We start from the raw sequence: 114088 nt of genomic DNA, 5'->3' as shown, positions 1-114088 counted from the left end.
GGTCGACAGCGGCGACCCGGTCCGCCGCGCAGCCGGCCGGATCGTGACGCTCGACAACGCGAACATGGCGATGACCGACAACACGGTCGACGTCGACGGCAAGGGCATGGAGGCGCGAACCGGCGCGTCCGAGTGGCACGACAACGTGATCTATTCGAATGCGTCGCTCGACGACAGCGTCGATACGCCGGACGAAGGGCTCGGCGGCATCGAGAGCCGGCCGTCCGGCAATTTGCCGCAGATCGCGACGCGGCCGGGCTGGCGCGTGCGCTACGTCGGCGACGTGGACATCGAACATGGCGACGGCACGCGCGCGGAGCACGTGATCCGCCTGGAGCGCATCGACTGAATGCGGGCGGCCCGAGACGGCCCCGGCCAAGGGCCGGGGCGTCGCGGCCGACGAATCGCCGTGCCTTACTGCGGTCCGAGTTCCTGCGCGGACGTATCGGCGTCGTTGCCCTGCGCGACGAGCACGTGAATGTCGTTCGGCGTCACGTCGCCGATGCCGCCCGACGGGATCGTCACGAGCAGCCAGTCGGCGTTGTTGTTCAGCGCGACCGGCGCGGTCTTCAGGATCGGCGTCTTGCTGCCGGCCGTCGTGACGATCACCTGGTAGTTGCCGCCGTTCAGGTAGACGGAGTCCTGGCCCGAGGCCGGCGATGCGTTCTGATACGCGGCGCCGGACAGCGTCGGGCTTTGCGTCGTGATGTCGGTGCCGGGCGGCACGACGTACACGTCGACGTTCTGCGCGTTCGGCGACGCATTGAAGCTGCGCACGCGCGCCTTGTCGGACAGCAGCCCCTTCGCATACGGATCGTCGACGACCGAGATCGGCGACGAGGTGCTGGGCAGCGCGATCGTCGTGTAATGGTGGCCGTTCGCGGCGCTGAACGACTGCGACGCGACGGTCGTCGTCGTGCCCGACACGTCGTAGCTGGCGTTCTGCGTACCCGAGTCGACGTCGTGATAACGCGTGACGCCCTTGTACGCGATGCCCGACGCATCGATCTTCGCATTCAGGTAGTAGTCGAGGTTGGGGCCGGCCGGCACCGCGTTGATGAAGCGCGCCTGCGGCTTCGAGATGCCCAGCTCGGTCCCGACGTCGTTGCCGTCGCCGCCGCATGCCGCGAGCACGGAGATGACCGAGCACAGGGCCACTACAGTTCGGATTGATCTCATGTTTTTTTCCTCTCGTTCAGGGAACCTGCTTGCGATGCGGGATCGCCGCACGGGGATTCGCGCGGGGCGCAGCGCCGGTTGAGGGAAGGTAGTCGTCCGCCGTGTCGGCGGGCGCAGCGATGACGCAAGTGACGTGCCTGCGCGGCGCGCGCGGCGTGAAACCGCGTGTGAAAGCGCGGCGCGGCAGGGCAGGACGAAGGGGCGACAGGAAGAGGGCGCGTGCGTGTTCAGCCGGTTGTAAAAAGGCAGCGCCGCGACACGCGGTGTGGCGCTGCATCGTCGCGCCGTTTCAAACGGCAATCGGGTTGCGATGCGTGCGATCGAGGCCGTCGTGATGTCGAGCGCGACACGATCGCGTCGCGCACGATGCGACGGGCATGCCGCGCGCGGCGATGTTTCAGCGGTTCACGAGCTTCGCCGGATATGCGAGCGCGAGTGCGCAGCCGACCAGCATGCACGCGGCGAAGCCGTACAGCCCTGCGCTCTGCGAATGGAACGTGTCGCGCAGCCAGCCGATGAAATAGGTGCTGCCGAAGCCGCCGAGGTTCGCGATCGAGCAGGCGAACGCGATCCCGCCTGCGGCGGCCGAACCCTTCAGGAACGTGGACGGCAGCGCCCACACGACGGGCATCGCGGCCGCCGCGCCCGCGTTGATCAGCGAGAACAGCAGCACCGTGCCGACCGTGCCGTGCGACGACGTCGCGGCGATCGCGAGCGCGACGGCGGACACGACGAACGGCACGACGATATGCCAGCGGCGTTCGCGCGCGCGGTCCGAACTCGCGCCGCAATACAGCGTCGCGAGCACGGCGGCCGCGTTCGGGATCACCATCAGCCAGCCGATGTGATACGCGTCCTTCACGCCGGTGTCGCGCAGGATCGTCGGCAGCCAGAAGCTCACCGCGTACAGCCCGAGCAGCACGCACAGGTCGATCAGGCCGAGGGCCCACACCTTCGGATCGGAGAACGCGCGGCCGAGCGCGTGGCTCTTGTTGCCGGCCGGGTCGCGGTCGAGATTCGCGCGCAGGATGCGCTTCTCGTCGGCGTTCAGCCATTGCGCGGATTCGATGCTGTTGGGCAGCCAGCGCAGCACCGCGAAGCCGAGCAGCACGGAAGGCAGCGCCTCGAGCAGGAACAGCCACTGCCAGCCGCCGAGCCCGTGCACGCCGTCGAACGCGCGCATGATCCAGCCGGAGATCGGGCTGCCGATCATGCTCGACAGCGGCAGCCCGACCATGAACAGCGCGACGATCCGCGCGCGGCGCGCATCGGGATACCACTGCGTCAGGTACAGCAGCACGCCCGGCAGGAAGCCGGCTTCGGCGGCGCCGAGCAGGAAGCGCACGACGTAGAACTGCATCGGCGTATGCACGAACATCGTCGCGCCCGACAGCAGGCCCCACGTGATCATGATGCGCGCGATCCACAGCTTTGCGCCGACGCGCTGCAGGATCAGGTTGCTCGGGACTTCGAACAGAATGTAGCCGCCGAAGAACAGGCCGGCGCCGAGCCCGTACACGGCATCGCTGAACTTCAGCGCGTCGAGCATCTGGAGCTTCGCGAGCCCGATGTTGATGCGGTCGAGGTAGGCCGCGAAGTAACACAGGCAGAACAGCGTGATCAGGCGCAGCGTGACCTTGCGGTAGAGCGTGCCGTGCAGCGCGTCGTCGGGGGAAACGGCGGCGCTCGGGTGTGCGGTAGACATGGGATTGCCCCTGTTCGAATGTGACGGGTAAGTGGGTCGCTGATCGACGCGAGCATGGTTCGAGGCGCGCGCTTGAGTCTGTATAGCACGCCAATTAAATAGCGTACACACTAGAAAATACGTGTTCAATCGCGCACGGCCCGCAGCGCGTCGTCTGGCGCGAACGTGTACCGATAATCCCTGTTTTTGCCGGGGGTTTTTGTACGAATCGGCAAGCGATGGAGCGCGAGCGCAGCGCGCGACGGAATGCACGAAATTCGTGCGTGTGCACTTCAAAGTGAAGCGTGTACACGGAACTGCGGCGCGCCGCGGAAGCGCGGGCGGACGGCGTGCGTATGCGGCGTCGCTCGTTGGACCACGACGAGGAGCGGCCGGAGCGATGGCGATCCGTCTTGATGCACCGCAATGAAGCGGCGGCGCGCACGCAATCTCGCCGATTCGAGGGTGTACACTGCTTGTCTTTCCGTTTTCAGGCCGCGCGGGCTTTCATTTTCATGGCGTCTTCGAAGGATTCCTACGACTTTCACGACCAGGTCGGGCATTTGTTGCGCCGCGCCTATCAGCGACACGTGTCGATCTTCCAGGAAGCGATTCCCGATTCGGACCTCACGGCCGCGCAGTTCGTGACGCTGTGCGCGGTCAAGGAGCGGCAGGCGAGCTCGCTGAACGATATCGTCAAGGCGACCGCGATCGACCAGGCGACGATTCGTGGCGTCGTCGAGCGGCTGAAGGCGCGTGCGCTGATCGAGGTGCTGCCCGATCCGAACGATGGCCGCAAGCTGCTCGTGCGCGCGACGGCGGCCGGTCTCGCGCTGATCGAGCGCACGGTGCCGTTCGCACGGCAGGTGACGGAGCGCACCTACGGCACGCTCAATCCCGGCGAGCGCGTCGCGCTGCAGTTCCTGCTGCGCAAGATGATGGAGGAGGACGGCGGCGCGTGACGCGTGCGCGGCGTGCGGGTGTTTACCCCGCGCCGACGGCGGCGCGCAGGTCGGCGTCGGCGGGCGTCATCAGCCGGCCCGCGTCGCGCAGTCCGGCGCGGATCGTCTCGGGCGTGAACGGCGGCGCGTAGAAGCGCACGCCCGTCGCGTCGAACAGCGCATTCGCGAGCGCGGCGGGGCCCGGCACCGACGCCGACTCGCCGGCGCCGAGCGGCGGCTCGCCCTGTCTCGGCACCAGCACGACGTCGACCTCCGGCACTTCATCGAAGGTCAGGATCGGATAGCTCGCCCATTCGCGCGACGCGACCTTGCCGTCGGCGAACCGCACGCGCTCCTTCAGCGTGCGGCTCAGCACCTGGATCACGTTGCCGTGAATCTGGTGGCGCACGCCGTCGGGGTTGATCATCGTGCCGGTGTCCTGGCCGACCGTGACGCGCTCCACGCGCAGCTCGCCCGACACGCGATCGACGCTCACATCGACGATCCATGCCGACCACGCGGCGCCGAAGCCGGGAAAGCGGCTGTGCACATAGCGCGCATACGCGATGCCGCGCCCGCGCACGACGCGCGCCGGATCGGGCTCGCGCCGCACGCGCGGCGTCCAGCCTGCGCGCGCGGCGACCGCGTACAGCAGATCGACTGCGCGCGTGTCCTGCAGATGACGGATGCGAAACGCGAGCGGATCGACGCCGGTCAGCGCCGCGCATTCGTCGACGAACGCATCGTGCGCGAACGAGTTCGGCAGCGCCGATACGCCGCGCAGCCACGACGCGCGCACGAGCGGCGCGAGATCCTCGCAGACGAAGCGCCGGTGCGCGCACACGTACGGCGACACGGCCGTGCGGTCGCCCATCTCGAACACGCGTGGCTCGGGCGCGAGCGCGCCGGTCAGCAGTGCGGCCAGCAGCGGCGCGTCGTTCGACGGATAGCGCGTCGAAAAGTCGTAGCCGAGCAGGCGGCCGTCGCGCGTGACGGTGCCGGTCACCTGCATCAGCTGGCCCGCGCCCTTCGGTTCCCACAGATGCTCGTCCGCGCGCGACAACTGCACGCGCACCGGGCGGCCGACCGCGCGCGACAGCAGCAGTGCGTCGCCGCACACGTCGTCCGCGCCGTTGCGGCCATAGCAGCCGGCCGCTTCCATCCGCACGATATCGAAGTCGGCTTCGTCGCGCGCGACGAGCGTCGCGAGGTCGTAGCGCAGCGACACCGGATTCTGCGTACCGGACCACACGGTGATGCGGCCGTCGCCCGGCGCGCGATAGTCGGCGACCGCGCACGACGGACCGATCGAGCCGTGCATCTGGAACGGCCACGCATAGCGGCGCGTCAGCGTGAGCGTGCCGGGCTGCGCACGCGCGGCTTCCACGTCGCCTTCGTCGAGCAGCAGCCGGCGCCGCGCGGGCGCGGCCGCGATCGCGGCGGCCGGATCGTCGAGCGGCGGCAGCGCGGCGGGCGGCCGCCACGTGACGCGCAGCTGGCGCGCGGCGCGGATCGCCTGCTCCTCGCGTTCGGCGACGACGCCGACGAAATCGCCGATCGCGACGACCGCGACCAGGCCCGGCACGTCGGCGACCGACGCGCGATCGACGTCGAGCAGCGACGCGCCGACGAATGCGCCGCTGTCGTGCCCCGCATACGGCGGCCGCACGACGCGACCGTGCAGCATGTCCGGCACGCGCACGTCGTGCACGAAGGTGAGTTGTCCGGTCGCTTTCGCGGGCAGGTCGACGCGCGGCGACGAGCGGCCGACGATCCGGTACTGCGCGGGATCCTTGGTGCGGGCGTTCAGGTCGAGCGTCAGCGCGATGCGGCGCGCCGCGACCAGTTCGGCGAAGCGGGCCGTTTGCCGCGCGTCGGCGGAACCGGCGGTCGAGATCGCGCCGTCGTCGACGCTCAGCCGGGCGGCATCGACGCCGAACCGTTCGGCCGCGAGCGCGAGCAGCGCGTGTCGCGCCTGCGCGGCCGCGCAGCGCAGCGGCGTCGCCGAGATCTGGATCGTCGCGCTCGCGATGGTCGGGCCCTGGTTCGGCGTCGCGGCCGTGTCGCCGAGCACCATCGTCACGCGCGCGGCCGGCACGTCGAGTTCCTCGGCGACGATCTGTGCGAGCGACGTGCGGATGCCGGTGCCGAGATCGACGTGCCCGTTGAATGCGAGGATGCGGCCGTCGTCGAGGATCGCGACGAATACCTCGGGCAGGTCGGGCACATACGACGACAGGCTGCCCGGCTGGCCGGGCGCCGGCTTGACGGGCGGCGCGGGCGGCCGGATCACGGTCAGGCAGCCGTTGCGCGCGAGCAGTTCGGAGCGGTTCACGAGGGCGGGATCCTGTCGCGGGATGCGCGGGGCGATAAGGTTGGTCGGGCGGCGGCCGGCGCGCCTCCAATCTAGGCGGCCAAAAGTGCAGCGTCAATCGCGGCGGTGGAAGCGGCGAATCGCTTCGCCGCCGCTGCGCGCACGCCGTGCTTCAGCGCGCGTGCGCGGGCATCGCGTCGATTGCGGAGATCGCGTCGTCGAGCGGCATCACGGCCGCGTATTTCTGCTGCATGTCGAACAGGTTCGCTTCGTGCGGCGCAATCGCGCGATCGCCGACGCAATCGGCGAGCACCAGCGGCCGGAAGCCGTGCGACATCGCATCGACGACGCTGGCGCGCACGCAGCCGCTCGTCACGGCGCCCGCGACGAGCAGCGTCTGCACCGCGCGCTGCGCGAGCCACGGCGCGAGCTGCGTGCCGAAGAACGCGGACGGCACCGTCTTGCGCACGACCAGTTCGCCGGGCGCCGGCGTCAGTTCGGGCACGATCGCGCTGTTCGGATGGTGCTCGGTCAGCGTCGCCATGCCGGGCACCTTCAGCGAGAACACGTTGTCGTCGCTGCCGTCGTCCGCATAGACGATCCGGCTGTGCGCGACGGGCCAGCCGCGCTCGCGCGCGATGGCGAGCGCGCGGGTCGTGCGCGCGATCGCCGGCGCGATATTGCCGCCGCCGAACGTCGCCGGATCGGCAAAGCCGACCACGAAATCGACGATCAGCAGTCCGATGCGGCCGTGCGGCGGCAGCGGTGTGCCGAAGCCCTGCTGGCGGTATACATGGGCTTCGGCGTGGCGGGAAAGCTCGGTCATGGTCTGTCTCGTCAGGCGGGTTGGTCGGTCACGCGGCCGTCGCGCACGACGGTTTCGCCGTCGAGCTCGACCGTGCAGCGGCGCAAGGGAATGTCGATATGGCAGGTCGTCGTGCGGCTGCCGCCGCCTTCGTTGTTCGGGCCGAGCGAGAACAGGAAGTTGCCTTCGAACGCGCGCGCGTCCATGCCGATCGTCGCCTCGCGGTCGTACAGGCCGAGCGTCGACCAGCGCGCGCGCGGCTGCAGCCCCCAGCCGATATGCGAGATCGCATAGCCTTCCGGGTCGGCGAAGGTGTCCATGTAGTCGCGCAGCAGGTCGGCGTCGACGCCGCCCTCGATGCGCGTCGCGTAACCGCCTTCGACGGTCAGTACGATCGGCTCGCTTACGTAGTGCTTCTGCGGCAGCAGGATGTCGCCGCGGTCGATCACGATCGTGCCGTGCGCGGTGCGGTCGTTCGGGTAGGTCAGCGCGAAGCCGCTCGGCCAGTGGTCCCAGCGGCCCGGCGCGTCGACGAAGCCGTATTCGGCCGTCGGCGGGAACTCGCCGAGCGGGCACACGAGCGCGGTGCCGGCGGCCGAGCTCACGCGCATCTCGCGGGCGGCCGCGATCTTTTTCGTTGCGGCGAGCACGCGCGTGCGGTCGGCGAGCGTCGGCACCATCCGCACCAGCACCTCGGGCGGCTCGACCGCGAGCAGGATCTTCGTGCCCGTCTTCAGGATCTCGTGCTGCTCGGGCGAGAACAGCAGCGTCATCAGGTCGAGCACGAGATCGCTCGCGCGCAGCGCGGCGATCGCGGCCGGATTGCCGGTCAGCGGCGTCGTGCCGAGATAGGCGAGCGGGTCGCGGCTGAACGCCTTGTCGCCGTTGACGGGCGGCAGGTCGAGCCGATTGACGATCGCGCCCATCGACTGCGTCGCGATCAGCGCGCACGACAGCGTCTGCGGGTGGGTGGCCGCGCTCGTCAGGATCGTGACGGTCTGGCCCGGTTCGAGGCGCGACAGCGTGAGCACCTGCTTCCACGCGTCGATCAGTTGGGTGTCGCTGACTGGCATCGTCGGCTCCGGTAAAGGCGTGAGGGAAAAAGGCGGGCGCCGGGCGCTCAGGCCGCGAGCGGCGCGCCGAGGAAGTCGCCGAACGCCGCGTAGAAGCCCGGCGCGTTGTCCCACGGAATCATGTGGCCCGCGGCCGGCACGCGCACGTGCCGCATCGACGGCGTCGCGCGCTGCAGTTCGGCGACGTCTTCGTCGCGCACCACGTCGCCGCGTTCGGCCGTGATCAGCAGCGACGGCACCCCCAGCTGCGCGGCGTCCGCGTGGAAGTCGTCGGTATGGAAGCCTTCGTACGATGCGCGCACCGCGCGTTCGTCGCAGGTGTGCAGCCATTCGGCGCGCAGCCGCAGTTCGGCGTCGGTCCAGGTCGGGCAGAACGCGCGCATGCCCTCGGCATCGGTGCCCGCGCGCGCCAGCGCCATCGAGTCGATGTACCACGGCAGCTTGCCCGGATAGTCGCGGCGGTTCGGGCCCGACACGGGAGGATCGACCAGCACGACCGACTCGAGCCCGCGAATGCCGCGCCGCGCCGCGCGCGCGGCGATCCGCGCGCCCATCGAGTGACCGACGAGGCTGGTGCGCGGCAGGCCGAGTTCGGCGACGAGCGCCGCGACGTCGTCGGCCTGCGCATCGAGGCTGTAGTCGAGCGTCGGCGAGGCCTCGGACAGCCCGCGGCCGCGCACGTCGAGCACGTAGGTGTCGAAGGCGGCGCCGAACACGTCGCCGACGAAGCCCCACGTGATCGCGGGGCTCGTGATGCCGGGAATCAGCACGATCGCGGGGCGCGCGGCGCGCGAGCCGGTCGCGCCGCCGTAGCGCAGGTAGTGCTGGCGAATGCCGTTGGCGTGAACGTTCGCGCCGTACAGGAAGGTCGAGGACATCGGAGGGCTCCGTCGGAAAGGGGCGTTCAGTACGCGCCGGACAGCAGTGCGCCCGCGCCGGGCACGATCGGCTCGAGATCGAGTTCGCGCAGCATCGCGTAGGTGGTCGCGATCGCGGCCGTGACGACCGGCTTGCCCGTCATTGCCTCGACCTTGGCGACGGCCGGCAGCGACGGCATCTGCACGCACGCGGACAGCACGATCGCATCGGCGTCCTGGTAAGGCAGCGTCTTCACGATCTCGGGCAGGCGCGCCGGATCGTGGCGGCCGACGTCGAGGTTGTCGGGGATTTCCAGCGCGCGGTAGCCGATCACCTCGTAGCCTTCGTTGCGGATGTAGTCGACCACCAGTTCGGTGAGCGGCTTCATGTACGGCGCGACGACGACGATGCGCTTCGCGCCGATCACCTTCAGCGCGTCGACGAGCGCGCCCGCGCTCGTCAGCACCGGCGCCTGCGCGCCGTTGTCGGCCGTCTGCTTCGTGAGGCGCGCCTGCGACACGCGGTGATAGCCGTGCCCCATCGCCATGATCGCGACGAGGCATGCGTAGCCGAGCACGTCGACGCGCGCGTCGCTCAGTTCCATCGCACATCGATCGGACTCCGCGTCCATCGCCGCCAGTTCTTCCTTGACGACCTTCTTCATCCGCATCCGGCTCGAGTGATACGTGAAGCGCTCGGGCCGGATCGCCTCGCGCAGGCGCAGCATCGCCGGAATTTCGGTTTCCATCGTCGTGTTGGAACTCGGCACGATCTGGCCGATGCGGTAGGTCTTGCTCATGAAGGAGGGCTCCGTGTCGGTGAGGATGGGGCGGCATGCTGAGGCGATACCGGCCCGCTTCGAGAAAAGTCTAGTGTGTACATTTGAAAATAACAATAGGCCAAAATGTTTTTTTGGCTTGGATGGCATGCCGATGTGTCGAAAGGAATGGGGTTTTATTGGTGTTTTCCCGAATGAAAGACGCGCGCCGGACATTCCGCTTGTCTTCAATAAATTGAGTGTGTACGCTACATAAAACTCGTTCCATCCACCCGTTCCCGCGCGCTGTCCGGCAACGGGCTCACGATCAGGAGATCCGCATGAGCACACCCCGTATCGCAATCATCGGCGCCGGTCTCGGCGGCACGGCCGCGGCTGCGCTGCTGCAGCGCGGCGGCTACGACGTCGCGCTGTACGAGCAGGCGCCGGCGTTCTCGCGCCTCGGCGCGGGGATCCACCTCGGCCCGAACGTGATGAAGATCATGCGGCGCATCGGTTGCGAGGACGCGCTCAACGCGATGGGCTCGCATCCCGATTGCTGGTACAGCCGCGACTGGCAGACGGCCGACGTGCTCGCGCAGATCCCGCTCGGCGACTACGCGCTGAAGACCTACGGCGCGAGCTACCTGACCGTGCATCGCGGCGATTTCCACGCGTTGATGACGCAGGCCGTGACGCCGGGCACGATCCGCTTCGGCAAACGGCTCGCGTCGGTCGAGGACACGGGCGGTGCAGTGCGCCTGACGTTCGCGGACGGCAGCGTCGACACGGCCGATATCGTGATCGGCGCGGACGGCGTGAACTCGAAGATCCGCGAGCACCTGCTCGGCGCCGAGCCGCCGCGCTATACGGGCTATGTCGCGCACCGCGCGGTGTTTCCCGCGTCGCTGCTCGGCAACAAGCCGTACGACATGTGCGTGAAATGGTGGTCGGAGGATCGCCACATGATGGTCTATTACGTCACCGAGAAGCGCGACGAGTACTACTACGTGACGGGCGTGCCGCAGGCCGAATGGCCGGAAGGCGTGTCGATGGTCGACAGCAGCCGCGACGAGATGCGCGAAGCGTTTGCCGGCTTCCACGACGACATCCAGCACCTGATCGACGTGTCGCCGTCGATCACGAAGTGGCCGCTGCTCGAGCGCGATCCGCTGCCGCTGTGGAGCCGCGGCCGTCTGGTGCTGCTCGGCGATGCATGCCATCCGATGAAGCCGCACATGGCGCAGGGCGCGGCGATGGCGATCGAGGATGCCGCGATGCTCGCGCGCTGTCTCGACGAGGTCGGTATCGGCGATTACGCGGGCGCGTTCGCGCTGTACGAGGCGAATCGCGCCGCGCGCGCGTCGAAGGTGCAGCTGGTGTCGCACAACAACACGTGGCTGCGGACCAACGAGGATCCGTCATGGGTGTTCGGCTACGACGTGTTCGACGTGCCGCTCGTGTCGCCGTCGCGGGACAGCGTGGCGGCCGTGGCCTGACGCGTGCTTCTCGTGGCGCGCTGTCGTGCTGTCGTGCCGGCGCCCGGGCGGGATGCCGCGCGCCGAGGCGTGCAAGGCCGGCACGCGCGCATTTCGGCGTGTTATATCTGAGCGCCGCGGCACTCGTCGCCGGCTCGCGCCGGTCGCCGCGAGCCGGCAGCCGTGCCCGCCGCCGGCCGCTTGTCGGTCGATCGTCAGCCGGTGATCGGCCGCCCCGCATTCCGGATCCACCCATGTCCCATTCCGCTTCCCCGTCGCGGTCGCTCGCGTTTCGCGTCAACGGCGCGCCGTGCACCGTCGACGACATCGCCTCCGATACGCCGCTGTTGCTGGTGCTGCGCAACGACTGCGCGCTGAACGGCCCGAAATACGGCTGCGGGCTCGGGCAGTGCGGCGCCTGCACGGTGCTGGTCGACGGGCAGGCGACGCGCTCGTGCGTCGTGCCGGCCGGCGTCGCGAACGGGCGCGACGTGACGACGCTCGAAGGGCTCGGGTCGCGCGATGCGCCGCATCCGATCCAGCGCGCGTTCATCGACGAACAGGCCGCGCAGTGCGGCTATTGCCTGAACGGCATGATCATGAGCACGAAGGCGCTGCTCGACCGCGATCCGTCGCCGGACGACGCGGCGATCCGCGCTGCGCTGCGCTTCAACCTGTGTCGCTGCGGCACGCATCTCGAGATCCTTCGTGCGGTGCATCGCGCCGCACGCTATCTGCGGGACGGTCATGAAGGATGATCGGCAGATGACCATGCAGGCGGATGCGTCGCGCGCCATGGATTGCGAGCCTGCCACCGACAACGCGCAGCAGGACCGCGACGACGCATCGCGCACGCACCACGCGCGCTACGGCTGGCCGGCCGGCGAGGCGCGCACGCATGCGTCGCTCGATATCGAAACGCGGACCGCTGCCGACGGACGGATCACGGCATGGCGCTATCGCGCGCAGCTCGGCGCGGCGCCGGACGATCGTGAGACGCTTCGGCGTCGGTTGCCGAACGACGATGCAGCTGACCGCCCTGACGCTCCGTCGTCCGATGCCGCGCCGGCAGTCGACGCATCCGCAGCGGCGTCCCCCTTCGTCTACCGGCACGCGCAGACGTCGATCGAGATGGCCGACGCCGCCGGCGCGATTCCGCCTCACGCGCACGTGTTCGCGCGCGAATCGTTCGTCGACGAACTCGCCGGCGCGTTGCGGCGCGATCCGGTCGCGCTGCGGCTGCAGCATCTCGATGCGGCGCAGGACGCGGGCCCGCGCGAGATTATCCGGATGGTCAGCGAGCGCGCCGCCTGGGGCGCGCCGGTCGCGGCCGGGCGACAAGCCGGCACGCGGCTCAGCGGCCGAGGCTTCGCCTTCGACGGCGCACATTCGCCGTCGTCGTCCGACACGATTGCCTTGCCCGCCACGCGGGCGGACGAATCCGCGCAGGCGGGCGCCGTCGCGCCGCGCGATCATGATCGCGACCACGAGCAATCGAAAGCCGAAGCGACGCGCGAGAGCGGCGACGCGAACTGGAGTGCGTGGGTCGTCGATCTCGACGTCGATCCTGCGACGGGCGAGGTCGCGGTGCGGCGCGTCGTCGCCGGGCAGGGCGTGGGCGCGCCCGACCGCGCCGCGCTGGCGGGCTTGCCCGCATGGCAGATCGAGGCGGCGATTTCGCGCGTGATGGGCACGCGGCTGGCCGCGCGCCCTGCGCATGACGAGGCCGATGCCGCGGCACGACCGGATGCGCTTGCGCATGAACTGGTCGTCGCCGCCGATGCGTCATCCGGCGCGCACGACGCGCGATCCGCGCACGACGCGCAGCGGATCGAGCAGGCCGCCGCGCCGGCCGCCGCCGCGATCGCGAACGCGCTGTACGACGCGACGGGCGTGCGCTTTCGCGCGCCGCCGTTCGATCCCGAGCGGATTCGCGCGGCGCTGGCGCATCCCGAATCAACCGGTTTCGGCGACGGACCGGTCGCCGTCGCGCCGCGCCGTGCATCGCGCTGGCGCCGCTGGCTGGCCGGCGGCGGCATCGGCGGGATGGCCGGCGGCCTGATCGGCCTGGCCTGCGCAATCCTGCCGGGGCCCGCGCCGATCGCCCCCGTCGCGCCCGGCGGCGCGGACGCCGCGATGTGGAGTGCGGCGACGCTCGAACGCGGCCGCCAGATCGCGATCGCCGGCGATTGCGCGGTCTGCCATACGGCGCCCGGCGGCGCGCCCAATGCGGGCGGGCTCGCGCTCGATACGCCTTTCGGCACGATCTACACGACCAACCTGACGCCCGACCCGGAAACCGGCATCGGCGCGTGGTCCTACCCCGCGTTCGCGCGCGCGATGCGCGAAGGCATCGGCCGCGACGGCACGCACCTGTACCCGGCCTTCCCGTACACGGCGTTCGCGAAGCTGAGCGAGCCGGACCTGCTCGCGCTCTATGCGTATCTGATGTCGCAGCCGCCGGTGAAGCACGCGCCGCCGAAGACGAAGCTGCCGTTCCCGCTCGACCAGCGGCGGCTCCTGGCCGGCTGGAACTGGCTGTTTCACGATGCGCGGCCGTTCACGCCGGACCCGTCGCGCTCCGCCGCATGGAATCGCGGCAAGTATCTCGTCGACGGCGCGGGTCATTGCGGCGCCTGCCATACGCCGCGCAACGCGCTGGGCGCGGAGAAGGGCGGCCTCGCGTACCTGTCGGGCGGCGAAGCAGAAGGGTGGGTCGCGCCGCCGCTGGTCGCGTCGCGCACCGCACCGGTGCCGTGGACCGAGCCCGCACTGTTCGAGTATCTGCGCACCGGCTTTTCCGCGCAGCACGGCGTCGCGGCCGGGCCGATGGCGCCGGTCGTCGCGGGGCTCGCGTCGCTGCCGGAGTCCGACGTGCGTGCGATCGCGCACTACCTGACCTCGCTGTCGCCGCCCGTCGACGATGCCGCGGCGGCCGATGCGGCGGCCCGGCACGCGCGTGGCGCGGAAACGGTCGCGACGCTCGGCCTCGAGAACGGCCGTCGCGCGTTCGATGCGGCGTGCGCGGTCTGTCATGCCGAATCGGGCGGCGTCGGGCATTTCGGCGTGCGGCCGCTGATGGGGCTGAACACGAGCGTCAGCCAGGCGACGCCCGACAACCTGCTGCGCGTGCTGCACAACGGCATCGACCATCCGGCCACCGAGCGGCTCGGCTACATGCCGGGCTTTCGCGACGCGTTCGACGAACGGCAGATGGCCGAACTCGCCGCATATATCCGCGCGCGCTATGCGCCCGGCCAGCCGGCATGGCGGAATGTGGAAGAGGCATCGGCGCGGATCCGGCAGGAAGGCGCGCATTGACGAGCGCATGGCGCGTGGTGGCGCAACATGACGGTGACGGGTCGGGCAAATCTGCCTGATCGGCGAAGATCGCGCGTAAAGATTGCCTGATCGCCCATCGTTTAACCATTCGAAACAATGTGTTCACCGAATGGGGCATGATCTTCGGCGATCGGGCAGGCATACTGTCGGCTATGTTGCTCAATGCCGTCGAATCGACGGCACGCCCGTTCCCCATGTCGAATCCTGCTTCTTTCCGAATCCTGCGAGGGTTGATCCTCGCGGCTGCCGCTTGCCTGCTCGCCGCGTGTTCGACCGCTTCCGACGTTGCCGCGACGTCGAACCCGAACGTTTTCACCGTGAAGACGCGCACGCTCGGCGTGTCGACGTCGTGGGCCGACGCCCATGAAAAAGCCGTCAGCGAAGCGACCAACTACTGCACGCAGCGCGGGATGCGCGCGAGCATGAAACAGGAGTCGCTGACCGGCGGCCGCCGCGTCGATGCGCGCTCGGAACTGTCGTTCGAGTGCCATCCGACCTTCGAGACGGCGTCGAACCCGCGCGGCTAGGACGCCGCGCGCACGCCACCGGCGTCGCGATTACTGCCGATCCGCTTCGACCCGCGATGCCGCCGCTGCGCATCGCGGGTCGACGCACGTCTGTCGCGCGCGCTACGCGGGCTGCGGCTCGTACAGCTTCACGCACGCGGAGAAGTCGAGCGCGCCGAGCCCCTGCTGGCTCATCGACTGATACAGCTGCTGCGCGAGCGCGCCCATCCATACCGGCTGCCGCGCATGGCGCGCGGCCTCGGTCGCGAGCCCGAGATCCTTCAGCATCAGGTTCGCCGCGAAGCCGCCCGCATAGTTGCGCGCGGCGGGCGCCGTGTCGCTGACGCCCGGATACGGGTTGTACGTGTCCGAACTCCAGCAGCGTCCGGTCGACGTATTGATGATCCCGGCCAGCACGCCCGGCTCGATGCCGAGCGCCGCGCCGAGCGCCATCGCTTCCGACACGCCCATCATCGAGATCCCGAGCAGCAGATTGTTGCAGATCTTCGCGATCTGCCCGGTGCCGGTGCCGCCGCAATGCACGACGTTCCTGCCCATGTCGAGCAGCACGGGGCGGATGCGTTCGAACAGTGCGGGCTCAGCGCCGACCATGAAGGTCAGCGTGCCGGCCTGCGCGCCGCCGGTGCCGCCGGACACGGGCGCGTCGGCGAGCGGCAAGCCGCGCTGCGCGGCCGCTGCGGCGACCGCGCGCACGGTGTCGGGATCGATCGTGCTGCAGTCGATCAGCGTCGCGTCGGGGCGCGCGCCGGCCAGCACGCCGTCGTCGCCGAGGTAGACGCCGCGCACGTGCGGCGCGGCCGGCAGCATCGTGATCACGATCGACGCGCGCGCGGCCGCGTCGCGCGGCGAGCCGGCCGCCACCGCGCCCGCGCGCACCGCGGCGTCGACCGCGTGCGCATCGAGGTCGAACACCGTCAGCGCGTGGCCAGCCTTGACGAGGTTGGCGGCCATCGGGCCGCCCATGTTGCCGAGTCCGATGAAGGCGATTTCCATGTGCGGAGCTCCGGTCGCCATCAGCGCAGCGCGATCGTCGTGTTCACGCCGCCGGCCGTCGCGTCGTCGTCGAACCAGCGCGCGGTGACCGTCTTCGTCTGCGTGTAGAACTGCACGACCTGCTTGCCGTACGGGCCGAGATCGCCGAGCTTCGAGCCGCGCGAACCGGTGAAGCTGAAGTAGGGCACCGGCACCGGAATCGGGATGTTGATGCCGACCTGGCCGACGTCGATTTCGCTCTGGAACTTGCGCGCGGCCGCGCCGCTCTGCGTGAACAGGCCGACGCCGTTGCCCATCGGGTTGCGGTTGACGAGCGCGATCGCGTCGTCGAGCGTGTCGGCCTCCAGCACGACCACCACCGGCCCGAAGATTTCTTCCGTATAGATCGACATGTCGGTCGTCACGCCCGAGAAGATCGTCGGGCCGACGAAATTGCCGTGCTCGTAGCCGGGCACCTTCACGTCGCGGCCGTCGAGCAGGAGCTTCGCGCCGGCCTTCACGCCTTCGTCGATCAGCCCGACGATGCGCGCATGCGCGGCCTTCGACACGACCGGCCCGACATCGGTGCCGGGCTCGTGCCCCGCGTTGACCTTCAACGCCTTCGCCTTCTCGACCAGATCGGGCAGCCAGTCCCGCGCGGCGCCGACCAGCACGACGACCGAGGTCGCCATGCAGCGCTGGCCGGCCGCGCCGAAGCCCGCGCCGACCAGCGCGTTGATCGTCTGCTCGCGATGCGCGTCGGGCAGCACGACCGCGTGATTCTTCGCGCCCATCATCGACTGCACGCGCTTGCCGTGCTCGCTGCCGAGGTTGTACACGTGCGTGCCGACGCGCGTCGAGCCGACGAACGAGATCGCCTTGACGTCCGGATGCGTGCAGAGACGATCGACCACGGTCTTGCCGCCGTGCACGACGTTCAGCACGCCCTTCGGCACGCCGGCCTCGATCGCGAGTTCGACGAGCTGCATCGTCGACAGCGGATCCTGTTCCGACGGCTTCAGCACGAACGTGTTGCCGCAGACGATCGCCATCGGGAACATCCACAGCGGGATCATGCCGGGAAAGTTGAACGGCGTGATGCCGGCGCACACGCCGATCGGCTGGCGCAGCGTGTAGGTATCGACGCCGCCCGCGACGTTCTCCGCGAACTCGCCGAGCTGCAGCGTGCCGATCGAGCACGCGTGCTCGACCACTTCGAGGCCGCGGAAGATGTCGCCCTGCGCGTCGGGCAGCGTCTTGCCCTGTTCGGCCGTCAGCGTCGTCGCGATCCGTTCGAGATTGCGGCGCACCAGGTCCTGGAACTTCAGCATGATGCGCAGCCGCGCGCCGACCGGCGTGGTCTTCCAGGTCTGGAACGCGCGCTGCGCGGAGGCGATCGCGGCGTCGACCTCTTCGACCGTCGCATACGGCACGCGGCCGATCGTTTCCTGCGTGGCGGGATTCACGATGTCGCCCCATTCGGCGCTTTGCGATTCGACGAAGGCGCCGTCGATCAGCAGCTTGGCGGTGGGCAGGGCGAGGGTGGTCTGGGGAACTGCGGCGTTCATGGTTGTCTCCGGAAAACGATGTGATGGAAAAAGAGGGGCCGCGCCGCCGTGCCTGCAAGCATGGCGGACGACGACAGGACGAAGATTCGACGGCAGCCGGGGCGCGCGCTCAGGCTCCCGCGCGCGCCGGCCGCATCAATGCGGTACAGGCCAGCGCGAACACGCCGAAACCGACGAGATACGCGATCACGTAATGCGGCTGCCCGCCGCCGGCCTTGAGCAGCGACGTCGCGATCATCGGCGCGAAGCCGCCGCCGATCACGCCGGCGAGCTGCACCGACAGCGAGATGCCGCTGTAGCGGATTTCCGCCGGGAACTGCTGCGCGAACAGCAGCGACTCGGGCGCATAGAGGATCGGGAACACGACGCCGAGGCCGAGCACGATTGCCCACCACGCGAGCGCGATCTGCTGCGTGCCGAGCATCATGAAGAACGGCGCCGCGAACGCGCACATCAGCACGAGGCCGATCGCGAACATCCGGCGCTGGCCGATCAGGTCGCTCAGGTGGCCGCACAGCGGCATCGTGACGAGCGACAGCGCCGCGCCCACGGTGATCGCGTGCAGCATCTCGGCCTTCGGCAGATGGAGCTGCTGCGTCGCGTACGACAGCGCGAACGTGACGACCATGTAGAACCACGTGTTCTCGGCCGCGCGTGCGCCGACGATCGTCAGCACCTCGCGCGGATGGCGGCGCAGCGCGGCCGTCACCGGCGACTTCTCGGCCTTGCCCTGGCGCTGCATCTTCTCGAAGTCGGGCGATTCCGGCACCTTCGCGCGGATGAACCAGCCGAGGCCGACCAGCGCGATGCTCGCGAGAAACGGCACGCGCCAGCCCCACGACAGCATGTCGGCTTCCGGCAGCGCGGCCACCGCGGCCATCGCGAGCGACGACAGGATCAGGCCGAGCCCGACGCCCGTCTGCGGCAGGCTGCCGAACAGCCCCTTGCGGCCCTTCGGCGCATGCTCGACGGCCATCAGCACCGCGCCGCCCCATTCGCCGCCGACCGCCATCCCCTGCAGGAAGCGCATCGCGATCAGCAGCGCGGCAGCCCAGTAGCCGATGCGGTCGTAGGACGGGATCAGGCCGATGATCATGCTCGGCACGCCCATCAGCAGCAGCGTGATCATCAGCATCGACTTGCGGCCGATGCGGTCGCCGAAGTGGCCGAACACGATGCCGCCCATCGGCCGGCCGATGAAGCCGACCGCGAACGTGCCGAACGCGGCGAGCGTGCCGACCACCGGATCGAGCGACGGGAAGAAGATGCGGTTGAACACGAGTGCGGCGGCGGTGCCGTACAGGAAGAAGTCGTACCACTCGATCGTGGTGCCGGCCATGCTGGCCCAGCCGGCCAATAGATGGTGCTTCGCGGTGCGCGCGGGCGCGGGCGCCGCGAGGGTCTCGTGCTCATCGAGGGTGGATCGGGTCTGCATGGCGTCTCCATGGTGGTTGCCGCGGTTCGTGGTCCGCAGGTCAGGGTCGAGTATAGTTATGCGCATATTCATGCTGTAGCGATAAAGAAACCGGTTGGATATGCATTTATGCATATCGACGGCCGGCCCGGAGACACCGCCTTTTCCCTTCCTCGCCGATGCGACATGCGACCGAGCCGGTTTCCGGCAACCTGAACTGGGACGATCTGCGCTTCTTTCTCGAAGTCGCGCGCACGCAGCGCGCGAGCGGGGCCGCGAAGCGGCTCGGGGTCGACTACACGACCGTCGCGCGGCGGATTCGCGCGCTCGAGGCCGCGATGGGCACGCTGCTGTTCGACAAGTCGCGCTCCGGCGGCTTCACGCTGACGGCCGAGGGGCAGCGGCTCGTCGCGTATGCGGATGCGATGGAGACGACTGTGCAGTCCGCGCGCGACCAGATCGCGAACACCGGTGAGGCGTTGTCGGGGCATGTGCGGGTCGGCTCGACCGAAGGCTTCGGCTGCTTCTTTCTCGCGCCGCAGCTCGCGCGGTTTCGCGCCGCGCATCCGCAGGTGACGGTCGACCTGCTGCCGGTGCCGCATTTCGTCAACCTGACCAAGCGCGAGGCCGATCTGGCGATCACGCTGGAGCGGCCCGAGCGCGGGCCTTACGTGTGCACGAAGCTGTGCGACTACCAGCTGCGCCTCTACGCGACGCGCGACTATCTGGCGAATCACGCGCCGATCACCTGCACCGACGATCTCGCGCAGCATGCATTCATCAGCTATGTCGACGATCTCGCGTTCAGCAGCGAGTTGCTGTACCTGGAGCGCGCGGTGCCGGGCGCGAGCGCCGGGCTGCGGACCACGAGCGTGATCGCGCAGTATTTCGCGGCGCTGCAGGGCGGCGGGCTCGCGATCCTGCCGTGCTTCATGGCCGCGCGGCAGCCGGCGCTGGTGCCGGTGCTGCCCGGCGAGGTGGCCGTGACGCGGTGTTTCTGGCTGACGTGTCGCGAGGACCTGCGCAAGCTGCGGCGGGTGACCGCGCTGTGGGACTACCTGCGCGCGGCGGCCGACGCGAATCGCGCGTTGCTGGCCGGGGCGTCGGGGGAGCTGAGATTCGTCGGCGAGCCCGGCTGATCGTCGCGGCGTGGCGGCGTGGCGGCGGCCGGAGCCGTTATGTCATGATGTCCGCCTCGACGCGTGCAAGGAGAGGATCGTGGAGATTCGTTCGCAATGGACGTTCGCGTGCCGGCCCGAGCACGTGTGGCCGCATTTCCTTCAAGCGCGGATGGACGACACGCGGCCCTTGCTGTTTCGACTCGGGGTGCCGAAGCCGGTCAGCTGCCGCGTGCTCGAAGGCGTGCCGGCCGTCGGCAATACGCGGCAGTGCACGACCGATCGCGGCACGATCGACCAGCGGATTCTCGTGCTCGACCACAATCGCCGGCTGCGCTACCGGATGATTGCGTCGACGGTATGGTGTCGCGACTGGGTCGACCTGCTCGAGGACGAATTCACGCTGACGCCGATCGACGACGGCAACACGCGCGTCGAGCGGCGCACCGTATTTCGCGCGCGCGGCTTTCTGAAGCCGGTCCGGCAGCTCGGGCTGTGGCTCGCGTTGCGGCAGGCGCATTGGTATGCGGCGCGCAACTGGCGGCGTCTTGCGAGTGGCGCGAAGGCGGCGCCGGTCGACTACGCGTAATAGACTTGCCCGATATCGCGCTCGCGCACTTGCCCTGCGCGTTCGGCGTCGAAGCGCGCGAAACCGAAATTGCGCCTGCATAGATCGGGGCGGCCGAGCGCGCGCAGGATGCGCGACGTACGCCAGGCCGGCAGCCAGTCGGACCATGAAAGCCGCACGCCAAGCAGCAGCGCCAGCAGGATCCCGATCATCAGCGGTCCACCGACAAGCGAGAGCAACGCGACATCCAGCCTGGAAGACGGGTCATCGTCAGTCCAGAGAAACACCAGCGCCATCGGTATCCAGAAGCAGTTCATCACGATGAACGACCATTTCCAGACGGTCCACAGCGTATGCGTCAGGCCGGCCAGCCCGGTATTGCCGCACGCGTAGTCCATGACCAGATAACGTCGGTCGGGCGACGACATCGCATAAAGGCGGCCATGCCGGTCGATCACGGCCACGATATCGTCGCCGACCTCGAAGCATTGCCCGCCGAGAAAGCCGCGGTATTTTTCTCCGGCTATTTCGATTTCGGTCGGGAGCTTGGCAAGCAGGATCTTGCCGTTCTTGCCGACGGTCACGAAGGCGTTTTGCGACACGAAGGTCCGGCTGTCGCGGATATTCGCATACGACCACGTTGCCGGATGCTCGATGCTGTCCGCCTCGGCATTCAGTCGGGCGAGGATGCTGTCCTCGTTGCTTTGCTGAAACAGTACCGCATTGGCCGCGGCGTCGTTGCCGGTCAACGCGGCCAGGATCGGGACCGCGCTGTGCGTGAACCAGTAGCCCAGCGATTTTTCCGGGCCTCCGGGTCCGGCCGCGGTAATTGACGGCCGTTGACGCTGCCCTGATCCGGGCGTTCGAGGAAGCGCAGCGCGGTCAGTTTGCCTTCTACCAGACGTAGCGGAGATGACATGCGGGCAGGCGAGTCGGAACGATGACGGTTGCAAAGTCTACCAGTCGGCGGCGGTCTCGCATCGTTCCGTTCGCGGCTGTTGCCGGCGGCCGGCCGTCGCGCGGCGGCCGGACCAGGGGCCTTCACCTCACCGCGGGCACCCGACCCGATCCGCCAGCTCGTGCAGATCGGCGACGACGAAATCCCACGCATCCTCCGCGTTCAGGTCCGTCGTCTGGCCGGGCCCGTACTCGGTCGGCCGCGGCACGAACGCGGTCGACAGGCCGAGCCGGCGCGCGGCGGCGAGATCGCTGTTGTGCGCGGCGACGAGACACACCTCGGCCGGCGCGACGCCGAGTATCTCGACTGCCTCGTTGTAGACCTTCGGCGCCGGCTTGTACGCGTGCGCGACTTCCGCGCCGAGAATCGCATCCCACGGCAGGCCCGCGTGCTTCGCGATGTCGATCATCAGCCGAATGTTGCCGTTCGACAGCGGCGCGATGATGAAGCGCTGCTTCAGCCGGTTCAGCGCGGCGACCGAATCGGGCCACGGATCGAGGCGATGCCACGCGAGGTTGAGCGCGTCCACCGCCGCATCGGGCACGCCGGCGATGCCGTAGCGCTCGATGATCCGCACCAGGTTCTCGCGATGCAGGAGGTCGAGCCTCACGTAGGAGCGGCGTCCGCTGCGGACTTCCTCCATCGACGGCGTATATTCGCGCCGCCATGCGTCGGCGAATTCGAACGCGTCGAGCGTCGGCGCGTAGGTTTGCAGGAAGTCGGCGGCTTCGCGCGCGACACGGCTTCTCCAGTCGACGATCGTTCCAAAGACATCGAACACGAACGCCTTGATTTCGGTCGGGTTCATCGTGGATCCTGTGCGGGACGGGTGATCGGGGCAGGGCCGTCGACGGCCACAGCCGCTTGCCCCGGCATTAGACCATGGTTGCGGGCGGCGCGGGTTCCGGCGCCGTCGCACATGGCGGAACGCAACCGGGGGAACGATGATGATCGATGTGGAAAGCATCCTATCCGTGCTGGACGACTGCTGCGAGCAATTCAGCTTTCCGATGCTGGACAACGGCTACGTGTATCTCGCCGCGACGCGGCTTTCGCTTTACCGCGGCCCTGCGGACTGGACGTCGTGAACGGCGAGCGGCCGAGCGGCGATCCGACCTTCCGCTCGCTCGCGGACGTGCTCGTGACGGGCGACGCTGCGCGATACCGGCCGTCGGCCACGCCGAATACGCATTGGGAGAACTGGCCGGACGGCGGGACGCTGTGAGTCAGTGCGGCGCAAGACCCGTCAATGCGACGACACATACACCGCATCGTCGAATGCCGCCGGAATCGCGAAGCTGTCGCGCATGCGCCGCGTCTCCGCCGCCGGTGTCAACCCGAACAGGCGTTTGAATTCGCGGCTGAACTGCGACGGGCTCGTGTAGCCGACCGCGTGGCTCGCGGCCTCCGCGGTCAGGTCCTGGCGCACCATCAGCAGCCGGGCCTGATGCAGGCGCGTCGATTTCACGTACTGCATCGGCGACACCTGCGTGACGGCCTTGAAGTGGCTGTGGAAGCTCGGCACGCTCATGCCGGCTTCGGCGGCCAGTCGCGCGACGTCGAGCGGTTGCGCGTAGCCCGCATGAATCAGGCGCAGCGACCGGCCGATCCGGCCGAACGGCCCGCGCATCGCGAGCGCCGCCCGCATCGAGTCGCCCTGCGCGCCGGTCAGCACGCGGAAATACAGTTCGCGCAGCAGGCCCGGGCCGAGCACGGCGGCTTCGAGCGGCCGGTGCAGCGCATCGAGGAAGCGCAGCACGGAGGCCTGCATCCTCTCGTCCATCGGCGTCGACATCATGCTTTGGGGCGCCTGCACGCGGGCGGCGCCGCCCGCGCGATCGATCTGCGCGGCCAGCTCGGCGGCCATCGCGAAATCGAGGTGCAGATACAGCGCGAGCAGCGGGCGTTCCGGCGTCGCGTCGGTTTCCATGCTGAACGGAACGGGCACGGACACCGCCAGATAGTGATGCGCGTCGTACAGATAGAGCCGGTCGCCGAAATAGCCGCGCTTGCGACCCTGGCACACGATCACGATGCCGGGATCGTACAGCACCGGCGTGCGCGCGAGCGGCCGGTTCGAGCGCAGGATCCGGACGCTCGGCAGCGCCGTCAGGTTGTAGCCCTCGTCGGGCGCCAGCGCGTGCAGCAGCGCGATCATGCGCGTGCGGCTGCGCGAGGCCGGTTCGGCGTCGGACGTGGGCGCGCGTTTCGGGGTCATAGGATTAGGCAAGAAAAACAGCGGAATCAGCCTTATTCGGCCGGTTGCGCCAGATTAGCATGCAGACCTGATCCATATTCGGGAGAAACTTCGATGGCATCCGGCAAGGTTCTGCTTGTTACCGGCGTCAGCAGCGGCTTCGGTCGCGCGCTTGCGCAGGAGGCGCTGGCGGCGGGTCACACGGTCGTCGGCACCGTGAGAAGCGCGCAGGCGCGGCGCGATTTCGAAGCCCTGTCCGCGCACGCGGCGTTCGGACGCGTGCTCGACGTGACCGACTTCGATGCGATCGACGGCGTCGTCGCGGAAATCGAGGCGAACGTGGGCGCGGTCGACGTGCTCGTCAACAATGCGGGCTACGGGCACGAAGGCGTGATGGAGGAGTCGCCGTTGTCCGAGCTGCGGCGGCAGTTCGACGTGAACGTGTTCGGTGCGGTCGCGATGATGAAGGCCGTACTGCCGTTCATGCGCGCGCGCCGACGCGGCCACATCGTCAACATCACGTCGATGGGCGGCCACATCACGATGCCGGGAATTACCTATTACTGCGGCAGCAAGTTCGCGCTGGAGGGGATTTCGGAAGCGCTCGGCAAGGAGGTCGCATCGTTCGGCATCGCCGTGACGGCCGTCGCGCCCGGTTCGTTTCGCACCGACTGGGCGGGCCGCTCGATGGTGCGCACGCCGCGCTCGATCGCCGACTACGACCCGGTGTTCGACCCGATCCGCCGGGCCCGGGAGCAGAAGAGCGGCAAGCAGACGGGCGACCCGCGCAAGGCCGCGCGCGCGATGCTTGCCGCGATCGACGCGGACCGCCCGCCTGCGCATCTTCTGCTCGGCAGCGATGCGCTCGCGCTGGTGCGCGACAAGCTGTCGGCGCTGGAGCGCGAGATACGCGCGTGGGAGACGGTGACGCTGTCGACCGACGGCTGACGGTTGACGGCTGACGAACGCCGCCGCGTGCAGCGCATCGGCGGACGGCTGCGCGCCGCCGTCCGCCGGCGCCTAGAAGTGCCCCTTGCGCACCTTGACCTGCACCTTCCCGTCGCGAATCGGCATGACGTCCGGGCTGTCGTCGCCGACCTCGCTCGCGATCAGGTCGTTCAGCCTGCCGTTCATCGCGAGCAGCAGCTCGCCGTTTTTCCGGCGATCCGTCGCCAGGTTGCGCATCTCGCCCGGATCGCTCGCGAGATCGAACAACTCGACGTCGTTGCGTGCGAACAGATCCTCGAGCGTCGTCGGCCGGTTGAATTCGAGCGGCGAGAAGTACCGCGTGAACCGGTAGCGTCCGTCGAACACGCTGCGGATCGTGCCGCGCAACCGGAAATCGGGCTGCTGCGCGAGCGCGCGGCGCAGCCGCTCGTCGTCGGGCACGCCTTGCTGCTTCAGCGCGGTCAGCTCCTTCAGCATCCACTCGCTGTCGTAGTACAGCAGCATCGCGTAGTTGAACAGCGTCGCGTCGCGCACCGCATGCAGCTTCGCGTCGGCCGGCTTCGCGAGCCAGCGCGTCAGGTCGTGCCCGTGCAGTGCGTCGCCCTTGATCGACGCGGCCCGCGCCGCGTCGATGCCGGTCAGCCCGAGCAGCGTCGGCGCGATGTCGATATGCGAGGTCAGCGCGTCGCATTGCCGGCCGCCCGGATAGGCAGGATGACGAATCACGAGCGGCACGTGGTTCTGCGGCTGATACGCGGTCGCGCCCTTGCCGACGAGCTGATGCGCGCCGACATGATCGCCGTGGTCCGCGGTCATCACGACGATCGTGCGCTCGTCGAGGCCGAGCGACTTCAGCGACTGCAACAGGCGCACGACATGCGTGTCGCAGTCGCGGATGCAGTTGAAGTAGTTGTCCTGATAGATCCGCAGGCGATCGTCGGTGAACGGATAGCGCCCGACCAGGTTGCCGTGCGCGGCATTGAACATCCCGTGCGCGGCCGGGCGCCCGGGCTCGTCGTACGCTTGCCGGCGGGACGCCGCGAGCGGCACGTCGCGCCATGACGTGCGATACAGCGCGTCGCCCGGCGGCGGCGCGTTGCCGAGCATCGGATGGTTCGCGTCCTGCACGGTCGAGCCGTCGGTGTCGGTGTTGACGAACATCACGTCGTGCGGATTGACGAGATTGACGGCGAGGAACCACGGCTTGCCTTGCTTCGCGAGCCGCGGCGCGTGATTGCGCATCCAGCTCACCGCGGCCTCGGACGTGATGCCGTCGTACTGATAGCCGCCGCGTACCATCCCGATCAAGTCGCCGACGCCGAAGTAGTCGTCGAAGCCGTACGCCTGGATCGTGCGGTTGTAGTCGGCCATCGGCGCCGTATACGGGCTCGCGTTCTCGTGCAGCGACGCGCTCAGGTGCCACTTGCCGAGATACGCGGTGTAGTAGCCCGCGTCGCGCAGCATGTGGCCGACCGTGCGTATCTCCGTCGACATGTCGTTCTGCCAGGGCACGCCCGCGTTGTCGAGCACGCCCGTGTGCTGGATGTGCTGTCCGGTGTAGACGGTCGAGCGCGATGGCGAGCACACGCAGGCGGCGATCTGGTGATGCATGAAGGTGATGCCGTCGCGCCGCAGCGCTTCGCGGCCCGGCACGGGAAACGGCCAGCGGTCGAAGTGACGCTCCTGGTCGGTCAGGATGAACAGGATGTTGTAGCCGGACGGCGGCGCGGCAGGGGCGCTCGTTGCACCGTGAAACGCAGGGGCCGGATCGATGCCGCTGGCCGCGTCGATGCCGGGCGCGTTGCCCGGCGCGCCGGCGGCCAGCGCGTCGGCGCCGAAGCCGGCCGACGCCACCGCGGCACCGGCGAGCTTGAGGAACTGGCGCCGCCCGGTGGGCGGCGCGGAAGCGGGAAGGTCCTGATCGTCTTTCACGGCAGCTGTCTCCTGAGTATGCCGGCTCGTGCCGGGGGTTTTCATGTCGACGACTATGCGGCACGATCGCGTATCGATCGATGAAAGATCGGTATCGATCAATAACCTGGCGAACATGAATGACGGAGGCTCCCGTGACCGATGCGACACGCGGCCCGACCGGCCGTCCCGGCCCGGAACCGCTGGCGCCGGCCGGCGACCAGCGCATCGTGCAGGCGCTGCGCCGGCTGCGGCTGCGCGATCTCGACACGCTCGACACGCTCGGGCGCACGCGCAGCTTCGCGCGCACGGCCGAGGCCGCGTCGATCACGCAGCCCGCGCTGTCGAAATGGCTGCGCGAGCTCGAGGACGCGCTCGGCCTGCCGCTGTTCGAGCGCACCTCGCGGCGTGTCGCGACGACCGTCTACGGCGACGCGCTGCTCGAATGCATCGGCCGCGTGCTGACCGACATGCGCGGCGTCGCGCCCGCGTTCGATGCGCTGCGCCGCGGCGCGGGCCGGCCGGTGACGATCGGCCTGCTGCCGAACATGGCGCAGCAGCTGATGCCGGGCGCGCTCGCATGGCTGCGCGAGGCCGGGCGCGCGGTGCAGCTCAACGTGCGCGAGGACACGCTCGACCGGATGCTCGCGCAGGCGCAGCGCCGCGAGCTCGACCTGCTCGTGTGCCGGCTCGACGCGTCGGCGATGGGCGCGGGCCTCGAGGTCGTGCCGCTGTATCGCGACGACCTGATCGTCGTCTGCGGGCCGCGCCATCCGCTGCTCGGGCGTGCGCGCGTCACGTGGCGCGACGCGGCGGCGTTTCCGTGGATCGCGCCGCCGCTCGGCTCGCCGGCGCGCACCGCGCTCGACGCCGAGTTCGCGAAGGCGTGCCTGCCGCCGCCGGCCGTGGTGATGGAGTCGGTGTCGTGGGCGGCCAATCGCACGATCGCCGAGCAGTCGACCTGTCTGTTCGTGCAGTCGGCCGGCGCATTCGACCTGGCCGCGCGGGCCGGCGAACGCACCGCGCGGCTGCCGCTGAAGCTGTCGATGATGCCGGACAGCGTCGGCGCGCTGTATGCGGCGCCCGCGAGCGCGTCGGTGACGGCCGTGATCGACGCGCTGAAAGACGTTGCGCGGCGGCAGCAGGATCCGGGTGAATGATGTCTGGAATTTGAAAGGTGGCGGCGCGATCGCCCGCATGCTGCGCCGCATACACACGTAACTCCCGATGCGCGCGGATACGCCGCTCGTTACCGATTGGTGGTAAATATATCGCCGTGCGCGTCGGCGCGGCGCACGATCGGGGCGCGCGGGGGCAGGGCGTCATCCCGGCGCGAGAAAAACGGCACGAACGATCGATAACGAACCGGGTCGCATCCGGTCGGACGACAGACGGCAGGATTCATCTTGAATACCGAACCGCAAAGTTCTCGCTACAGCCTCGGGCTCGCCGCGGAAGTGCTTGCGTCCGAGCAAAGCGTGCTGCGGCTGATCACGCGCAACACGCCGCTACCCGAGCTGCTGGTCGAGGTGTGCCGGCGCGCGGAAACGCTGCTCGGGGACGGCGCGTCGTGCACGATCCTGCTGCTCGACGCAGACGGCCTGCACGTGCGCGTGGGCGCGGCGCCGTCGCTGCCCGCGCAGTACAGCGCGGCGATCGACGGCGCGCCGATCGGGCCGGCAGCCGGCTCGTGCGGCACCGCGATGTACGAGCGCCGAATGGTCGCCGTCGAGGACATCGAAACCGATCCGCTGTGGGCCGATTACCGGGCGGTCGCGCTGCCGCTGGGGCTGCGCGCGTGCTGGTCGGTGCCGTTCGAGGACGACGCGGGCGTCGTGCTCGGCGCCTTCGCCGTCTATTACCGCACGCCGCGCCGGCCGAGCGACGAGGAAACCGCGCTGCTGCTCGACATCAGCAACAGCGTCGGGCTCGCCGTGCACCAGGACCGCATCGCGCAGCAGCTCGCCCGCAGCGAGGAACACCACCGGCTCGTCGTCAACAGCCTGAACGAAGGCATCCTCGTCGTGTCGCGCGACGGCGTCGTCGTCGCGAGCAATCCGAGCGCGAACCGGATGATGCGCGTGAAGGGCGACCTCGTCGGCCGTCGCCTGTCCACGGTAATCCTGCGCAAGCTGCACGAGGACGGCACGCCGATTGCGCCGGAGGACTGGCCGAGCCGGCGCGCGCTGGAAAGCGCGACGCCGATGCTCGGCTATACGGTCGGCTTCGGCCTCGCGGACGGCGACATCATCTGGGTGCGCGGCAACGCGGTGCCGATCGTGAAGCCGGGCGACACGCACGCCGAATCGGTGCTGGTGTCGTTCAACGACATCGGCCCGGTACGCGAAGCGCAGCAGCAGCTGCGCTATCTTGCGACGCGCGATGCGCTGACGGGCCTCTACAACCGCCGCTGGCTCGCCGACCGGATGCGCGAAATGTTCGGCCGGCGCGACGCCGCGTCCGGGCCCGCGCGCATCGCGATCCTGTTCATCGACCTGGTCGGCTTCAAGAAGGTCAACGACACGGCCGGCCACGACGCGGGCGACGCGCTGCTGCGCAGCGTCGCGATGCGGCTCGAAGGCTGCGCGGGCGGCCGGCATGCGCTCACGCGCGTCGGCGGCGACGAGTTCGTGATCCTGGTCGACGACTGCGACGACCCCGAGCGGCTCGCCGTGCTCGCGCGACAGGTGATCGACGCGATCGCGAAGCCGTTCGCGGTCGCGAACAACGAGTACTGGCTCGGCGTGTCGATCGGCATCAGCATCTCGCCGCGCGACGGCGACGATGCCGCGACGCTGATGCGCAACGCCGATTCGGCGATGTACGACGCGAAGCAGCGCGGCCGCAATCATTTCACGTTCTTCACCGCGCAGCTGAACCTGCGATTGCAGCGCCGTTTCGCGATCGAGCAGTCGTTGCGGCGCGCGCTGGCGTCGAACGCGCTGCGGCTCGCGTACCAGCCCGTCGTCGACGCGCGCAGCGGCCGCACGGTCGGCGCCGAGGCGCTGCTGCGCTGGACCAGCCCCGAGCTGGGCCCGTTGTCGCCGACGGAATTCATCCCGGTCGCGGAGGATACCGGGCTCATCGTCGCGATCGGCCAGTGGGTGCTCGAAACCGCGTGCCGGCAGGCGGCCGAGTGGCGCCGCACCATCGCGCCGGACCTGATGCTGGCCGTGAACCTGTCGCCGCGCCAGTTCCACGACGGGCTCGTCGAATCGGTCGACCGCTGTCTCGCGCAGACGCGGCTCGATCCGGCCGCGCTGGAACTCGAGATCACCGAAGGACTGCTGATGAACGACACCGACACGGTGCTGCCGATGCTCGAGGCGCTGACCGACATGAACGTGCGGATCTCGGTCGACGATTTCGGTACCGGCTATTCGTCGCTGGCGTATCTGAAGCGTTTTCCGCTGCACAACCTGAAGGTCGACCGCTCGTTCGTGTCGGGCGTGCCCGACCACCGCGACGCGGTCGCGATCACGCAGGCGGTGGTCGCGATGGCGCATTCGCTCGGCATGAAGGTCACCGCCGAAGGCGTCGAGACCGAGGCGCAATCGTGGTTCCTGCAGCAGATCGGCTGCGACATGCAGCAGGGCTACCTGTTCAGCCGGCCGCTCGATCCGGCCGACTACGCGCGCCGGCTCGTCGCGATATGAACCTCGCGCGCCGCAACGGCGGCGCGCATGCTCAGCCGTCGTGCGGCACGCGCGATCCGCCGGCCTCGGGCGAAGCCGACGACACCGGCGGCGCATCGATCTCGACGCGGTTCTTGCCGTCGCGCTTCGCGCGATACAGCGCGCGGTCGGCGGCCTCGATCAGCGAGGTCGTCGGCAGGTCGGCCGCCGGCACGATGCTGGCGCCGCCGATGCTGATCGTCACGTAGCCGCCGGTCGACGACTGCGCATGCTGCAGCCGCAGCGCCTCGACCGCGAGCCGGATCTTCTCGCCGAGCAGCCGCGCCGCGCCGGGCGACGTGCCCGGCATCACGACCGCGAATTCCTCGCCGCCGAAGCGCGCGGCGAGATCGCCCGACTGCCGCAGGCAGCGCTCGATCGTCGTCGCGACCTGCTTGAGCACGCTGTCGCCCGACACATGGCCGTAGGTGTCGTTGTACAGCTTGAAGTTGTCGACGTCGATCATCAGCAGCGACAGCTCGCTGCGCTCGCGCGTGCCGCGCCGCCATTCGGCGGCCAGGTATTCGTCGAGATAGCGCCGGTTCGACAGCCCGGTCAGGCCGTCCGAATGCGTGAGCCGCCGCAGTTCGAGATTGGCTTCGAGCAACTGCTGCTGCGACTGCCGCAGCGCGCGATACGCGTCGTCGCGCTGCAGCAGGTTGATGTACGAGCGCGAGTGGTAGCGGATGCGCGCGACGAGTTCGATGCGGTCCGGCAGCTTCACGAGGTAGTCGTTCGCGCCGGCCGCGAACGCGGCGCTCTTGACGACCGGCTCCTCCTGCGTGGACAGCACGATGATCGGCACGTCGCGCGTCGCGGGATTCGCGCGGTACGTCTTCACGAGGCTCAGCCCGTCGGTGCCGGGCATCACGAGATCCTGCAGGATCACGGTCGGGCGCGTCTCGATCGCGGTGTTCATCGCGTCGTCCGAGCGCGGGCAGTAGTGGAAGTCGATGCCGGCCTCGTCGACGAGCGCACGACGCACGGCTTCCGCGACGATCGTCTGGTCGTCGACCAGCAGCACCATCGCCGGGGCGTCGGCGGGCTGCACGTGCGCGGCGGGCTGGTACGTCGGGTCGCTGGTCATGGTCGATTCTTTCATGGCGGTGGCGGGGCGTTGGTGCGCGCTCAGAATCGCGCGAGTGCCGCCAGTTCGCCGGCGATGCGTTCGAGCGGCAGGATCGCGCGCGCGGCGCCGAGCGTCGCGGCGGCCTTCGGCATCCCGTAGACGGCGCTGGTCGCCTCGTCCTGCGCGATCGTATGGTAGCCCTTCATGCGCAGCGCCTTCAGGCCGATCGCGCCGTCGCGTCCCATGCCGGTCAGCAGCACGCCGATCACGCGGCCGGGCCAGTGCTCGGTCAGGCTGTTGAAGAACACGTCGACGGACGGCCGGTACGGCGTCGACGCCGGTTCGCGCGTGTATTCGAGCGTGCCCGCGCGCGTGATGCGCAGGTGATCGTCGGTCGCGGCGAGCAGCGCGGTGCCGGGCTGCGGACGCTCACCTTCGCGGGCGACGCGCACCGTGAGCGGCGTCTGGCCGTCGAGCCATTGCGCCATCCCTTCGGCAAATGCGCGATCGACGTGCTGGACGATCACGATCGGTGCGCTGAAGCCGGCCGGCAGGCCGCCGAGTATCGACGCGAGTGCGCCGGGGCCGCCGGCCGACGCGCCGATCGCGATCAGCGGGCCGCCGTCCGCGCGCCCGGCCGTGCAGGCGGCGCGCGCGGCACCCGGCACGGCGAGCTGGCGGCCGATCTGGTCGATCTTCGCGAGCAGCAGTTTCGCGGAATCGCCGGCCGCCCCTTCGCCGAGCTGCGGCGTGTCGACCGCGTCGAGCGCGCCGGCGCCCATCGCCTCGAATACGCGCCAGGTGTTCGCGCCGATGCTGTTCGTCACGATCAGGATCGCGCACGGGCGCTCCGATCGCATGATGCGCCGCGTCGCCTCGATGCCGTCGAACCTGGGCATGACCAGGTCCATCAGCACGACGTCGGGCGGCTGCGCGGCGCACAGTTCGACGGCCTGCGCGCCGTCGGTCGCGACCCACAGCACGCGATGCTCGGGCCGCTGCGCGAGGGCGCGGCGCATCGCCTCGACGGCAAGCGGGAGGTCGTTGACGATGCCGATGTTCACTAGCGGGATTCTCCGGTCAGGTCGTATGTCATGGATGTCCGACCGTTTCATGGGTGAACGGCGCGGTTCATCCTTGCCGCGGCGGCATCGGCGGCCGAACGGCGCGGCATGGTTTTCGGTTGGCGACGCCCCGCATGCTGTCATGCGGCGCGACCGACGGCAATCGAAAAATTTGCACAGGCCATTCTGTCGGTGCGCTGGCTAACCGATCTCGCATGTCGATGGCCGATATGGACAGTCGGCGCTGCGCGCCGCGCGTTCGGGCCACGCGCGGCGCGCAGCGTGACGGTCATGCGGGAGGGGGCGGGAAACGGAACGGAAAGCTCGCCGCCGCGCATTGCGGCGGGTGCCCGGCATCGCGTTTTTCAGACGGGCAGGCGTCTGCTCCCGGCGGCCGCGATGACGGCGGGCCGGGTAGCTTCGAAGCGTGGGTTGCCTGCCGCACGGCCGGCCCGCCGCGCGGGCGGCGGGCCACGGCCGGCGGTGCTCAATGACTGCGCGCGTAGCCCTGGATCAGCGCGCGCATCATGCCTTCGACCGTCGCGTCGCGCAGGTCGGCCTCCTGCTCGGCCTCCTCGACGAGCGCCGCATACGCGGTGGCGAGCGTCACGCGGTCGACCTCATGGCGCTGCTCCATCAGCGTCACCATGCCGTCCTTCGCCAGATGAGCGGAGAACGCGCGGCTGCCGATGGTCTGGAATACGTCAATCATGGCGGCTCTCCCGAACGTTGCCGATGCCTTCCAGTGTAGTTGCTGGCCGCGCGCTCCGCCACGCACGGCGGAGCGACGGCAGCGACGGCAAGCGGCAGCGGTGCGGGTGACGCACCGGTGTGCCCCCGATTTCCGTGATCGCGCGCTTTTCAACGTTTACCCGGAACAACAAATCGTCGACTATTTATCGATAAATTCCCATGTTAGATTGCGCGCACCGAGTCCGGTCCAAACCGGGCGGCAGCGCGGCGCCACGACCGCGCGCGTCCAACACAAGGAGGAGCAATGCTGGTGCTGATTGGGGTGCCGATCGTCGTGATCGGCTTCGCGCTGCGCTTCAACGCGCTGCTGGTGGTCACGATCGCGGGGCTCGCGACGGGCGTCGCGGGCGGACTGAATCTGGTCGACATCGTCAGCGCGTTCGGCAAGGCCTTTACCGACAACCGCTACATGGGACTGATCTGGCTGACGCTGCCGGTGATCGCGCTGCTCGAGCGCAACGGGCTCAAGGAGCAGGCGAAACGGATGATCTCGCGCGTGCATGCGGCGACCACCGGCCGCGTGCTGATGCTGTACTTCGTGCTGCGCCAGGTGACGGCCGCGCTCGGCCTCACGTCGCTCGGCGGCCACGCGCAGATGGTGCGGCCGCTGATCGCGCCGATGGCCGAGGCCGCCGCCGTGAACCGCTACGGCGAGCTGCCCGAGTCGGTGCGCCAGCAGATCCGCGCGCACGCGTCGGGCGCGGACAACGTCGCGGTGTTCTTCGGCGAGGACATCTTCATCGCGATCCAGTCGATCCTGCTGATCAAGGGCTTTCTCGAGCAGAACGGGATCGTCGTCGAGCCGCTGCACCTGTCGGTGTGGGCGATCCCGACCGCGATCGCGGCGCTGCTGATCCACTGCACGCGGCTCGCGCTGCTCGATCGCCGGCTGTCGCGCGCATTCGCGCCGGTCGTGCGGGAGGGCGTGCGATGATCGGCCTCGAATCGCTGTATACGCTGGCGGGCCTGATGTTCGCCGCGTTCGCCTGCTTCAACCTGACGGATCGCACGAACCCGCGCCGCGTCGTCAACTTCGCGTTCTGGGCGATCTACGCGATCACCTTCCTGTTCGGCGCGCTGCTGCCGCATTTCGTGACGGGCTGCCTGGCGATCGCGCTCGCGCTGATCGCCGGTTCGGGCAAGCTCGGGCGCGGTCGCTCCGACGAGGCGGGCGAGGCCGCCGCCACGCGGCGCGAGGCCGCCGCCCGGCGCTTCGGCAACCGGCTGTTCCTGCCCGCGCTGCTGATTCCGGCCGTCACGCTCGTCGGCACCTTCACGCTGAAATACCTGCCGTTCGTCGACGCGAAAAGCGTGACGCTGATCTCGCTCGTGCTCGGCACGATCGTCGCGTTCGTCGTCGCGCTCGCGATGCTGCGCGATTCGCCCGTGCACGCGCTGAGGGAGGCGCGCCACACGATGGACGCGGTCGGCTGGGCCGCGATCCTGCCGCAGATGCTCGCCGCGCTCGGCGCGCTGTTTGCCGTCGCGGGCGTCGGCGGCGTGGTGTCGGGGCTCGTGAAGGACTGGGTGCCGATCGACTCGCCGTTCGCGGTGGTCGCGGCCTATACGGTCGGCATGGCGCTGTTCACGATGATCATGGGCAACGGCTTCGCGGCGTTTCCCGTGATGACGGCCGGCATCGGCCTGCCGCTGATCGTCCACCAGTTCCACGGCAACCCGGCGATCCTCGGCGCGATCGGGATGCTGAGCGGTTTCTGCGGTACGCTGATGACGCCGATGGCCGCGAACTTCAACATCGTGCCGGCCGCGCTGCTCGAACTGAAGGACAAGAACGGCGTGATCAAGGCGCAGTGGCCGACCGCCGTGCTGCTGCTGGCCGTGAACACGCTGCTGATGTACGCGTTCGTATTCCGTTTCTGACCTGCCCGACGAGATGCCCATGACCGACCGACTCACGCCCGAACTCGCCTCGAAATTCGCGTCGCTCGCGCTCGCGCACCTGACCCGCGAGTATCCGAACAAGCTCACGCACGCGCTCGCAGGGCCGCAGGACGTGCAGGGCCCGCGCGCGCTGCATCCGATCTTCTACGGCAGCTACGACTGGCATTCGTGCGTGCACGGCTACTGGCTCGTGCTGCGCGTGCTCGAACGCTATCCGATGCTGCCGGAGGCCGAGCGCATCGCCGCCGTCGTCGATGCGCATTTCACCGACGCGAACGTCGCGGGAGAGCGCGCGTATCTCGCGCTGCCGCACAACAGCGGCTTCGAGCGGCCGTACGGCTGGGCGTGGCTGCTCGCGCTGTCCGCGCAGCTCGAGCGGCTCGCGCGCAAGGGCGTGCTGCCGCAGGCCGCGCGCTGGGCGAAGACGATGACGCCGCTCACCGAGCTGTTCGTGTCGCGCTTCGAAACCTTCCTGCCGAAGGCGACCTATCCGCTGCGCGTCGGCACGCATTTCAACACTGCATTCGCGCTGGCGCTGACGCTCGAATTCGCGCGCGATACGCAGCGCGACGGGCTGGCCGCGCTGATCGTCGACACCGCGAAGCGCTGGCACCTGAACGACGCCGGATGCCAGGCGTGGGAGCCGTCGGGCGACGAGTTCCTGTCGCCCGCGCTGATGGAGGCCGAACTGATGCGCCGCGTGCTGCCGGCGGCCGAATTCGACGGCTGGTTCGCGCGCTTCCTGCCCGATCTCGCGCGGCGCGAACCCGCGACGCTGTTCGAGCCCGCGACGGTCAGCGACCGCAGCGACGGCAAGATCGCGCACCTCGACGGGCTGAACCTGAGCCGCGCGTGGTGCCAGCGCTCGCTCGCCGCTGCGCTGCCGGACGGCGACGCGCGGCGCGCGGCGCTGCTCGACGCGGCCGACCGCCATCTCGCGAGCGCGCTCGCGCACGTGGCCGGCGACTACATGGGCGAGCACTGGCTCGCGACGTTCGCGCTGCTCGCGCTCGACGCATAGCGCGCGAAACCCTGCCGCCCGCAAGGTCATCGCGGCGCGGCTATACTCGCCGCCCGGACCGTTTCGCGCCTGCCGCCGCAGGCCGCGCGCGGAACGCTCATCCGCCAGTTCGCCGCACCGCCATGGACAAGCTCATCTCCTACGTCGCCGCGATCCACGGGCTCGCGGGCCCGGTGTCGATCGTGTCGCACACGACCTCGCACGCGCGCTGGATCGACGACGACGTCGAAGTATCGCGCGACGAAACCGAATACCGCTTCGACAACGGCGCGATGGTGCGCCGCTCGGTCGAGCAGGATCGCATGCCGTCCGACCTGCTGTGCGCGGAATGCTGGATCGACTACGACGTGATCCGGCATCCGGACGCGCAAGCGATCAGCCCGTCGCGGCAGAGCTTCGACAACGCGTGCCGCGAGACTTTCTGGCTGCGCTATCACCTCGCATAAGGCCGCGCATGTGCGCGCATCGCCGTGTCAGGCCGGCGGCGCGGCGTCGGCCGCATGCAGCAGCGGCGCGAGCCGCGCGGCCGTCTCGCGCATCTTCGGCACGGCTTCCAGCAGATCGTTGAGCGTCGCGCGCGCGGTCGGCGCGTGCACGGCGAGCGCCGCGAGCACGCGTCCGCTCGTCGCGTCCTTCACCGGGACGGCCACGGCCACCATCCCGCGCACGAACTCCTCGTTGTCGATGCCGACGCCGCGCGCCGCGAGCCGGTCGAGCTCGGCCGCGAGCAGCTGCGCATCGGTCAGCGTCCGGTAGGTCATCTTCTTCAGCGTGAGGCGCGCGAGCATCGCGTTGCGTTCGAGCGCGTTCATCTGCGACAGGAACAGCTTGCCGCTCGCGGTGCAGTGCAGCGGCACGCGCATGCCGGGCCGCATTTCGAGCCGCAGCGGCTCGGTGGTCTCGACGCGCTCGACGTACAGCACCGTGTCGCCGTCGAGCGCGGTGAGGTTGCAGGTCTCGCCGAGCACGTCGACGAGCGTGCGCAGTACCGTCCGGCAGCCGCGCGTGAACGCGTTGTTCGACAGAGTCGCCAGCGCGAGCTGCGCGGCGCGCGGGCCGAGCGCGATCCCGCGGTCGTGGCCGCGCGAGTCGGGCATGTGGATCACGTAGCCGCGCGTCTCCAGCGATTCGATCAGCCGCAGCAGGGTCGCCTTCGGGATATGCAGCCGCGCGGCGAGCTGCGACAGCGTGGATGGCTGGCCGGCCGACGCGAGCGCTTCGAGAACCGCGAGCGCGCGCAGCACGCGCGCGTCGTCGGCGGGCGCGCCGTCGGGCGGCGCGGAGGCGGGTTCGCGCATGGGTCTCCTCCGTCGGGGTGCGTCCCGGGATGGGTTGGCTGCGAGGGAAATGAAACGAATTGAACGGTTTTTGTACCACATTCCCGCAGTGGACAATAAATCGCCTTGTATGCGTTCCGTGTGCTCAATAAATTTGGACAAAACATACCGGATTTTTCATATCGGAACGGAGACACGGAATGACACGCAGCTTCGACTATGTCGTGGTCGGCGCGGGCTCGGCCGGTTGCGTCCTCGCCAATCGCTTGTCCGACGGCGGCCGCCATACGGTGTGCCTGCTGGAGGCCGGCCCGCCCGATCGTTACATGTGGATTCACGTGCCGATCGGCTATGGCAAGACGATGTTCCACCCGGTGTACAACTGGGGCTTCCATACCGATCCCGATCCGAACATGCACAACCGCCGGCTGTACTGGCCGCGCGGCCGCACGCTCGGCGGCTGCAGCTCGATCAACGGGCTGATCTACGTGCGCGGCCAGCAGCAGGACTACGATCACTGGGCCGCGCTCGGCAATCGCGGCTGGAGCTGGCGCGAATGCCTGCCGTATTTCCGGCGGCTCGAACACAACACGCTCGGCGACGGGCCGACGCGCGGCACCGGCGGCCCGCTGTGGGCGTCGACGATCCGCCAGCGTCACGAACTCGTCGACGCGTTCGTTGCGGCGTCGAACCGGCTCGGCGTGCGCACCGTCGACGATTTCAACACCGGCGATCAGGAAGGCGTCGGCTACTACCAGCTGACGACGCGCAACGGGCTGCGCTGCTCGACCGCGGTCGCCTATCTGAAGCCCGCGCGCGGCCGGCCGAACCTGCACGTCGAAACCGATGCACAGGCGCTGAAGGTGCTGTTCGACGGCACGCAGGCGAGCGGCGTGCGCTATGTGCGGCACGGCGAGCTCCACGAGGTGCGGGCGCGGCGCGAAGTGGTGCTGGCGGCCGGCGCGCTGCAGTCGCCGCAACTGCTGCAGGTGTCGGGGGTCGGGCCGGCCGCGCTGCTGAACCGGCACGGGATTGCGGTCGTCGCCGATCGGGCGGGCGTCGGCGAGAACCTGCAGGATCATCTGCAGATTCGCCTGATCTATGAAGTGACGAAGCCGATCACGACCAACGACGCGCTGCATTCGTGGGTCGGCCGCGCGAAGATGGGGCTGCAGTGGGCGCTGCTGCGCAGCGGCCCGCTCGCGGTCGGCATCAACCAGGGCGGGATGTTCTGCCGCGCGCTGCCGGAGGAATCGGCGACGCCCGACATCCAGTTCCATTTCTCGACGCTGTCGGCCGATTCGGCGGGCGGCAGCGTGCATGCGTTTCCCGGCTGCACGTATTCGATCTGCCAGTTGCGGCCCGAGTCGCGCGGCAGCGTGCGGATCCGCAGCGACGACGCGCGCGACGCGCCGTCGATCCAGCCGAACTATCTCGATACCGAACGCGATCGCCGCACGACGGTGGCGGGCGTGCGCTTCGCGCGGCGCGTCGCGGCGACCGAGCCGATGGCGTCGCTGATGAAGCGCGAGGTGCGGCCCGGCGCCGATGCGCAGACCGACGACGAACTGCTCGAATTCTGCCGCGAATACGGACAGACGATCTTCCATCCGTCCGGCACCGCGAAGATGGGCGTCGCGAGCGATCCGCTCGCGGTGGTCGACGAGCGTCTGCGCGTGTACGGCACGCGCGGGCTGCGCGTGGTCGACTGCTCGATCATGCCGACGCTCGTGTCGGGCAATACCAACGTGCCGATCGTGATGGTCGCCGAGAAGGCGTCCGACATGATCCTCGAGGACGCGCGCGAGGCCGATCGCGGCTGCAGCGTCGTGCCGGCCGCCGTCGCCGTGGCGTAGCGCGGGTTGCCCGCGCGGCCCGTGCTCCTGCGCCCGGACGGCCGCCGCGCGCTCACCGGATGCCCCCGCCGGCACGGCGTCGGGGCAGGTTGCGGCGCATCCATCGGTGGAGGAGTTCGCATGGCAATCGATTCCCGAGTCGTCCGTCGCGTGGCCGCGGCCAGCGTGATCGGTGCGACGGTCGAGTGGTACGACTTTTTCCTGTACGGCGTGGTGGCCGGCATCGTGTTCGACAAGCAGTACTTCCCGGCCGGCGATCCGTTCGTGTCGACGATGCTCGCGTATGCAACCTTCGCGGTCGGCTTCGTCACGCGCCCGCTCGGCGGCCTGCTGTTCGGGCATCTCGGCGACCGCGTCGGGCGCAAGTCCGCGCTGATCCTGACGATGCTGATCATGGGCGTGTCGACGGCCGGCGTCGCGTTCCTGCCGACCTACGCGCAGATCGGCCTGTGGGCGCCCGTGCTGCTGCTGACGCTGCGCGTGCTGCAGGGCATCGGCCTCGGCGGCGAGTGGGGCGGCGCGGTGCTGATGGCATACGAATACGCGCCGCCGCACCGGCGCGGGCTGTATGCGAGCCTGCCGCAGATCGGCCTCGCGATCGGGCTGTGCCTGGCAGCCGGCGTGGTGGCGGCGCTGTCGCGCGGCCTGCCGGACGCCGCATTCCTCGCATGGGGCTGGCGCGTCGCGTTCGCGGCGTCGCTGCTGCTGGTCGCGATCGGCTTCTATATCCGCACGCGCGTGGCCGACACGCCCGAGTTCGTCGCGCTCAAGCGCCAGCGGCGCGACACGAAGCTGCCGGTCGTCGAGCTGCTCGGCAACTACCGGCGCGCGATCCTGCTCGGCATGGGCGCGCGCTATATCGACGGCGTGTTCTTCAACGTGTTCGCGGTGTTCTCGATCGGCTACATGACGCGCAACCTGTCGATCTCGCGCGGCGACGCGCTGCTCGGCGTGATGAGCGCGGCGGTCGTGATGTGCGCGTTCATCCCCGTGTTCGGCAGCCTGTCCGACCGGCTCGGCCGTGCGCGCGTGTATCGGTGGGGCGCGACGCTGTGCGGGCTGTCGGTGCTGCCCGCGTTCTGGCTGCTGCAGACGCAGTCGTCGAACCTGCTCGCGGTGTGGCTCGCGCTCGTGATTCCGTTCGGCATCTTCTACGCGATGGCGTACGGCCCCGAGGCCGCGCTGTTCGCGGAGCTGTTCGACGCAAACGTCCGCTATACGGGCATCTCGTTCGTCTACCAGGTGTCGGGCATCTTCGCGAGCGGCCTCACGCCGATCGTCGCGACCGCGCTGCTGCGCGCGAACGGCGGCGCGCCCTGGCTGGTCGGGGTTTACGTGATGTTGTCTGCACTCCTGTCGATCGTGTCCGCGCGGGCGATCGAGAAGCGCGGCGGGGTCGACGGCGTGGCGGTGCGCGCGACGTGACGGCGTCAAGGGCGTGGCGCGTACCGTGTGTCGGCGTGCAGGCGGGGCGCGACGTCGCCGGCGGCCTCCGCGCCGGTGTCCCGAAGCGTCGGCGCCGCCTTCGCTGCACCTGCACCCGCGGCGCGCGCGCTGGTCCAAGCGAATCCGCCCGACTGGCCCTACCTGCCGAAAAACGGCCTGCCTACACTTGACTCGACAGATCGAAGCATCTGCGCTGGATCGACCCGAACAGAACGATCAGGAGACAGGCATGACCAACAGGCAGTCGGCAGCGTTCGTCCGTCCGGCGAACGCGCGCCCCGCAACCGTCAGTCGAATCGCCGCTTGCACGCCGTGCGGCGCGACGCGCGCTTCCGTGTCGGAGGACTGACCATGTCCACCAGCACCATCGAACGCGCCGCGAGCGGCTTCGCGACGGGCCGCCAGAACGATACGCGCTACGACCCGACCTACGATCCGCTCGTGTCGCCCGGCCCCGGCTGCGGCAAGCAGTACGCGCCGACCTACTGGGTCGCGACGGCCGGCAGCCCGCCGCCCGACGACGGCCCCGTCACCGGCGACATGGACGTCGACGTCGCGATCATCGGCGCCGGTTACACGGGTCTCGCGACCGCGCTGTGCCTCGCCCGCGACCACGGGATCAAGGCCGTCGTGCTTGAAGCGAACCGCACCAGCTGGGGCTGCAGCAGCCGCAACGGCGGGCAGGGCCAGAACGCGTCGGGCCGGCTGTCGCGCTCGCAGTGGATCGAGCGCTGGGGCAAGGACGTCGCGCTGAAGATGCACGACGAGATCCTCGAAGGCTTCGAGCACTTCAAGTCGCTGGTCGCGGAAATCGACTGCGACCCGCAGCCGGGCGGCCACTTCCTGATCGCGCATCGTCCGCGCATCATGGCGAAGCTCGCGGCCGAGGCGAAAGTGTGGAAGGATGTATTCGGCTACCCGTCCGAACTGCTGAGCGCGGAGACGTTCCGTCGCGAATTCATCGACGATCACGAGGCGGCCGGCGCGCTGCACGAGCCGGAAGGCATCGGCATCCATGCGCTGAAGCTCGCGTTCGGCTACCTGCGCCTCGCGCGCGCGGCCGGCGCGAAGGTGCATACGAGCAGCCCCGTGCTCGGCTTCGAGACGATCGACGGCGTGCACCATCTGCGCACGCCCGGCGGCATCGTGCGGGCCCGCGCGGTCGGCATCGCGACCGGCGCGTACACCGCGCAGACGCTGCATCCGTCGCTGCGCAGCAAGGTGATGCCGATCCTGTCGAACTCGATGGTCACGCGGCCGCTGACGGACGCCGAGATCGCCGCGTGCAACTTCCGCACGACGCAGGTGCTGACCGACACGCGCACGCTGCGCTTCTACTACCGGTTCCTGCCCGACCGCCGTCTGCAGATCGGCAGCCGCAGCGCGATCACCGGCGACGACGCGCCGAACCCGCGCCATCTCGAGCTGCTGAAGGAGGGGATGGCCCGCAAGTTTCCCGCGCTGCGCGGCGTGCAGATCGACTATTCGTGGTGGGGCTGGGTCGATGTCAGCCACGACATGATGCCGCGCGTCGCGCAGCCCGATCCGCGACAGTCGGTGTTCTACGCGCTCGGCTACGGCGGCAACGGCGTGTCGTACTCGCAGCAGGCCGGCCGCCGGCTCGCCGAGCGGATCGCCGGCAAGGGCGCGCACCAGACGCTGCCGATCTTTACGTCGCCGCTGCCCGGCCATCCGTTCGCGCCGTTCCGGCGCCTCGGGCAGCGCATGCTCTACGTGTCGTACTTCAGGCGCGACGAAAAGCCCTGAGCGCGGCCCGCGCCGTCCGGCGCGATGCGCCGGACGCATGACCGAATACAACAAAAAGCAATAGCTGATCCGTGCGGACGGGGCGGCAGGTGCCCCCGCACGCGCCGTCGCCGACGGCGTTCGCGTCATCCATCCGGGTGCGCGCACGCCGTCCGGACAACCAGGATATGGAGAAGACATGCAACCCTCGAAGACCCAGAGTGACCTGAAATGTGGGCTCAAGCAGCGCCACATGACGATGATCGCGCTCGGCGGCGTGATCGGTGCCGGACTGTTCGTCGGCAGCGGCGTGGTGATTCAGCAGACCGGGCCGGCCGCGATCCTGTCGTTCCTGATCACGGGCGGGCTGGTCGTGCTCGTGATGCGGATGCTCGGCGAGATGGCCTGCGCGATGCCGGCCGTCGGTTCGTTCTACGAATATGCGCGGCTCGCGTTCGGCAACTGGCGCGGACCGGGCAAGATGGCAGGCTTCCTGACCGGCTGGATGTACTGGTATTTCTGGGTGATCGTGGTCGCGCTCGAAGCGGTCGCGGGCGCGAAGCTGATCCAGTTCTGGCTGCCCGACGTGCCAGCATGGATCATCAGCCTCGCGCTGCTGGTCGTGCTGACGCTGACGAACCTGATCTCGGTCGGCAGCTACGGCGAGTTCGAGTTCTGGTTCTCGTCGATCAAGGTTGCCGCGATCATCGTGTTCCTGTTCCTCGGCGGCCTCTACGTGCTCGGCCTGTGGCCGTCGTCGATGCATACCACGGCGGTGCTGCCGACGCTGCTCGGCCACGGCGGCTTCATGCCGCTCGGGATCGGACCGGTGATGAGCGGGGCGGTTGCGGCGACCGGCTTCTACTTCGGCGCCGAGATCGTCACGATCGCGGCGGCCGAGGCGCGCGAGCCGGCGAAGGCCGTTGCGAAGGCAACCAACTCGGTGATCACGCGCGTGCTGGTGTTCTACGTCGGCTCGGTCGCGCTCGTCGTCGCGCTGGTGCCGTGGAATTCGCCGCAGATGTCCACGCCGTACGTCAGCGCGCTCGAGGTGATGGGCCTGCCCGCCGCGGCCAACGTGATGAACGCGATCGTGCTGACCGCGGTGCTGTCCGCGCTGAACTCGGGGCTGTACGCGGCGTCGCGGATGCTGTTCGCGCTGACGCGCCACGGCGACGCGCCGGCCGCGCTCGCGAAGGTCAACAAGCGCGGCGTGCCGGTGCGCGCGATCCTGCTCGGCACCGTGTTCGGCTACGTGTCGGTCGTGATGTCCTACGTGTCGCCCGATACGGTGTTCGCGTTCCTCGTCAATTCGTACGGCACCGTCGCGATCTTCGTGTACGTGCTGATCGCGTTCTCGCAGCTGCGCCTGCGCCGGCGTCTCGATGCGGCCGCGACCGCGAAGCTGCGCGTCAGGATGTGGGCTTATCCGTACCTGACCTGGGTCGCGATCGGCGGCATGATCAGCATCCTCGTCGCGATGGCGTTCATTCCCGACCAGCGCAAGCCGCTGTGGCTCGGCGTCGCGAGCCTCGCCGTGCTGCTCGTCGCCTACGGACTGACCCGCCGCGGTCGTCGCGAACATCTCGACGAAAGCGACCTGCTCGCGTATCCGCCGCGGTAACACGCGTCACGCAGGATGCGCCGCAGGCCCGGCGAGCGCGCCGGGCCTGCGCGCATGCGGCGCACGCGCGGATCGAACGCCCAACTATCAGTCCGACCGATAGGTTCGATCAGAGGATGCGACTTTGTGCATGCCGCCGGCGCGCCTACGATACACAGACCGATTCACGGGCGGGCCCGGCCGGGCCCGCCGTCATCCGCGAACGAGGACAGACGATGGAGCAGCGTGCGCGCGCCCGCGACGAGCGGGCCGAGATCAAGACCACGACGTGCTACATGTGCGCATGCCGCTGCGGCATCCGCGTGCACCTGCGCGACGGCGAAGTCCGCTACATCGACGGCAATCCCGAGCATCCGCTGAACCAGGGCGTGATCTGCGCGAAAGGTTCGTCGGGGATCATGAAGCAGTATTCGCCTGCGCGGCTCACGCAGCCGCTGATGCGCAAGCCGGGCGCGGAGCGCGGCGACGCGCAGTTCGAGCCCGTGTCGTGGGACCGTGCGTTCGAGGTGCTCGAAAAGCGCCTCGCGCACCTGCGCGCGACCGATCCGAAGCGCTTCGCGCTGTTTACGGGCCGCGACCAGATGCAGGCGCTCACCGGCCTGTTCGCGAAGCAGTTCGGCACGCCGAACTATGCGGCGCACGGCGGCTTCTGCTCGGCGAACATGGCGGCCGGGATGATCTACACGATCGGCGGCTCGTTCTGGGAGTTCGGCGGCCCCGACCTCGACAACGCGAAGCTGTTCTTCATGATCGGCACGGCCGAGGATCACCATTCGAATCCGCTGAAGATCGCGCTCGGCAAGTTCAAGCGCGCGGGCGGCCGCTTCATCGCGATCAACCCGGTGCGCACCGGCTATGCGGCGATCGCCGACGAATGGATCCCGATTCGCCCCGGCACCGACTGCGCGCTGTTCATGGCGCTGATGCACGAGCTGATCGCGCGCGACGCATTCGACCGCGAGTTCGTCGCGCGCTTCACGAACGCCGCCGAGCTGGTTGACCTGCGCGAAGACGCCGACACGTTCGGGCTGTTCGTGCGCGATGCCGGCGCGCCGGAGATCAACGCGCTGTATCCGCAGAACCGCATGTGGTGGGATGTCGCGACGAACCGCGCGGTGCTGCACCACACCGACGGCGCGGAGCCCGCGCTCGACGGTCGCTACACGCTCGACGACGGCACGCCGGTTGCGCCGTCCTTTGCGCTGCTGCGCGAGCAGGTGGCCGATTGCACACCCGAGTGGGCCGCCGGCATCACCGGCATCGCGGCCGACACGATCCGCCGTCTTGCGCGCGAGATGGAGACGGTCGCGCGCGAGCAGGCGATCGAACTGCCGGTGCGCTGGACCGATTCGTGGGGCAAGGAGCACGCGTCGGTGAAGGGCGTGCCGATCGCGTTTCATGCGATGCGCGGGCTGGCCGCGCATTCGAACGGGTTCCAGACGATCCGCGCGCTGGCCGTGCTGATGTCGCTGCTCGGCACGATCGACCGGCCCGGCGGGTTCCGGCACAAGGCGCCGTATCCGCGCGCGGTGCCGCCGTCGGCGAAACCGCCGAACGATCCGGACCAGGTGCGGCCGAACACGCCGCTCGCGACCGGCCCGCTCGGCTGGCCGGCCGGCCCCGAGGATCTGTTCGTCCATCCGGACGGTTCGCCCGCGCGGCTCGACAAGGCGTTCTCGTGGGAATACCCGCTCGCGGTGCACGGGCTCATGCATTCGGTGATCACCAATGCGTGGCGCGGCGATCCGTATCCGATCGACACGCTGCTGATCTTCATGGCCAACATGGCGTGGAATTCGTCGATGAACACGACGGAAGTGCGCAGGATGCTGGTCGACAAGCGCGACGACGGCGAGTACCGGATTCCGTTCCTCGTCGTATGCGATGCGTTCGCATCGGAGATGACCGCGTTCGCGGACCTGATCCTGCCCGACACGACCTACCTCGAACGGCACGACGTGATGTCGGTGCTCGACCGGCCGATCTCCGAATTCGACGGGCCGGTCGACTCGGTGCGCGTGCCCGTCGTGCCGCCGGCCGGCGAGTGCAAGCCGTTCCAGGAAGTGCTGATCGAACTCGCGAGCCGGCTGAAGTTTCCCGCGTTCACGACCCCGGACGGGCAGCGCAAGTATCGCGACTATCCGGACTTCGTCGTCAACTTCCAGACCGCGCCCGATTCGGGCACCGGCTTCCTGATCGGCTGGCGCGGCAAGCACGGCGACAAGGCCGTGGTCGGCGAGCCGAACCCCGACCAGTGGCAGCGCTATGCCGAGAACAACTGCGTGTATCACCACCGGCTGCCGGAGTCGCTGCAATACATGCGCAACTGCAACGGGCCCTACATGCAATGGGCGGTCGACAACGGCATGCGCAAGTTCGGCGTGCCGATCGTGATCCAGCTCTATTCGGACGTGATGCAGAAATTCCGGCTCGCCGCGCAGGGCCGCACGTCGGGCCGCCAGCCGCCCGAGCATCTGCGCGAGCGCATCGCGCGTCATTTCGATCCGCTGCCGTTCTGGTATCCGTCGCTCGAAAGCGGGCTGACCGACGCGGACCGCTATCCGCTCGCGGCGATCACGCAGCGACCGATGGCGATGTACCACTCGTGGGATTCGCAGAACGCGTGGCTGCGGCAGATCCACGGCGAGAACCATCTGTTCGTGAATCCGGCGACGGCGGCCGCGCAGCGGATCGACGACGGCGCCTGGATCTACGTCGAATCGCCGTGGGGCAAGGTGCGCTGCCGTGCGCGCTACAGCGAGGCCGTCGAGCCCGGCACCGTGTGGACGTGGAACGCGATCGGCAAGGCGGCCGGTGCGTGGAACCTCGGCCCGCAGGCGGGCGAGTCGCAGCGCGGCTTCCTGCTCAATCACGTGATCACCGACGAATTGCCCGACCCGACACGCGCGGGCGCGCGGCTGTCGAACTCCGATCCGGTGACGGGGCAGGCCGGCTGGTACGACGTGCGGGTGCGGATCTACCCGGCCGAGGCCGACGCCGCGACGACGCTGCCGCAGTTCGCGCCGATGCCGGCGCTGCCCGGCTCGACGCGCGTGCTGCAGCGCGTGCAGGCGTATTTCGCGGGCACCGGCGCGTTCGCCGCGCGGCTGCGTCGCGGCGCCGCGTCGGGCCCGCAGTCGGACGACCGTTAAACGAAGGAGCGCAACCATGACCCAGATGGCCCTCGTCATCGATCTGAACGTGTGCGTCGGCTGCCATGCCTGCGTAACGAGCTGCAAGGAGTGGAACACGTCCGGCGAGGCCGGCAGCCTCGCCGACCTGCGGCCTTACGACGACGATCCGTCCGGCACCTTCTTCAATCGCGTGCAGACCTACGAGGCCGGCGTGTTCCCGATGACGGACACGATCCACTTCCCGAAGTCGTGCCTGCATTGCGAGGATCCGCCTTGCGTGCCGGTCTGTCCGACCGGCGCGAGCTACAAGCGCAAGTCGGACGGCATCGTGCTGGTCGACTACGACAAGTGCATCGGCTGCAAGTACTGCGCGTGGGCCTGCCCGTACGGCGCGCGCGAACTCGACGAAGGCCGCAAGGAGATGACCAAGTGCACGCTGTGCGCGGACCGCATCGACAACCAGGCGCTGCCCGAGCGCGACCGCAAGCCGGCCTGCGTGCTCGCGTGCCCGACCTCCGCGCGGCTGTTCGGCGACGTACACGATCCGGAGTCGGACGTGTCGCGCGCGATTCGCGAGCGCGGCGGCTACGCGCTGATGCCGGAGTGGGGCACGCGCCCGTCGAACCACTATCTGCCGCGCGTGAAGACCGAGGCGTCGTGCGGATGCGGCAGCGGCGGCTGCGGCAGCGCATCGGACGGCCGCGCCGCGGACGATTCGTTCGAGGCGCGCGCGGCGCGCGGCGATCTCGACCTGGTGTCGCTCGCGACGCAGCGCTGAGCCGCGTTGCGCCGCCCTTCATTGATCCACGCAGAAACGGAGTTCTCATGCGTCCCGCCTTTTCGGTCGTCTTTCTCACCACGCTGTGCGGCGCCGCGCAGGGCCTGCTGCTGACGCTCGTGATCGTCGAAGCGCTGACGCGCGCAACCGGCGTCGTCGTCGCGGAATCGTTCTACGTGACGGGCGCCGCGCTGTCGGTCGGGCTCGGCGCGCTCGGCCTGCTGGCGTCGTTCTTCCATCTCGGCCATCCGGAACGCGCGTGGCGCGCGATCGCGATGTGGCGCACGTCGTGGCTGTCGCGCGAGTGCATCGCGCTGCCGGTGTTCCTCGCCGGCACGTTCGCGTACGGCGTCGCGCATGCGCTCGGCTGGCCCGGCACGCTGCTGATCGGCGCGGCCGATGCGCTCGCGAGCGTCGCGCTGTTCGTCTGCACCGCGATGATCTACGCGTGCCTGCGCTTCCTGCAGGAATGGGCGAGCCCGCTGACGCTGGTGAACTTCGTGCTGCTCGGCTGCGCGTCGGGCTGCACGCTCGCGACGGCCTGCGCGGCGTGGCTCGCGCCCTCGCTCGTCGCGTCGCTGGCGCCGGCCGCGTGCGTGCTGACGCTCGCCGGATGTACGACGCGGCTCGCGTCGCTCGCGCGCAATGCGCGGCTGCGGCCGAAGTCGACCGTGCAGAGCGCGACGGGCATCCGCAATGCGAAGCTCGAGCAGAAGTCGCGCGGCTTCACGGCGAGCGCGTTCAATACGCGCGAGTTCTTTCATGGCAAAGGCAACGGCACCTTGCGCGCGGTGAAGGCCGGCTTCCTGCTCGGCGCGTTCGCGGTGCCGTTCGTGCTGACGGGTGCGCTGGCGCTCGCGCCGACCTCGGCGGCCGCGGCATTCGCGCTCGGCGCGGCGTTCTTGATCCAGTATGCGGGGCTGGTCGCGGAGCGCTGGTTCTTCTTCGCGGACGCGCGGCATCCGCAGAACATCTACTACCAGCGCGCGTCATGACGATGCATGCGCTGCCGCAAATACCGGCGAACTCGCGCGGGCGTGGCGGATCGGGGCCGATTCTAGAAGGTCGCCGCGAGCGCCCGGGCGGCTTCCTGCAGGCGCGGCACGCTGTCGAGCAGCCGCGACAGCGGCGCGCGCGACACGGGCGCATGCACGGCGACCGCGGCAACGCACGCGCCGTCCGCATCGACGATCGGCGCGGCGATGCAGACGACGCCGGCGACGAATTCCTCGTTGTCGATCGCGAGCCGCTTGTGCGCGGTGCGGTCCAGTTCGGCTTCGAGCAGTTCCGGGTCCGAGATCGTGTTCGGCGTATGGCGCGTCAGCGTCATCGTACGCACCAGCACGGCGCGTTCGTCGCGCGGCAGCAGCGCGAGCAGCAGCTTGCCGCTGGCGCTGCAGTGCGCGGGCACGCGCGAGCCGGGCTTCAGGTCGAGCCGCAGCGGCCAGTCGGCTTCGACGCGGTCGAGATAGACGACCTCGGTGTCGTGCAGCATCGTCAGGTTGCAGGTTTCGCCGAGATCGGCGACGAGCCGTTCGAGGATCGCATGACGCAGCCGCCGCGCGCCCGCGTGCAGCATCACGTTGGTGCCGAGCCGCGCGAGCCGCGGGCCGACCGCGTACGCGTTCTTGCGGCCCGGCTCGCGGATCACGAGGCCGCCGGCCTCGAGCGACGCGAGCATCCGGTGCAGCGACGCCTTCGGAATGTCGACGTCGCGCGCGAGATCGGCGAGCGACACGGCATCGCCGGCCTGGACGAGGTGTTCGAGCAGCGCGAAGGCGCGCAGCGTGGGCGTATCCGCGGGAAGCATGGGCAGGGCCGTTCCGGAAACTGGACTGCGGCCATTGTACCGAACGGCTTCGGCGGCCCGCCGCGTCAAGGGGCGGCCGGAACGAGCCGGTCCGGATTTTTCACGGCGGAACGAATCGTTCCGCAAACGGGCTCGACGCGGCACGCGTAGATGCCCGCAAACGATATGCAACGACAGGAGCGCAACGCGATGGATGGGGTGGCGAGCAAGCCGGACTGCATGGTGTCGGTCCGCGAGCGGTTCGGCGTCGATTCGGACCTGATGGTGCCCGCGTTCAGCGCGCGCGACGATCACGTGCCCGACGTCGACGACGCATACCGCTTCAACCCGGACGTGACGCTCGCGATTCTCGCGGGCTTCGCACGCAACCGGCGCGTGCTGGTGCAGGGCATGCACGGCACCGGCAAGTCGACGCATATCGAGCAGGTCGCGGCGCGCCTGAACTGGCCGTGCGTGCGCGTGAACCTCGACGGCCACATCAGCCGGCTCGATCTGGTCGGCAAGGACGCGATCGTCGTGCGCGACGACGTGCAGGTGACCGAGTTCCAGGAGGGGATCGTGCCGTGGGCGCTGCAGCGGCCGGTCGCGCTGATCTTCGACGAATACGATGCCGGGCGGCCCGACGTGATGTTCGTGATCCAGCGGATCCTGGAGCGCGACGGCAAGTTCACGCTGCTCGACCAGAACCGCGTGATTCATCCGCATCCGTCGTTCCGGCTGTTCGCGACCGCGAACACGGTCGGGCTCGGCAACCTGAACGGCCTCTATCACGGCACGCAGATGCTCAACCACGCGCAGATGGATCGCTGGAACGTGGTCGCGACGCTCGACTACCTGCCGCGCGACGAGGAGATCGGCATCGTGCGCGCGCGCGTGCCCGAGCTGGACGACGCAGCCGGCCGCACGCTGCTCGAATCGATGGTGAGCGTCGCCGAGCTGACGCGCAACGGCTTCGCGACCGGCGACCTGTCGACGCTGATGTCGCCGCGCACGGTGATCGACTGGGCCGAGAACTGCGGGATCTTCCGCGATCCGGCGCTCGCGTTCCGGCTCACGTTCCTGAACAAGTGCGACGACGCCGAGCGGCCGGTCGTCGCCGAGTATTACCAGCGCTGTTTCGGCGAGGAACTGGCGGTCGCGTCGCATGCGGGCGGCGGCGAGCCGGGGGCGGGGCGGTGAGCGCCGATCGCGACGCGGCGCGCCGTGCGTCGCTGCGCGAAGCGCTGGGCGCCTCGACCGTGCGCGCGCTGACGCGCGATGCGGCGCTGCATTATCGTGCGGGCCGCGTATGCCGCGACCTGCGCCCGCTGCCGATCCATGCGCCGCATCTGCGCGCGCAGGCCGACGACGATCTCGCGTCCTGGCGCGGCGCGGCGGATGGCGCCGCGCTGCGCATCCTGCATTCCGACGCCGACCTGCATCGCGCGCTGCTCGGCGACGATCCGGTCGAACGCGTGCTGTTCGAGATGCTCGAGCAACTGCGCTGCGAATCGCTGGCGCCGCCCGCGATGCGCGGACTCACGCAGAACCTGCGGCATCGCTTCGAAGCGTGGTCGCGCGCATTCCATCGGTCGGGGCAGGCCGATACGCATGTCGGGATTCTCGTTTATACGGTCGCGCAGATCGCATGGTCGCGCCTGTCGGGCTGGCCGGTGCTCGACGAAACCGAAGACCTGATCGAAGCGACGCGCGCGGCGATCGTGCCGGAGATCGGTGCGCAACTTGCGGGGCTGAAGCACTGCCGGTATGACCAGCGCGCGTTTGCCGCCCATGCGCTGACGCTCGCGCGACGCATCGCGGCGATGATTCGCGACGCGCGCGCGGCCGTCGTCGATAGCGACGCGAACGACGCGCGCGAACCGGACGACGCGCTGACGAATTTCTCGCTGTGGGTCGATTTCGACGAGGCAGGTGTCGAGTTGCCGGCGCTGGTGGAGACGGGCGACAGCGTCGTGCTGCATGGCGGCGACGGCGTCTATCGCGCATATACCACGCGCTATGACCGAGAACTGCGGCCGGCCGCGCGGATCCGCGCGGCGCTGCTGCGCGAGTACCGCGAGCGGCTCGATGCGCAGGTCGCCGCACAGCGCATCAACGTGACGCGGCTCGCGCGCGTGCTGCGTGCGGCGCTCGTCGTGCCGCAGCCCGACGGTTGGTCGTTCGGCGAGGAGCACGGCCGGCTCGACGGCCGGCGGCTCGCGCAGCTCGTCAGCTCGCCGGCGGAGCGCCGGCTGTTCCGGCTCGAACGCGTGCGGCCGCGCGCCGATTGCGCGCTCGCGTTCCTGATCGACTGCTCGGGGTCGATGAAGGCATGGATCGATGCGGTCGCGCTGAGCGTCGATACGCTCGCCCGTGCGGGCGACGCCGCCGGCGTGGCGACCGAGGTGCTCGGCTTCACGACGCTCGCCTGGAACGGCGGCCGTGCGCGGCAGGACTGGCTCGCGCGCGGCAAGCCGCGTCATCCGGGCCGGCTGAACGAGGCCTGCCACCTGGTGTTCAAGGACGCGGACACGCGCTGGCGGCATGCGCGCACCGGCATTGCCGCGCTGTTCAAGGCCGACCTGTTTCGCGAAGGCATCGACGGCGAAGCGGTCGAGTGGGCGTGCGCGCGGCTCGCCGCGCGGCCGGAGGCGCGGCGGATTCTCGTCGTGATCTCGGACGGCAGCCCGATGGACGGCGCGACGGCGCTCGCCAACGATCCGTTCTATCTCGACAACCATCTGAAGCAGGTGGTCGCGCGCCAGGAAGCGGCCGGCCGCGTCGAGATCCTCGGGCTCGGCGTCGGGCTCGATCTCGGTCCGTATTACCGGCACCGGCTCGCGATCGATCTCGCGTCGCCTCCTGACATGAAGCGGCTGGTCGAAATCGCGGGCTGGATCGGCGCGCGGCGATGAGGTGCACGGCGATGAGGTGCACGGCGATGAGGTGCGGCGGCGCGCCCTGCGCCGGAAGCGCGGTGCTCAGACCCGATGCAGCAGCGGCGGCAGCGACGTCGCGATCAGTCCGCCGCCGATCGCCATCAGCACGCCGAACGCGAGCCGCCGCGTTGCGACCGGCGACAGCGGCGGCGGATAGTGGCGCGCGGCGACCGTCATCAGCATCACGACCGGCGTGGCCATCGCCGCGAGCAGCCAGATGTCGCGGTCGAGCTGGCCTTCGCATGCGCTGAACAGCACGCGCGTCGCCGAGGTCGTCGTAAACAGCACGATCAGCGCGCAGCGGATCTGCACGAGCGTCAGCGGCTGCCGGTAGAACTGGAAGATCAGCGGCGGCCCCGATACGCCGAACATCCCGCTCAGCAGCCCGCCGAACACGCCGCTCACGAAGAAGCTGCGATTGCCCGAGCGCGTGTCGAGCGGCGTCGGCCGCAGCGCCGCGCTGAGCCCGCCGTACAGCACGACCGCGCCGAGGATCAGCTGCAGCAGGTCGGCCGCCGAGCGGCTCAGGCATTCGAGCAGCAGCACGCCCGCGACGACCGACGGCAGGATGCCGAGCGTCGCCGCGCCGACCGCGCGCCAGTCGATGTGATGCAGCCGGCCGGGCAGCGCGGTCGCGCCGTTCGCGAGCGACACGATGCTCATCAGCGTCGCGACGGTCGCGAGCGGCGCGAGTCCGAAGCCGCTCGTCGCGCCCATCACGATCATGCCGAGCCCGAAGCCGGTAATCGTCTGGAAATAGCTGCCGGCGCCGATCACCGCGATCAGCACGGCCAGTTTGTCGGCGCTCATGCGTGCGCGGCCTCGGCGCTCGCTGCGCGTTGCGCGGCCGCCTGGGCCTGTACGGTCGTCGCGGCGATCACGTGATACACGTCGTCCGCGCTGCAGCCGCGCGACAGGTCGTTCGCCGGCCGGCGCAGCCCTTGCAGCAGCGGGCCGACGGCCTTCGCGCGGCCGATGCGCTCGGCGAGCTTGTAGCCGATGTTGCCGGCTTCGAGGCTCGGGAACACCAGCACGTTCGCGTGGCCGCCGACCTGCGAATGCGCGATCTTGCGCTCGGCGATCTCGGCGACGATCGCCGCGTCGAGCTGCACGTCGCCGTCGATCGCGAGCGCGGGGCGCCGCTCGCGCACGCGCGCGGTCGCGGCCGTCACCTTGTCGACCGCCGCGTGATGCGCGCTGCCGCTCGTCGAGAACGACAGCATCGCGACGCGCGGCGCCTCGCCGAGCAGCGCCTGGGCGCTGTCGGCGGCGGCCATCGCGATCTCGGCGAGCTGCTCGGCATCCGGATCGACGACCAGCGCGCAGTCGGAGAAGATCAGCCCGCCCTTGATCGTGTGGAACGGCTCGCACAGCATCATCAGGAAGAAGCTCGACACGATCCGGAACGACGGATCGACGCCGATCAGCTGGATCGCCGCCCGCACGACGTCGGCCGTCGCGTGCACCGCGCCCGCGACCGAGCCGTCCGCGTCGCCGAGCCGCACCATCAGGTTCGCGTGGCAGAGCGGGTCGAGGACGGCATCGCGCGCGGCGTCGGCCGTCATGCCCTTGCTCTTGCGCAGCGCATGCAGCGCGTCCGCATACGCGTCGCGCGAGGCGGCGCTGGCCGGATCGACGAGCGCGATGCCGTCGAGGTCGATGCCGTCGCGCGCGGCGGCCGCGTGAATCGCGGCGCGCGCGCCGACGAGCACGATATGCGCGATGCCGTCGCGTGTCGCGCGCGCGGCGGCGTGCAGCACGCGCGGATCGTCGGCCTCGCAGAGCGCGATGCGCATCGGCTGGCGGCGCGCGGAGTCGAGAATGCGGTCGAGGGCTTTCATGGGCGGCTCGGGAAGGAAAAACGGCCGGAAGCGGCGGCCCGCGCGGGGCTTGGCATCCGGCCGGGGAACCGGCCGCGCGCGTCGCGCACGGCCGGCCGCTGGGTGCGTCAGCGACGCGTCGTCACACGTAGTCCTTGTACTTGTCGAGCATGCGCACCGGCTTCGACAGCGCATCGCGACGGAACGGATCGCCGAGTTCGCGCGTGCACATGATCTCGATGATCGTCGTCTTGCCTTCGTTCATCTGCATGTCGATCGCGCGCTTGAGCGCCGGGCCCACGTCTTCGAGGCGGTCGACCGTGATCCCCTCCGCGCCCATCGCGCGCGCGATCGCCGCGAAGCTCTGGTTGTCGAGCTCGCCCGCGACGAAGCGGCGGTTGTAGAAGTCGACCTGGTTCTTCTTCTCGGCGCCCCACTGGCGGTTGTGGAACACGACGGCCGTGACCGGGATGTTGTGGCGCACGCAGGTCATCGTCTCCATCAGGCTCATCCCCCACGCGCCGTCGCCCGCGTACGACACGGCCGGACGGTGCGGCGCGGCGACCTTCGCACCGATGATCGTCGGGAACGCATAGCCGCAGTTGCCCCAGCTCATCGCCGCGAAGAAGCTGCGCGGCTTGTTGAAGCGCAGGTAGCTGTTCGCGACCGAGTTGATGTTGCCGATGTCGGTCGACACCATCACGTCCTCGGGCATCGCCTTCTCGAGCTCGCGCAGCACCTGGCGCGGATGCAGGTACTGGCCGCCGTTGAAGGTCTTCTCGTGCTTCTGCTCCTCGATCATGTCGAGGCTGAACGGGTCGCGCTCGTGCGTCCATTCGTCGAGTTCCTTCTCCCACGCGGCCTTTTCGGTCGCGATCTGGTCCGCGCGTTCGCCGCGCGTCGCGTCGCATGCGAGCGTGCGTCCCGCGAGGCGCTGCGTGAGCGCGACCGCGGCGGCCTTCGCATCGCCGCAGATGCCGACCGAGATCTTCTTCACGAGGCCGAGCATTTTGTGATCGGCGTCGATCTGGATGATCTTCGCGTCCTTCGGCCAGTAGTCCATGCCGTGCTGCGGCAGCGTGCCGAACGGCCCGAGGCGCGAGCCGAGCGCGATCACGACGTCCGCGCGCGACAGCAGCTTCATCGCGGCCTTCGAGCCCTGATAGCCGAGCGGGCCGCACCACAGCGGATGATTCGCCGGGAACGAGTCGTTGTGCAGGTAGCTGTTGACGACCGGTGCGCCGAGCCGTTCGGCGAGCGCCTTGCATTCCTCGATCGCATCGGCCATCACGACGCCGCCGCCCGAGATGATCACCGGGAACTTCGCCTGCGCGATCAGCTCGGCCGCGTCGTTCAGGCTCTGCTCGCCGCCGGGGCCGCGATCGAGCTTGCGCGGCTGCGGAATCTCGACCTTGACCTTGCCGTAGAAGTAGTCGCGCGGAATGTTGAGCTGCGTCGGCCCCATCTCGGCCTGCGCGCGGTCGAAGCAGCGCGCGGTGAATTCGGCCATCCGCGCCGGGTGCGTGACGTGGCCCTGGTACTTCGTGAATTCCTGGAACATCGGCAACTGGTTCGCTTCCTGGAAGCCGCCGAGGCCGATGCCCATCGTGCCGGCTTCCGGCGTGACGATCACGACCGGGCTGTGCGCCCAGTACGCGGCCGCGATCGCGGTCACGCAGTTGCTGATGCCGGGACCGTTCTGGCCGATCACGACGCCGTGACGGCCCGACACGCGCGCATAGCCGTCGGCCATGTGGCCCGCGCCCTGTTCGTGCACGACCGGGATCAGCCGGATGCCGGCCGGCGCGAAGATGTCCATCGCGTCCATGAACGCGGAGCCCATGATGCCGAACATGTCGGTCACGCCGTTGGCCGCGAGGGTCTCGACGAAGGCTTCGGACGGCGTCATGTCCTGCAGGCCGCTGGCCGAAACGCGCTGGGAAGTGGATTGTTCGCTCATGGGTTGTCTCCGGGATTGTTCAATTAACGGAACGTCCTGTTCCAAATGCTATTTGCTGGCGGAACCGGGTCAAGCGTTACCGCCGGTCATCGGGGAATGTGAAATGAAATGAAATGATTCGTTTCAAAACGCGTCGCGTCGGCGGCGCGCGCCGGGGGCGCTCAGGCCGGCTGCTTCGGCCGTTCCTTGCGGAACGCGCGCTTGACGGCGATCAGCCCGTCGCGGAATTCGAACAGGTCGCAGCCTTCGGCCTCGATGCGCCAGCCGTCCGCGTGCGTGCCCGTGAACACCCATTCGGAGACGCCGCGCTCGCCGCACACGGTGTGGCGGCCCTGGCCCCAATGCGCGTCGGGGAAAGTCTTGAACACGGCTTCGAACGCGGCGCGCACGGCGTCGCGGCCGACGAAGCGCGTGCCGTGGATGTCGGGGCCGCCGGCCGCGTCGAACACGCAGTCCTCGGTCATGAAGCCCATCAGCGCGTTCGCGTCGTGCCGGTTGAATGCATCGGAAAAGGCCGCGAGCGTGGCGGCCGTGACGGCGCCGGGGGCGGTGAGCGTGTCAGCCATAACGTGTCTCCTGTCGAGTGGTGGGCGGCCGCGCTGCGCTGGCACGCATGCGGCACGCGGTATCGACACGTTAGTGAGCGACTGTTTTTGACGGTAGCGCCAGTTTGAGGGTTTCGCTTGGGCCAGCGGCGTTGTCGGTGATGGTGGCGGGGAGGGGCGGCGTGACAGCTTTTAATTATTTAATGGTTATTTTTGGGCGAGATATCGGATCGATGATTGATGGGCGGGCGTGATTTATATTTGAAAAGTAAGGGATCGATTTCGGGATTGGATGGTGGGAATCAAGATTGTTCTAAATTGATTTGGTTAGATGGGACGTGTCTGAAGTCGAGTTGCCTTATTTGAAAAATCGAGGAGCGTGTATCTGTTGGTGTGTGCGCGAGTTTGCGGGTCAATATTTCGTTGGTTTTGCGTGGTCGCTCCCCGGATTTTTGCGTAGTGCGGGAGAGCAGGCATGCAATCGATTTTTTGCCAACTTATCTAAGGATCCGACTATGTCGCGACGAGCAGTCAGAAACGGTGACCCGACGACTACAGGGGGCTTCGTTACCGCAACGACAGCCACGATGTTTCATAAAGACAAACATGTAGCGCTTGATGGCGACGAGGCAACATGCGGCAACTGCAAGGGTTCGTTCAAGATTGTCGGGGGCGCAACACGCATGACGTGGCACGGCCGCAATGTTGTTCTCGAGGGTGACCACGTACTTTGTCCATGCGGAACGAACAGAGTTCTCGCGGGCAGTGATTGCACCATTTTTTACGATGTTTCGGACGGTTCGGCCGGAATCGGTGCGCGTTCGTCAAGCGCACTCACGCGTTCCGTTACACCGGTAGTCCATGACGAGCAGTTCGTGATCCGGGACAAGCGGACAAAGCAACCGTTGAGCAATGTGCGGTATTGGATCAAGGATCAGTCCGGCAATGTGCTTGCGTCGGGATCGAGCGACGCAAGCGGGTGCACGTTGCGCGTGAGAACGGAAGGCCCGCAGACGCTGAAGCTTTTTGTCGGGGACTGAAACGATGACGAATCAAACCGAGGTGGCCGAGACAACGACGAATACCATCAAGGGATCGCAGCGGTTCGCCGATGTCGACATGCGGCCGATCTGCGAAAACATGAGCAATTCTGAGTTTCGGATAATGTTCGCTCGGGCGCAGGCGATTGCCGTGAATCGGCTGGAGGCGCGCGTTGCCTTCTTGACGGAATGGTCCTCGCACGAGAAAGGCCGCGTATTCAAGTGGTTCGGTCGCGATGACGAGCAAACCCGTAGACGGCTTCTGACCGGATTGACGAAGGTGCTGAATGTTGTCCGTTCGTTCAGCGAGCACAACGTCGTTCGTACGGGGAGCGCGGCCGATCTGGCGACGGGTTGCACACCCCACCCACTGGGAGCGGGGCAGGAGGCCGCCCACGTTTGCGCACCGGACACCGCAACGCACACGTTCTCGATCAGCGCCAAGTTTTGTACCATGCGTCCCTGGAGCGCGTATGCGGATTCCCAAGTATCCGTGATCATTCACGAAGCAAGTCATTTCCTGGACACCATGGCAACCACGGACGAGCAGTACTACATCACGCCATTCCTTTCCGCATGGGGGCGATCACATCCGGATTTGGCGATCAACAATGCCGATAGCATTGCGGGATACGTCGTAGATGGAGACTAAACTCCTGGCGGTCCTCGCGCTCGCGTTCATCGGTATGCAGACAGCGTTGGCGTGCGACGGGCCAAAAAATCTATCCGGCCAATATATCGACGTTCGCTTCGAAAGCGACTCAAGCGAGATTCCTGTCACCGAACTGGCGAGGTTGTCGGTATGGTCGCGTGATCTGCGCAGTCGATTTCTGCTTATCGACCTCGTCTGGACTGTCGGACTTTCGGAGCCGACCGAGAAAGACGCGCGACGACTGGCATACCGACGCGCACAAAACGTCATAAATGCACTTGATCAGTTCGCGATCAGAGGAAAACGGAGTGCTTTGATCGGCAGAGTCTACAAGCCGATTCCCGAGATCGAGGAAACGGGAAGGCGTGTGGAGGTCAATGTAGGGCCGGGGTGCCCTGACGATTGTTGCGCGAATCCGCACACCGTGCCTTGATGTTCGCGTCCCGCGACAAGGCCCGCGCCACTGCGGGCCTCGTTCATTAATCGGGCTTCTGCGCGCGCACACACTGCGCCAGCGCCTGCACGCCCGCATCGATCCGGTCGAGCGGAATCGCCGAGAACCCCATCCGGAAATAGCGGTGCGCATCGTCGTCGCGCATGAAGAACACGTCGCCCGGCTCGATCAGGATGCCGGCGGCCTGCGCATCGGCCGCAAGGCGCGCCGCGTCGAGCCACGGCGGGCCCTCGACCCAGCACGACGCGCCGCCCGTCACCTGCACGTAGCGCGCTTCCGGCAGATGCGCGTCGAGCGCCGCCATTAGCGCCTGCGAGCGCTCGCTGTACGCATGCGCGAGCCGGCGCAGCAGTGCGTCGTGATGACCGAGCGCGAGAAAGGTCGCGAACGCGCGCTGGATATACGCGACCGGGTGGCGCACCATCAGCCGCCGCAGCGCACGCAGCTCGCGGATCAGCTCGCGCGGCCCGACCACGTAACCAAGCCGCAGGCCCGGCGCGAACGTCTTCGACAGGCTGCCGACATAGATCACGCGATCGGCGCCGTCGAGACTCTTCAGCGCCGGATGCGGCGTGCCGGAGAACGTGTTCTCGCTCTCGTAGTCGTCCTCGATGATCACGAAATCGTGCTGCTGCGCGCGCTCGAGCAGCGCGCGGCGGCGCTCGACCGGCATCGTCGCGGTGGTCGGGCACTGGTGGCTCGGCGTCACGTAGACGTAGTCGCAGCGCGCGAGCACGGCGTCCTGCGCATCGGGCGCGATCCCGTTGCCGTCGACGGGCAGCGGCAGCAGCCGCGCGTTGCGGTTCTCGAAGATGTTGCGCGCGTCCGGGTAGCCGGGGTTCTCGAAGCCGACCGTCGTGTGCTTGTCGCACAGCAGGTCGGCAATCAGGTACAGCGCCTGCTGGCAGCCGTTCGTGACCACGATCTCGTCGGGCATCGCGAACACGCCGCGACGCGGCAGCACGCGCGTGCGGATCTGCTGGATCAGCGATTCGTCGTCGCGTTCGATCAGGTCGGGCGCCCAGTTGCGGATCTCCATCACCGACAGCGCCTTCAGGCAGCACTCGCGCCAGTCGTTGGTCGGAAACAGCGACTGGTCGAACTGCCCGTAGATGAACGGAAATTCGTAGTGCTGCCAGTTCGCGGGCTTCACGATATTGCGCTGCGCCGACGGCGGATGCGCGATCCGCTTGTGCCATGCCGGCCGCTGCGGCGCATCGCCGCCGCCGGCGTCCGGTTGCGCGCCGGGCGGCGCGGCCGCGAAGCCCGGTATCCCCTCGAGCATCTTCGGGTTCACGAAGTGCCCGCTGCGCTCGCGCGAGATCAGGTAGCCCTCCTCGACGAGCATCTGGTACGCGAGCACGACCGTGTTGCGCGCCACGCCGAGCTGGTCGGCGAGCTCGCGGCTCGACGGCAGTGCGGCGTCCGGCGGAAGCTGTCCGTCGAGGATCGCGGCCACCAGCATGCGGCGGATCTGATCCTGCAGGCTTGTCTTCGATGCCGACGACCGCCGGAACTGCTGGGCCCATAACGCGGTCGGGGTGCGACTCGACATGCTTCCTCCTGTAAACGGTGCGGGCCGCGCGAAGCGGCGCGCCCGGCGCGCGCTCCCGCAAGGGGGCGCGGGAGCGCGGGTACGCGCGCCGCGCCGCGGATGTGGACTCAATGAAAGGCGCGGTCTGGTACTAGTGTGCGCCGACGTGGCAAGACGATACTCAACTCGTCGCACCCGGACGATTGGGATAACTCCCCGGTACGCGGGGGCGGGACGGCGCGCGCGCCGCGTTTGCCGGCAACGTCGATCGGAGAGCGTCGCCATGCATGTTTTCGTGTTTCGGGATCGCTGCCAGCGCGTGATCCGCATCGTGTTCGACGACGCGCATGCGACGGCCGTCGCGTATCGCGACGACGCGGCGATCGGCGAGCTGTGCATCGACGACCACACGCCGTGGCCGATGCTCGCGCGGCTGTATGTCGAGCCCGCCTACCGGCGCAGCGGCATCGCGCACACGCTGCTCGCGTGCGCGTCGCGCGCGTTCGGGCAGCCGATCCGCATCGACGCCGGCGCGCGTGCGTGGCCCGATTCGCCGGCGTGGGCGACGCTGTGCCGCTGCCTCGCGCACGAAGGGCTGGTCGTGGTCGGATAGCACGCATGCGCGGTCGTCGCGCAACGCGGGCAAGCAGGCACGCAAAGACACCACAACGGAGACGAAATGAGCACGGTCCTGAAGCCGATTCCCGCATCGAGCGTGCGGCACGAAGCGCTGCGCATCGACGGGCAACGCGTGTGGCGCGATGCGGTGATCGAGGTGCGCAACCCATACGACGGCGCGCTCGTCGGCACGGTGCCGAAGGCGACGCTCGACGACGTGCGGCGCGCATTCTCGGTCGCGCGGGCGTACCGGCCGTCGCTCACGCGCCACGAGCGCGCGGCGATCCTGCGACGCGCGGCCGAGATCGTGCGCGCGCGCACCGCCGACATCGCGGCGCTGATCACCGCCGAAGCCGGGCTGTGCGTCAAGGATTCGACGTACGAAGCGGGGCGCGTCGCCGACGTGCTGACGTTCGGCGCCGGCGAAGTGCTGAAGGACGACGGGCAGATCTTCTCGTGCGATCTGACGCCGCACGGCAAGAAGCGGCGCGTCTACACGCAGCGCGAGCCGCTGCTCGGCGCGATCTCCGCGATCACGCCGTTCAACCATCCGATGAACCAGGTCGCGCACAAGGTCGTGCCGTCAGTGGCGACCAACAACCGGATCGTCGTCAAGCCGTCGGAGAAGGTGCCGCTGTCGTGCTACCTGTTCGCCGACATCCTGTACGAGGCGGGCCTGCCGCCGCAGATGCTGCAGGTGCTGACCGGCGACCCGCGCGAGATCGCAGACGAACTCGTCACGAACCCGGCGATCGACCTGATCACGTTCACCGGCGGCGTGGCGATCGGCAAGTCGATCGCGTTGCGGATGGGCTACCGCCGCGCGGTGCTCGAACTCGGCGGCAACGATCCGATCATCGTGATGGACGACGCGGATCTCGACGAGGCGAGCACGCTTGCCGTGTCGGGCTCGTACAAGAACTCCGGGCAGCGTTGCACCGCGATCAAGCGGATGCTGGTGCACGAATCGGTCGCCGACCGCTTCACCGAGCTGGTGGTCGAGAAGACGCGCGCGTGGTCGTACGGGAATCCGGCCGATCCGTCGGTCGACATGGGTACGGTGATCGACGAAGCGGCCGCGAAGTTCTGCGAGCAACAGGTCAACGACGCGATCGCGCGCGGGGCGCGGCTGCTGGTCGGCAACGTGCGTGAAGGCGCGCTGTATTCGCCGACGGTCGTCGATCGCGTGACGCCCGACATGCCGCTGGTCAAGTACGAGACGTTCGGGCCGGTGTCGCCGATCATGCGTTTTCGCGACATCGACGAAGCGATCAGGATGTCGAACAGTACCGACTATGCGCTGTCGTCGTCGATCTGCACGAACCGCTTCGACGCGATCACGCGCTTCATCACCGAACTGGAAGTCGGCAGCGTGAACGTGCGCGAAGTGCCGGGCTACCGGCTCGAGCTGACGCCGTTCGGCGGCGTGAAGGACTCGGGGCTCGGCTACAAGGAAGGCGTGCAGGAGGCGATGAAGAGCTTCACGAACGTGAAGACGTATTCGTTGCCGTGGTGAGCGCAGGCGGGAAGGGCGCCGCGCGCCTTCCCGCCGCAACCGGCATTACTGATAGAAGTTGAGCGTGACCATCGCCGAGCGGCCGGGCGCCCAGGTCGCGTAGATCGGATAGGCGCTCGCGTAGTACTTCTTGTCGAACAGGTTCTGCACGTTCAGCTGCACGTCCATCGTCTTGTTCACACGCCACGTCGCGGCCGCATCGAAGCGTGCATAGCCGGGCGTCCACTTCTTCACCGTCTGCGAGACCGATGCATAGGTCTTGCTCATCACGGTCGCGCCCGCGCCGAGCGTGAGCTTCGGCAGCACGTCGTAGCTCGTCCACAGCGTGAAGTTGTGCTTCGGCACCATCACCATCGGCAGGCCCGATCCGCCCGGATTGCCGGGGCCCGCATCGACCGTCACCGCGTTCAGGTACGAGTAGCCGCCGAACACGTGCCACTTGCCGGTCAGGTTGCCCGCGAAGCCGAGTTCGGCGCCGCGCACGCGCTGCTTGCCCGCGTTGATCGTGTGGCCGAGGCCGTCGCTCACCTGCGCGTTGGTCTTCTCGGTGTCGAACAGCGCGGACGTCAGCGACAGCTGCCCGTCGATCACGTCCCACTTCGCGCCGACCTCGATGTTGCGCGAGCGCTCCGGCGACAGGCTCTGGTTGTTCGCGGTGATCTGGTCGCTGCCGCCGCCGAGGCCGCCGTTCGAGCCGGGCGGGTTCGACGACGTGCCGTACGACGCGTACAGGCTCACCGTGCGCACCGGCTTGAACACGAGGCCGAACTGGTAGCTGAACAGGTTCGACGTGTTCGACAGGTCGGCGACGCCGGCCTGTTTCGCGGTGATGTCGTAGCGGTCGAAACGCAGCCCCGCGTTGAACAGCCACTGCTCGGTCAGCTTCACCGTGTCGAAGATGTACGCGGACGCGGTGGTCGTGCGCGTGTTGGTCGTCGGGCCCGGGAAGCTCTTGTCGCCGTTCAGCACGATGTTGCCGGTCCACGGCATGTTCGGGTTCCAGCCGCCGGCGATCGGCGTGCAGTTGCCGGTCACCGTGCACGGGCCGCCCGAACGAATGTTGTTGCCCAGCGAGTCGGTGACGAGATAGCCCTCGTAGCGATTCTGTTCGAGGCCAAACTCGACGCCGGCCGTCATCGTATGCTGCATGCCGAACAGGTTGGCACGGCCGGTCACCTCGGTCTGGTTCGCGATGCCGTTCGTCGCATACTTTCCGCTCTTCGCCTGCAGGCTCAGCATGTTCGGATCCGACGCGAGGATCTGCGGATTCGTCGCCACGTAATCGAGCGTGGAACGCCCGAACATCGTCGTGTTCTTCAGCTTCCAGTCGTCGTTGAAGCGGTGCTCGACGCGCACTTCGCCGGTGTCGGTCTGCCCGTAGCGGTAGTCGCGCGTGTTCAGCCCGAAGAACTGGCCGCGATCGGTCGGCACCGGCGTGCCGCCCGTCGAACGGAACGGCACGCTGAAGTCCGGCATGTCGTACGAGTTCATGTGGTAGTAGCTGAGCGTGACCGTGGTCGGCGTATTCAGCCCGAACACGATCGACGGCGCGACGCCCCAGCGCTTGTTGTATACGTCGTTGCGGCCGGCCTGGTTCGCGTCGTGGCCCATCACGTTGAGCCGCACGGCGGTCGTGTCGTCGATCTTGCGGTTCGCGTCGATCGTCGCGCGCTTGTAGCCGTCGGTGCCGAAGCCGATGCTGCTGTTGATGAAGTTGTCGTTCTGCGGCGTCTTGGTGACGATATCGACGCTGCCGCCCACCGAGCCGCGGCCCGCGTAGACCGAGTCGGGGCCCTTGACCACGCTGATCTGCTCGATCGCGAAGGTCTCGCGGTTCTGCAGTCCCGAGTCGCGCATGCCGTCGACGAAGATCGAGTTGCGCGATTCGAAACCGCGGATCACGGGGCGGTCGGCCGACGGGTTCGCGGCCGCATCGCCGCCGAGGAACGTGATGCCCGGCACCGAACGCAGCGCGTCGGCGAACGACGTGACGTTCTTTTCCTTGATCAGCTGCTCGGGAATCACCGTGATCGAGCGCGGCGTGTCGAGCAGCGGCGCGGTGAACTTGTACGACGGCGAGCGCTTCACCTGCATGTCCGACAGCGCGGACGACTGGATCGCGATCGTCGGCAGCGTTCCCGACGCGTCGACGGCGGCGGCCTGTTGCGGTGCGGGCGTGCGATCGGTGGCGGAAGCGGCGGCCGGAGCGGTTTCGGCGGAGGCGAGCAGCGGTGTCAGGAAAACGGAGCAGGTCAGCGCCGATGCGAGGGCGCGGGGCCTCGTCTTGAACTGGGCAGGCATATCGGAAAGCAGCGGAAGTATCGGTAAGCGGTGCGTTTTCTCGATGCGGGCGGCGGCGCGCAGGACAGCGGAAAACGTCAATCTAAATGCGTATGATTCGCGTTTGCGGTCGCAATTGTACGGACTGGTCCTGAATTAGTAAACAATTGAATGGTTTTTGTACTAATTCAGTCAGGTTTCCGGCCGGCGGGATGGCTTTGCGTCCGATGCAACACCGCTTTTCGTCGGCTGCGCCGCGCGCCGCGCCGGCGAATCGATACACTGCCGTACCGGTTGGACGGGCCCCGGCAAGCAGGCCCGAGGAAGGAGACAGGACACGATGGACACGTCACGCGCAGCGGTCGTCACGTACCGCGCCAACGCGATCGAGAACACGCACGCCGCCCATGTGGCGGTGGTGGACGCCCGCGGCAGGTTGCTGCTGCGGTTCGGCGACCCGTTCCGGATGACGCTCGCGCGTTCGGCGGCGAAGCCGGCGCAGGCGTTGTCGGTGATCGAGACGGGCGGCCCCGACCGGTTCGGGTTCGACGACGCGGACATCGCGCTGATGTGCGCGTCGCACAGCAGCGAGGACCGGCATATCGCGCGCACGCGGGCGATGCTGTCGAAGGTCGATGCGCAGGAGTCGGATCTGCGCTGCGGCGGGCATCCGCCGTTGTCCGACGCGGTCTACCGGTCGTGGATCAAGCGCGACTACACGCCGACCGGCGTGTGCAGCAACTGTTCGGGCAAGCACGTCGGGATGCTGGCCGGCGCGCGCGCGATCGGCGCCGCGCTGGCCGACTACCATCTGCCGGATCATCCGATGCAGGTGCGCGTGAAGCAGGTCGTGGCCGACGCGTGCGGCTTGCGCGACGACGAGGTCGAGTGGGCGATCGACGGCTGCAACCTGCCGACGCCCGCGTTTTCGCTCGACCGCCTCGCGCGTCTGTACGCGTCGCTGGCCGATGGCGCGGACGCGGTGGAAGCCGGCGGCGACGCGCTCACCGCGCGCGTTCGCGCGCTGGCGCGGATTCACCATGCGATGACGGGCTATCCGGAACTGGTGGCCGGCGACGGCCGCTATTGCACGGTGCTGATGCGCGCGTTCGACGGGCAGGTCGTCGGCAAGCTCGGCGCGGATGCGTGCTACGGGCTCGGCATCCGCGCGTCGGCGCGCACGCGCGCACTCGGCGCCGACGGCGCGCTCGGCATCTCGGTCAAGATCGAGGACGGCAACATCGACGTGCTGTACATGGTCGTCAGCGAGATCCTCGAGCGGCTGCAGATCGGCACGGCGGCGCAGCGCGCGCAGCTGGCCGGCTTCCACCGGCCGCCGATGCGCAATACGCAGGGCGTCGAGATCGGGCACGTGACCTTCCCGTTCGAATTGCAGCAAGGCTGAGCGGGGCGGCGGCGTCGCGGCCGCACGCCACCGCTACGCGTGCGCGCCGCGGATCCTGCGCAGCTCCGCTTCCGACAGCTCGCCGATATCGGCGAGCTGTTCCGCGAGAAAATCCTTCAGCACGCGCAGCTTCGCCGAGCTGCGCCGGTTCGCCAGATACGCGATGTAGATGAATTCGCCGGTCAGCTTGTTGTGCAGCCGATAGCGCGGCAGCACGGCTTCGAGCCGGCCGCTCGCGAGCAGGTCGCGCACCAGCCAGATCTCGAACTCGGCGATGCCGAGCCCCGCGCAGGTCGCCTCGAGCAGCAGTTCGGAATGGTCGGTGACGAGATTGCCGGCCGGCAGCAGGCTGTGCCGCGCGTCGCCGTCGACGAGCTCCCAGCGCGGATCGCCTTCCGGGTGCACGTAGCGCAGGCAGTTGTGCTGCGTCAGGTCGTCCGGCGACGCCGGGCGCCCGCAGCGGTCGAGATAGGCGGGTGTCGCGCACAGGATGCTGTCGTTGCGCGACAGCCGGTGCACGACCAGGTTGTCGAGGTAGTTCTCGCCCTCGTGGATGTCGAGATCGAAGCCGCCCGCCACGAGGTCGTTGTGATTGTCGGTGAGCCGCACGTCGAGCTGGATCGTCGGGTAGCGCGCGAGAAACGGCGCGACCAGCGGCGCCAGATGACGGCGGCCGAACGCGACCGGTGCGGTCAGCTTCAGCGGGCCGCTCGGCTGCGCATTCAGTTCCGCGACGACGCGCAGGGTGTCGTCGAGATCGGCGATCAGCGTGACCGCGCGCTCCAGATAGATGTTGCCGGCCTCGGTCAGCGTCACGCTGTGCGTCGAGCGATGCAGCAGCGGCACGCCGAGCGCCTCCTCGATGGCCGTCACGCGGCGCGCGACGGTCGACGTCGACACGTGCATCTCCTTGGCGACCGCCGAAAAACTCCCGGTCTCGACCACTCTCACGAACGCGCGCATCGCACCCAGATGGTCGATGCCGGTCTCCTTCACGCCTTTCTTCATTCGATTCTCGCTGTTGCGTCTCACGCAAAACCGCTTTCGATAATACAGAGGCGAGCTTCTTTATGCAAAGGCATAGAATGCGAACCCGTCGCGCCGGGAAGCGGCAAACGACGTCCGGACGGGCATCGCGATGCGCGACGCGCGGGCGGCGGAACGAGACACTCAGGAGGGAGCACGATGGCAGGCAAGGGTTTCCGCGTCGAAGCGGATCTTTTAGGTAAGCGAAGCATTCCGGAAAGCGCCTACTACGGCGTCCATACGCTGCGTGCGAAAGAGAACTTCGACATTTCGGGCCGCACGATCGCATCGCTGCCGTATTTCGTGATGGCGCTCGCGGCCGTGAAGGAAGCCGCGGCCGACGCCAACTGCGAACTCGGGCTGCTGCCCAGGCCGTACCGCGACGCGATCGCCGCCGCGTGCGTCGAGATTCGCGAAGGCCGCCTGCACGACCAGTTCGTCGTCGACGTGATCCAGGGTGGGGCGGGCACCTCGACCAACATGAACGCGAACGAGGTGATCTGCAACCGCGCGCTCGAACTGATGGGGCATGCGCGCGGAGAGTACGAGTATCTGCATCCGAACGAGCACGTGAATCTCGCGCAGAGCACCAACGACGTCTATCCGACCGCGATCCGCATCGCGACCTGCTTCGCGGTCGAGCATCTGCTCGAGGCGATGGCGCGCCTGCGCGACGCGTTCGCCGAGAAGGCCGATGCGTTTGCGGGCCTGCTGAAGCTCGGGCGCACGCAACTGCAGGACGCGGTGCCGATGACGCTCGGCCAGGAGTTCTCGACCTACGCGGTGATGCTGACGGAAGACATCGCGCGGCTGCAGGAAGCCGGCTGGCTGATTCGCGAGATCAATCTCGGCGCGACGGCGATCGGTACGGGCATCACCGCGCATCCGGAGTACGCGGCGAAGGCGCTGGCCGCGCTGCGGCGCATCACCGGGCTCGACCTGAGCACGTCGCCGAACCTGATCGAAGCCACGCAGGACTGCGGCGCGTTCGTGCAGATCTCGGGCGTGCTCAAGCGGATCGCGGTCAAGCTGTCGAAGATCTGCAACGACCTGCGCCTGCTGTCGAGCGGCCCGCGCGCCGGCTTCGGCGAGATCAACCTGCCGCCCGTGCAGGCCGGCTCGTCGATCATGCCCGGCAAGGTCAACCCGGTGATCCCGGAAGTCGTCAACCAGGTCGCGTTCGAGGTGTTCGGCAACGACCTGACGGTGACCTTCGCGGCCGAAGCCGGGCAGCTTCAGCTGAACGCGTTCGAGCCGGTGATCGCGAGCGCGCTGTTCCGCAGCTTCAGCCACCTGACGGCCGCCTGCACGACGCTCGCGGACCGCTGCGTGAGCGGCATCACCGCGAACCCCGAGCGGCTGCGCGAAACGATGGAGCGCTCGGTGGCGCTGGCGACCGCGCTGAATCCGTACATCGGCTACAAGAACGCGACGGCCGTGGCGGCCGAGGCGCATGCGAGCGGCAAGTCGATCCGCGAGATCGTGCTGGATCGCCAGCTGATGACCGACGCGCAGCTCGACGAGGCGCTGCAGCCCGAAGCGCTGATCCGGCCGCGCGTGTACTAATCCGGCCGCGCGGCGCCGGCGCGATCCGCCGGCGTTCGCACGACGCCGTCTCAGCAGCGCCCCCACGCGGGCGCGACACAATCAAACGGAGACACACCATGAAGCACGCCAGCGAGCGCCCGGCCCATCCGGCCGGCGGCGCGGATTCCCGCCATGCCGACCCCGACGCGATGTTCGCGTCGCACGAAGCCGGCTACGCGAAGCAGTTGAAGCCCCGGCACGTGCAGATGATCGCGATGGGCGGGGCGATCGGAACAGGCCTCTTTCTCGGCGCGGGCGGCCGCCTGCAGCACGCCGGACCGGCGCTGGCGCTCGTCTATCTCGTATGCGGCGTGTTCGCGTTCCTGATCATGCGCGCGCTCGGCGAGCTCGTGATGCACCGTCCGACCAGCGGCAGCTTCGTGTCCTACGCACGGGAATTCATGGGCGAGCGCGCATCGTTCGTCGCGGGCTGGATGTACTACCTGAACTGGGCGACGACCGGCATCGTCGACATCACCGCGGTCGCGATCTACATGAAGTACTGGGCCGCGTTCTCCGACGTGCCGCAATGGGTGTTCGCGCTCGGCGCGCTGGCGATCGTGTCGGTGATGAACATGATCGGCGTGAAGGTGTTCGGCGAAATGGAGTTCTGGTTCTCGCTGGTGAAGGTCGGCACGCTCGGCGTCTTCCTCGCGGTCGGCGCGGTGTTCCTCGCGAGCGGCCATCCGGTCGCGGGCCAGATGCCGGGGCTGCACCTGATCGCGGATCACGGCGGGATCTTTCCGCACGGCGTGCTGCCGGCCGTGCTGATCGTGCAGGGCGTCGTGTTCGCGTATGCGAGCATCGAGCTGGTCGGCGTCGCGGCGGGCGAGACCGCCGATGCGCGCAAGGTGCTGCCGAAGGCGATCAACAGCGTGATGTGGCGGATTGCACTGTTCTACGTCGGCTCGGTCGTGCTGCTGACGCTGCTGCTGCCGTGGACCGCGTACAGCGCGCACGAAAGCCCGTTCGTGACGTTCTTCGGCAAGCTCGGCGTGCCGTACGTCGGCACGGTGATGAACGTCGTGGTGCTGACCGCCGCGCTGTCGAGCCTGAATTCGGGCCTCTATTCGACCGGGCGCGTGCTGCGCTCGCTGGCGATGGGCGGCTCCGCGCCGCGCTTCGTATCGCGGATGAACGCGCGCGGCGTGCCGTACGGCGGGATCCTGATCACGGTCGCGATCAATGCGATCGGCGTGCCGCTGAACTACATCGTGCCGGCGCAGGCGTTCGAGATCGTGCTGAACATGGCGTCGCTCGGGATCATCACGACCTGGGGCTTCATCGTGATGTGCCAGATCCTGTTCCGTCGCAAGGTCAAGCGCGGCGAGCTGAACGAGGTGTCGTTCCGGATGCCCGGCGCGCCGTTCACGTCATGGCTCACGCTCGCGTTCCTGCTCGGCGTGCTGGTGCTGATGGCGTTCGACTACCCGGGCGGCACGTGGACCATCGCGACGATTCCGCTCGTCGTGCTCGCGCTGACGGTCGGCTGGATGCTGGCCCGACGCGGCGCGGCGCGCGAGCGCGCGGTGGCGGCGCGCGCGGTCGGCGAACCGGTGCGCAACTGACGCGTCGCCCGCCGCGGCGGGCGCGGGCCGGCAGCTTGCGTCCGTTCGCGCGATCGACGCGCTCAGCCCAGCCCGACGCGTTCGCCGACCCAGCGGCCGAAGTCGCGGGCCATCTGCGCGTCGAGTTCGTGCCCGACCGGATACAGCCGCGTGTCGTGCGCGACGCCGAGCGCGGCCAGCTTCGCATCGGCGGTTTCGGCCCACGCGACGGGCAGCTTGTCGTCCAACTGACCATGCATGACCAGCGCGTGCAACGGGCGGAGCGCGTCGCGCGGCGCGATCAGCGGATCGATCTCCGGCAGGATGCGGCCGCACAGCACCGCGAATGCGGCGACGTCGCCGGGCGACGTGAGGCCGACGCTGGCACTCATGATGCCGCCCTGGCTGAAGCCGGCGATCACGGTCGGCAAGGCGGGCGACGCATCGCCCCGCGCGCGCCACGCGCGCAGCAGCGTGATCAGCTTGACGCGGCTCTCGTCCGCGCGGGCCGCGTCGATTTCGGGGCCGTTCGGGCCGAAGCGCACCGGAAACCAGGCGTGCTGGCCGGGGCCGAACGTGAGCGGGCCGCGCAGGAATGCGATCTCGATGCGCGGATCGAGCGCGCCGGCGACGTGGAGCAGGTTGGTTTCGTTGCCGCCGACGCCGTGCAGCAGCAACAGGCGTGCGACGGCGGGGCCGGCGGCCGGGCGCAGCAGATACTGGAGGCCCGAATCGGGATCGGTGGTCAGCGGCAGGACGTCGGTCATCGCGTGGGTCCGGAAGGGAGGAGCCGACAGTCTAGAACGTCCCGCACCGGAGCGGAATCGCCGCGATGCGATTGATTGTTTCCTGGCAGGAATGAATCCGGGTTCGCACATGAGCGGAACCCGGGTCTCGCTTTTATCGCACCACGGCCATCCCGTCGCCGGCGAACGGCGCCGACAGGATCCAGAGCCCGGCGGTCGTATAGAGCAGCATCACGACGAGCGTCGGGAACTGGCTGAGCGCGGCCGTCTTGCCCGTGCCGAAGATGCGAAGGGCGATCCGGTGCGCGGCCAGGATGCCGATCACATGGCCGCCCAGGATCGCGGCGACCTGGATATGCCAGACCAGGTCGGCCGGCAGGATCGGCGTGCCCGTGTGATGAAACGCGGTCCCGAACAGATTCCAGCCGTTTCCGAGCGGGTCCGAGATCAGTCTGACGATATCCGGCCCTTGCGACGCGAGCAGCGTGAAGTAATGCGCGACGTTGTATCCGACGGCCACTGGAATGACGGCCGGAGAGAACGCGTGCGCGAGCGTGACCGACGAAATGCGCGTGCGCAGCAACGCCTTGCCGCAGCGGCAGGCTAGCCACAGGACGCCCGCGAATGGCAGCGGCGACAGGAGCAGCGCGACGTACTGCAGCGCGTGGTAGCCCGATTGCAGCAGCGGAAACGAGCGCGTGATGTCCGACCCTGTCCACGGCGTGAGAAACCGGTAGGCGTGCACCCAGTAAAGATCGACGAAGACGCGCGTGTCGCGGAAACCGTCGAACGCCGTCGACGACAGCAGGAACAGGATGCACAGCATCAGTCCGGTCGGCGGCGCCCGCAACGTGCCGCCGTCGGCGCACGGCACGATGACCGGCTCGACGATCGCCAACTGTCGGTGCGTCGGGCGCAGCAACGATAGCGAACCGACGATGTTGAACAGCACTGCGAACGCTTCGAAGCTGCCGAACCACGCGCGCGAGCCCAGCGCACGAGCACCCGTCAGATTGATCGCCGTATACGCGAGCAAGGCCATCCCGAGTTCGCGCGGGCTGCCGCTGCCGAACAACTCGAGGCAGATCAGTCCGTACAGGAAAGCGAATGCGACGTAGTAGCCGCGCGCATCGCCGTGTCGCATCGCCTTGCCGCCGCCTGTCGCGATACCGGCGAGTTGCGCCGTCGTCCGCCACGGGTTGACCGCGCGGTAGAGATTGCCGAAGCATGCGCACAGGTACTGGAAACCCAGCACGAACAGTACCCAGAACAGCGTCATGCTCAGATTCGCGCTGGCGACCGGCGAGCCGACCAGTGCGCATGTCGTACCGATCGCCAGCGTGGCAACGCCGGCGGCGCGAAGCCACCATCGGTTGCAAAGACGATCGAGCCGGCGCTCGTCCGCTTCGGGTGTGCCGCGCTGACGTTGAACCGGGATGCCGAGCCAGCGTCCGTCGTGACCGACCACGATCGCCACGGCAAACGATGCAACGAGCGCGGCGACGCAGCCGTACAGGTACAGCCACAGCGGCAGCGGAAGCGTGTAGATCGCACCGAATGCATGGGCATGAGCGGCTGCCGGGGCGGCGCACGCGAGCACGACGAAGCCCGTCGCGTATCGGCGTGAACGATGCGGCCGCATTTGCGATGGCGACGTCGCAGTCATCGGATCACTGTACGGTCAGCCCGTTCGGACCGGCGGACGCCGTAATGTGCGCAACGTAGAAGCCGCCGTTCACGCCGGCGAACCAGATGTTTCCCGAACCCCTGTCGTAATGAACGTCGCTCATCAGCACCTCGTTCTTGGTCGCGCACATGAAGCCGCAGAACACGTTGTTCGGATGCGCGGGCGGGTTGTAGTACGCAAATTCCTTGATGTGCAGCGGATCGCGGATGTCGAGCAGGCGCAGGCCGGAGCCGTACCACGTGACGAACAGCGTGGTGGCGTTCGCGACACTGTCGACGCCGGTGTAGTGCCCCCAGTAGGTCACGTTGTCATTCGCCACCGCGGCGGCGTTCTTCGGGTCGCTGGCCTCGGTCGTATAGGTCGCGGCCACCGTCATGTGTGCTGGATCGCCGACCGGAATCACGTGGTACTGCACGCCCGTGCATTCGGCGCCGGCGAACACGTACGGTGCGCCATTGATCTTCGCGAACTGGACCGTATGCCCCTGCGAATCGCCGCAGTCCGTCCAGTCGACTTTCCCGAGCAGCCTGAACGACGCATTGGCCGACCGGTTCCGGATCGACGACACGTCGAATGCGCGCACGCCCGTGTGCTTGACGGGTTCGTTCGCGAAACTCGCGACGGTGCCCCAGTAGAGCGTATTGCCGTCGTCGCTGATATCGCCGTCGTGCCAGGCCTCGGCGCCGGTGTTCTCCGGATCGTCGTTCCAGTTCCAGGTTGCGATGACCTTCGGCGCGGACGGCACCGAGATGTCGACGGCGGCGAGCGTGGCCTGCGACGCCGGCGCCGCGAACGCCTTGATCGTCGAGATGTAGGCGGTCCTGCCGTCCGGCGAGATCTTCAGGCCGTGGATGCCGCCGGGAAACAAGTCGCGCGTACTCAGCGTGGCCGCGCGCACCGGGTTGCGGCAGTCCTGCGACAGGTCGTAGACGTCGAGCGCGTCTGCCGCGATGCCGTCGTTGTTCGGATTGTCGGCGCCGAACAGTGTCGTATACAGCGGGTTCGTACGCGATGTCGCGAAAGCCACCATCACGCCGGTGGCCGAACCGACTTCCAGGCCTTCCCAGCTGTTGTGTCCGGTCGGGCTGGAGACGATCCTGACCAGCGAAGGCTTGGCCGGGTCGCTGACGTCGACGACGGCCAGCCCTTCGAGCGGGTGATTGCCCGCCGAGCCGTTGTCGACATACGCGCAGTTCCGGTACCACGCCAGTTGCATGTTGCCGCCGCGGTCCATCAGCGTCGATTGGCCGACGAGCGTCATCCCTTTGCGATAGCCGGCGGTCGAGCGGCCGCTGGTCTGGTCCGCGATCGGGACTTGTCCCTGCAGCCCCGTTTCCGGTAGGTCGTTCGCGGCGAAGACCGTCGCGGCGGCGCCGTCGTCGACATGGCCTCCGCAGGCCGCGACGCCGGCGGCAATGGCGGAAACCACCAACAGGGCCGCGGTCAGCGCCTTGTAGCGTTGCATGAATGTCTCCCGGGAGTCGTCGCTCCATCTGGTTTTCACGGCAAAAGCGCGTGTTGCCGCGCCTGTCGCGCGAGCGTGCTGCTCGCTGCACGGACAGGGCGGATCGGTTCGATGGATGGTAGCGAGCGGCGCCGCGAGGAGATATCCGGTTATTGCGGACTGTCGAAAAATTGCGTACTGACTAACCCCGATGCACGGGGCGATCGCGGCGTGTCACCGCAACCTGACGATCGTCGACTTCAACTCCGTGTACTTCTCCAGCGCATGCAGCGAGTTGTCGCGTCCGTTGCCCGATTCCTTGAAGCCGCCGAACGGGAAGTTCATGTCGTCGGTTTCCTCGTAGCCGTTCACCCACACCGTGCCCGCGCGCAAGCGGCGCGCGGTTTCGTGCGCGGTCGCCAGGTCCGCGGTCCACACCGACGCCGCGAGTCCGTAGCGCGTATCGTTCGCGAGCGCGACCGCCGTATCGAGATCGTCGAAGGCGGTCACCGCGAGCACCGGCCCGAAGATCTCCTCGCGCACGATTCGCGCATCGGCGCGCGGGCAGTCGAACACGGTCGGCTCGACGTACTGGCCGCCGCTGTCGGCCCGCGCGCGCCGGCCGCCGGCGAGCAGCGTCGCTTCGTCGCGCCCCGCGTCGACATAGCCGAGCACGCGCTCGACCTGGGCCGCGTCGATCAGGCTGCCCATCCGCGTGTCGGGCGACAGCGGATCGCCGGGCGCATACTCGGGCGCGATCGCAAGCACGCGCGCGACGAACGCGTCGCGGATCGCGCGATGGACCAGCAGCCGCGAGCCGGCCGTGCACATCTGCCCGGTGTTGTAGAACACCGCATGCGCGACGGTGCGCGCCGCGCGGTCGAGATCGGCGCAGTCGGGCAGCACGATCTGCGGCGACTTGCCGCCGAGTTCGAGCCACACGCGCTTCAGGTTCGAATCGGCCGCGCCGCGTGCGACCTTGTGGCCGACCGCAGTCGAGCCCGTAAACGCGATGCAGTCGACGTCCGGATGCCGCGCGAGCGCTTCGCCCGCGTCGCCGAGGCCCGGCAGCACGTTGAGCACACCGGCCGGCAGTCCGGCCTGCGCTGCGAGCGCGGCGAGCCGCAGCGCGCTCAGCGGCGACTTCTCCGAAGGCTTCAGCACGACGCTGTTGCCGGCCGCGAGCGCGGGCGCGCATTTCCACATCGCGATCATCGCGGGGAAGTTCCACGGGACGACCGCCGCGACGACGCCGACCGGCTCGCGCGTGACGAGGCCGAGCAGATGATGATCGGTTGGCGCGACTTCGCCGCCGACCTTGTCGATCGCTTCCGCGAACCATTCGACGCAGTACGCGGTGGACGGGATGTCGATCGCGGTCGTGTCGCCGATCGGCTTGCCGGTATCGAGCGTTTCGAGCAGCGCGAGCTCGTCCGCGTGCTCGCGGATCAGCGCGGCCCAGCGCAGCAGCACGCGCTTGCGCTCGCGCGGCGTCGCGCCGCGCCAGGCGCCTTGCTCGAACGCCCGCCGCGCGGCCGCGACCGCCAGGTCCGCGTCGGCCGGCCGGCAATGCGCGACCTGCGCGAGCACGCGGCCGTCGATCGGGCTCGTACAGGCGAACGTCGCGCCGTCGTGCGCGTCGCGGAAGGCGCCGTCGACGAAGGCGCGGGATTCGATCTCGAGATGGCCGGCGCGCGTGCGCCAGGCGTCGTTCGTCTGCATGGAGGCTCCGTCGTTCATCGATGTCGTCAGCGGGAAACCGGGGCGGGGCGGCGGATCGCAATCGCGCGGCCGGCGTGCGGCTCGCGCGGCGCGCGTGCATGCTCGGCGTGAATCGCGTCGAGATGCCGGCGGATCGCGTCGGGAAATGGCGCCGAGCGCTTCGCGCGCAGGTCGACGTGGGTCAGCAGTTGTTCGCCGGTCGCGAGCTGCGCGCCGGTCGTCGCGTGATGCATCGAATGGAAGACGTGCAGACGCCGATCGTCGACGTCGAGCAGCCGCAGCGTGAGCCTGAGCGGATCGCCGAGCATCGCTTCGCCGAGGTGGCGGATATGCGTTTCCGCCGAAAAGATCGAGCAGCCCGCGTCGCGATAGTCGTCGTCGATGCCGAAGTAGCGGAAGAACGCATCGCTGCTGTCGCCGAACACCAGCAGGTAGCACGATTCGCTCATGTGGCCGTTGTAGTCGACCCATTCGGGCCGCACGACGCAGCGGTGCAGTTCGAGCGGCGTCGCGATCGGCGCGTCCGGATCGTACGGGCGCGACTTCTGTCCTTCGTAGGCCGAGCGCAGGCGCGGATCGGCGGCGGGGCTGAGGTGGGTCGTCATCCGGTGCACTCCGAGGTTCGGGAAGGAACGCCCGCGCAATCGTCCACGCGGACTGCCCGCCGATGGTATGACGGGTTGAACGTTTTTTCAATAAAGAAATTGCCGATGGGTGTAAACACCGGTGTCGACGACGCCATCAATCGATTGAACATTCATTCAACGAAACCTATACTCGCCAGCGCCGCGATGCCGAAGCGAAGCCGGCGGGCGGCCTTCTTCGAACAATGACAATCGATCCGCTCGGCGGAGACTGGAGACACCGCAAATGAACAAACGCTTCCTGCTGGCTGGCATGATGTCGGTGATGGTTCAGGGTCACGCGCATGCGCAGAGCAGCGTGTCGCTGTACGGGATCATCGACGGCGGCATCACCTACGTGAACAATACGGGCGGCGCGCATGCATACCTGTTCGACGACGGCGTGTCGTACGGCAACCGCGTCGGCCTGATGGGCACCGAGGATCTCGGCGGCGGCAACAAGGCGGTGTTCAAGCTCGAGAACGGCTTCCGGCTCGGCACCGGCAAGCTGAACCAGGGCGGCGCGATGTTCGGCCGCCAGGCCTACGTGGGCCTCGGCAACGACTGGGGCACGCTGACCTTCGGCAACCAGTACGACTTTGCGTTCGACTTCACCGCGAACTACAACGTGAGCGCGTTCGGCAGCGGCTACGGCGTTCACCTCGGCGATTTCGACCGTCAGAGCGGCGACCGGCTGCAGAACGCGGTGAAGTTCGTCAGCAGCAGCTTCCACGGGCTGGTCGTCGGCGGCATGTATTCCTTCAGCAACAATGCGGGCAGCTTCCACGACGGCAGCGCGTGGAGCGTCGGCGCGAGCTATACGCGGGGCGACTTCTCGGCCGGCGGCAACTACACGCGGCTCAATTCGCCGCGCGGGCTCGCGGCGCTCGATCCGTACGCGCAGATCGGCGTGCGGACGATGCTCGGGCAGACCGTCGCGAGCGTCGATCCGGCGACGGGCGCCGTTACCGACCTGCACGACTCGACGCCGTTCTCGATCGACTCGCAGTCGATCTTCGGGATCGGCGCGTCGTACGCGTTCGGCAAGCTGACGCTGAACGCGGACTTCAGCAACACGACGTTCAAGGGCTACGGGCAGTCGTCGACGATGCGCGTGTACGAGGCCGGCGGCCTGTACCAGGCGACCGTGCCGCTGTCGCTCGTCGCGGGCTATCAGTACACGACGTTCGAAGGCCATCACTGGCACGAGGTCGCGCTCGGCGCGCACTACGCGTTGTCCAAGCGCACCGACGTGTACGCGGCGGTCGACTGGATGCGTGCGTCGCAGGGCGTCGACGCGGTGATCGGCTACAGCTTCACGCCGTCGACGAGCCGCACGCAGGCCGCGGCGCGCGTCGGCATGCGGCATAATTTCTGATCCTTTCTCCTGAACGGGCCGGGTGCGACCGGCCCTGCCGACCATGTCCGATCCTTCCTCGAACGGCGACGTCGTCGCCGCGCTGCGCGACGCGCTCGGCGACGACTGCGTGAGCGTCGGCGACGCGATCGGCGAACGCCATTTCACGAACTACGGAGAAGCGCCGGGCGTGCGGCCGCGCGCGCTGCTGCGCCCGCGCAGCGTCGACGACGTGAGCCGCGCGCTGGCGATCTGCACCGCGCACCGGCAGACGGTCGTGCCGCAGGGCGGCATGACGGGGCTCGCCGCCGGCGCGGCGCCGGGCGCGCACGATATCGTGCTGTCGCTCGACCGGCTGAAGGGCATCGTCGAGATCGACGCGGACGCGGCCACGCTCACCGCCTGGGCCGGCACGACGCTGCAGGACCTGCAGCAGGCGGCGGACGACGCGGGATTCGCGCTCGGCATCGATCTCGGCGCGCGGGGCTCATGCCAGATCGGCGGCAATGTCGCGACCAATGCGGGCGGCAATCGCGTGATCCGCTACGGGACGACGCGCGAGCAGGTGCTCGGCCTCGAGGTCGTGCTGGCCGACGGCACCGTGCTGAGTTCGCTGAACAAGATGCTGAAGAACAACGCGGGATACGACCTGCGGCAGATCTTCGTCGGCAGCGAAGGCACGCTCGGCGTCGTCACGCGCGTCGTGCTACGGCTGCATCGGCGGCTCGCCGCGCCGTCGACCGCACTGTGCGCGGTGCGCGATACGGCCGCGGCGCTCGCGCTGCTGCGCGACGCGCGCGCGGCCTGCGCCGACCTGCTGAGCTTCGAGGCGATGTGGCCGGCGTTCTACGGCTATGTCGCCGAACACACGCCGGGCCTGCGCGCGCCGCTGCCGGCCGACGGCGGCGTCAAGGTGCTGGTCGAATGCGCGAGCGGCGACGCCGCGCAGACGGCCGCGCGGTTCGAGGCCGTGCTGGCCGACTGGCTCGAACGCGGGCTGATCGACGATGCGGCGCTCGCGCAGAACGCGGCGGATGCGCAGGCGTTCTGGACGCTGCGCGAAGGGCTCGCGATCGACGACTTGCCCGGTCTCGTGAATTTCGACGTCGGCATTCCGTCGCGCCGGACAGCCGAATTCATCGACGCGTGCGAGCGCGCGCTGAAGACGCGCTGGCCCGGCGCGCACGTGTTTTTCTTCGGCCATCTCGGCGACAGCAACCTGCATGTGTGCGTGTCGGCGCCGTATGCGGTTGGCGAGAGCGCGCACGACATCGACGCGGTGCTGTATCCGCTCGTGCGCGACGCGGGTGGCTCCGTATCGGCCGAACACGGGATCGGGCGCTACAAGCGCGACTGGCTCGGCTGCTCGCGCAGCGATGCCGAGATTGCCGCGATGCGCCGGCTCAAGCACGCGTTCGATCCGCTCGGCCTGCTCAATCCCGGCAAGGTGATCTGAGTCCGCGCACGCCGGCCGCTGCACGAGCGAGCCGGCGTGCGCCATCGGGTGCGCTATGCGTCGAGCCGCACCAGCGCGTCGACGGCGACCGCGCCGCGTTCCATCACCAGCAGCGGATTGACGTCGAGTTCGACGAGCGAGTCGGCATGCGCCTGCGCGAAGCGCGCGATCGCCATCACGTTCGCGACCACCGCATCGAGATCGGCCGGCGGCCGGCCGCGATAGCCGGTCAGCAGCGGGCCGAGCTTCAGTCCGAGCAGCGCGTCGCGCACGTCGCTTTCGCGCACCGGCAGCAGCAGCGTCGCGGTGTCGCGGATCAGCTCGACCAGCACGCCGCCCGTGCCGAGCACGAGCGCGAGACCGAAATTCGGTTCGCGCTTCACGCCGACGATTAGTTCGAGCAGTGGCGCGTCGGCCATCTTCTCGACGAGGATCCGTTCGACACGCACGTCTGGCGCGTAGCGCGCGACCTGGGCGCTCATCCGCTCGACGGCTTCGGCGACGGCTTCGGGCGAGGCGAGCTTCAACGCGACCGCGCCGGCCTCGGTCTTGTGCGGCAGCCGGTCGCTGACGACCTTCACGCAGACCGGGAAGCCGAGCCGCTGCGCGGCGGCCGGCGCCTCGGCGGGCGCGACGCATTCGGCCGGCGGCACCGCGAGCCCGTGCGCGGCCAGCATCCGCTTGCTCGCCCATTCGTCGTGAAGGATGGCCGGGCCGCCGTCGCCGCCCGTGCCGTTGCCGGCCCGCAGCACGGGCAGCGCGCCGAGCGCATCGGCGTCGAGCACGCGGCGGCGCGTGTCGCCGTAGGTCATCGCGGCGCCGAGCGCGTCGATGCCGTCGGCGAGCCCCTGCAGCGGCGCGATGCCGGCCGCGGCCATGCGCGCCGCGTGATCGGGCGGCGTCAGGTCCGGAAACACCGAGATCACCGCGCCGACCACGCCGTGCTGGCGCGCGGACGCCGCGAACGCGTTCGCCGCGATGTCGCACAGCGGCCGCTCGCCGGTCGCTTCCTGCGGATAGTCGAGGATCATCGCGGCGGCGCCCGGGCGATCGGCAAGCAGCGCGTCGCAGCATGCGCGCATCTTGTCGGGATCGCCCCACGGCGTCGTCGTGAAGTCGAGCGGGTTCGCGATCGTCGCATACGCGGGCAGCACCTGGCCGAGCGCGTTGCGGCCCGCGTCGCCGACCGGCGGAAACGCGATGCCGCGCGCCTCGCCGAGATCGGCGACGAGCCCCGCGTCGCCGCCGGACGTCGCGAGCGCGGCCAGCGTGCGGCGCTCGGGCACGCCCGCGATCGCGAGCAGCTTCAGCGTTTCGACGAGGCCGACCGGATCCTTCACGCGGATCACGCCGAGCCGGCGGAACAGCGCGTCGTACAGCGCATCGGAACCGGCGAGCGAACTGGTGTGGCTCATCGCGAGCTGCGCGCCGAGCGTCGACGTGCCGCTCTTCAGCGCGACGATCGGCACGCCGCGCGCGAGCGCGCGGGCAGCGGCCTCGCTGAAGGCGCGCACGTCCTTCAGGCCTTCGAGATGCACGCCGATCGCGCGGATGCGCGGATCGTCGACGAACGCATCGACGAGACGCGCGATATCGACCGACGCCTGGTTGCCGACGCTCGCGAGATATGCGAACGGCACCGAGCGCGCGCTCATCGACAGGTTGTACGCGAGATTGCCGCTTTGCGTGATGACCGCGACGCCCGACTCGACGCGCGGCGCGCAGTGCGCGACCGGCCACAGCGCGCTGCCGTTCAGCCCGTTGATCAGGCCGTAGCAGTTCGGGCCGAGCACGGCCATGTCGCCGGCCGCTTCGACGAGCGTCCGTTGCAGCCGGGCGCCGTCGGCGCCCGTTTCGGAGAAGCCCGACGCGTACACGATCGCGCCGCCGGCGCCGCGCGCGGCCAGCGCGCGCACGACGTCGATCGCCTGCCGCGCCGGCACGGCGACGAACACCGCATCGGGCGCGGCGGGCAGCGCGTCGATGCTCGCGTGGCAGCGCACGCCGTCGATGTCGGCGTGATTCGGATTGACGAGCCAGATGTCGCCGGCAAAGCCGTAGTCGCGGCAGCGCCGCACGGCGCCCGCGATCCCGCGTCCGCCGACGAACGCGATGCTGGCCGGCTCGAGCAGCCGGCGCAGATGGGCCGCGGCGGCGGCGCGGCGATCCCCGACTTCGGGAGTGGAGGTCATGATGGTCCTTTGTGAACGCGCGCCGGCCGGTGTGCCGGCGCGAGGGCTCATGTCAGCTGTAGCGTCGGAGGATTTCCTTGGACAGGATGTGCCGCTGGATCTCGGACGTGCCTTCCCAGATGCGCTCGATGCGCGCATCGCGCCAGAAGCGCTCGATCGGCAGCTCGTCCATCAGCCCCATGCCGCCGTAGATCTGCACCGCATGATCGGTCACGCGGCCGAGCGTCTCGGTCGCGAGCAGCTTCGCGAGCGCGGCGTCGCCGTCGGTCATCGTGCCCTGGTCGAGCTTCTGTGCGGTGTAGAGCGTGACGAGCTCGGCCGCGCGGATCTCCGTCTGCATGTCCGCGAGCTTGAACGACGTGCCCTGGAAATCGCCGATGCGCTTGCCGAACTGGTGACGCGTCGCGGCCCATTCGGCGGCCATCTCGAACGCGCGCTGCGCTCGCCCGATGTTGTTCGCGGCGACCATCACGCGGCCGGCGGTCAGCCAGTCGTTCGCGAGCTCGAAGCCGCGATGCTCTTCGCCGAGGATCTGCGCGGCGCTCACGCGGCAGTCGCTCAGGAAGATCTCCGACTGGTGATAGCCGCGCAGGCTCGTGCAGTGCGGGCCGCGCCGGACCGTCATGCCCGGCGTGTCCTTGTCGATCAGGAAGCAGGTCACGCGCTTGCGCTTCTGGCCGCGCACGTCCTCTTCGCCGGTGACGGCGAACAGGATCACGAAGTCGGCCGTGTCCGCGTGGCTGATGAAGTGCTTGCTGCCGTTGATCACGTAGTCGTCGCCGTCGCGCACCGCGCGCGTGCGGATGCCCATCGCGTCGGAACCGGCGCCCGGCTCGGTCAGCGCGAAGCAGTCGACGCGTTCGCCGCGCACGGTCGGCTTCAGGTAGCGCTCGATCTGGTCGCCCTTGCAGGCCATCAGGATCTTGCTCGGCCGCGCGACGAACACGTGCAGCGCCCAGCTGGTGCGGCCGAGCTCGCGTTCGACGAGCGCCTGCGTCACGTAGTCGAGGCCGGGGCCGCCGGCGCTTTCGGGCATGTTGAACGCGTAGAAGCCGAGTTCGATCGACTTGCGCCGGATCGAGTCGGCGAGTTCGGGCGGCACGTCGTCCGCGCGGTCGACGGCGAATTCATGGGGCTGCAGTTCCTTTTCGACGAACTGGCGCAGCGACGAAACCAGCATTTCCTGCTCGTGGGTCAGCGAAAAATCCATGAATCATCTCCCGACAAAAAGAGGTGCGCGGCCCTCGACCGACGCGCGAAGCGCTTCCTGGCCGTCCACGCTGTGACCGCAGGCGACGCCGGCCGCCAGTTCGCCGCGCAGCTGCTCGGCGAGGGTGTGCGTGAGCGACTGCGCGAGCAGCGCCTTGGTATGGCCGAACGCGACGCTCGGCCCTTGCGCGAGGCGAGCGGCGAATGCGGCGACGTGTTGCGCGAACTCGTCCGCATCGACGACTTCGGACACGAGGCCGGCCGCGAGCGCGTCCTGCGCGTTCCAGCGTTCGTTCAGGAAGATGAAGCGACGCACGACGTCGGGCCGCGCGAGACGCGGCAGGAACCAGCTGCCGCCCATGTCGGGGCTGTAGCCCATGCCCGTATAGCCGCAGCGCAGCGTCGCGGCCGTGCTCGCGATGCGGAAGTCGCACGCGAAGCCGATGTCGGTGCCCGCGCCGACCGTCGAACCGTTCAGCGCGGCGATCGTCGGGCGCGGGAACGCGGCGAGCGCCTGCACGAAGCGGTGCGCGCGCTCGGTCCAGCCGTAGGAGTCGAGTTCGCCGTTGCGCTCGGCCTCGGCCCATTCGTCGACGTCCGCGCCCGCACAGAACGCGCTGCCGGTGCCGGTCAGCACGACGCAGCGCACGGCCGGATCGTTCGCGAGCGCATCGAGCGTCTCGCGCAGGAAGTCGAGATGCGGTCGCGCGAGCGAATTGCGTTTCGCGGGCCGGTTCAGGCGAAGGGTCACGACGCCGTCGTGCCGTTCGATTTGGATGTCCTCAACGCTCATGCTGATCACTGTCTCCTTGGTGTTTTGTGTCGGGGTGTGTCAGAGCCGGCAAGGGTCGCCGCTACTTGCGGACCGCATTTCGGCATAGTATAAGTTCTGTTAAATGAACGTTCAACCCAATTCTGAGATGACCGGGAGACGGACGATGAGCGCGGTGATGGAGACGTCGGCAGGTGTAGGGGAGGCAAAGCCGGGTGCGCGGCCCGCGGCGGACGCGACAGCGGCGGGTCGCACGACGGGCGGCGCGGGCCTGCAGATCGATCGCGTGTCGAAGCGCTACGGCAACGTGCACGCGCTGCGGGAAACCACGATCGACATTCCGCGCGGCGAGTTCCTGACGATCCTCGGGCCGTCCGGCTCCGGCAAGACGACGCTGCTGACGATCGTCGCGGGGTTCGAGCAGCCGACTACCGGCGACCTGCGCGTCGGCGGCCGCAGCATCGTCGCGCTGCCGCCCGAGAAGCGCAATTTCGGGATGGTGTTCCAGGGCTATGCGCTGTTTCCGCACATGACGGTCGAGCAGAACGTCGCGTATCCGCTGATGGTGCGCAGGCAGAAGGGGCCCGACGCGGTGAAGCGCGTGAAGGCCGCGCTCGAACTCGTCCGGCTCGGCCATCTCGCGGACCGCCTGCCGCGCCAGTTGTCGGGCGGCCAGCAGCAGCGCGTCGCGATCGCGCGCGCGCTGGTGTTCGATCCCGACCTGGTGCTGCTCGACGAACCGCTCGGCGCGCTCGACCGCAAGCTGCGCGGCGAAGTGCAGGTCGAGCTGAAGGCGCTGCACGAGCGGCTCGGCGCGACCTTCCTGTTCGTCACGCACGACCAGGAGGAGGCGCTGTCGATGTCGGACCGGATCGCGATCATGCGCGACGGCCGGCTCGAACAGATCGGCACGCCGGACGGGCTGTACGAACAGCCGGCGAACCGCTTCGTCGCCGACTTCCTCGGCAAGAGCAACTTCATCGAAGGCGTGGCGCTCGGCGGCGATGCCGAGACGACGCATTATCGCGTCGGCGACGCGCGCTTCGTCGCGCGCGCGTGCGGCGCGCGGCCGGACGACACGCTGCTGTTCGCGCTGCGGCCCGAGAAGATCGGCGTCGCGGCTGCATCGTGCGGCGGCGCGCACAACGAAGTGGCCGGCCGCATTCGCCACTGGAGTTATTTCGGCTCGTCGTACCGCTTCGAGATCGAGACGGCTGCGCTCGGTCGCGTGACGGCCGACGTGCCGGCATGGCGCGGGCTCGCATCGCCGCGCACGGGGATGGACGTGTTCGTGCAGTGGGAGCGCGACGCGACCTGTCGGATCGCGTCCGACTGACGCGGCGCGCGACGTATGCCGCGCGACGGCATGTGCCGCCGTCGCCGGTCGATTCACGGCGCCCGGAACCGACGAGACGCGGGCGGGCGCCGCCCAGCCAGGAGGAGACACCATGACGAACCGCCATCTGCAGGACCTGCTCGACCAGGCGCGCGAATTGCAGCCCGCGACCTCGCAGCGCCGCCGCGATTTCCTGCGGCTGTGCGCGGCCGCCGGCATCGCGCCGACGCTGCTGTCGCTCGGCGCGAAGCACGCGCTGGCCGCGAACCCGAAGGAAATCGTGCTGAGCGCATGGGGCGGCGAAGCGCGCTCGGCGTTCCGCACCGCGTATATGGATCCGTTCACCAAGGCGAGCGGAATCCGGATGGGTTACGACTCGTCGCCGGAGGACGGCAAGATCAAGGCGATGGTCGAGAACCGGAACGTGATCTGGGACGTGATGGACCTCGACGGCTTCGCGGCGATCAAGCTCGGCAGGCAGGGCTTCCTGCGGCCGATCGACTATTCGGTCGTCGGGCGCAACGCGCTGCCGGGACTCGCGTCGGATTTCGGCGCGCCGTCGTATCTGCTGAGCTACGTGCTGGCTTACGACGCGCGCAAGTTCGGTGCGAACCCGCCGAAGAACTGGGCCGATTTCTGGAACGTCGGCAAGTTTCCGGGCAAGCGCGGGCTGTGGAAATGGATGGGCGGCGCGCTCGAGGCCGCGCTGATGGCCGACGGCGTCGACAAGGACAAGGTCTATCCGATCGACGTGCCGCGCGCGCTGAAGAAGCTGAAGGAACTGAAGTCGAACGTGCTGCTGTGGGATTCCGGTGCGGACAGCCTGCAACTGCTGCGCAATGGCGAAGTGAGCATGGCCTGCATCTGGCATACACGCGCGAACGTGATCCAGCGCGAAACCGGCGGACGGTTCCGCTATACGTGGGAGCAGGGGCTCGCGTCGTGCGACGTGTGGGGCGTGCCGAAGAACAACCCGTCCGGCGATGCGGTGTGGCAGTTCATCAAGTTCGTGCAGGGCGTCGAGCCGCAGGTGCGCCTGCTGTCGCTGCTCGGCAACGGGCCGGTGACGACGGCCGCGACGGCCGCCGTGCCGCAGGCGCTGCGCGCGGACAATCCGGGCACGCCGGAGAACTGGGCGAAGCAGTGCAAGGTGAATCCCGAGTGGTGGGCGCAGCATTACGAAGCGACGCTCGCGCAATACACCGACCTGATGTCGTCCTGAGCCGCGGCCACGGAGCGTGACGCCATGAATACGCTGTCCTCGCCCGTCACGGGCGCCGCCCCGGCGGCTCGCGCGAAAGCCGACCGCTACTGGCTGCTCGTCGTGCCGCTGCTCGCGGTGCTGATCGTGCTGTACGTCTATCCGCTCGTGCGCGTGCTGTGGCTCGGCTTCACCGTGCCCGAGCCGGGGCTGCAGAACTATGCGCGGCTGCTCGCGAACCACGGCGTGCACCGCGTGCTGTGGACCACGCTGCGCGTGTGCGCGGTCACGACCGTCTGCTCGGTGGCGCTCGGCTACGCGATCGCGTATGCGATGGCGCATGTCGGCCCGCGCCAGCGGATGGCGCTGATGTTCGGGCTGCTCGTGCCGTTCTGGGCGTCGGTGCTGGTGCGCGCGTTCTCGTGGCTGTTCCTGCTCGGCGAGCAGGGGCTCGTCAATACGCTGCTGATGCGCATCGGCCTGATCGACGCGCCGCTGCCGCTGATGCGCAACGAGGTCGGCGTCGTGATCGGCATGATCCATTTCATGATTCCGTATGCGGTGCTGCCGCTGTACGCGAACATGAAGGGCATCGATCCGCAGCTCGCGCGCGCGTCGCAGGGGCTCGGTGCGCGCGCGTTCGTCACGTTCCGCAAGGTGTATTTCCCGCAGACGCGGCCGGGCATCGTCGGCGCGGCGATCCTCGTGTTCATCTTCTCGCTGGGCTTCTACGTGACGCCGGTGATCCTCGGCGGCGGCCGCACGGTGATGATCGCCGAGTACATCAGCACGCAGATCCTGCAACTGGTGAACTGGGGCAGCGGCGCTGCGCTCGCATCGCTGCTGCTTGCGTCGATCCTGGCCGCGCTCGCGCTGCTCGCGCGCTTCGTCGACCTGCGCGAACTGTTCGGCGCGCGCTGACCTGACCGGAGAACGATCCGATGAAAACCCGAGTGAGTGCAGGGCGTGCGCTGGTGATCGGCGTCGCATGGGCCGCGATCCTGTTCCTGATGCTGCCGCTGCTGGTGTCGGTGCCGGTCTCGCTGACGCCGAACGACTATCTGTCGATGCCGGACGGCGCGCTGTCGCTGCAGCACTACCGCGTGCTGCTCGACGACGACGGCTGGGTGTCGAGCTTCCTGCAGAGCGGGCTGATCGCGCTGGTGTCCGCCGCGATCTCGGTGACGCTCGGCACGCTCTGCGCGATCGGCCTGTGGAAGGTCGCGTCGCGGCGCGGCGAGCTCGTGCGCGGCGTGATCCTGTTTCCGCTGATCGTGCCGCCGATCGTGTCGGCGCTCGCGTTCTACCGGCTGTGGGGCGAGCTCGGGATGCTCGACAGCTATCCGGCCGCGATCCTGTCGCATGTCGTGCTGTCGGTGCCCTATGTGGTCGTCGCGGTGTCGGCGTCGCTCGCGACCGTCGGGCTGCGGATCGAGCAGGCGTCGCGCAGCCTCGGTGCGAACGTCGCGCAGACGCTGCGCTACGTGATCCTGCCGTCGATCCGGCCCGGCGTGCTGTCGGCCGCGGTGTTCGCGTTCATCCTGTCGTGGGACGAGCTCGTCGTCACGCTGTTCATTTCGAGCCGCAACGTGTATACGCTGCCGCGCCGCATGTGGGACGGGATGCGCGAGAACGTCGATCCGGCGATCGCGTCGGTGTCCACGCTGCTGCTTGCCGCGACCTGCATCGCGATCGGCCTGTCGCTGCTGCGCAGGCGCGCGGCCGGGTCCGTCTGATTTCAACCGGAGAAAAGTCACATCATGAAAGTCCTGATCGTTCACGCCCATCCGGAGCCGCAGTCGTTCACGACATCGATGCTGCATCGCGCGGTTCGCACGCTCGAAGCGCAGGGCCATACGGTGACGGTGTCCGACCTGTATGCGATGCAATGGAATCCGGTCGCGAGCGCGGCCGATTTCGGCGTGCGGAAGAATCCCGATTACCTCGTCTATGCACTGGAGCAGCGCGAGAACGTGGCCGCGCACACGATCGCGCCGGACATCGCCGCCGAGCTCGACAAGCTGCTCGAATGCGACCTGCTGATCCTGAGCTTCCCGCTGTTCTGGTGTTCGATGCCCGCGATCATGAAGGGCTGGCTCGACCGCGTGCTCGTGTCGGGCAAGGTCTACGGCGGCGTGCGTTTCTACGATCGCGGCGGGATGCGCGGCAAGCGCGCGCTGCTCGCGTATACGTGCGGCGGGCGCGACCACATGTTCGGCGCCGACGGCGTGCACGGCGAGATGGACCTGATGCTGCGCCACGTGCTGCGCGGCACGCTCGGCTATGCGGGCTTCGACGTGCTGCCGTCGTTCGTCGGCTATCACGTGCCGTATATCGGCGACGCCGAACGCGCGGCCGTGCTCGATCGGTACGACGCATACCTGACGCAGCTCGACCGGCTCACGCCGATGGCGTTCCCGACGCTCGACGATTTCGACGGCGAGATGCGGCCGCGCGAGCGGGCGGCGCACGAAGCCGCGCAGGATTGAACGACGACGCGAGCCCGAGCGATGACGCTGACGTCGAGCGACCTGCTGCTGTTCCTGACCGGCCTCTTGACGCTGTTCTGTCCGCCGGTCGCGATCCCGATGTATGCGGCGGTGACCGGGCATTTCCCGGACGCGACGCAGCGGCAGATCGCGATCCGGCTGTTCGCGTGGATCGCGGCGCTGATGGTCGGCGCGGTGTGGGGCGGCCAGTTCCTGCTGCGCATGCTCGGCCTGACGCTCGGCGCGCTGACGCTGACGGGCGGCCTCGTGCTGTGCCTGTGGTCGATCCCGATGATGCGCGGCACGGCGAACGACGAGCGCAGCGGCGGCGGCACGCAGCTCGAATATGCGCAGTGGCGCAACTACATCGCGGTGCCGCTGATCTTTCCGCTGTCGATCGGCAGCGCGGTGATGTCGCTGGTGATCACGACCGCGACGCGCTTTCATACGCCGGCCGACCTGCTCGCGCTGAGCGCCGCCTGCGTGCTGCATGCGGCCGTGATCGGCCTCACCTATGCGTGTTCGGCGTCGTGGTGCCGGCGGCTCGGCGAGATCGGCCGCACGCTCGTCGAGCGGCTGTCGGGCATCGTGCTGACCGCGATCGCGTTCCAGATGCTCGCGCAGGGCGTGCGCGAACTGCTGCCGGGGCTCGCGCACTGACGGCGGCCGCCGTGCGCGTCCGCAACCTTTGATGAACGATGGAATCCTTATGAAAACAGCAGGCATGTACCTCGTCGAACTGCTCGCCGCATACGGCGTCGACACGGTGTTCGGCATCCCCGGCGTGCATACGATCGAGCTGTACCGCGGCCTGGCCGGCAGCGCGCTGCGCCACGTGAGCGCGCGCCACGAGCAGGGGCTCGGCTTCATGGCCGACGGCTATGCGCGCGCGACCGGCAAGCCCGGCGTGTGCTTCGTGATCACCGGGCCCGGCATGACGAACATCGCGACGTCGATGGCGCAGGCATATGCGGATTCGATCCCGATGCTGGTGATCTCGAGCGTCAACGCGTCGGGCGACATCGGTTCCGGCAACGGCCATCTTCACGAACTGCCCGACCAGCACGCATTCGCGGCGAACGTCGCCGCGTTCAGCTACACGGTGCCGTGTGCCGACGCGCTGCCGCAGGCGATCGCGCGCGCGTTCGCGGTGTTTTCCGGCGGCCGGCCGCGCCCGGTGCACATCGCGATTCCGCTCGACGTGCTGGCCGCGCCGGCCGATACGCTGCCCCCCGTGCCGGCCGCACCGCCGCGCATCGCGGCCGGCCCTGCATCGGCGGCCGGCGTCGACGCGCTGCGGGCTCGCGCGGCGGCCGCGCGTGCGCCGCTGATCCTTGCTGGCGGCGGTGCGCTCGACGCGGCCGACGACGTGCGCTGGCTCGCCGAAACGCTCGACGCGCCGGTCGTGATGACGATCAACGGACGCGGCGTGCTGCCGCACGCACATCCGCTCGGCATCGCATGGTCGGCGTCGAGCGACGCGGTGCGCGCGCTGATGCGCGACAGCGACCTGATCGTCGCGCTCGGCACCGAACTGGGGCCGACCGACTACGACCTCTATGCGACGCGCAGCTTTGCGATTCCCGCGCCGCTCGTGCGGATCGACATCGATCCGCAGCAGCTGTGCCGCAACGCGGTTCCCGCGCTGCCGCTGCTCGGCGACGTCGGCGAGACGCTGCGTGCGCTGCGGCGTGTCTGGCCGGCCGAGGCGGCGGCACGCGTCGAAGGCGACGGCATCGAGCGCGCCGCGACGTGCCGCGTCGCCGCACAGCAGGAAGTGAACGACGAGATGCGGCGCGATCTCGCGCTGCTCGACAACGTGCGCGACGCGTTGCCCGATGCGGCGATCGTCGGCGACTCGACGCGCATCGTCTACGCGGGCAACGTCGGCTTCGCGGCGTCGCGGCCACGCAGCTGGTTCAACGCGTCGGTCGGGTTCGGCTCGCTCGGTTACGGGTTGCCGGCGGCCGTCGGCGCCAGTCTCGGCGATCCGTCTCGGCCGGTCGTGTGCATCGCCGGCGACGGCGGCTTCCAGTACACGCTCGCGGAACTCGGCACGGCGGTGCAGCACGGTGCGCGCCTGATCGTCGTGCTGCTGAACAACGGCGGATACGGGGAGATCAAGCGGGCGATGGTCGACGGCGGCGTCGAGCCGGTCGGCGTGGACCTGCATACGCCGGATTTCGTCGCGATCGCGCGCGCGTACGGGTGGGGCGCGCAGCGCATCGACGAGGGCGCGCCGCTGGCCGGCGCGCTGAGCGAGGCGGCTGCGCACGGCCAGCCGTACCTGATCGAGATCCGCGCGGCCTGAACGCAGGAACGGCCTCGCGCTGCGCCGGCGGGCGCGGGGCGAGGCCGTTCGTTTGCGTTGCGAGCGGGCCGGCGGGCCGCGTTGCGTCGTTACGCGCGCTTGCGGGCCGTTTTCGGCGGCGGCAGGAACGTATCGACGACGCGCAGGCAGCTGGTCAGCGCGTCTTCCGCCGTAAACGACGTCGGGTCGCGCGCCAGCTCCAGCCAGAAGCCGTCGATCACGGCGGTCAGCGTCAGCGCGGCCAGCTCGCTGTCGACGGCGCCGCCGCGCACTTCGGCGATCTGGTCGAACAGCTTCTTCAACGCCTGCCGGTAGCCGCTGTACAGCTCCTTGTGCGCCTTGCGGATCACCGGGTCGCTGTGCGCGACGCTCCAGAAGCCGAGCCACACCTTCACGTTCTTCGGCGCGAACACGGGCGCGGCGAAACATACCCTGATGATCGCGTCGAGCTTTTCCTCGGGGCCGGTCGCGTTCGCGGCCGCCGCGCGCGACACGTCGAGCAGGTCGGCCGCGAGCCGCTTGTAGGTCTGCGCCATCAGCTCGTCTTTCGACTGGAAGTGATGGTTGATCAGGCCGCGCGAGACCTTCGCCTCCGAACAGATGCGGTCGATCGTGGTTTCCGAATAGCTGTAGCGCGCGATGCAGCGCATCGTCGCGTCGATGATCGATTGCTGACGCACCGCGGGCGTTTCTCGGATGCCGCGGCTGCGCGTCTGAACCGGGGCCGTGTCAGAAGTCTTTTTCACGTGATGACCTTACGGAATCGTCATGGAACCGATTATAGGGGAGTGTCGGACGCTTGTTCAATTACGATCTCGAAAGCGTTCCGGAACCCGCGAAAACCCTTGCTTCCGGAATATTGAAAACTGTTGAACCGATGTTCAACAGAGCCTATACTCGATTCCGCATGAGGTTGGTCGGCCATTCAACAAGACGCCGCGATCCCGCACGGGGCGGGCGTGAGAATTCGACATGGGAGACAGCATGTTGGCGCGGGTGGAGAGCGTGAAGGCGGCGGTCGAGGAGCGCGTGCAGGTGGTCGATCTGCACAAGCGGTTCGGCGAGCTGGAGGTGTTGAAGGGCGTGTCGCTGAGCGCGCGCGAAGGCGAAGTGATCTCGCTGATCGGGGCGAGCGGCTCGGGCAAGAGCACGCTGCTCCGGTGCATCAACCTGCTCGAGACGCCGACGCAGGGGCGCATCGTCGTCGACGGCGAGGAGATCGGCCTGAAGGTCGATCGCAAGGGGCGTACGGTGCCGACCGATCCGCGCCAGGTCGAGCGGATCCGCACGCGGCTCGGCATGGTGTTCCAGAGCTTCAACCTGTGGGCGCACCGCACGGTGCTCGAAAACGTGATCGAGATGCCCGTGCACGTGCTGCGCGAATCGCGCGCCGAAGCGATCGCGCGCGCCGAGCAGCTGCTCGAGCGCGTCGGCCTCGCCGACAAGCGCAACGTCTATCCCGCCTTCCTGTCCGGCGGCCAGCAGCAGCGCGTCGCGATTGCGCGCGCGCTCGCGATGCGGCCGAAGGTCATGCTGTTCGACGAACCGACGTCCGCGCTCGATCCCGAGCGCGTCGGCGAGGTGCTGAAGGTGATCCGCGATCTGGCCTGCGAGGGCCGCACGATGATTCTCGTCACGCACGAGATGGCGTTCGCGCGCGACGTGTCGAGCCGGGTGCTGTTCCTGCACCAGGGGCGCGTCGACGAGAGCGGCACGCCGGCCGAGATCTTCGATGCTCCGCAAGGCGAGCGCTGCCGCCAGTTCGTCAACGCGCACCGGCAGCGTCACTGAACCGCCGGGCTGCGCCATGACCGCTCGCAACCGAGCCGGTCGCGCCGATGCCAGTCGCCCGATGCCGGTCGCCCCGTCCCCCATCTTTCCTGCAAGGAGTTCGATCATGAAGCGCGTCTTACGCACTCTGCTGTGCCTGTTCAGTCTCGTTGTCGCGGCGCTCGCGCCGCTCGGCGCCGCGCAGGCGTCGTCCGGCGTGCTGCGCTTCGGCGTGGCCGCCGAGCCGTATCCGCCGTTCCTGATGAAGAGCCCGACCGGGCAGTGGAGCGGCTTCGAGGCCGACCTGATCCGCGCGCTGTGCGAGCAGATGAAGGCGAAGTGCGAGATCAAGGAAGTGTCGTGGGACGGGATCATCCCGGCGCTGCTCAGCGACAAGATCGACGTGATCTTCAACTCGATGTCGATCACGCCGGAACGGCAGAAGGTGATCGCGTTCTCGCGGCCGTACTACGAGACGCCGGGCACCTTCGTCGGTGCGAAGAACGCCAGGCTGACGCTGACGCCGGACGGCCTGAAGGGCAAGGTGATCGGCGTGCAGGGTTCGACCGCGAACGCCGAGTTCATCAAGATGGCGTACGGCAAGACCGCGACGGTCCGCCTGTACAACACGCAGGACGACTGCAACGCCGATCTGGTCGCGGGGCGGATCGACACGATGTATCTCGACCAGCTCGGCATCCTCGACTTCCTGAAAACGAAGGACGGTTCGGCGTTCGAGCTGAAGGGCCCCGGCAGCGTGAAGATGGATCCGGCGATCTTCGGCTACGGCGTCGGCGCGGGCATGCGCAAGGCCGATGCGCCGCTGAAGCAGCAGATGGACCAGGCGCTCGAACAGCTGCACGCGTCGGGCAAGTACGCGCAGATCGCGAAGAAGTATTTCCCGATCGACCTCTGGCCGCACTGATCGCGCAGACCACGGCATACCGGCGCACACCGGCGCGACGCACGCACGAGGAGGCGGCATGGACGGTTGGGGATGGGTGAGCTACCTGGGCATGGACCCGGACGGCTGGGGCGTCGCGCTGCTGCAGGGCGCGGGCGTGACGCTCGAGATTTCGCTCGGCGCATTCGTCGTCGGCATCGCGCTCGGCTTGCTCGGCGCGGCGGCCAAGCTGTCCGGCGTGCGCGTGCTCGAACGCATCGCGCAGGGCTACACGACGCTGTGCCGCGCGGTGCCCGAGCTGCTGCTGATCCTGCTGCTTTACTACGCGGGCACCGACGCGATCAATCTCGTGATGACGGCGATCGGCATCGGGCCGGTTGCGGTCAACGGCTTCGCGGCCGCGGTGATCGTGCTCGGCATCGTGCAGGGCGCGTATGCGGCGGAGATCATCCGCGGTGCGATCCTCGCGATCCCGTTCGGGCAGATCGAGGCCGGCCGCGCGTTCGGCGCGTCGCCCGGCCTCGTGTTCCGGCGCGTGACGCTGCCGGCGATGGCGCCGTACGCGCTCGCGGGCTTCGCGAACCTGTGGCTGATTCTCGTGAAGGACAGCGCGCTGATCAGCGTGGTCGGCTACAACGAGCTGCTGTACACCGCGAAGCAGGCGGCCGGCTCGACGCGCGAATACATGCGCTACTACCTGATGGTCGCGGTCGTCTATTTCGCGATCACGTCGCTGTCCGGGATGCTGTTCCGCGAGATCGAACGGCGCTTCGGACGCTGGATGCCCGCGTCGTGACCGGCATCGCTTCTCTCCCTCGTCATCGAATCGGGTCGACCTCATGGATCTGAGCGTATTGTCGTCATACGGGGCGCTGCTGATGCTCGGCGTGCTGACCACCGTCAAGCTGCTCGTCATCTCGGCCGTGTTCGGCTTCGGGCTCGCGATCGCCGTCGCGTTCGCGCGGCTGTCGCCGAACCCGCTCGTCGCGCGCGGCAGCAAGGCATTTACCGAGGTGATTCGCGGCACGCCGCTGCTGGTGCAGATCTACCTGATCTACTACGGCGTCGGCTCGCTGTTCGCGGGCTGGCCCGCGCTGCGCGACAGCGTGCTGTGGCCGTTTCTGCGCGACGGTTTCTGGTATGTCGCGTTCGCGCTCGTGATCAGCGTCGGCGCGTATGTCGGCGAGGTGCTGCGTGCGGGGCTGCGCGGCGTGCCGAAGGGCGAGATCGAAGCCGCGCGTGCAATGGGGATGCGACCGTCGATGATCGCGCGACGCGTATGGCTGCCGCGCGCGATCCAGATCCTGCTGCCGACGCTCGCGGGCGAGACCGTGATGCTGCTGAAGTCGACCGCGCTCGCGTCGACGGTCGCGGTGATGGACGTGCTCGGCGCCGCCAACTATATCCGCGCGCATACGCTGCGCACCTACGAGCCGCTGCTCGCGATCGCTGTGATCTACGTCGTGCTCGCGTTCCTGATCGAGCGCGTGTTCGGCCGGCTCGAGCGGCGCGTGCCGGTGCGCATGCCGCGCTGACGACAACCACTGACGACGCGGCGGCCCGCCGGGCGCCGCGCGATGGAGGACGCATGAACTATTCGAAGCTGGTCGAGCGCCTGCAGGGCAAGCGCACGACCGCGTGGGACATCCACTACGCGGCACAGCAGGCCGTCGCGGCCGGCGAGCCGGCGATCATCCTGAGCGTCGGCGATCCGGATTTTTCGACGCCCGAGGTGATCGTCGAACGCGCGGTCGCCGCGCTGCGCGGCGGCGATACGCACTACAGCGAAGTGCGCGGCCGCGCCGAACTGCGCGCGGCGATCGCGCGCGAGCATGCGGCCGGCAGCGGCCAGCCGGTCGGCCCCGAACACGTGATCGTGACGGCCGGCGCGCAGAACGCACTGTTCGCGATGGCGCTGTGCCTGTGCGAAGCGGGCGACGAAGTGATCGTGCCGGAGCCGATGTATCTGACCTACGAGGCGAGCATTCGCGCGTCGGGCGCGACGCTCGTGCCGGTGCCGGTCGATGCGTCGCGCGGCTTCCATCTCGACTGCGACGCGCTCGAAGCGGCCGTGACGCCGCGCACCAAGGCGATCTTCTTCGCGACGCCGTGCAATCCGACCGGCGTCGTGATGCCGCGCGCCGACCTGGAGCGGATCGCGCGGCTCGCCTGCGAGCGCGACCTGTGGGTCGTGTCCGACGAGGTGTATGCGGCGCTGACGTTCGAGCGCGACATGGTCAGCATCGCGTCGCTGCCGGGCATGGCCGCGCGCACCGTGACGATCGGCAGCCTGTCGAAGTCGCATGCGATGCCGGGCTGGCGCGTCGGCTGGGCCGTCGGCCCGGTCGAACTGATCGAGCATGCGGAACGGCTCGCGCTGTGCATGCTGTACGGGCTGCCGGGTTTCATCCAGCAGGCGGCGATCACTGCGCTCGACAACCGCGCGGCGATCGTCGCGGACATGCGCGAACTCTACCGCCGCCGCCGCGACCTGGCCTACGGCCGCCTGCGCGACGTGCCGGGCCTGCGCTGCCTGCTGCCCGAAGCGGGGATGTTCATGATGGTCGACGTGCGCGGCACGGGGCTCGACGCGCATGCGTTCACGTGGGGGCTGTTCCGCGCGAAGCAGGTCGCGCTGCTCGACGCGAGCGCGTTCGGCGACACGGCATCGGGCTTCGTGCGCTTCGGCTTCGTCGTCGACGATGCGCAGCTGGCCGACGCGTGCGAGCGTATCGCCGCATACGTCGCCAGCCTCGGTGCGGGTTCCGCGTCGTGACGCGCGGGGCGACGATCCTGAAGGAGACGACACGATGATCGACACGCTGACGTGGCAGGTGCCCGGCGACCACGGGCAGCCGCTCGCGATCCGCGCGTGGCGGCTGTCGGGCGGCGACGGCCCGCGCGTACATCTGCAGGCCGGCGTGCATGCGGACGAGATCGCCGGGATGCTGGTGCTGCACCGGCTGCTGCCGCAATTGTGCGCGGCGCACGATCGCGGCGTGCTGCGCGGCACCATGACGATCGTGCCGCAGGCCAATCCGCTCGGACTCGCGCAGTTCCGGCAGGGGCGGCTGCTCGGCCGGTTCCATGAAGCGACGCACCGCAACTTCAACCGGCATTTCCACGAATCGGCGGCGACGCGCCGGCCCGCGACGAGCTTCGCCGCGTGGCAGCGCACGCTGCTCGGCGCGGCCTGCGACGCCGACATCGTGCTCGACCTGCATACCGATTCCGAAGCGCTGCCGTACCTGTACCTGCATCGCGAGCTGTGGCCGGCCGGCCGCGATCTCGCCGCCGCGCTCGGCGCCGAGGTCGCGATTCTGTGGGACGAGGACGACGACGGCGCATTCGAGGGCGCCGTCGTCGCGCACTGGCTGCGCGACGGCGCGCTGCGCGACAAGCTCGTCGCGACCGTCGAGCTGCGCGGCCAGTCCGACGTGTCCGATGCGCTGGCCGAGCGCGACGCCGACGGCGTGCTCGCGTTCCTGCGCGGCCGCGGCGTGATCGCCGAGCCGCCGGGCACGCCGGACTGGTGCGGCGAGGCCGTGCCGATCGCGCACATGGAGACGGTGATTGCGCCGGTGTCGGGCGTGCTGGTCTACGAGCGCGAACTCGGCGCAACGGTCGAAGCCGGCGAACGGATCGCACGCATCGTCGCGCATCCGGGCGTGCCGGGCAGCGAGCATGTGCTGGTCGCGCCGCAGGCCGGACGCATCGTCACGCGCAATCGAGAGCGGCTGGTCGCGCAGGGCGACGTCGCGCTGAAGCTGACCGGCTCGCGCCCGTCGACGGGATGGTCGGGCGGTGCGCTCGATCCGTGATCGGGTCCGGGCGCGCCGGTGCAGGAAATCGCAGAAAACAATCACGCGCCGAACGACGCGTCTTTTTAAAAATGTGCGAAATCGATTGAATCGACGATAATGCGCAAACGTTTTCGGTATTCGACCTGATTGCCGTCGCGGATTAAAAAATAAAAGCATGAATATCCGCGCGCGGCGCGACGCGCGTCTGCCCGGATGCCACGCCGGTGAAGGCGGCGTGAGGTTAACGGCAGTTTCCGGAAAAACTTTAGGATTTTTCTCCGGAAAATAACCATTTCGATTTCGTCAATGATCGATTGATTTTCGGTCATCGGACCGTCATACACCATCCCCGATAATTCGCCGCTCATATTCTTTCAACGGACCAACGGGCGATCGAAACCGGATTGCCGCGGGGAGCTGTACACATGACCATCCGTCATCGCATTACGTTGCTGGTTGTCCTGACCTTCGTCGCGTTGTCGGCGATCGGCGTTTACGCCGTGTACCAGACGCGCAAGAGCGCGTCCGAAGTGCGTCAGGTCACGCAGGGAATCGTGCCGAGCGCGCTCGCGTCCGCGGATCTCGTCGCCGATGTGAAGAACATCCAGATCGCGACGATGACGCTCGTCTACGCGCCCGACGCGAACACCGCGTCGCAGGCGCGCGACGAACTGAAGGCGAAGCAGGCCGCGTTGCGCGCGGCGCTCGACGCACAGGCGAAGTCGGCCGTCGGCCGCGCGCAGCAGGGCCTCGTCGCGCAGGCGAAGGACAGCGTCGCGAACTACTTCGCGGCGATCGACGACACCGTGAAGATGAAGACCGAAGGCAAGGCCGAGATGGCGCAGGCCTTCCTGTTCGCGAACGTCGCGCAGTATCGCGACGAGCTGGAAAGCATCGTCGATACGCTGCGCGTCGAGAAGAACCGCCAGAAGGACGATGCGATCCTCGCGCTGAACGGCATGCTGTCGACGACGGCGACCGCGATTGCCGGCGTCGCCGGCACCGTGATCGTGCTGCTGACCGCGCTCGGCTTCGTGCTGTACCGCCAGATCACGCGTCCGCTGAGCCGGATGCAGACGATGATGAGCGAGATCGCGACGAGCCAGGATTTCACGCGTCGCGTGCCGGTGGGCCGGATGGACGAGATCGGTCATTCGATCGTCGCGTTCAACGGCATGATCGAGAAGATCCAGCAGAACGCCGCGCAGCTCAAGCAGAAGACCGCGGACATCCAGGCGATGCTGCAGAACATGCAGCAGGGGATCCTGACGGTGGTCGACGGCAGCGTCGTGCATGCCGAGTACTCGGCGTACCTCGAGACCATCTTCGAGACGAACGACATCGCGGGCCGCGACCTGATGGCGCTCGTGTTCGACGACTCGAACCTCGGCTCCGACGCGCGCTCGCAGGTCGAGGCGGCGGTGCACGCGTGCCTCGGCGAAGACAGCATGAACTTCGAGTTCAACGCGCACCTGCTCGTCAACGAAGTCGCGAAGCGGATGCCCGACGGCCGCGAGAAATGGCTCGACCTGAGCTGGTCGGCGATCACCGACGAGACCGACACGGTCGCGCGCCTGATGCTCTGCGTGCGCGACGTGACCGAGATCCGCGAGCTGACCGCGCAGGCCGGCGAGCAGCAGCGCCGCCTCGAGATGATCGGCGAGATCCTCGCGATCAGCCAGGACAAGTTCCACGACTTCGTGCACAGCGCGAAGGGCTTCCTCAGCGAGAACGAGCGGATGATCCGCCAGCACGACAACGCGGACCACTCGGTCGTCGCCGCGCTGTTCCGCAACATGCACACGATCAAGGGCAACGCGCGCACGTACAGTCTTCAGCATCTGACCAATATCGTGCACGAGGCCGAGCAGGCATACGAATCGCTGCGCCGCGCCGAAGGCGGCCCGACATGGGACCGCGACGCGCTGATGGACGACCTGGCGCGCGTGCGCGCCGCCGTCGACCACTACGCGACGATCAATGCGGAGACGCTCGGTCGCAGCGGCGCACCGGCGGGCGCCGACGCGGCCGGCTACCTGATGGTCGATCGCGCGCATATCAGCGAGAGCCTGCGGATGCTCGACGGCGCCGACCCGGCGAATGCGTCGGACTGGCACGCGGCGCGCGACGCGGTGCGCCGCATGCTGAGCCAGTTCGGCACGCAGGGGATCGGCGATGCGCTCGGCAGCGTGATCGAGTCGCTGCCGTCGCTCGCGGCGGAGCTCGGCAAGCCGGCGCCCGTCGTGCATATCGACAGCCACGGCCATCGCGTGCGCAGCGAGATCGTCGCGACGCTGAAGAATGTATTCATGCATCTGCTGCGCAATGCGGTCGACCACGGGATCGAGACGTCCGAAGCGCGTCGCGCGGCGGGCAAGCCGGCGGCCGGCACGATCGACATCGCGGTCGGCGTGGACCGCGGCGAGCTGTGGTTCGTGTTGAGCGACGACGGCCGCGGCCTCGCGCTCGACCGGATTCGCGGGATCGCGCGCGAGCGCGGCTGGATCGACGCGGACCAGGCCCACCTGCTGCCCGACGATGCGGTCGCCGAGCTGATTTTCCGGCCGGGCTTCTCGACCGCGGATGCGGTGACCGAGGTCTCGGGGCGCGGCGTCGGCATGGACGCGGTGCGCAATTTCCTGAAGCGCGACGGCGGCGACATCGCGCTGCGCTTCACCGACGATCGTGTCGGCGCGCCGTATCGCGCATTCGAGACGATCGTGTCGCTGCCGGCCCGCTTTGCGGCGGACGCGCATGCGCACCACGGTCATGGCCACGCGACTGCGGAGCGGCCGCAGGCGCGCACGGATGTGGCGGACCTCGACGCGGTGGAGTGATGGTGCAAGCCTGGATGACCCAGATCGCCGCCGCGCTGGCGGGCGGCCTCGTCGTTGCGGCGCTGGCGGCGATCGTGTTGCGCGCGATGCGCGCGCGGCTGGTCGCGGCGGCGACCGATGCGCAGAACGCGTTGCGCGACGCGCTGGAGGCGGCCGACGCTCGGGCCGCCGAAGCGGCGTCCGCGCAGGCCGACGCGGCCGAGGCGTGGGCGCAGCGTGAAGCACAGCTCGAGCAGGCACTCGCGCGCGAGCAGGCCGGGCGCGACACGCAGCGCGACGCGCTCGACGCGCTGTCGGCCGAGCGCGCCGCGCTCGCGCAGCATGCGATGAAGATCACCGACGAAGCCGCGCGACTGCGCGGGCTGGCCGGCACGTTCGAGCGCTGGCACGAGCAGATGATCTCGTTGACGACGCAGAACCAGGACATGCGCGCAAAGAACCAGGAGCTGTCGGCGATCGTCGCGCACGTGTCGATCGTGTCGCTGAACGCGTCGATCGAGGCTGCGCGCGCCGGCGCCGCGGGCCGCGGCTTCTCGATCGTCGCGAGCGAGGTGCGCGGGCTGGCGGCGCGTTCGCAGCAGTTGTCGAACAGCTATCGCGACAGCCTGAACCGCAACGATCTCGTGACTGCCGCGACGTTCCAGGACATCCAGGCAGGCGGCAAGATGATCACGGCCGCGCTCGCGACCGTCGAGACGCTGGCCGGCCAGCTGCATGCGCGGCTCGAGGGAGAGGCGGCGTGATCAGCGAGCAGGCGAAGGGCGGCTTCGAGCGGATCTTCTTCGACGCGGCGCGCACGCGGCTCGCGTCGGGCAGCGGCGCCTGCGACATCCGCCCGGCCGCGACCGACGCGCCCGATGCCGCGCACGCGAAGTCGCGCGCCAGGGCCGGCGCGAAGGCGGCCGAGCACGTCGCGGTGCTGACGATCTCGGCGCTGCATTTTCGGCTGCTGCTCGCGCTGCGCTTCAGCGACGACGATGCGACGCGCCGCCATTTCGCCGCGGCGATGCAGGCCGGCGCCGCGCAGCGGCCGTTGCCCGAAGCGTTCATGGAAGTGGCGAACCTCTGCTGCGGCGCGATCAACCAGGCGCTGACCGTGCCGTTTCCCGATCTCGGGATGTCGACGCCTTACCTGCTGAGCGGCGCGAGCGTCGACTATCTGCCCGCGCTCGCGCCGGACCATGTCGCCGCGTACGAGCTGACGCTCGACGGCGACGTGCGGATCGGCGCGACGCTGTGCGTATGCGCGAACGCGCCGGTCGATTTCCACGTGCCCGAGACGGCCGCGCCGGACATGGGCGGCGCGCTCGAACTGTTCTGACCGACCCGCAACCGAAACCCAGGAATCCTTCGAGATGACCGTAGACCAACCCGTCAGCAAGGTGCTCGTGCTCGACGACAGCCGCGCGCACGCGGACGCGATCAAGCGTTTCTGCGACGAACACAACCTGGTCGGACTGACCGTGCGGCGCAGCCGGCTGCTGAAGGTGCTGCGCTCGAACATCGATCTCGGCGCGATCCTGCTCGCCGAGGACTACGGCGGCTCGCCGGCCGAGAGCGCGATCGTCGCGACGCAGATCGACGCGCTGCGCCCCGAGCTGCCGATCATCCTGCGCCGCACGTCGCTCGCGTCGCGCGACGGCCTGCCGGACGCGCTCGCGCGCGTCGCCTGCGCGGCCTACGTCGCGGACGACATGACGCCGCTGCGGCGCGCGGTCGACGAGTACCTGTTCAGCCGCGACTATCCGAACGCGCTGGTGCGCGGCATCTCGGAGATCACCGAGGCGCGGCTCGACAGCCTGTTCCCGGGAATGACGATCGAGCGCGACACGCCGTGCATCGTGCGCGACCAGATCATCTTCGGCGAAGTATTCAGCCTGATTGCGCTCGAAAGCGCCTGGTGCCGCGGCTACATGCTGCTGCAGACGAGCGAGCAGCCGCTGCTCGACATGATCGGCGGCACGCGCGCCGACGGCCGCGCGCCGGATTTTCGCGACGTCAACAGCGTGCTCGGCGAACTGACCAATCTCGTGTGGGGCGCGTTCAAGAACCGCTATCTCGGCGATGCCGAAGCGCTGTCACGCCACCCGGTGCAGGTGCCGCTCGTCGTCAATCACAAGCAGAAGTTCATCTCGTTCGGCGGCGACTGTCCGCAGCTCTGCTTCAAGTACCGGATGACCGACCCGGCGTCGGGACGGTCGGTGTGCATCGATCAGCGTTTCGTGTTCAGCCTGAGCTGGTCGCCGGAGGATTTCCGCGAATCGGTGCAGGACGTCGGGCCGATGGTCGAATCGGGCGAACTCGAACTGTTTTGAATATTGAAGTCTGGAACAAGGGAAAGGAGCAACGCATGGCAAGGATTCTGGTAGTCGACGATTCGGGCACGGTGCGCGACGAGGTCGCGGGCTTTCTGCGCAATCACGGGCTCGACGTCGCGACGGCGGTCGACGGCAAGGACGGGCTCGCGAAGCTGAAGGCGACGCCCGGCGTGCGCCTCGTGATCAGCGACGTGAACATGCCGAACATGGACGGCCTGACGATGGTCGAGAAGATTCGCGGCGAACTGGCGAACGCGTCGGTCAACGTCGTGATGCTGACGACCGAAAGCAGCCCGGCGATGAAGGAACGCGGCAAGGCCGCCGGCGTGAAGGGCTGGATCGTGAAGCCGTTCAAGGGCGACGCGGTGCTCGACGCGCTGAAGAAACTGGCCGGATAACGCGGCGCGCGGGCCGGGCGGCATCCGAAGGCGGATGCACGCGCGGCCCGGCCGACGGGGCGGACGGCGTCGTGGCCGTCAGCGCACCGACGCGCGCGCGGGATCGGCGGCCACGCGATCCGGCGCGACCGGCGCACGCGTCTGCCACTGCACGACCAGCATTCCCGCGAAGATCAGCGCGACGCCGGCGATGCGGCCCGGCGTCGCGAGCCGCTGCGGCAAGCCCATCAGCCCGTGGTGGTCGATCAGCAGCGACGCGAGCATCTGACCGGCGACGACGCAGACGATGAAGGTCGTCGCGCCGAGCCGCGGCGTCAGGATCAGCGCGAGCGTGATGTAGATCACGCCGGCGAGCCCGCCGAGCCAGACCCAGGCGGGGCGCTGCAGCGCCTCGCCGACCAGCGGCGCATGCGCGCGCGTGGCCAGCAGCACCGGCAGCACCGCGAGCAGGCTGACCGTCAGCGACGCGACGCTTGCCCACAGCGGATGGCCGAGCGCGCGTCCGAGCGCGGCATTGCTGCCGCCCTGCAGCGGCACGAGCGCGCCGGCGACGAAGGCCGCGACAGCGAGCGGAAGGGTGGCGAGGGAAACGGAAGTCGGCATCGTGGTCGCTTGTGAAAAGGTGTCGAAATGATTGTCGTCCATTAAGATGGAGAATGGAAATTCGTCATTCGGATGCTTCATATTCGTCCCATGAATAATCTGGCGCGCATCGACCTGAACCTGCTCGTGACGCTGCATGCATTGCTGAGCGAACGACATATCTCGCGCACTGCCGTGCGGCTGCACCGCAGCCAGCCGGCGGTGAGCCATGCGCTCGCGCGGCTGCGCGAGATCTTCGGCGATCCGCTGCTGGTGCGGCGCGCGGGCCGTCTCGAACTGACCGCGCGCGCGAACGAACTCGTCGAGCCGCTGAACGACGTGCTGGGCCGGCTCGGCGCGCTGATCGAACCGCCCGCGTTCGATCCGTCGGCGGCCGCGCGCGTGTTTCGCATCGCGATGTCCGACTACGGCGCGCGCATCGTGCTGCCGGCGCTCGTGAAGACGCTGCGCGCCGACGCGCCGGGCATCGAGCTGATCGTGTCGCAGGCGACGCGCGAGGCGATGCGGATGCAGCTGATGGACGGCGAGGTCGATCTCGCGCTCGGCGTGCTGCCCGCGTTGCAGCGCGAACTGCATGCGCAGCCGCTGTTCGTCGAGTCGTTCGCGTGCATGGCCGACGCGCGCCGCATGCCGCGCCGCGGCGCACTCGCGCTCGACGCGTGGCTCGCGCGGCCGCATGCGCTCGTCGCGATGCGCGACGGGATGGACAACGAGGTCGATCGCGCGCTCGCGCGGCTGCGCCGCGAGCGTCGCATCGCGGTGATCCTGCCGTTCTGGAGCGTCGCGAACGACCTGATCGCCGGCACCGACCTGGTGCTGACCGTCGCGCGCCGCAACCTCGACCGCGCGCACGACGATCCGCGCCTGCGCGTGTTCGAGCCGCCGTTCCCGATCGATTCGTTCGAGTTTGCGCAGCACTGGCATGCGCGCCGGCACGGCGATGCCGCGCACCAGTGGCTGCGGCAGACGATCGCGCGCGTCGCGAGCGGCGAACGGGGTTCGGTCGCGGTTTGAAAATCGATGGCGGTGCGCGGCTGGACGCCGCGCGGATTGTGGAGGACCATTTCATCGACCTGCGGTGAACGCGCGCGATTGCCGCGAACCGCATCCTGCGAACCCCGTCGAGCGGAACATCATGGAACCCCATCACGAGACTGCCGATCCGATCCTGTTGCGCGAAGCGCGCGACGGCGTCGTCACGCTGCGGCTGAACCGCCCGCAGCAGTTCAACGCGTTGTCCGAGGCGATGCTGGCGAGCCTGCACGACGCATTCGTTTCGCTGGCCGCCGATCCGCACCTGCGCTGCGTCGTGCTGGCCGCCGAAGGCAAGGCCTTCTGCGCGGGGCACGACCTGCGCGAGATGCGCAGCAAGCCCGGGCTCGACTACTACCGCGCGCTGTTCGCGCAATGCAGCCGCGTGATGCTCGCGATGCGCGCGCTGCCGGTGCCGGTGATCGCGCGCGTGCACGGCATCGCGACGGCGGCCGGCTGCCAGCTCGTCGCCGCGTGCGACCTCGCGATCGCGGCCGATACCGCGCGCTTCGCGGTGTCGGGCATCAACGTCGGCCTGTTCTGTTCGACGCCGGCCGTGGCGCTGAGCCGCAACGTGACGGCCAAGCGAGCATTCGACATGCTCGTGACCGGCCGCTTCGTCGACGCGGCGACGGCTGCGGCGTGGGGCCTCGTCAACGAAGCCGTGCCCGAGGATGCGCTCGACGCGGCGGTCGCGCGCAAGGTCGCGGAGATCGTCGCGAAGAGCCCGGCCGCGGTGCGCTACGGCAAGCAGATGTTCTACCGGCAGCGCGAGCTGTCGCTCGACGACGCGTATGCGTATGCGGGCGACGTGATGGCGCGCAACATGATGGAAGAGGATGCGGGCGAGGGGATCGACGCGTTCCTGGAGAAACGGGCGCCGACGTGGCGCACGTAGCTGCATGAAAGCGGACGGGCCGCCCGATGGCGGCCCGCAAGCGGATCGGCATGGGCGTCGCCGCGGCGGCGTGCCCGCCGCTTAGCGCCCGTAGCTGCCGGTGCGCAGCGCGGGCTGCATGGTCGATGCGCCCGGAGGCACGATCACGACCGGCACGCGCCGCGCGAGCGCGCACATCAGCTCGTAGCCGATCGTGCCGCTCGCTTCCGCGACGTCGTCCACCTTCACCTGGTCGCCCCACAGCTCGACGCTGGAGCCGATGCCCGCATTCGGGCACGGCGTCAGGTCGACGGTCAGCATGTCCATCGACACGCGGCCGACGACGCGCGTCATCACGCCGTCCACCGCGATCGGCGTGCCGGTCGGCGCGTGGCGCGGATAGCCGTCCGCATAGCCGCACGCGACGACGCCGATCCGCATCGGCCGGTCCGCCGTGAAGCGGCGGCCGTAGCCGACGGTTTCTTCCGGCGCGAGCGTCTGCACGCCGATGATCTTGCTGGTCAGCGTCATCGCGGGCATCAGCGGCGTGTCGGCGATATGCCGCGACGCGCCGGTCGGCGACGCGCCATACAGGATCGTGCCGGGCCGCACCCAGTCGCGATGCGCGCGCGGATGCCAGAGCACGGCCGCCGAGTTCGACACCGAGCGCTCGCCCGGAATGCCGGCCGTGGCCGCGTCGAACGTATCGAGCTGCCAGTCGACCTCGCCGTCGTCGGCATTCGCGAAGTGCATCATCAGCGTGATCCGGCCGATCGACGGCGCGCTCGCCGCGCGTTCCCACGCGGCGCGGAACGCGTCGGGCCGGTAGCCGAGCCGGTTCATCCCGGAATTCATCTTGAGCTGGATGTCGATCGGCTGCTGCGGCTTCGCGGCGATCAGCATGTCGAGCTGCTCGTCGCAGTGGACCGACACCGTCAGTCGGTGGCGCTCGACCAGTTCGACGTCGGCCGGCTCGAAGATCCCTTCGAGCAGCAGCACCGGCTTGTCCCAGCCGAGCTCGCGCACGCGCACGGCTTCGGCGAGGTCCAGCAGCGCGATGCCGTCGGCGGCTGCGAGGCCCGGATAGATCCGTTCGATCCCGTGACCGTACGCGTCGGCCTTGATCACGGCCCACACGCGCGATTGCGCGGCGGTGCGGCGGATGAAATCGAGGTTGTGGCGGATCGCGTCGGGGCGGATATGGGCGACGATGGGACGGGGCATGGCGATGTCTCGTGTCGGAGTCGTTCGTGGGGGCGCGCCGGGGCGCGGATCGGCAAGCTGGCGCGACAATGCGTCGAGCCAGTATCGAGCGCTATCTTATTGGTGTTCGACCAGTTTTAATTAACGTTTTTGTCGGCGATTTGGTGGATGTTTTGGCGTCGCCGCACGTTGCCGGGCGCGGGCGAGATCGGGCGCGTCCGAGTCCGTCTTCTAGAAAACCGGTGCACGAACGGCGTCCCGCAGTGCTAAGCTCACGGCGATTTTGACATCGAACAATGTAATCATAAGGAGGAGACACGGATGACCACATCCCAGCTGTGCCTGTTCGTCGCGGCGCTGTTGCCGTTCCCGATGACGTTTCTCGCGAAGGCCCGCAAGGGTTACGACAACCGCATGCCGCGCGACTATCTCGCGAAGCTCGAAGGCTGGCGCGCACGCGCGCAGGCCGCGCACCAGAACGCCTGGGAGGCGCTCGCGCTGTTTACGGCTGCGCTGGTCGTCGCGTGGCACAACGGCGCGAACGTGCATCGCGTCGACCAGCTCGCGATCGCGTTCGTCGCGCTCCGCGTCGTCTACGCGCTGATGTATCTGCTGAACTGGGCGACGCTGCGCTCGCTCGTGTGGTTCGCGGGGATGGTCTGCGTCGTCGGACTGTTCTTCGCGTCGCCGTGACGGGCACGCATTCATGCGCCGGCGTTGCCCCCCGCCGGCGGCATGCACGCCCTTGCCAGGCGCTGCCCGCGCCGCGCGCGTGACCGTCATTGGATGCAGGCGCAACGATCTTCGCGCGCCTGAACGGCGGCGCGTCAACACACGGGCCCGCCACCCCAGCGCTCGCCCACATCGGACCCTCCGTGCTTTCGCGCCCGCAACGGCGCGCGACCCGCACTCGCGTTTCCCGCCCCCAACCACATCCGTTTTCCTCTGACCAGACCCGCCCGGGTTTGTCTCGATGCATTTTCCTGTTGAGCATTTTTTTGTTGTCGTAGTATCCGTGTTGACAACACTTGTTGCACTAAGGTCTAATTGGACATCGCATGTTGCGGTGCGGCTTGATGTCGTCGTTCCCCGGCCAGCCGGCCGGTTACATCGCTCAACCATGCGGAGAAAAGCCATGAGTCGCCGTTCCTTCCTGAAAGCCGTCGCGGTCGCTGCCGCGCTCGGCGCCAGCATCGCCCACGCGGATACCAAGACGCTCGTCGTCGGCACCGATACGTCGTTCATGCCGTTCGAGTTCAAGCAGGGCGACAAGTACGTCGGCTTCGATCTCGACCTGTGGGCCGAGATCGCGAAGGACCAGGGCTGGAAGTACACGATCCAGCCGATGGACTTCGCGGGCCTGATTCCGGCCCTGCAGACGCAGAACATCGACGTCGCGCTGTCGGGCATGACGATCAAGGAAGAGCGGAAGAAGGCGATCGACTTCTCCGCACCGTATTACGACAGCGGGCTTGCGGCGATGGTGCAGGCCGGCAATACGTCGATCAAGTCGATCGACGACCTGAACGGCAAGGTCATCGCCGCGAAAACGGGCACCGCGACGATCGACTGGATCAAGGCACACCTGAAGCCGAAGGAAATCCGCCAGTTCCCGAACATCGACCAGGCATACCTCGCGCTCGAGGCCGGCCGCGTCGACGCGGCGATGCACGACACGCCGAACGTGCTGTTCTTCGTGAACAACGAAGGCAAGGGGAAGGTGAAGGTCGCGGGCCAGCCGGTCAGCGGCGACAAGTACGGGATCGGCTTCCCGAAGGGCAGCGCGCTCGTGCCGAAGGTCAATGCGTCGCTCGTGAAGATCAAGGCCGACGGCCGCTACGCGCAGATCTACAAGAAGTGGTTCGGTGCCGAACCGCCGAAGCTGTGAGCGTGACGGCACAACATGGCGCGGCCGGCCGGTCGCGCCGGTCTTGAATCGAACGGGGAGCAACACGTGAATTTCGATTGGTCGGCGATCTGGACGGCGCTGCCGGACCTGATGGACGGGGTCCGGTTGACGGTGTTCATCGCATTTTTCGGGCTGGTGGGCGGGTTCGTCGTCGGGATGATCGCGGGCATGTTCCGCGCATACGGACCGAAGGCGATGAACGTGCTCGCGCAGGTTTATATTGAACTGATCCGCGGCACGCCGATCGTCGTGCAGGTGATGTTCCTGTACTTCGCGCTGCCGCTGCTTGCGCATATCCGCATCGACGGCCTGACGGCCGCGATCATCGCGATCACGGTGAATTCGGGCGCGTATCTCGCGGAAGTCGTGCGCGGCGCGCTGCTGTCGATCCCGAAGGGGCTGACGGAAGCAGGGCTCGCGATGGGGCTGTCGATGCCGCGCGTGCTGCTGAAGATCGTCGGGCCGCTCGCGTTCCGGCGGCTGATTCCGCCGCTCGGCAACCAGTGCATCGTGAGCCTGAAGGACACGTCGCTGTTCATCGTGATCGGCGTGGGCGAGCTGACGCGCAAGGGGCAGGAAATCATTGCCGGCAATTTCCAGGCGGTCGAGATCTGGAGTGCGGTGGCCGTCATCTACCTGATACTGACCGGCGTGATGACGCTGACGCTTCGGCTCGTCGAAAAGCGGATGAAAATCTTATGAGCATGATCGAATTCCAGAACGTGTCGAAGAGCTTCGGCCATGTGCCGGTGCTGAAGAATATCGACCTGAAGATCGACGCGGGCGAGGTGGTCGTCGTGGTCGGCCCGTCGGGCTCGGGCAAATCGACGATGCTGCGCTGTATCAACGCGCTCGAGAAGATCACCGGCGGCGAGTTGCTGGTCGACGGCCAGAGCGTGCGCGGCAACGCGTCGACGATCCGCAACATCCGGCTCGAAGCCGGCATGGTGTTCCAGCAGTTCAACCTGTTCCCGCAAATGACCGCGCTCGAGAACGTGATGTTCGGGCCGATCCAGGTGCGTGGCGCGTCGCGTGCCGACGCGCGCGACCAGGCGATGGCGCTGCTCGACAAGGTCGGTCTCGAATCGCGCGCGAATCACTATCCGTCGGAGCTGTCGGGCGGGCAGCAGCAGCGTGTCGCGATCGCGCGGGCGCTGGCGATCCGGCCGCGGCTGATGCTGTTCGACGAGCCGACGTCGGCGCTCGATCCGGAGTTGCGCCACGAAGTGCTGAAGGTCATGCAGGATCTCGCGACCGAAGGGATGACGATGATCGTCGTCACGCACGAGATCGGCTTCGCGAAGCGGGTCGGCACGCGGCTGCTGTTCATGGATCAGGGCGGCATCGCCGAGGACGGCCATCCGGTCGACCTGATCGACCGGCCGCCGACCCCGCGCCTGAAGGAATTCCTGAAACACGTGTCCTGAACCCAACCGAATCACCTGCCATGCCGCTTTCCCTTTCCCCCGTCATCGCCGGCACGCCGTTCGACATCGGCGTGCGTCTCGGCGAGCTCGCCCGCCCGGTATTCGACGCGTACATGCAGCAGAGCAGCGCCTGGCAGGCCGTCAGTCGCTGGCGCGGCCATCCGTTCGTCGCCGCGCTGCGGCAGGCCGCGCTCGCCGCGTACCCCGAGCTCGTCGCGGAACTGGACGGGATCGCGGCCGGCGTCGGCTGGCCGGCCGACGACATCTTCCTGTGGAATTGCCGCGGCGAGCTGATCCACAACGCGCCGGACGGCTGCACGACGCTCGCGGCACGCGGCGCCGACGGCACGCGCTGGATCGCGCACAACGAGGACGGCGATCCGTACCTGCGCGAGCGCTGCCTGCTCGTCGACGTGCAGCCGCAGGGCAAGCCCGGCTTCATCAGCTTCTATTACCCCGGCTCGCTGCCCGGCCATACGTTCGCGGCGAACCGCGCGGGCATCGCGCAGGCGATCAACAACCTGCGGATCCGCACGCCGGCGGTGGGTGTGCCGCGGATGATCCTCGCGCGCGCAGTGCTCGACGCGACGTCGCTCGATGCGGCCGCCGACGTACTGCGCACGCAGGCGCGCGCAAGCGGCTTTCACCATACGCTCGGCGCGACCGGCGATACGCGGCTCCTGAGCATCGAGGCGAGCGTCGCGCGCTGTTCGGTGATCGACGTTGCACGGGTTGCCGGCCACGCGAATCATCTCGTGCATCCGGGCTGCGACGCGGAAGCGCAGATCGTCACGCAGTCGTCCGGCGATCGCCAGCGGCGCGTCGATGCGCTGACGCCGGGCATCGACGCGGTCGACGAAACCGCGCTGTTGCGCGTGCTCGGCGATCGTGCACCGGAAGGGCTGCCGATCTATCGCGACGATCCGGCCGACCCCGACGACGAAAACACGCTGGCAACGGCAGTATTCTCGATTCGCGACACCGCGATCGACTTCACGATCCATCAACATGGCACGCAGTGCTTCGCGACGCGCATCGTGCCGTTGGCGCACGCACCGCGCGTGTCCTGATCCATGAGGCAACGCATGACGACCGTTTTCCATCGCGCACCGCGCGCGACCTTGCCCGTCGCCGTCGCAGGCGACGGCATCGAGATCATCGATTCGACCGGCAAACGCTATATCGACGCGTGCGGCGGCGCGGCCGTGTCGTGTCTCGGCCACAGCAACCAGCGCGTGATCGATGCGATCAAGCGGCAGGCGCAGCAGCTGCCGTACGCGCACACGTCGTTCTTCACGACCGAGGTGGCCGAGGAACTGGCCGACCGGCTCGTCGAGGCCGCACCCGCCGGGCTCGAACACGTGTATTTCGTGTCGGGCGGCTCCGAGGCGATCGAGGCCGCGCTGAAGCTTGCGCGCCAGTATTTCGTCGAGAAGGGCGAGCCGCAGCGCCGCCACTTCATCGCGCGCCGCCAGAGCTATCACGGCAACACGCTCGGCGCGCTCGCGATCGGCGGCAACGCATGGCGGCGCGAGCCGTTTCTGCCGCTGTTGATCGAGGCGCACCATGTGAGCCCGTGCTACGCGTATCGCGACCAGGCCGCAGGCGAGACCGACGAAGCGTATGCGCAGCGTCTCGCCGACGAACTCGAGCAGAAGATCGTCGAACTCGGCGCGGAAAACGTCGCGGCGTTCGTCGCGGAAACGGTGGTCGGCGCCACGGCCGGCGCGGTGCCGCCGGTACGTACCTACCTGAAGAAGATTCGCGCGGTGTGCGACAAGTACGGCGTGCTGCTGATCCTCGACGAGATCATGTCGGGGATGGGCCGCACCGGTTACCTGTTCGCGTGCGACGAAGACGGCGTCGCGCCCGACCTGCTGACGATTGCGAAAGGGCTCGGCGCGGGCTACCAGCCGATCGGCGCGACGCTGGTGAGCGACCGCATCTACCGGACGATCGTCGACGGCTCCGGCTTCTTTCAGCACGGCCATACGTATCTGGGCCATGCGACCGCGTGTGCGGCCGCGCTCGAAGTGCAGCGCGTGATCGCCGAAGAGAAGCTGCTCGACAACGTGAAGGCGCGCGGCGAGCAGCTGCGCGCGTCGTTGCGCGAGCATTACGCGGCGCATCCGCATGTCGGCGACGTGCGCGGCCGCGGCCTGTTCGTCGGCGTCGAGCTCGTGCGCGACCGCGACAGCAAGGCGACGTTCGATCCCGCGCTGAAGCTGCACGCGGCGGTCAAGCGCGAGGCGATGCAGCGCGGGCTGATGGTGTATCCGATGGGCGGTACGATCGACGGCGTGCACGGCGATCACATCCTCGTTGCGCCGCCGTTCATCTGCACCGCGCAGCAGATCGACACGATCGTCGAACGGCTGTCCGGCGCGATCGGCGCGGCGCTCGCATCGGCCGGCGCATGAACGGCCACACTACCGGATCATCACCATGACAGACAGACTGCCTCCATTCGATCCCGCATCGGCCACCGACGCACAGAAGGCCGTGCTGGCCGAGATCCTCAGCGGCCCGCGCGGCAACCTGAACGGGCCGTTCCTCGGCTGGATCGCGAGCCCCGAGCTCGCGCAGCATGCGCAGCGGCTCGGTGCGTTCTGCCGGTATCGCACGGGCCTGCCGCTGCGGCTGTCGGAGCTCGCGATTCTGGTGACGGCCGCGCGCTGGCGCTCGCAGGCCGAGTGGCACATCCATCATCCGATCGCGCTCGACGCGGGCGTGCCGGCCGCGACGGCCGACGCGATCCGGCGCGGTGACACGCCCGCGTTCGAATCGGACGACGATGCGCTGATCCATGCGTTCGCGACCGAGCTGTACGAAACGCGGCGCGTCAGCGATGCGACCTTCGCGCGGGCCGAGGCGCGCTTCGGCCACGAGATCGTCGTCAACCTCGTCGCGCTGCTGGGTTATTACGCGCTCGTCGCAATGACGCTCAATACGTTCGGTATGCGCGCAGACGGACAAACTGATTTGCCGTTTCCGGAATAATCGCCGGCCAGGCGCGGGTTCGGCCGCGCGGCGCATCGCTGCGGATACGCGCGCAAGGCCCGTGGATACGGGCTTTCGGCCGTATCGTGCCGTTCCCGTATCGTCGCGCGGCCGCCCGTCGGCCGGCGCGATCGCGCCCGTTCGTCACAGCGCAGAAAAATTTCCCCGTATTTAGAATTCCCGTCAAACAGCTTACGGGGGAAATAAAAATGCGTTGGGTCCTGTTGATCGTCTTCATTGCGTGCGTCGTCTACACGCATCGACGCGGCAGGGTGAGGCACCGGTTTTTCCGGCAGCTCTCCGATCATTCGACCTTTACCGCGCCGCTGAACTGCTTTTCGTACGCGTTGTCGTCGGTGCCGACGACGCCGTTTCTCGACACGCGCCATTTCCCGGAACTGGCGGCGCTGCAGCGCGAATGGCGCACCTTCCGCGACGAAGCGCTCGCGCTGCGCGATGCGCAGCGGATCAAGGCGTCGGACACGTACAACGACATCGGCTTCAACTCGTTTTTCCGCAACGGCTGGAAGCGCTTCTACCTGAAGTGGTACGACGCGCCGCATCCGTCGGCGCAGGCGCTGTGTCCGCGCTCGGTCGAGATCCTGTCGCGGATTCCGTCGATCAAGGCCGCGATGTTCGCGTCGCTGCCGCCGGGCGGCAAGCTCGGCCTCCATCGCGATCCGTATGCGGGCTCGCTGCGCTATCACCTTGGGCTCGACACGCCGAACGATGCCGCGTGCCGGATCGTCGTCGACGGCGAGTCGTACGCGTGGCGCGACGGCGAGGCCGTGATG

General features: G+C 68.6%; 102 protein-coding genes (2 of these 102 running past the window's edge). 64 read left to right on the top strand and 38 right to left on the bottom strand.

From position 1 onward, the window contains the following. Nucleotides 1–349 carry the 3' portion of a DUF3005 domain-containing protein gene (locus WS57_RS08470; protein WP_040129736.1) on the top strand. It extends 206 nt beyond the left edge of the window, so only the last 349 of its 555 coding nucleotides appear in the window; its start codon lies off the left edge, out of view; its stop codon occupies nucleotides 347–349. A gap of 65 nt (nucleotides 350–414) precedes the next feature. Here the strand turns inward: WS57_RS08470 and WS57_RS08465 are convergent, their stop codons facing one another. Both WS57_RS08465 and WS57_RS08460 read right to left on the bottom strand, forming a co-directional pair. Then, entirely contained in the window at nucleotides 415–1179 is a 765-nt protein-coding gene (locus WS57_RS08465; protein WP_040129735.1) for a DUF4397 domain-containing protein, read from the bottom strand. Between the two features lie 397 nt (nucleotides 1180–1576). Next, on the bottom strand, nucleotides 1577–2884 hold the full coding sequence (locus WS57_RS08460; protein ID WP_009689295.1) for an MFS transporter: 1308 nt from the start codon (nucleotides 2882–2884) through the stop codon (nucleotides 1577–1579). A gap of 494 nt (nucleotides 2885–3378) precedes the next feature. Here WS57_RS08460 and WS57_RS08455 point away from each other — a divergent pair, with 494 nt between their 5' ends. Further along, nucleotides 3379–3825 (top strand): MarR family winged helix-turn-helix transcriptional regulator, encoded by a 447-nt coding sequence (locus tag WS57_RS08455; RefSeq protein WP_009689296.1) that lies wholly within the window; start codon nucleotides 3379–3381, stop codon nucleotides 3823–3825. Between the two features lie 22 nt (nucleotides 3826–3847). Here WS57_RS08455 and WS57_RS08450 read toward each other — a convergent pair whose 3' ends face one another. The 5 genes from WS57_RS08450 to WS57_RS08430 form a co-directional block, all read right to left on the bottom strand. Then, entirely contained in the window at nucleotides 3848–6139 is a 2292-nt protein-coding gene (locus WS57_RS08450) for a xanthine dehydrogenase family protein molybdopterin-binding subunit (RefSeq protein ID WP_059515050.1), read from the bottom strand. Between the two features lie 151 nt (nucleotides 6140–6290). After that, nucleotides 6291–6944: an isochorismatase family protein gene (locus tag WS57_RS08445; protein WP_009695345.1), complete on the bottom strand. Its 654-nt coding sequence runs from the start codon at nucleotides 6942–6944 to the stop codon at nucleotides 6291–6293. Between the two features lie 11 nt (nucleotides 6945–6955). Beyond that, the gene (locus WS57_RS08440) at nucleotides 6956–7996 is read right to left on the bottom strand and encodes a hypothetical protein (RefSeq protein ID WP_009695346.1); all 1041 of its coding nucleotides are present in this window, start codon (nucleotides 7994–7996) and stop codon (nucleotides 6956–6958) included. Nucleotides 7997–8043: 47 nt separating this feature from the next. After that, the gene (locus tag WS57_RS08435) at nucleotides 8044–8874 is read right to left on the bottom strand and encodes an alpha/beta fold hydrolase (protein WP_059515051.1); all 831 of its coding nucleotides are present in this window, start codon (nucleotides 8872–8874) and stop codon (nucleotides 8044–8046) included. Between the two features lie 26 nt (nucleotides 8875–8900). Beyond that, on the bottom strand, nucleotides 8901–9653 hold the full coding sequence (locus WS57_RS08430) for an Asp/Glu/hydantoin racemase (RefSeq protein ID WP_009695348.1): 753 nt from the start codon (nucleotides 9651–9653) through the stop codon (nucleotides 8901–8903). 299 nt (nucleotides 9654–9952) lie between these two features. Between WS57_RS08430 and WS57_RS08425 the strand changes: the two genes are divergently transcribed. The 4 genes from WS57_RS08425 (at nucleotide 9953) to WS57_RS08410 (ending at nucleotide 14958) form a co-directional block, all read left to right on the top strand. Then, nucleotides 9953–11110, top strand: coding sequence for an FAD-dependent monooxygenase (locus WS57_RS08425; RefSeq protein ID WP_009695349.1), 1158 nt, complete (start codon nucleotides 9953–9955; stop codon nucleotides 11108–11110). Nucleotides 11111–11343: 233 nt separating this feature from the next. Beyond that, the gene (locus tag WS57_RS08420) at nucleotides 11344–11847 is read left to right on the top strand and encodes a (2Fe-2S)-binding protein (RefSeq protein ID WP_040129728.1); all 504 of its coding nucleotides are present in this window, start codon (nucleotides 11344–11346) and stop codon (nucleotides 11845–11847) included. Nucleotides 11848–11884: 37 nt separating this feature from the next. Further along, nucleotides 11885–14410 carry a cytochrome c gene (locus WS57_RS08415; RefSeq protein ID WP_069244355.1) on the top strand — a complete coding sequence of 842 codons (2526 nt, stop codon included), beginning with the start codon at nucleotides 11885–11887 and terminating at the stop codon, nucleotides 14408–14410. Between the two features lie 215 nt (nucleotides 14411–14625). Then, a complete protein-coding gene (locus tag WS57_RS08410) occupies nucleotides 14626–14958 on the top strand; it encodes a hypothetical protein (RefSeq protein WP_040131767.1) in 333 nt (110 codons plus the stop codon). Between the two features lie 102 nt (nucleotides 14959–15060). Here WS57_RS08410 and mmsB read toward each other — a convergent pair whose 3' ends face one another. From mmsB to WS57_RS08395, 3 genes are all read right to left on the bottom strand, one after another. After that, nucleotides 15061–15951 carry a 3-hydroxyisobutyrate dehydrogenase gene (mmsB, locus tag WS57_RS08405; protein ID WP_059477938.1) on the bottom strand — a complete coding sequence of 297 codons (891 nt, stop codon included), beginning with the start codon at nucleotides 15949–15951 and terminating at the stop codon, nucleotides 15061–15063. 20 nt (nucleotides 15952–15971) lie between these two features. Further along, nucleotides 15972–17498, bottom strand: coding sequence for a CoA-acylating methylmalonate-semialdehyde dehydrogenase (locus WS57_RS08400; protein ID WP_059515052.1), 1527 nt, complete (start codon nucleotides 17496–17498; stop codon nucleotides 15972–15974). 109 nt (nucleotides 17499–17607) lie between these two features. Then, nucleotides 17608–18933, bottom strand: coding sequence for an MFS transporter (locus tag WS57_RS08395; RefSeq protein ID WP_040129721.1), 1326 nt, complete (start codon nucleotides 18931–18933; stop codon nucleotides 17608–17610). 158 nt (nucleotides 18934–19091) lie between these two features. Between WS57_RS08395 and WS57_RS08390 the strand changes: the two genes are divergently transcribed. After that, nucleotides 19092–20051 (top strand): LysR family transcriptional regulator, encoded by a 960-nt coding sequence (locus WS57_RS08390; protein WP_069244034.1) that lies wholly within the window; start codon nucleotides 19092–19094, stop codon nucleotides 20049–20051. Between the two features lie 79 nt (nucleotides 20052–20130). Next, nucleotides 20131–20619: an SRPBCC family protein gene (locus WS57_RS08385; protein WP_059515054.1), complete on the top strand. Its 489-nt coding sequence runs from the start codon at nucleotides 20131–20133 to the stop codon at nucleotides 20617–20619. On the opposite strand, the gene WS57_RS08380 is transcribed toward WS57_RS08385, so the two are convergent. Together WS57_RS08380 and WS57_RS08375 are read right to left on the bottom strand one after the other, a co-directional pair. Beyond that, a complete protein-coding gene (locus WS57_RS08380; protein ID WP_009688416.1) occupies nucleotides 20610–21347 on the bottom strand; it encodes a hypothetical protein in 738 nt (245 codons plus the stop codon). The genes WS57_RS08385 and WS57_RS08380 overlap by 10 nt on opposite strands. A gap of 297 nt (nucleotides 21348–21644) precedes the next feature. Beyond that, complete coding sequence (locus WS57_RS08375; RefSeq protein WP_009688415.1) at nucleotides 21645–22364, bottom strand: haloacid dehalogenase type II; 720 nt, start codon at nucleotides 22362–22364, stop codon at nucleotides 21645–21647. A 136-nt stretch (nucleotides 22365–22500) separates the two neighbouring features. Between WS57_RS08375 and WS57_RS37840 the strand changes: the two genes are divergently transcribed. Together WS57_RS37840 and WS57_RS37835 are read left to right on the top strand one after the other, a co-directional pair. Further along, a complete protein-coding gene (locus WS57_RS37840; protein ID WP_196482418.1) occupies nucleotides 22501–22644 on the top strand; it encodes a DUF7003 family protein in 144 nt (47 codons plus the stop codon). Then, entirely contained in the window at nucleotides 22641–22781 is a 141-nt protein-coding gene (locus WS57_RS37835) for a DUF7003 family protein (RefSeq protein ID WP_196482419.1), read from the top strand. Before WS57_RS37840 ends, WS57_RS37835 begins: the two co-directional genes overlap by 4 nt. Before the next feature lie 21 nt (nucleotides 22782–22802). Here the strand turns inward: WS57_RS37835 and WS57_RS08370 are convergent, their stop codons facing one another. Next, nucleotides 22803–23774 (bottom strand): AraC family transcriptional regulator, encoded by a 972-nt coding sequence (locus WS57_RS08370; protein ID WP_009688412.1) that lies wholly within the window; start codon nucleotides 23772–23774, stop codon nucleotides 22803–22805. A 93-nt stretch (nucleotides 23775–23867) separates the two neighbouring features. Between WS57_RS08370 and WS57_RS08365 the strand changes: the two genes are divergently transcribed. Continuing rightward, the gene (locus WS57_RS08365; RefSeq protein WP_059515057.1) at nucleotides 23868–24701 is read left to right on the top strand and encodes an oxidoreductase; all 834 of its coding nucleotides are present in this window, start codon (nucleotides 23868–23870) and stop codon (nucleotides 24699–24701) included. A 72-nt stretch (nucleotides 24702–24773) separates the two neighbouring features. Here the strand turns inward: WS57_RS08365 and WS57_RS08360 are convergent, their stop codons facing one another. Further along, nucleotides 24774–26633: a sulfatase-like hydrolase/transferase gene (locus WS57_RS08360; RefSeq protein ID WP_081056732.1), complete on the bottom strand. Its 1860-nt coding sequence runs from the start codon at nucleotides 26631–26633 to the stop codon at nucleotides 24774–24776. A 119-nt stretch (nucleotides 26634–26752) separates the two neighbouring features. Between WS57_RS08360 and WS57_RS08355 the strand changes: the two genes are divergently transcribed. Together WS57_RS08355 and WS57_RS08350 are read left to right on the top strand one after the other, a co-directional pair. Continuing rightward, nucleotides 26753–27772 (top strand): LysR substrate-binding domain-containing protein, encoded by a 1020-nt coding sequence (locus WS57_RS08355; RefSeq protein WP_059515059.1) that lies wholly within the window; start codon nucleotides 26753–26755, stop codon nucleotides 27770–27772. A 246-nt stretch (nucleotides 27773–28018) separates the two neighbouring features. Next, the gene (locus tag WS57_RS08350; RefSeq protein WP_059515061.1) at nucleotides 28019–30268 is read left to right on the top strand and encodes a putative bifunctional diguanylate cyclase/phosphodiesterase; all 2250 of its coding nucleotides are present in this window, start codon (nucleotides 28019–28021) and stop codon (nucleotides 30266–30268) included. Nucleotides 30269–30299: 31 nt separating this feature from the next. On the opposite strand, the gene WS57_RS08345 is transcribed toward WS57_RS08350, so the two are convergent. The 3 genes from WS57_RS08345 to WS57_RS08335 all read right to left on the bottom strand — a co-directional run bounded on the left by WS57_RS08345 (nucleotide 30300) and on the right by WS57_RS08335 (nucleotide 33131). Then, nucleotides 30300–31373: a response regulator gene (locus WS57_RS08345; protein ID WP_059515063.1), complete on the bottom strand. Its 1074-nt coding sequence runs from the start codon at nucleotides 31371–31373 to the stop codon at nucleotides 30300–30302. 41 nt (nucleotides 31374–31414) lie between these two features. After that, a complete protein-coding gene (locus WS57_RS08340; RefSeq protein ID WP_040129705.1) occupies nucleotides 31415–32419 on the bottom strand; it encodes a chemotaxis response regulator protein-glutamate methylesterase in 1005 nt (334 codons plus the stop codon). A 487-nt stretch (nucleotides 32420–32906) separates the two neighbouring features. Beyond that, nucleotides 32907–33131: a hypothetical protein gene (locus tag WS57_RS08335; protein WP_011548005.1), complete on the bottom strand. Its 225-nt coding sequence runs from the start codon at nucleotides 33129–33131 to the stop codon at nucleotides 32907–32909. A 285-nt stretch (nucleotides 33132–33416) separates the two neighbouring features. Here WS57_RS08335 and WS57_RS08330 point away from each other — a divergent pair, with 285 nt between their 5' ends. The 4 genes from WS57_RS08330 to WS57_RS08315 all read left to right on the top strand — a co-directional run bounded on the left by WS57_RS08330 (nucleotide 33417) and on the right by WS57_RS08315 (nucleotide 36541). Further along, nucleotides 33417–34106, top strand: coding sequence for a DUF969 domain-containing protein (locus tag WS57_RS08330; RefSeq protein ID WP_009691004.1), 690 nt, complete (start codon nucleotides 33417–33419; stop codon nucleotides 34104–34106). Further along, nucleotides 34103–35053, top strand: a complete 951-nt coding sequence (locus WS57_RS08325; protein ID WP_059477923.1) for a DUF979 domain-containing protein — start codon at nucleotides 34103–34105, stop codon at nucleotides 35051–35053. The genes WS57_RS08330 and WS57_RS08325 overlap by 4 nt, the downstream gene beginning before the upstream one ends. Nucleotides 35054–35072: 19 nt before the next feature. Further along, nucleotides 35073–36095: a DUF2891 domain-containing protein gene (locus WS57_RS08320; protein WP_059606253.1), complete on the top strand. Its 1023-nt coding sequence runs from the start codon at nucleotides 35073–35075 to the stop codon at nucleotides 36093–36095. A gap of 122 nt (nucleotides 36096–36217) precedes the next feature. Further along, complete coding sequence (locus WS57_RS08315; protein WP_069244033.1) at nucleotides 36218–36541, top strand: hypothetical protein; 324 nt, start codon at nucleotides 36218–36220, stop codon at nucleotides 36539–36541. A 27-nt stretch (nucleotides 36542–36568) separates the two neighbouring features. Here WS57_RS08315 and WS57_RS08310 read toward each other — a convergent pair whose 3' ends face one another. Next, entirely contained in the window at nucleotides 36569–37393 is an 825-nt protein-coding gene (locus WS57_RS08310; protein WP_069244032.1) for an IclR family transcriptional regulator, read from the bottom strand. Nucleotides 37394–37572: 179 nt separating this feature from the next. Here WS57_RS08310 and WS57_RS08305 point away from each other — a divergent pair, with 179 nt between their 5' ends. From WS57_RS08305 to WS57_RS08275, 7 genes are all read left to right on the top strand, one after another. After that, the gene (locus tag WS57_RS08305; protein WP_069244031.1) at nucleotides 37573–39228 is read left to right on the top strand and encodes a GMC family oxidoreductase; all 1656 of its coding nucleotides are present in this window, start codon (nucleotides 37573–37575) and stop codon (nucleotides 39226–39228) included. Between the two features lie 120 nt (nucleotides 39229–39348). Then, the gene (locus tag WS57_RS08300; protein ID WP_059477911.1) at nucleotides 39349–40653 is read left to right on the top strand and encodes an MFS transporter; all 1305 of its coding nucleotides are present in this window, start codon (nucleotides 39349–39351) and stop codon (nucleotides 40651–40653) included. A 372-nt stretch (nucleotides 40654–41025) separates the two neighbouring features. Continuing rightward, nucleotides 41026–42441 carry an NAD(P)/FAD-dependent oxidoreductase gene (locus tag WS57_RS08295; RefSeq protein WP_040129689.1) on the top strand — a complete coding sequence of 472 codons (1416 nt, stop codon included), beginning with the start codon at nucleotides 41026–41028 and terminating at the stop codon, nucleotides 42439–42441. Nucleotides 42442–42619: 178 nt separating this feature from the next. Continuing rightward, nucleotides 42620–44044, top strand: a complete 1425-nt coding sequence (locus tag WS57_RS08290) for an amino acid permease (protein ID WP_059515075.1) — start codon at nucleotides 42620–42622, stop codon at nucleotides 44042–44044. A gap of 215 nt (nucleotides 44045–44259) precedes the next feature. After that, a complete protein-coding gene (locus WS57_RS08285; protein WP_069244030.1) occupies nucleotides 44260–47196 on the top strand; it encodes a molybdopterin oxidoreductase family protein in 2937 nt (978 codons plus the stop codon). A 16-nt stretch (nucleotides 47197–47212) separates the two neighbouring features. Then, nucleotides 47213–47956 (top strand): 4Fe-4S dicluster domain-containing protein, encoded by a 744-nt coding sequence (locus tag WS57_RS08280; protein WP_009690316.1) that lies wholly within the window; start codon nucleotides 47213–47215, stop codon nucleotides 47954–47956. Nucleotides 47957–48003: 47 nt separating this feature from the next. Next, nucleotides 48004–48951, top strand: a complete 948-nt coding sequence (locus WS57_RS08275) for a dimethyl sulfoxide reductase anchor subunit family protein (protein WP_059606223.1) — start codon at nucleotides 48004–48006, stop codon at nucleotides 48949–48951. Between the two features lie 62 nt (nucleotides 48952–49013). Here the strand turns inward: WS57_RS08275 and WS57_RS08270 are convergent, their stop codons facing one another. Continuing rightward, the gene (locus tag WS57_RS08270) at nucleotides 49014–49766 is read right to left on the bottom strand and encodes an IclR family transcriptional regulator (protein WP_059606222.1); all 753 of its coding nucleotides are present in this window, start codon (nucleotides 49764–49766) and stop codon (nucleotides 49014–49016) included. A 189-nt stretch (nucleotides 49767–49955) separates the two neighbouring features. On the opposite strand from WS57_RS08270, the gene WS57_RS08265 reads away from it, so the two are divergent. Both WS57_RS08265 and WS57_RS08260 read left to right on the top strand, forming a co-directional pair. Next, nucleotides 49956–50945, top strand: a complete 990-nt coding sequence (locus tag WS57_RS08265; RefSeq protein ID WP_059515081.1) for an AAA family ATPase — start codon at nucleotides 49956–49958, stop codon at nucleotides 50943–50945. Beyond that, nucleotides 50942–52660, top strand: a complete 1719-nt coding sequence (locus tag WS57_RS08260) for a cobaltochelatase CobT-related protein (protein WP_069244029.1) — start codon at nucleotides 50942–50944, stop codon at nucleotides 52658–52660. Before WS57_RS08265 ends, WS57_RS08260 begins: the two co-directional genes overlap by 4 nt. A 66-nt stretch (nucleotides 52661–52726) precedes the next feature. On the opposite strand, the gene WS57_RS08255 is transcribed toward WS57_RS08260, so the two are convergent. The 4 genes from WS57_RS08255 to WS57_RS08240 all read right to left on the bottom strand — a co-directional run bounded on the left by WS57_RS08255 (nucleotide 52727) and on the right by WS57_RS08240 (nucleotide 57030). Continuing rightward, nucleotides 52727–53494, bottom strand: a complete 768-nt coding sequence (locus WS57_RS08255; protein WP_009694261.1) for a sulfite exporter TauE/SafE family protein — start codon at nucleotides 53492–53494, stop codon at nucleotides 52727–52729. Further along, nucleotides 53491–54525, bottom strand: coding sequence for a phosphate acetyltransferase (gene pta, locus WS57_RS08250; RefSeq protein ID WP_069244028.1), 1035 nt, complete (start codon nucleotides 54523–54525; stop codon nucleotides 53491–53493). Before pta ends, WS57_RS08255 begins: the two co-directional genes overlap by 4 nt. Nucleotides 54526–54646: 121 nt before the next feature. Further along, nucleotides 54647–56464, bottom strand: coding sequence for a sulfoacetaldehyde acetyltransferase (gene xsc, locus WS57_RS08245; RefSeq protein WP_059515087.1), 1818 nt, complete (start codon nucleotides 56462–56464; stop codon nucleotides 54647–54649). 161 nt (nucleotides 56465–56625) lie between these two features. Then, nucleotides 56626–57030, bottom strand: coding sequence for a nuclear transport factor 2 family protein (locus WS57_RS08240; protein ID WP_009691613.1), 405 nt, complete (start codon nucleotides 57028–57030; stop codon nucleotides 56626–56628). Between the two features lie 566 nt (nucleotides 57031–57596). Here WS57_RS08240 and WS57_RS35550 point away from each other — a divergent pair. From WS57_RS35550 to WS57_RS35545, 3 genes are read left to right on the top strand one after another with little or no spacing between them, the layout of a single operon-like run. Continuing rightward, entirely contained in the window at nucleotides 57597–58049 is a 453-nt protein-coding gene (locus WS57_RS35550; protein WP_230945635.1) for a PAAR domain-containing protein, read from the top strand. A 4-nt stretch (nucleotides 58050–58053) separates the two neighbouring features. Continuing rightward, complete coding sequence (locus WS57_RS08235; protein WP_069244027.1) at nucleotides 58054–58701, top strand: M35 family metallo-endopeptidase; 648 nt, start codon at nucleotides 58054–58056, stop codon at nucleotides 58699–58701. Further along, nucleotides 58691–59134, top strand: a complete 444-nt coding sequence (locus WS57_RS35545; RefSeq protein WP_236871875.1) for a hypothetical protein — start codon at nucleotides 58691–58693, stop codon at nucleotides 59132–59134. The genes WS57_RS08235 and WS57_RS35545 overlap by 11 nt, the downstream gene beginning before the upstream one ends. Nucleotides 59135–59180: 46 nt before the next feature. Here the strand turns inward: WS57_RS35545 and WS57_RS08230 are convergent, their stop codons facing one another. Continuing rightward, entirely contained in the window at nucleotides 59181–60710 is a 1530-nt protein-coding gene (locus WS57_RS08230; RefSeq protein WP_069244026.1) for a PLP-dependent aminotransferase family protein, read from the bottom strand. Between the two features lie 262 nt (nucleotides 60711–60972). Between WS57_RS08230 and WS57_RS08225 the strand changes: the two genes are divergently transcribed. Further along, entirely contained in the window at nucleotides 60973–61302 is a 330-nt protein-coding gene (locus WS57_RS08225) for a GNAT family N-acetyltransferase (RefSeq protein ID WP_059515091.1), read from the top strand. Nucleotides 61303–61368: 66 nt separating this feature from the next. Continuing rightward, the gene (gene phnY / locus WS57_RS08220) at nucleotides 61369–62823 is read left to right on the top strand and encodes a phosphonoacetaldehyde dehydrogenase (protein WP_069244025.1); all 1455 of its coding nucleotides are present in this window, start codon (nucleotides 61369–61371) and stop codon (nucleotides 62821–62823) included. Between the two features lie 45 nt (nucleotides 62824–62868). On the opposite strand, the gene WS57_RS08215 is transcribed toward phnY, so the two are convergent. Next, nucleotides 62869–65124 (bottom strand): TonB-dependent receptor, encoded by a 2256-nt coding sequence (locus WS57_RS08215; RefSeq protein WP_059514181.1) that lies wholly within the window; start codon nucleotides 65122–65124, stop codon nucleotides 62869–62871. Between the two features lie 319 nt (nucleotides 65125–65443). On the opposite strand from WS57_RS08215, the gene WS57_RS08210 reads away from it, so the two are divergent. Beyond that, complete coding sequence (locus WS57_RS08210; protein WP_069244024.1) at nucleotides 65444–66508, top strand: asparaginase; 1065 nt, start codon at nucleotides 65444–65446, stop codon at nucleotides 66506–66508. A 33-nt stretch (nucleotides 66509–66541) separates the two neighbouring features. Here WS57_RS08210 and WS57_RS08205 read toward each other — a convergent pair whose 3' ends face one another. Next, complete coding sequence (locus WS57_RS08205; protein ID WP_069244023.1) at nucleotides 66542–67516, bottom strand: LysR family transcriptional regulator; 975 nt, start codon at nucleotides 67514–67516, stop codon at nucleotides 66542–66544. A 177-nt stretch (nucleotides 67517–67693) separates the two neighbouring features. On the opposite strand from WS57_RS08205, the gene aspA reads away from it, so the two are divergent. Together aspA and WS57_RS08195 are read left to right on the top strand one after the other, a co-directional pair. Next, the gene (gene aspA / locus WS57_RS08200) at nucleotides 67694–69100 is read left to right on the top strand and encodes an aspartate ammonia-lyase (protein ID WP_009687360.1); all 1407 of its coding nucleotides are present in this window, start codon (nucleotides 67694–67696) and stop codon (nucleotides 69098–69100) included. A gap of 98 nt (nucleotides 69101–69198) precedes the next feature. Continuing rightward, complete coding sequence (locus WS57_RS08195) at nucleotides 69199–70689, top strand: amino acid permease (protein ID WP_059514187.1); 1491 nt, start codon at nucleotides 69199–69201, stop codon at nucleotides 70687–70689. Between the two features lie 62 nt (nucleotides 70690–70751). Here WS57_RS08195 and WS57_RS08190 read toward each other — a convergent pair whose 3' ends face one another. From WS57_RS08190 to WS57_RS08170, 5 genes are all read right to left on the bottom strand, one after another. Further along, nucleotides 70752–71435: an alpha/beta hydrolase gene (locus tag WS57_RS08190; RefSeq protein WP_069244022.1), complete on the bottom strand. Its 684-nt coding sequence runs from the start codon at nucleotides 71433–71435 to the stop codon at nucleotides 70752–70754. A gap of 133 nt (nucleotides 71436–71568) precedes the next feature. Beyond that, complete coding sequence (locus WS57_RS08185; RefSeq protein ID WP_069244021.1) at nucleotides 71569–73056, bottom strand: hypothetical protein; 1488 nt, start codon at nucleotides 73054–73056, stop codon at nucleotides 71569–71571. Between the two features lie 28 nt (nucleotides 73057–73084). Beyond that, complete coding sequence (locus WS57_RS08180; RefSeq protein ID WP_009687365.1) at nucleotides 73085–74566, bottom strand: LVIVD repeat-containing protein; 1482 nt, start codon at nucleotides 74564–74566, stop codon at nucleotides 73085–73087. A gap of 213 nt (nucleotides 74567–74779) precedes the next feature. Next, the gene (locus WS57_RS08175; RefSeq protein ID WP_059603127.1) at nucleotides 74780–76267 is read right to left on the bottom strand and encodes an aldehyde dehydrogenase family protein; all 1488 of its coding nucleotides are present in this window, start codon (nucleotides 76265–76267) and stop codon (nucleotides 74780–74782) included. A 26-nt stretch (nucleotides 76268–76293) separates the two neighbouring features. Beyond that, nucleotides 76294–76872, bottom strand: a complete 579-nt coding sequence (locus WS57_RS08170) for a thioesterase family protein (RefSeq protein WP_059603128.1) — start codon at nucleotides 76870–76872, stop codon at nucleotides 76294–76296. A gap of 265 nt (nucleotides 76873–77137) precedes the next feature. Between WS57_RS08170 and WS57_RS08165 the strand changes: the two genes are divergently transcribed. Then, complete coding sequence (locus WS57_RS08165; RefSeq protein ID WP_059514202.1) at nucleotides 77138–78268, top strand: porin; 1131 nt, start codon at nucleotides 77138–77140, stop codon at nucleotides 78266–78268. Between the two features lie 43 nt (nucleotides 78269–78311). Then, nucleotides 78312–79703: an FAD-binding oxidoreductase gene (locus WS57_RS08160; RefSeq protein WP_069244020.1), complete on the top strand. Its 1392-nt coding sequence runs from the start codon at nucleotides 78312–78314 to the stop codon at nucleotides 79701–79703. A gap of 53 nt (nucleotides 79704–79756) precedes the next feature. Here the strand turns inward: WS57_RS08160 and WS57_RS08155 are convergent, their stop codons facing one another. Genes WS57_RS08155 through WS57_RS08145 form a run of 3 tightly spaced genes read right to left on the bottom strand, consistent with a single transcriptional unit; the run spans nucleotide 79757 to nucleotide 83897 of the window. Beyond that, nucleotides 79757–81895: an acetate--CoA ligase family protein gene (locus WS57_RS08155; protein WP_059514209.1), complete on the bottom strand. Its 2139-nt coding sequence runs from the start codon at nucleotides 81893–81895 to the stop codon at nucleotides 79757–79759. A 52-nt stretch (nucleotides 81896–81947) separates the two neighbouring features. Beyond that, nucleotides 81948–83105, bottom strand: coding sequence for an acyl-CoA dehydrogenase family protein (locus WS57_RS08150; protein WP_009695186.1), 1158 nt, complete (start codon nucleotides 83103–83105; stop codon nucleotides 81948–81950). Between the two features lie 3 nt (nucleotides 83106–83108). Then, a complete protein-coding gene (locus WS57_RS08145) occupies nucleotides 83109–83897 on the bottom strand; it encodes an enoyl-CoA hydratase/isomerase family protein (protein WP_009695187.1) in 789 nt (262 codons plus the stop codon). A gap of 145 nt (nucleotides 83898–84042) precedes the next feature. Between WS57_RS08145 and WS57_RS08140 the strand changes: the two genes are divergently transcribed. The 7 genes from WS57_RS08140 (at nucleotide 84043) to WS57_RS08110 (ending at nucleotide 91213) form a co-directional block, all read left to right on the top strand. Continuing rightward, nucleotides 84043–85212, top strand: a complete 1170-nt coding sequence (locus WS57_RS08140; RefSeq protein ID WP_069244019.1) for an ABC transporter ATP-binding protein — start codon at nucleotides 84043–84045, stop codon at nucleotides 85210–85212. Between the two features lie 112 nt (nucleotides 85213–85324). Next, the gene (locus WS57_RS08135; RefSeq protein ID WP_059603147.1) at nucleotides 85325–86434 is read left to right on the top strand and encodes an ABC transporter substrate-binding protein; all 1110 of its coding nucleotides are present in this window, start codon (nucleotides 85325–85327) and stop codon (nucleotides 86432–86434) included. 24 nt (nucleotides 86435–86458) lie between these two features. Continuing rightward, the gene (locus WS57_RS08130) at nucleotides 86459–87334 is read left to right on the top strand and encodes an ABC transporter permease (protein ID WP_060300282.1); all 876 of its coding nucleotides are present in this window, start codon (nucleotides 86459–86461) and stop codon (nucleotides 87332–87334) included. 20 nt (nucleotides 87335–87354) lie between these two features. Next, a complete protein-coding gene (locus WS57_RS08125; protein ID WP_059514222.1) occupies nucleotides 87355–88149 on the top strand; it encodes an ABC transporter permease in 795 nt (264 codons plus the stop codon). A gap of 24 nt (nucleotides 88150–88173) precedes the next feature. Then, entirely contained in the window at nucleotides 88174–88902 is a 729-nt protein-coding gene (locus WS57_RS08120) for an NAD(P)H-dependent oxidoreductase (RefSeq protein ID WP_069244018.1), read from the top strand. A 21-nt stretch (nucleotides 88903–88923) separates the two neighbouring features. Further along, nucleotides 88924–89562 carry a MarC family protein gene (locus WS57_RS08115; RefSeq protein ID WP_059603152.1) on the top strand — a complete coding sequence of 213 codons (639 nt, stop codon included), beginning with the start codon at nucleotides 88924–88926 and terminating at the stop codon, nucleotides 89560–89562. A 49-nt stretch (nucleotides 89563–89611) separates the two neighbouring features. After that, the gene (locus WS57_RS08110; RefSeq protein ID WP_069244017.1) at nucleotides 89612–91213 is read left to right on the top strand and encodes a 5-guanidino-2-oxopentanoate decarboxylase; all 1602 of its coding nucleotides are present in this window, start codon (nucleotides 89612–89614) and stop codon (nucleotides 91211–91213) included. An 89-nt stretch (nucleotides 91214–91302) separates the two neighbouring features. Here the strand turns inward: WS57_RS08110 and WS57_RS08105 are convergent, their stop codons facing one another. Continuing rightward, nucleotides 91303–91893 carry a TetR family transcriptional regulator C-terminal domain-containing protein gene (locus WS57_RS08105; protein WP_009694857.1) on the bottom strand — a complete coding sequence of 197 codons (591 nt, stop codon included), beginning with the start codon at nucleotides 91891–91893 and terminating at the stop codon, nucleotides 91303–91305. Nucleotides 91894–92197: 304 nt separating this feature from the next. On the opposite strand from WS57_RS08105, the gene WS57_RS08100 reads away from it, so the two are divergent. The 6 genes from WS57_RS08100 to WS57_RS08075 all read left to right on the top strand — a co-directional run bounded on the left by WS57_RS08100 (nucleotide 92198) and on the right by WS57_RS08075 (nucleotide 97708). Then, nucleotides 92198–93004 (top strand): ABC transporter ATP-binding protein, encoded by an 807-nt coding sequence (locus WS57_RS08100; RefSeq protein ID WP_009694858.1) that lies wholly within the window; start codon nucleotides 92198–92200, stop codon nucleotides 93002–93004. Between the two features lie 106 nt (nucleotides 93005–93110). Beyond that, nucleotides 93111–93908: a transporter substrate-binding domain-containing protein gene (locus tag WS57_RS08095; RefSeq protein WP_009694859.1), complete on the top strand. Its 798-nt coding sequence runs from the start codon at nucleotides 93111–93113 to the stop codon at nucleotides 93906–93908. Between the two features lie 58 nt (nucleotides 93909–93966). Further along, on the top strand, nucleotides 93967–94683 hold the full coding sequence (locus WS57_RS08090; RefSeq protein ID WP_040129630.1) for an ABC transporter permease: 717 nt from the start codon (nucleotides 93967–93969) through the stop codon (nucleotides 94681–94683). A 43-nt stretch (nucleotides 94684–94726) separates the two neighbouring features. Further along, on the top strand, nucleotides 94727–95422 hold the full coding sequence (locus WS57_RS08085) for an ABC transporter permease (RefSeq protein WP_069244016.1): 696 nt from the start codon (nucleotides 94727–94729) through the stop codon (nucleotides 95420–95422). 53 nt (nucleotides 95423–95475) lie between these two features. Next, complete coding sequence (locus WS57_RS08080; RefSeq protein WP_059514232.1) at nucleotides 95476–96663, top strand: pyridoxal phosphate-dependent aminotransferase; 1188 nt, start codon at nucleotides 95476–95478, stop codon at nucleotides 96661–96663. Between the two features lie 34 nt (nucleotides 96664–96697). Next, a complete protein-coding gene (locus WS57_RS08075; RefSeq protein ID WP_069244015.1) occupies nucleotides 96698–97708 on the top strand; it encodes a succinylglutamate desuccinylase/aspartoacylase domain-containing protein in 1011 nt (336 codons plus the stop codon). A 65-nt stretch (nucleotides 97709–97773) separates the two neighbouring features. Here WS57_RS08075 and WS57_RS36905 read toward each other — a convergent pair whose 3' ends face one another. Beyond that, nucleotides 97774–98058: a hypothetical protein gene (locus tag WS57_RS36905; RefSeq protein WP_155774268.1), complete on the bottom strand. Its 285-nt coding sequence runs from the start codon at nucleotides 98056–98058 to the stop codon at nucleotides 97774–97776. 57 nt (nucleotides 98059–98115) lie between these two features. On the opposite strand from WS57_RS36905, the gene WS57_RS08070 reads away from it, so the two are divergent. The 5 genes from WS57_RS08070 to WS57_RS08050 are packed head-to-tail and all read left to right on the top strand — an operon-like array spanning nucleotide 98116 to nucleotide 103243. Beyond that, nucleotides 98116–100527 carry an MCP four helix bundle domain-containing protein gene (locus WS57_RS08070; protein WP_069244014.1) on the top strand — a complete coding sequence of 804 codons (2412 nt, stop codon included), beginning with the start codon at nucleotides 98116–98118 and terminating at the stop codon, nucleotides 100525–100527. Between the two features lie 14 nt (nucleotides 100528–100541). After that, nucleotides 100542–101270: a methyl-accepting chemotaxis protein gene (locus tag WS57_RS08065; RefSeq protein ID WP_236871874.1), complete on the top strand. Its 729-nt coding sequence runs from the start codon at nucleotides 100542–100544 to the stop codon at nucleotides 101268–101270. Then, nucleotides 101267–101848: a hypothetical protein gene (locus WS57_RS08060; RefSeq protein ID WP_059477415.1), complete on the top strand. Its 582-nt coding sequence runs from the start codon at nucleotides 101267–101269 to the stop codon at nucleotides 101846–101848. Before WS57_RS08065 ends, WS57_RS08060 begins: the two co-directional genes overlap by 4 nt. 34 nt (nucleotides 101849–101882) lie before the next feature. Further along, the gene (locus WS57_RS08055; RefSeq protein ID WP_040129617.1) at nucleotides 101883–102842 is read left to right on the top strand and encodes a chemotaxis protein CheX; all 960 of its coding nucleotides are present in this window, start codon (nucleotides 101883–101885) and stop codon (nucleotides 102840–102842) included. Nucleotides 102843–102877: 35 nt separating this feature from the next. Continuing rightward, complete coding sequence (locus WS57_RS08050) at nucleotides 102878–103243, top strand: response regulator (RefSeq protein ID WP_009689510.1); 366 nt, start codon at nucleotides 102878–102880, stop codon at nucleotides 103241–103243. Nucleotides 103244–103321: 78 nt separating this feature from the next. Here WS57_RS08050 and WS57_RS08045 read toward each other — a convergent pair whose 3' ends face one another. Next, a complete protein-coding gene (locus WS57_RS08045) occupies nucleotides 103322–103846 on the bottom strand; it encodes a DMT family transporter (RefSeq protein WP_059477460.1) in 525 nt (174 codons plus the stop codon). Between the two features lie 90 nt (nucleotides 103847–103936). Between WS57_RS08045 and WS57_RS08040 the strand changes: the two genes are divergently transcribed. Continuing rightward, entirely contained in the window at nucleotides 103937–104860 is a 924-nt protein-coding gene (locus tag WS57_RS08040; RefSeq protein ID WP_069244012.1) for a LysR family transcriptional regulator, read from the top strand. A gap of 121 nt (nucleotides 104861–104981) precedes the next feature. After that, entirely contained in the window at nucleotides 104982–105776 is a 795-nt protein-coding gene (locus tag WS57_RS08035) for an enoyl-CoA hydratase (RefSeq protein WP_059514321.1), read from the top strand. 81 nt (nucleotides 105777–105857) lie between these two features. Here the strand turns inward: WS57_RS08035 and alr are convergent, their stop codons facing one another. Further along, nucleotides 105858–106979 carry an alanine racemase gene (gene alr, locus WS57_RS08030; RefSeq protein ID WP_059514243.1) on the bottom strand — a complete coding sequence of 374 codons (1122 nt, stop codon included), beginning with the start codon at nucleotides 106977–106979 and terminating at the stop codon, nucleotides 105858–105860. Between the two features lie 300 nt (nucleotides 106980–107279). Here alr and WS57_RS08025 point away from each other — a divergent pair, with 300 nt between their 5' ends. The 8 genes from WS57_RS08025 to lpxO all read left to right on the top strand — a co-directional run. Further along, nucleotides 107280–107651 carry an MAPEG family protein gene (locus tag WS57_RS08025; protein WP_009689942.1) on the top strand — a complete coding sequence of 124 codons (372 nt, stop codon included), beginning with the start codon at nucleotides 107280–107282 and terminating at the stop codon, nucleotides 107649–107651. 442 nt (nucleotides 107652–108093) lie between these two features. Continuing rightward, nucleotides 108094–108846 (top strand): glutamine ABC transporter substrate-binding protein GlnH, encoded by a 753-nt coding sequence (gene glnH / locus WS57_RS08020; RefSeq protein ID WP_009689941.1) that lies wholly within the window; start codon nucleotides 108094–108096, stop codon nucleotides 108844–108846. 15 nt (nucleotides 108847–108861) lie between these two features. Next, a complete protein-coding gene (gene glnP / locus WS57_RS08015) occupies nucleotides 108862–109569 on the top strand; it encodes a glutamine ABC transporter permease GlnP (protein WP_194796569.1) in 708 nt (235 codons plus the stop codon). Then, nucleotides 109566–110294 carry a glutamine ABC transporter ATP-binding protein GlnQ gene (gene glnQ / locus WS57_RS08010; RefSeq protein WP_040129610.1) on the top strand — a complete coding sequence of 243 codons (729 nt, stop codon included), beginning with the start codon at nucleotides 109566–109568 and terminating at the stop codon, nucleotides 110292–110294. Before glnP ends, glnQ begins: the two co-directional genes overlap by 4 nt. A 20-nt stretch (nucleotides 110295–110314) precedes the next feature. Continuing rightward, nucleotides 110315–111364 (top strand): C45 family autoproteolytic acyltransferase/hydolase, encoded by a 1050-nt coding sequence (locus tag WS57_RS08005; RefSeq protein WP_009689937.1) that lies wholly within the window; start codon nucleotides 110315–110317, stop codon nucleotides 111362–111364. 15 nt (nucleotides 111365–111379) lie between these two features. Continuing rightward, the gene (locus tag WS57_RS08000; protein WP_069244011.1) at nucleotides 111380–112714 is read left to right on the top strand and encodes an aspartate aminotransferase family protein; all 1335 of its coding nucleotides are present in this window, start codon (nucleotides 111380–111382) and stop codon (nucleotides 112712–112714) included. Nucleotides 112715–112739: 25 nt separating this feature from the next. Next, nucleotides 112740–113294, top strand: a complete 555-nt coding sequence (locus tag WS57_RS07995; RefSeq protein WP_069244010.1) for a carboxymuconolactone decarboxylase family protein — start codon at nucleotides 112740–112742, stop codon at nucleotides 113292–113294. A 209-nt stretch (nucleotides 113295–113503) separates the two neighbouring features. After that, a protein-coding gene (gene lpxO, locus WS57_RS07990) for a lipid A hydroxylase LpxO (RefSeq protein WP_059477424.1) crosses the window boundary here: on the top strand, nucleotides 113504–114088 show its 5' portion. The gene runs 315 nt beyond the window's last position; only the first 585 of its 900 coding nucleotides appear in the window; its start codon is at nucleotides 113504–113506; its stop codon lies off the right edge, out of view.

It is taken from the genome of Burkholderia pseudomultivorans, from assembly GCF_001718415.1.
GTDB classification, from domain to species: domain Bacteria; phylum Pseudomonadota; class Gammaproteobacteria; order Burkholderiales; family Burkholderiaceae; genus Burkholderia; species Burkholderia pseudomultivorans_A.
Note: the sequence above shows the minus strand (reverse complement) of the source record. Positions and strands in the feature narration are given on the sequence as shown.

Bases quoted from the DNA above. Each gene is read 5' to 3' on its own strand.
- WS57_RS08190 (WP_069244022.1), bottom strand. From the start codon at position 71,435: ATGACCGACGTCCTGCCGCTGACCACCGATCCCGATTCGGGCCTCCAG.
- mmsB (WP_059477938.1), bottom strand. From the start codon at position 15,951: ATGGAAATCGCCTTCATCGGACTCGGCAACATGGGCGGCCCGATGGCC.
- WS57_RS08325 (WP_059477923.1), top strand. From the start codon at position 34,103: ATGATCGGCCTCGAATCGCTGTATACGCTGGCGGGCCTGATGTTCGCC.
- WS57_RS08320 (WP_059606253.1), top strand. From the start codon at position 35,073: ATGACCGACCGACTCACGCCCGAACTCGCCTCGAAATTCGCGTCGCTC.
- WS57_RS07995 (WP_069244010.1), top strand. From the start codon at position 112,740: ATGACAGACAGACTGCCTCCATTCGATCCCGCATCGGCCACCGACGCA.
- glnQ (WP_040129610.1), top strand. From the start codon at position 109,566: ATGAGCATGATCGAATTCCAGAACGTGTCGAAGAGCTTCGGCCATGTG.
- WS57_RS08075 (WP_069244015.1), top strand. From the start codon at position 96,698: ATGATCGACACGCTGACGTGGCAGGTGCCCGGCGACCACGGGCAGCCG.
- phnY (WP_069244025.1), top strand. From the start codon at position 61,369: ATGAGCACGGTCCTGAAGCCGATTCCCGCATCGAGCGTGCGGCACGAA.
- WS57_RS08145 (WP_009695187.1), bottom strand. From the start codon at position 83,897: ATGAGCGTTGAGGACATCCAAATCGAACGGCACGACGGCGTCGTGACC.
- WS57_RS08335 (WP_011548005.1), bottom strand. From the start codon at position 33,131: ATGATTGACGTATTCCAGACCATCGGCAGCCGCGCGTTCTCCGCTCAT.
- WS57_RS36905 (WP_155774268.1), bottom strand. From the start codon at position 98,058: ATGAGCGGCGAATTATCGGGGATGGTGTATGACGGTCCGATGACCGAA.
- WS57_RS08130 (WP_060300282.1), top strand. From the start codon at position 86,459: ATGAATACGCTGTCCTCGCCCGTCACGGGCGCCGCCCCGGCGGCTCGC.
- WS57_RS08440 (WP_009695346.1), bottom strand. From the start codon at position 7,996: ATGCCAGTCAGCGACACCCAACTGATCGACGCGTGGAAGCAGGTGCTC.
- WS57_RS08080 (WP_059514232.1), top strand. From the start codon at position 95,476: ATGAACTATTCGAAGCTGGTCGAGCGCCTGCAGGGCAAGCGCACGACC.
- WS57_RS08420 (WP_040129728.1), top strand. From the start codon at position 11,344: ATGTCCCATTCCGCTTCCCCGTCGCGGTCGCTCGCGTTTCGCGTCAAC.
- WS57_RS37840 (WP_196482418.1), top strand. From the start codon at position 22,501: ATGATGATCGATGTGGAAAGCATCCTATCCGTGCTGGACGACTGCTGC.
- WS57_RS08205 (WP_069244023.1), bottom strand. From the start codon at position 67,516: ATGAAGAAAGGCGTGAAGGAGACCGGCATCGACCATCTGGGTGCGATG.
- WS57_RS08025 (WP_009689942.1), top strand. From the start codon at position 107,280: ATGACCACATCCCAGCTGTGCCTGTTCGTCGCGGCGCTGTTGCCGTTC.
- WS57_RS08415 (WP_069244355.1), top strand. From the start codon at position 11,885: ATGGATTGCGAGCCTGCCACCGACAACGCGCAGCAGGACCGCGACGAC.
- WS57_RS08465 (WP_040129735.1), bottom strand. From the start codon at position 1,179: ATGAGATCAATCCGAACTGTAGTGGCCCTGTGCTCGGTCATCTCCGTG.
- WS57_RS08035 (WP_059514321.1), top strand. From the start codon at position 104,982: ATGGAACCCCATCACGAGACTGCCGATCCGATCCTGTTGCGCGAAGCG.
- WS57_RS08255 (WP_009694261.1), bottom strand. From the start codon at position 53,494: ATGAGCGCCGACAAACTGGCCGTGCTGATCGCGGTGATCGGCGCCGGC.
- WS57_RS08305 (WP_069244031.1), top strand. From the start codon at position 37,573: ATGACACGCAGCTTCGACTATGTCGTGGTCGGCGCGGGCTCGGCCGGT.
- WS57_RS08430 (WP_009695348.1), bottom strand. From the start codon at position 9,653: ATGAGCAAGACCTACCGCATCGGCCAGATCGTGCCGAGTTCCAACACG.
- WS57_RS08275 (WP_059606223.1), top strand. From the start codon at position 48,004: ATGCGTCCCGCCTTTTCGGTCGTCTTTCTCACCACGCTGTGCGGCGCC.
- WS57_RS08365 (WP_059515057.1), top strand. From the start codon at position 23,868: ATGGCATCCGGCAAGGTTCTGCTTGTTACCGGCGTCAGCAGCGGCTTC.
- WS57_RS08085 (WP_069244016.1), top strand. From the start codon at position 94,727: ATGGATCTGAGCGTATTGTCGTCATACGGGGCGCTGCTGATGCTCGGC.
- WS57_RS08095 (WP_009694859.1), top strand. From the start codon at position 93,111: ATGAAGCGCGTCTTACGCACTCTGCTGTGCCTGTTCAGTCTCGTTGTC.
- WS57_RS08125 (WP_059514222.1), top strand. From the start codon at position 87,355: ATGAAAACCCGAGTGAGTGCAGGGCGTGCGCTGGTGATCGGCGTCGCA.
- WS57_RS35545 (WP_236871875.1), top strand. From the start codon at position 58,691: ATGGAGACTAAACTCCTGGCGGTCCTCGCGCTCGCGTTCATCGGTATG.
- WS57_RS08045 (WP_059477460.1), bottom strand. From the start codon at position 103,846: ATGCCGACTTCCGTTTCCCTCGCCACCCTTCCGCTCGCTGTCGCGGCC.
- WS57_RS08240 (WP_009691613.1), bottom strand. From the start codon at position 57,030: ATGGCTGACACGCTCACCGCCCCCGGCGCCGTCACGGCCGCCACGCTC.
- WS57_RS08195 (WP_059514187.1), top strand. From the start codon at position 69,199: ATGAAGCACGCCAGCGAGCGCCCGGCCCATCCGGCCGGCGGCGCGGAT.
- xsc (WP_059515087.1), bottom strand. From the start codon at position 56,464: ATGAGCGAACAATCCACTTCCCAGCGCGTTTCGGCCAGCGGCCTGCAG.
- glnP (WP_194796569.1), top strand. From the start codon at position 108,862: ATGGCGCGGCCGGCCGGTCGCGCCGGTCTTGAATCGAACGGGGAGCAA.
- WS57_RS08225 (WP_059515091.1), top strand. From the start codon at position 60,973: ATGCATGTTTTCGTGTTTCGGGATCGCTGCCAGCGCGTGATCCGCATC.
- WS57_RS08100 (WP_009694858.1), top strand. From the start codon at position 92,198: ATGTTGGCGCGGGTGGAGAGCGTGAAGGCGGCGGTCGAGGAGCGCGTG.
- WS57_RS08055 (WP_040129617.1), top strand. From the start codon at position 101,883: ATGACCGTAGACCAACCCGTCAGCAAGGTGCTCGTGCTCGACGACAGC.
- WS57_RS08050 (WP_009689510.1), top strand. From the start codon at position 102,878: ATGGCAAGGATTCTGGTAGTCGACGATTCGGGCACGGTGCGCGACGAG.
- pta (WP_069244028.1), bottom strand. From the start codon at position 54,525: ATGAAAGCCCTCGACCGCATTCTCGACTCCGCGCGCCGCCAGCCGATG.
- WS57_RS08230 (WP_069244026.1), bottom strand. From the start codon at position 60,710: ATGTCGAGTCGCACCCCGACCGCGTTATGGGCCCAGCAGTTCCGGCGG.
- WS57_RS08270 (WP_059606222.1), bottom strand. From the start codon at position 49,766: ATGCTTCCCGCGGATACGCCCACGCTGCGCGCCTTCGCGCTGCTCGAA.
- WS57_RS08425 (WP_009695349.1), top strand. From the start codon at position 9,953: ATGAGCACACCCCGTATCGCAATCATCGGCGCCGGTCTCGGCGGCACG.
- WS57_RS08165 (WP_059514202.1), top strand. From the start codon at position 77,138: ATGAACAAACGCTTCCTGCTGGCTGGCATGATGTCGGTGATGGTTCAG.
- WS57_RS08410 (WP_040131767.1), top strand. From the start codon at position 14,626: ATGTCGAATCCTGCTTCTTTCCGAATCCTGCGAGGGTTGATCCTCGCG.
- WS57_RS08315 (WP_069244033.1), top strand. From the start codon at position 36,218: ATGGACAAGCTCATCTCCTACGTCGCCGCGATCCACGGGCTCGCGGGC.
- WS57_RS08400 (WP_059515052.1), bottom strand. From the start codon at position 17,498: ATGAACGCCGCAGTTCCCCAGACCACCCTCGCCCTGCCCACCGCCAAG.
- WS57_RS08265 (WP_059515081.1), top strand. From the start codon at position 49,956: ATGGATGGGGTGGCGAGCAAGCCGGACTGCATGGTGTCGGTCCGCGAG.
- WS57_RS08370 (WP_009688412.1), bottom strand. From the start codon at position 23,774: ATGACCCCGAAACGCGCGCCCACGTCCGACGCCGAACCGGCCTCGCGC.
- WS57_RS08460 (WP_009689295.1), bottom strand. From the start codon at position 2,884: ATGTCTACCGCACACCCGAGCGCCGCCGTTTCCCCCGACGACGCGCTG.
- WS57_RS08355 (WP_059515059.1), top strand. From the start codon at position 26,753: ATGACGGAGGCTCCCGTGACCGATGCGACACGCGGCCCGACCGGCCGT.
- WS57_RS08090 (WP_040129630.1), top strand. From the start codon at position 93,967: ATGGACGGTTGGGGATGGGTGAGCTACCTGGGCATGGACCCGGACGGC.
- WS57_RS08285 (WP_069244030.1), top strand. From the start codon at position 44,260: ATGGAGCAGCGTGCGCGCGCCCGCGACGAGCGGGCCGAGATCAAGACC.
- WS57_RS08290 (WP_059515075.1), top strand. From the start codon at position 42,620: ATGCAACCCTCGAAGACCCAGAGTGACCTGAAATGTGGGCTCAAGCAG.
- WS57_RS08135 (WP_059603147.1), top strand. From the start codon at position 85,325: ATGACGAACCGCCATCTGCAGGACCTGCTCGACCAGGCGCGCGAATTG.
- WS57_RS08310 (WP_069244032.1), bottom strand. From the start codon at position 37,393: ATGCGCGAACCCGCCTCCGCGCCGCCCGACGGCGCGCCCGCCGACGAC.
- WS57_RS08070 (WP_069244014.1), top strand. From the start codon at position 98,116: ATGACCATCCGTCATCGCATTACGTTGCTGGTTGTCCTGACCTTCGTC.
- WS57_RS08120 (WP_069244018.1), top strand. From the start codon at position 88,174: ATGAAAGTCCTGATCGTTCACGCCCATCCGGAGCCGCAGTCGTTCACG.
- WS57_RS08210 (WP_069244024.1), top strand. From the start codon at position 65,444: ATGGACACGTCACGCGCAGCGGTCGTCACGTACCGCGCCAACGCGATC.
- WS57_RS08115 (WP_059603152.1), top strand. From the start codon at position 88,924: ATGACGCTGACGTCGAGCGACCTGCTGCTGTTCCTGACCGGCCTCTTG.
- WS57_RS08110 (WP_069244017.1), top strand. From the start codon at position 89,612: ATGAAAACAGCAGGCATGTACCTCGTCGAACTGCTCGCCGCATACGGC.
- aspA (WP_009687360.1), top strand. From the start codon at position 67,694: ATGGCAGGCAAGGGTTTCCGCGTCGAAGCGGATCTTTTAGGTAAGCGA.
- WS57_RS08185 (WP_069244021.1), bottom strand. From the start codon at position 73,056: ATGCGGCCGCATCGTTCACGCCGATACGCGACGGGCTTCGTCGTGCTC.
- WS57_RS08160 (WP_069244020.1), top strand. From the start codon at position 78,312: ATGTCCGATCCTTCCTCGAACGGCGACGTCGTCGCCGCGCTGCGCGAC.
- WS57_RS08170 (WP_059603128.1), bottom strand. From the start codon at position 76,872: ATGACGACCCACCTCAGCCCCGCCGCCGATCCGCGCCTGCGCTCGGCC.
- WS57_RS08175 (WP_059603127.1), bottom strand. From the start codon at position 76,267: ATGCAGACGAACGACGCCTGGCGCACGCGCGCCGGCCATCTCGAGATC.
- WS57_RS35550 (WP_230945635.1), top strand. From the start codon at position 57,597: ATGTTTCATAAAGACAAACATGTAGCGCTTGATGGCGACGAGGCAACA.
- WS57_RS08140 (WP_069244019.1), top strand. From the start codon at position 84,043: ATGAGCGCGGTGATGGAGACGTCGGCAGGTGTAGGGGAGGCAAAGCCG.
- WS57_RS08395 (WP_040129721.1), bottom strand. From the start codon at position 18,933: ATGCAGACCCGATCCACCCTCGATGAGCACGAGACCCTCGCGGCGCCC.
- WS57_RS08295 (WP_040129689.1), top strand. From the start codon at position 41,026: ATGTCCACCAGCACCATCGAACGCGCCGCGAGCGGCTTCGCGACGGGC.
- WS57_RS08150 (WP_009695186.1), bottom strand. From the start codon at position 83,105: ATGGATTTTTCGCTGACCCACGAGCAGGAAATGCTGGTTTCGTCGCTG.
- WS57_RS08330 (WP_009691004.1), top strand. From the start codon at position 33,417: ATGCTGGTGCTGATTGGGGTGCCGATCGTCGTGATCGGCTTCGCGCTG.
- WS57_RS08000 (WP_069244011.1), top strand. From the start codon at position 111,380: ATGACGACCGTTTTCCATCGCGCACCGCGCGCGACCTTGCCCGTCGCC.
- WS57_RS08215 (WP_059514181.1), bottom strand. From the start codon at position 65,124: ATGCCTGCCCAGTTCAAGACGAGGCCCCGCGCCCTCGCATCGGCGCTG.
- WS57_RS08445 (WP_009695345.1), bottom strand. From the start codon at position 6,944: ATGACCGAGCTTTCCCGCCACGCCGAAGCCCATGTATACCGCCAGCAG.
- WS57_RS08235 (WP_069244027.1), top strand. From the start codon at position 58,054: ATGACGAATCAAACCGAGGTGGCCGAGACAACGACGAATACCATCAAG.
- WS57_RS08375 (WP_009688415.1), bottom strand. From the start codon at position 22,364: ATGAACCCGACCGAAATCAAGGCGTTCGTGTTCGATGTCTTTGGAACG.
- WS57_RS08005 (WP_009689937.1), top strand. From the start codon at position 110,315: ATGCCGCTTTCCCTTTCCCCCGTCATCGCCGGCACGCCGTTCGACATC.
- WS57_RS08280 (WP_009690316.1), top strand. From the start codon at position 47,213: ATGACCCAGATGGCCCTCGTCATCGATCTGAACGTGTGCGTCGGCTGC.
- WS57_RS08435 (WP_059515051.1), bottom strand. From the start codon at position 8,874: ATGTCCTCGACCTTCCTGTACGGCGCGAACGTTCACGCCAACGGCATT.
- WS57_RS08455 (WP_009689296.1), top strand. From the start codon at position 3,379: ATGGCGTCTTCGAAGGATTCCTACGACTTTCACGACCAGGTCGGGCAT.
- WS57_RS08345 (WP_059515063.1), bottom strand. From the start codon at position 31,373: ATGACCAGCGACCCGACGTACCAGCCCGCCGCGCACGTGCAGCCCGCC.
- WS57_RS08300 (WP_059477911.1), top strand. From the start codon at position 39,349: ATGGCAATCGATTCCCGAGTCGTCCGTCGCGTGGCCGCGGCCAGCGTG.
- alr (WP_059514243.1), bottom strand. From the start codon at position 106,979: ATGCCCCGTCCCATCGTCGCCCATATCCGCCCCGACGCGATCCGCCAC.
- WS57_RS08065 (WP_236871874.1), top strand. From the start codon at position 100,542: ATGACCCAGATCGCCGCCGCGCTGGCGGGCGGCCTCGTCGTTGCGGCG.
- glnH (WP_009689941.1), top strand. From the start codon at position 108,094: ATGAGTCGCCGTTCCTTCCTGAAAGCCGTCGCGGTCGCTGCCGCGCTC.
- WS57_RS08040 (WP_069244012.1), top strand. From the start codon at position 103,937: ATGAATAATCTGGCGCGCATCGACCTGAACCTGCTCGTGACGCTGCAT.
- WS57_RS08155 (WP_059514209.1), bottom strand. From the start codon at position 81,895: ATGACCTCCACTCCCGAAGTCGGGGATCGCCGCGCCGCCGCCGCGGCC.
- WS57_RS08390 (WP_069244034.1), top strand. From the start codon at position 19,092: ATGCGACATGCGACCGAGCCGGTTTCCGGCAACCTGAACTGGGACGAT.
- WS57_RS08180 (WP_009687365.1), bottom strand. From the start codon at position 74,566: ATGCAACGCTACAAGGCGCTGACCGCGGCCCTGTTGGTGGTTTCCGCC.